This is a genomic window from Roseicella sp. DB1501 (assembly GCF_013112485.1).
GTDB lineage: Bacteria > Pseudomonadota > Alphaproteobacteria > Acetobacterales > Acetobacteraceae > Paracraurococcus.
In genome coordinates, this window is sequence record NZ_JABFHG010000008.1 from 57025 (window position 1) to 167956 (window position 110932).

The 110932-nt window shown below is 71.3% G+C and carries 102 protein-coding genes (2 of these 102 running past the window's edge); 47 read left to right on the forward strand and 55 right to left on the reverse strand.

Annotated elements, in window-relative coordinates; translation table 11 throughout:
• The 3 genes from HJG45_RS16680 to glgX form a co-directional block, all read right to left on the reverse strand.
• Positions 1-643: the start of an SLC13 family permease gene (locus HJG45_RS16680; RefSeq protein WP_171613239.1), read on the reverse strand. The gene continues 1139 nt to the left of window position 1, outside the view; the window shows 643 of its 1782 coding nt (coding positions 1-643); the start codon lies at positions 641-643; its stop codon lies beyond the left edge, outside the window.
• A gap of 80 nt (positions 644-723) precedes the next feature.
• On the reverse strand, positions 724-1620 hold the full coding sequence (locus HJG45_RS16685; RefSeq protein ID WP_171613240.1) for an alpha/beta fold hydrolase: 897 nt from the start codon (positions 1618-1620) through the stop codon (positions 724-726).
• A gap of 22 nt (positions 1621-1642) precedes the next feature.
• Positions 1643-3883, reverse strand: a complete 2241-nt coding sequence (gene glgX, locus HJG45_RS16690) for a glycogen debranching protein GlgX (protein WP_171613241.1) — start codon at positions 3881-3883, stop codon at positions 1643-1645.
• Between the two features lie 161 nt (positions 3884-4044).
• Between glgX and HJG45_RS16695 the strand changes: the two genes are divergently transcribed.
• Positions 4045-4260 (forward strand): dodecin, encoded by a 216-nt coding sequence (locus tag HJG45_RS16695; protein WP_171613242.1) that lies wholly within the window; start codon positions 4045-4047, stop codon positions 4258-4260.
• Between the two features lie 5 nt (positions 4261-4265).
• Positions 4266-4589, forward strand: a complete 324-nt coding sequence (locus HJG45_RS16700; protein WP_171613243.1) for a hypothetical protein — start codon at positions 4266-4268, stop codon at positions 4587-4589.
• A gap of 289 nt (positions 4590-4878) precedes the next feature.
• On the opposite strand, the gene HJG45_RS16705 is transcribed toward HJG45_RS16700, so the two are convergent.
• The 3 genes from HJG45_RS16705 to HJG45_RS16715 all read right to left on the reverse strand — a co-directional run bounded on the left by HJG45_RS16705 (position 4879) and on the right by HJG45_RS16715 (position 6994).
• Positions 4879-5469, reverse strand: a complete 591-nt coding sequence (locus HJG45_RS16705; RefSeq protein ID WP_171613244.1) for a calcium-binding protein — start codon at positions 5467-5469, stop codon at positions 4879-4881.
• A gap of 170 nt (positions 5470-5639) precedes the next feature.
• Complete coding sequence (gene pcaG / locus HJG45_RS16710) at positions 5640-6236, reverse strand: protocatechuate 3,4-dioxygenase subunit alpha (protein WP_171613245.1); 597 nt, start codon at positions 6234-6236, stop codon at positions 5640-5642.
• Between the two features lie 17 nt (positions 6237-6253).
• Complete coding sequence (locus HJG45_RS16715) at positions 6254-6994, reverse strand: protocatechuate 3,4-dioxygenase subunit beta (protein WP_254452582.1); 741 nt, start codon at positions 6992-6994, stop codon at positions 6254-6256.
• Between the two features lie 72 nt (positions 6995-7066).
• On the opposite strand from HJG45_RS16715, the gene HJG45_RS16720 reads away from it, so the two are divergent.
• Positions 7067-7840, forward strand: a complete 774-nt coding sequence (locus HJG45_RS16720; RefSeq protein WP_171613246.1) for an alpha/beta fold hydrolase — start codon at positions 7067-7069, stop codon at positions 7838-7840.
• Positions 7841-7951: 111 nt separating this feature from the next.
• Here the strand turns inward: HJG45_RS16720 and HJG45_RS16725 are convergent, their stop codons facing one another.
• The gene (locus HJG45_RS16725; protein ID WP_171613247.1) at positions 7952-9760 is read right to left on the reverse strand and encodes a DEAD/DEAH box helicase; all 1809 of its coding nucleotides are present in this window, start codon (positions 9758-9760) and stop codon (positions 7952-7954) included.
• A gap of 265 nt (positions 9761-10025) precedes the next feature.
• On the opposite strand from HJG45_RS16725, the gene HJG45_RS16730 reads away from it, so the two are divergent.
• From HJG45_RS16730 to HJG45_RS16780, 11 genes are all read left to right on the forward strand, one after another.
• Complete coding sequence (locus tag HJG45_RS16730) at positions 10026-11078, forward strand: NAD(P)-dependent oxidoreductase (RefSeq protein ID WP_368040619.1); 1053 nt, start codon at positions 10026-10028, stop codon at positions 11076-11078.
• A gap of 94 nt (positions 11079-11172) precedes the next feature.
• Complete coding sequence (locus tag HJG45_RS16735) at positions 11173-12600, forward strand: amidohydrolase family protein (protein WP_171613249.1); 1428 nt, start codon at positions 11173-11175, stop codon at positions 12598-12600.
• Positions 12601-12623: 23 nt separating this feature from the next.
• On the forward strand, positions 12624-12926 hold the full coding sequence (locus HJG45_RS16740) for a hypothetical protein (protein WP_171613250.1): 303 nt from the start codon (positions 12624-12626) through the stop codon (positions 12924-12926).
• A gap of 8 nt (positions 12927-12934) precedes the next feature.
• A complete protein-coding gene (locus HJG45_RS16745) occupies positions 12935-13912 on the forward strand; it encodes a GTP-binding protein (protein WP_171613251.1) in 978 nt (325 codons plus the stop codon).
• A 103-nt stretch (positions 13913-14015) separates the two neighbouring features.
• A complete protein-coding gene (locus HJG45_RS16750) occupies positions 14016-14786 on the forward strand; it encodes an SDR family NAD(P)-dependent oxidoreductase (RefSeq protein ID WP_171613252.1) in 771 nt (256 codons plus the stop codon).
• Positions 14787-14973: 187 nt separating this feature from the next.
• Entirely contained in the window at positions 14974-16179 is a 1206-nt protein-coding gene (locus tag HJG45_RS16755; RefSeq protein WP_171613253.1) for an acyl-CoA dehydrogenase family protein, read from the forward strand.
• On the forward strand, positions 16172-17155 hold the full coding sequence (locus tag HJG45_RS16760) for a phosphotransferase (RefSeq protein WP_171613254.1): 984 nt from the start codon (positions 16172-16174) through the stop codon (positions 17153-17155). The genes HJG45_RS16755 and HJG45_RS16760 overlap by 8 nt, the downstream gene beginning before the upstream one ends.
• Positions 17155-17541, forward strand: coding sequence for a DUF6285 domain-containing protein (locus HJG45_RS16765; RefSeq protein ID WP_171613255.1), 387 nt, complete (start codon positions 17155-17157; stop codon positions 17539-17541). The genes HJG45_RS16760 and HJG45_RS16765 overlap by 1 nt, the downstream gene beginning before the upstream one ends.
• A gap of 35 nt (positions 17542-17576) precedes the next feature.
• Positions 17577-19214 carry an AMP-binding protein gene (locus HJG45_RS16770; protein WP_171613256.1) on the forward strand — a complete coding sequence of 546 codons (1638 nt, stop codon included), beginning with the start codon at positions 17577-17579 and terminating at the stop codon, positions 19212-19214.
• A 30-nt stretch (positions 19215-19244) separates the two neighbouring features.
• Positions 19245-20258 (forward strand): tripartite tricarboxylate transporter substrate binding protein, encoded by a 1014-nt coding sequence (locus HJG45_RS16775; RefSeq protein ID WP_171613257.1) that lies wholly within the window; start codon positions 19245-19247, stop codon positions 20256-20258.
• 35 nt (positions 20259-20293) lie between these two features.
• Positions 20294-21100 (forward strand): DUF169 domain-containing protein, encoded by an 807-nt coding sequence (locus HJG45_RS16780; protein ID WP_171613258.1) that lies wholly within the window; start codon positions 20294-20296, stop codon positions 21098-21100.
• 60 nt (positions 21101-21160) lie between these two features.
• Here the strand turns inward: HJG45_RS16780 and HJG45_RS16785 are convergent, their stop codons facing one another.
• Entirely contained in the window at positions 21161-21322 is a 162-nt protein-coding gene (locus tag HJG45_RS16785) for a hypothetical protein (protein WP_171613259.1), read from the reverse strand.
• Between the two features lie 64 nt (positions 21323-21386).
• Positions 21387-22478, reverse strand: coding sequence for an alpha-hydroxy acid oxidase (locus tag HJG45_RS16790; protein WP_171613260.1), 1092 nt, complete (start codon positions 22476-22478; stop codon positions 21387-21389).
• A 500-nt stretch (positions 22479-22978) separates the two neighbouring features.
• Between HJG45_RS16790 and HJG45_RS16795 the strand changes: the two genes are divergently transcribed.
• The 5 genes from HJG45_RS16795 (at position 22979) to HJG45_RS16815 (ending at position 29577) form a co-directional block, all read left to right on the forward strand.
• Complete coding sequence (locus HJG45_RS16795) at positions 22979-25186, forward strand: TonB-dependent siderophore receptor (RefSeq protein WP_254452583.1); 2208 nt, start codon at positions 22979-22981, stop codon at positions 25184-25186.
• A 48-nt stretch (positions 25187-25234) separates the two neighbouring features.
• Positions 25235-25921, forward strand: coding sequence for a Fe2+-dependent dioxygenase (locus HJG45_RS16800; protein ID WP_171613262.1), 687 nt, complete (start codon positions 25235-25237; stop codon positions 25919-25921).
• A 103-nt stretch (positions 25922-26024) separates the two neighbouring features.
• Positions 26025-27773, forward strand: a complete 1749-nt coding sequence (locus HJG45_RS16805; protein WP_171613263.1) for an acetolactate synthase catalytic subunit — start codon at positions 26025-26027, stop codon at positions 27771-27773.
• The gene (locus tag HJG45_RS16810; RefSeq protein WP_171613264.1) at positions 27773-28804 is read left to right on the forward strand and encodes a zinc-binding dehydrogenase; all 1032 of its coding nucleotides are present in this window, start codon (positions 27773-27775) and stop codon (positions 28802-28804) included. The genes HJG45_RS16805 and HJG45_RS16810 overlap by 1 nt, the downstream gene beginning before the upstream one ends.
• Complete coding sequence (locus HJG45_RS16815) at positions 28801-29577, forward strand: SDR family NAD(P)-dependent oxidoreductase (RefSeq protein ID WP_171613265.1); 777 nt, start codon at positions 28801-28803, stop codon at positions 29575-29577. The genes HJG45_RS16810 and HJG45_RS16815 overlap by 4 nt, the downstream gene beginning before the upstream one ends.
• A gap of 27 nt (positions 29578-29604) precedes the next feature.
• Here the strand turns inward: HJG45_RS16815 and HJG45_RS16820 are convergent, their stop codons facing one another.
• Complete coding sequence (locus HJG45_RS16820; protein WP_171613266.1) at positions 29605-32739, reverse strand: CheR family methyltransferase; 3135 nt, start codon at positions 32737-32739, stop codon at positions 29605-29607.
• 442 nt (positions 32740-33181) lie between these two features.
• Here HJG45_RS16820 and lepB point away from each other — a divergent pair, with 442 nt between their 5' ends.
• The 3 genes from lepB to era are packed head-to-tail and all read left to right on the forward strand — an operon-like array spanning position 33182 to position 35580.
• The gene (lepB, locus tag HJG45_RS16825; protein WP_171613267.1) at positions 33182-33919 is read left to right on the forward strand and encodes a signal peptidase I; all 738 of its coding nucleotides are present in this window, start codon (positions 33182-33184) and stop codon (positions 33917-33919) included.
• A 27-nt stretch (positions 33920-33946) separates the two neighbouring features.
• Positions 33947-34630 (forward strand): ribonuclease III, encoded by a 684-nt coding sequence (gene rnc, locus HJG45_RS16830; RefSeq protein WP_171613268.1) that lies wholly within the window; start codon positions 33947-33949, stop codon positions 34628-34630.
• The gene (gene era / locus HJG45_RS16835) at positions 34627-35580 is read left to right on the forward strand and encodes a GTPase Era (RefSeq protein WP_171613269.1); all 954 of its coding nucleotides are present in this window, start codon (positions 34627-34629) and stop codon (positions 35578-35580) included. The genes rnc and era overlap by 4 nt, the downstream gene beginning before the upstream one ends.
• A 132-nt stretch (positions 35581-35712) precedes the next feature.
• Here the strand turns inward: era and HJG45_RS16840 are convergent, their stop codons facing one another.
• The 4 genes from HJG45_RS16840 to HJG45_RS16855 all read right to left on the reverse strand — a co-directional run bounded on the left by HJG45_RS16840 (position 35713) and on the right by HJG45_RS16855 (position 40163).
• Positions 35713-36669: a TAXI family TRAP transporter solute-binding subunit gene (locus tag HJG45_RS16840; protein WP_254452584.1), complete on the reverse strand. Its 957-nt coding sequence runs from the start codon at positions 36667-36669 to the stop codon at positions 35713-35715.
• On the reverse strand, positions 36666-38162 hold the full coding sequence (locus HJG45_RS16845; protein WP_171613270.1) for a hypothetical protein: 1497 nt from the start codon (positions 38160-38162) through the stop codon (positions 36666-36668). Before HJG45_RS16845 ends, HJG45_RS16840 begins: the two co-directional genes overlap by 4 nt.
• A 134-nt stretch (positions 38163-38296) precedes the next feature.
• The gene (locus HJG45_RS16850) at positions 38297-39130 is read right to left on the reverse strand and encodes a hypothetical protein (protein ID WP_171613271.1); all 834 of its coding nucleotides are present in this window, start codon (positions 39128-39130) and stop codon (positions 38297-38299) included.
• 37 nt (positions 39131-39167) lie between these two features.
• Entirely contained in the window at positions 39168-40163 is a 996-nt protein-coding gene (locus HJG45_RS16855; RefSeq protein WP_171613272.1) for an MBL fold metallo-hydrolase, read from the reverse strand.
• Positions 40164-40312: 149 nt separating this feature from the next.
• On the opposite strand from HJG45_RS16855, the gene HJG45_RS16860 reads away from it, so the two are divergent.
• Positions 40313-41848, forward strand: coding sequence for an AMP-binding protein (locus tag HJG45_RS16860; RefSeq protein ID WP_171613273.1), 1536 nt, complete (start codon positions 40313-40315; stop codon positions 41846-41848).
• A 42-nt stretch (positions 41849-41890) separates the two neighbouring features.
• On the opposite strand, the gene HJG45_RS16865 is transcribed toward HJG45_RS16860, so the two are convergent.
• The 4 genes from HJG45_RS16865 to HJG45_RS16880 form a co-directional block, all read right to left on the reverse strand.
• A complete protein-coding gene (locus tag HJG45_RS16865; protein WP_171613274.1) occupies positions 41891-42865 on the reverse strand; it encodes a tripartite tricarboxylate transporter substrate binding protein in 975 nt (324 codons plus the stop codon).
• Between the two features lie 2 nt (positions 42866-42867).
• Positions 42868-44040: an acyl-CoA dehydrogenase family protein gene (locus tag HJG45_RS16870; RefSeq protein WP_171613275.1), complete on the reverse strand. Its 1173-nt coding sequence runs from the start codon at positions 44038-44040 to the stop codon at positions 42868-42870.
• Between the two features lie 37 nt (positions 44041-44077).
• Positions 44078-45217 (reverse strand): CaiB/BaiF CoA-transferase family protein, encoded by a 1140-nt coding sequence (locus HJG45_RS16875; RefSeq protein ID WP_171613276.1) that lies wholly within the window; start codon positions 45215-45217, stop codon positions 44078-44080.
• A 95-nt stretch (positions 45218-45312) separates the two neighbouring features.
• On the reverse strand, positions 45313-45738 hold the full coding sequence (locus tag HJG45_RS16880) for a general stress protein (RefSeq protein WP_171613277.1): 426 nt from the start codon (positions 45736-45738) through the stop codon (positions 45313-45315).
• A 689-nt stretch (positions 45739-46427) separates the two neighbouring features.
• Here HJG45_RS16880 and HJG45_RS16885 point away from each other — a divergent pair.
• On the forward strand, positions 46428-49703 hold the full coding sequence (locus HJG45_RS16885) for an AAA family ATPase (protein ID WP_171613278.1): 3276 nt from the start codon (positions 46428-46430) through the stop codon (positions 49701-49703).
• Positions 49704-49863: 160 nt separating this feature from the next.
• Here HJG45_RS16885 and HJG45_RS16890 read toward each other — a convergent pair whose 3' ends face one another.
• The 6 genes from HJG45_RS16890 to HJG45_RS16915 all read right to left on the reverse strand — a co-directional run bounded on the left by HJG45_RS16890 (position 49864) and on the right by HJG45_RS16915 (position 54167).
• The gene (locus HJG45_RS16890; RefSeq protein ID WP_171613279.1) at positions 49864-50376 is read right to left on the reverse strand and encodes a hypothetical protein; all 513 of its coding nucleotides are present in this window, start codon (positions 50374-50376) and stop codon (positions 49864-49866) included.
• 69 nt (positions 50377-50445) lie between these two features.
• Entirely contained in the window at positions 50446-51150 is a 705-nt protein-coding gene (locus tag HJG45_RS16895; RefSeq protein WP_171613280.1) for a 2OG-Fe(II) oxygenase, read from the reverse strand.
• Between the two features lie 68 nt (positions 51151-51218).
• Positions 51219-51920 carry an NrsF family protein gene (locus HJG45_RS16900; protein WP_171613281.1) on the reverse strand — a complete coding sequence of 234 codons (702 nt, stop codon included), beginning with the start codon at positions 51918-51920 and terminating at the stop codon, positions 51219-51221.
• Between the two features lie 65 nt (positions 51921-51985).
• The gene (locus tag HJG45_RS16905; RefSeq protein WP_171613282.1) at positions 51986-52543 is read right to left on the reverse strand and encodes a sigma-70 family RNA polymerase sigma factor; all 558 of its coding nucleotides are present in this window, start codon (positions 52541-52543) and stop codon (positions 51986-51988) included.
• Positions 52544-52551: 8 nt separating this feature from the next.
• The gene (locus tag HJG45_RS16910; RefSeq protein ID WP_171613283.1) at positions 52552-53952 is read right to left on the reverse strand and encodes an amidase; all 1401 of its coding nucleotides are present in this window, start codon (positions 53950-53952) and stop codon (positions 52552-52554) included.
• On the reverse strand, positions 53949-54167 hold the full coding sequence (locus HJG45_RS16915; protein ID WP_171613284.1) for a hypothetical protein: 219 nt from the start codon (positions 54165-54167) through the stop codon (positions 53949-53951). Before HJG45_RS16915 ends, HJG45_RS16910 begins: the two co-directional genes overlap by 4 nt.
• Positions 54168-54389: 222 nt before the next feature.
• Here HJG45_RS16915 and HJG45_RS16920 point away from each other — a divergent pair, with 222 nt between their 5' ends.
• The 5 genes from HJG45_RS16920 to HJG45_RS16940 all read left to right on the forward strand — a co-directional run bounded on the left by HJG45_RS16920 (position 54390) and on the right by HJG45_RS16940 (position 60407).
• Positions 54390-56015 carry a thiamine pyrophosphate-requiring protein gene (locus tag HJG45_RS16920; protein WP_171613285.1) on the forward strand — a complete coding sequence of 542 codons (1626 nt, stop codon included), beginning with the start codon at positions 54390-54392 and terminating at the stop codon, positions 56013-56015.
• A 70-nt stretch (positions 56016-56085) separates the two neighbouring features.
• Positions 56086-57135: an ABC transporter ATP-binding protein gene (locus HJG45_RS16925; RefSeq protein ID WP_171613286.1), complete on the forward strand. Its 1050-nt coding sequence runs from the start codon at positions 56086-56088 to the stop codon at positions 57133-57135.
• 34 nt (positions 57136-57169) lie between these two features.
• The gene (locus tag HJG45_RS16930; protein WP_171613287.1) at positions 57170-58492 is read left to right on the forward strand and encodes an ABC transporter substrate-binding protein; all 1323 of its coding nucleotides are present in this window, start codon (positions 57170-57172) and stop codon (positions 58490-58492) included.
• Positions 58493-58549: 57 nt separating this feature from the next.
• Entirely contained in the window at positions 58550-59506 is a 957-nt protein-coding gene (locus tag HJG45_RS16935) for a carbohydrate ABC transporter permease (protein ID WP_171613288.1), read from the forward strand.
• The gene (locus tag HJG45_RS16940; RefSeq protein WP_171613289.1) at positions 59499-60407 is read left to right on the forward strand and encodes a carbohydrate ABC transporter permease; all 909 of its coding nucleotides are present in this window, start codon (positions 59499-59501) and stop codon (positions 60405-60407) included. The genes HJG45_RS16935 and HJG45_RS16940 overlap by 8 nt, the downstream gene beginning before the upstream one ends.
• A gap of 30 nt (positions 60408-60437) precedes the next feature.
• Here the strand turns inward: HJG45_RS16940 and HJG45_RS16945 are convergent, their stop codons facing one another.
• Positions 60438-61199: an SDR family oxidoreductase gene (locus HJG45_RS16945; RefSeq protein ID WP_171613290.1), complete on the reverse strand. Its 762-nt coding sequence runs from the start codon at positions 61197-61199 to the stop codon at positions 60438-60440.
• Positions 61200-61329: 130 nt separating this feature from the next.
• Here HJG45_RS16945 and HJG45_RS16950 point away from each other — a divergent pair, with 130 nt between their 5' ends.
• The 3 genes from HJG45_RS16950 (at position 61330) to HJG45_RS16960 (ending at position 64429) form a co-directional block, all read left to right on the forward strand.
• Entirely contained in the window at positions 61330-62502 is a 1173-nt protein-coding gene (locus tag HJG45_RS16950) for a mandelate racemase/muconate lactonizing enzyme family protein (RefSeq protein WP_171613291.1), read from the forward strand.
• A 31-nt stretch (positions 62503-62533) separates the two neighbouring features.
• Complete coding sequence (locus HJG45_RS16955) at positions 62534-63577, forward strand: C-terminal binding protein (protein WP_171613292.1); 1044 nt, start codon at positions 62534-62536, stop codon at positions 63575-63577.
• 99 nt (positions 63578-63676) lie between these two features.
• Positions 63677-64429, forward strand: a complete 753-nt coding sequence (locus HJG45_RS16960; protein WP_171613293.1) for an SDR family oxidoreductase — start codon at positions 63677-63679, stop codon at positions 64427-64429.
• A 98-nt stretch (positions 64430-64527) separates the two neighbouring features.
• Here the strand turns inward: HJG45_RS16960 and HJG45_RS16965 are convergent, their stop codons facing one another.
• The 5 genes from HJG45_RS16965 to HJG45_RS16985 all read right to left on the reverse strand — a co-directional run bounded on the left by HJG45_RS16965 (position 64528) and on the right by HJG45_RS16985 (position 69191).
• Positions 64528-64932, reverse strand: coding sequence for a four-helix bundle copper-binding protein (locus HJG45_RS16965; protein ID WP_171613294.1), 405 nt, complete (start codon positions 64930-64932; stop codon positions 64528-64530).
• 66 nt (positions 64933-64998) lie between these two features.
• Positions 64999-66165, reverse strand: a complete 1167-nt coding sequence (locus HJG45_RS16970) for a pyridoxal phosphate-dependent aminotransferase (RefSeq protein WP_171613295.1) — start codon at positions 66163-66165, stop codon at positions 64999-65001.
• 58 nt (positions 66166-66223) lie between these two features.
• Entirely contained in the window at positions 66224-67024 is an 801-nt protein-coding gene (locus tag HJG45_RS16975) for a crotonase/enoyl-CoA hydratase family protein (protein WP_171613296.1), read from the reverse strand.
• Between the two features lie 29 nt (positions 67025-67053).
• On the reverse strand, positions 67054-68049 hold the full coding sequence (locus tag HJG45_RS16980; protein WP_171613297.1) for an acyl-CoA dehydrogenase: 996 nt from the start codon (positions 68047-68049) through the stop codon (positions 67054-67056).
• A 2-nt stretch (positions 68050-68051) separates the two neighbouring features.
• A complete protein-coding gene (locus HJG45_RS16985; protein WP_171613298.1) occupies positions 68052-69191 on the reverse strand; it encodes an acyl-CoA dehydrogenase family protein in 1140 nt (379 codons plus the stop codon).
• A 112-nt stretch (positions 69192-69303) separates the two neighbouring features.
• On the opposite strand from HJG45_RS16985, the gene HJG45_RS16990 reads away from it, so the two are divergent.
• Positions 69304-70440 carry a 2-methylaconitate cis-trans isomerase PrpF family protein gene (locus HJG45_RS16990; protein ID WP_171613299.1) on the forward strand — a complete coding sequence of 379 codons (1137 nt, stop codon included), beginning with the start codon at positions 69304-69306 and terminating at the stop codon, positions 70438-70440.
• A 21-nt stretch (positions 70441-70461) separates the two neighbouring features.
• Here the strand turns inward: HJG45_RS16990 and HJG45_RS16995 are convergent, their stop codons facing one another.
• The 5 genes from HJG45_RS16995 to HJG45_RS17015 all read right to left on the reverse strand — a co-directional run bounded on the left by HJG45_RS16995 (position 70462) and on the right by HJG45_RS17015 (position 76110).
• On the reverse strand, positions 70462-70875 hold the full coding sequence (locus HJG45_RS16995; protein ID WP_171613300.1) for a type II toxin-antitoxin system VapC family toxin: 414 nt from the start codon (positions 70873-70875) through the stop codon (positions 70462-70464).
• 8 nt (positions 70876-70883) lie between these two features.
• Entirely contained in the window at positions 70884-71129 is a 246-nt protein-coding gene (locus HJG45_RS17000) for a FitA-like ribbon-helix-helix domain-containing protein (protein ID WP_171613301.1), read from the reverse strand.
• A 94-nt stretch (positions 71130-71223) separates the two neighbouring features.
• On the reverse strand, positions 71224-71484 hold the full coding sequence (locus HJG45_RS17005; protein WP_171613302.1) for a hypothetical protein: 261 nt from the start codon (positions 71482-71484) through the stop codon (positions 71224-71226).
• 135 nt (positions 71485-71619) lie between these two features.
• Positions 71620-75126, reverse strand: coding sequence for a methionine synthase (gene metH, locus HJG45_RS17010; RefSeq protein WP_171613303.1), 3507 nt, complete (start codon positions 75124-75126; stop codon positions 71620-71622).
• 33 nt (positions 75127-75159) lie between these two features.
• Positions 75160-76110: a metalloregulator ArsR/SmtB family transcription factor gene (locus tag HJG45_RS17015; protein WP_171613304.1), complete on the reverse strand. Its 951-nt coding sequence runs from the start codon at positions 76108-76110 to the stop codon at positions 75160-75162.
• A gap of 52 nt (positions 76111-76162) precedes the next feature.
• Here HJG45_RS17015 and HJG45_RS17020 point away from each other — a divergent pair, with 52 nt between their 5' ends.
• Positions 76163-76543: a hypothetical protein gene (locus HJG45_RS17020; RefSeq protein WP_408902023.1), complete on the forward strand. Its 381-nt coding sequence runs from the start codon at positions 76163-76165 to the stop codon at positions 76541-76543.
• Here the strand turns inward: HJG45_RS17020 and fghA are convergent.
• Together fghA and HJG45_RS17030 are read right to left on the reverse strand one after the other, a co-directional pair.
• Positions 76540-77391: an S-formylglutathione hydrolase gene (gene fghA, locus HJG45_RS17025; protein WP_171613305.1), complete on the reverse strand. Its 852-nt coding sequence runs from the start codon at positions 77389-77391 to the stop codon at positions 76540-76542. The two genes, HJG45_RS17020 and fghA, sit on opposite strands and share 4 nt — an antisense overlap.
• Position 77392: 1 nt before the next feature.
• Positions 77393-78529 carry an S-(hydroxymethyl)glutathione dehydrogenase/class III alcohol dehydrogenase gene (locus tag HJG45_RS17030; protein ID WP_171613306.1) on the reverse strand — a complete coding sequence of 379 codons (1137 nt, stop codon included), beginning with the start codon at positions 78527-78529 and terminating at the stop codon, positions 77393-77395.
• Positions 78530-78810: 281 nt separating this feature from the next.
• Here HJG45_RS17030 and HJG45_RS29635 point away from each other — a divergent pair, with 281 nt between their 5' ends.
• A complete protein-coding gene (locus tag HJG45_RS29635) occupies positions 78811-79047 on the forward strand; it encodes a class I SAM-dependent methyltransferase (protein WP_254452586.1) in 237 nt (78 codons plus the stop codon).
• Positions 79048-79246: 199 nt separating this feature from the next.
• Here the strand turns inward: HJG45_RS29635 and HJG45_RS17040 are convergent, their stop codons facing one another.
• From HJG45_RS17040 to HJG45_RS17050, 3 genes are all read right to left on the reverse strand, one after another.
• A complete protein-coding gene (locus HJG45_RS17040; RefSeq protein ID WP_217362953.1) occupies positions 79247-82468 on the reverse strand; it encodes a PAS domain-containing protein in 3222 nt (1073 codons plus the stop codon).
• A 339-nt stretch (positions 82469-82807) separates the two neighbouring features.
• Positions 82808-83611, reverse strand: coding sequence for an SDR family oxidoreductase (locus tag HJG45_RS17045; RefSeq protein WP_171613308.1), 804 nt, complete (start codon positions 83609-83611; stop codon positions 82808-82810).
• Between the two features lie 136 nt (positions 83612-83747).
• Positions 83748-84086: a hypothetical protein gene (locus HJG45_RS17050; RefSeq protein WP_171613309.1), complete on the reverse strand. Its 339-nt coding sequence runs from the start codon at positions 84084-84086 to the stop codon at positions 83748-83750.
• A gap of 92 nt (positions 84087-84178) precedes the next feature.
• Between HJG45_RS17050 and HJG45_RS17055 the strand changes: the two genes are divergently transcribed.
• Both HJG45_RS17055 and HJG45_RS17060 read left to right on the forward strand, forming a co-directional pair.
• Complete coding sequence (locus HJG45_RS17055) at positions 84179-85114, forward strand: LysR family transcriptional regulator (protein WP_171613310.1); 936 nt, start codon at positions 84179-84181, stop codon at positions 85112-85114.
• A 514-nt stretch (positions 85115-85628) separates the two neighbouring features.
• On the forward strand, positions 85629-86630 hold the full coding sequence (locus HJG45_RS17060; protein ID WP_171613311.1) for a serine hydrolase: 1002 nt from the start codon (positions 85629-85631) through the stop codon (positions 86628-86630).
• Positions 86631-86642: 12 nt separating this feature from the next.
• On the opposite strand, the gene HJG45_RS17065 is transcribed toward HJG45_RS17060, so the two are convergent.
• The gene (locus HJG45_RS17065) at positions 86643-87131 is read right to left on the reverse strand and encodes a flavodoxin family protein (protein WP_171613312.1); all 489 of its coding nucleotides are present in this window, start codon (positions 87129-87131) and stop codon (positions 86643-86645) included.
• A 154-nt stretch (positions 87132-87285) separates the two neighbouring features.
• Here HJG45_RS17065 and HJG45_RS17070 point away from each other — a divergent pair, with 154 nt between their 5' ends.
• From HJG45_RS17070 to HJG45_RS17080, 3 genes are read left to right on the forward strand one after another with little or no spacing between them, the layout of a single operon-like run.
• On the forward strand, positions 87286-88533 hold the full coding sequence (locus tag HJG45_RS17070) for an Hsp70 family protein (protein ID WP_171613313.1): 1248 nt from the start codon (positions 87286-87288) through the stop codon (positions 88531-88533).
• Between the two features lie 59 nt (positions 88534-88592).
• Positions 88593-89243 carry an isochorismatase family protein gene (locus HJG45_RS17075; RefSeq protein WP_171613314.1) on the forward strand — a complete coding sequence of 217 codons (651 nt, stop codon included), beginning with the start codon at positions 88593-88595 and terminating at the stop codon, positions 89241-89243.
• Positions 89244-89245: 2 nt separating this feature from the next.
• The gene (locus tag HJG45_RS17080; RefSeq protein ID WP_171613315.1) at positions 89246-90124 is read left to right on the forward strand and encodes a polysaccharide deacetylase; all 879 of its coding nucleotides are present in this window, start codon (positions 89246-89248) and stop codon (positions 90122-90124) included.
• 163 nt (positions 90125-90287) lie between these two features.
• Here the strand turns inward: HJG45_RS17080 and HJG45_RS17085 are convergent, their stop codons facing one another.
• The 3 genes from HJG45_RS17085 to HJG45_RS17095 form a co-directional block, all read right to left on the reverse strand.
• Positions 90288-92597: a molybdopterin guanine dinucleotide-containing S/N-oxide reductase gene (locus HJG45_RS17085; RefSeq protein ID WP_217362954.1), complete on the reverse strand. Its 2310-nt coding sequence runs from the start codon at positions 92595-92597 to the stop codon at positions 90288-90290.
• Between the two features lie 125 nt (positions 92598-92722).
• Positions 92723-93133 (reverse strand): carboxymuconolactone decarboxylase family protein, encoded by a 411-nt coding sequence (locus tag HJG45_RS17090; protein ID WP_171613317.1) that lies wholly within the window; start codon positions 93131-93133, stop codon positions 92723-92725.
• Positions 93134-93144: 11 nt separating this feature from the next.
• Complete coding sequence (locus HJG45_RS17095; RefSeq protein WP_171613318.1) at positions 93145-93909, reverse strand: enoyl-CoA hydratase/isomerase family protein; 765 nt, start codon at positions 93907-93909, stop codon at positions 93145-93147.
• Positions 93910-94281: 372 nt separating this feature from the next.
• On the opposite strand from HJG45_RS17095, the gene HJG45_RS17100 reads away from it, so the two are divergent.
• Positions 94282-95175 carry a TauD/TfdA family dioxygenase gene (locus HJG45_RS17100; RefSeq protein ID WP_217362955.1) on the forward strand — a complete coding sequence of 298 codons (894 nt, stop codon included), beginning with the start codon at positions 94282-94284 and terminating at the stop codon, positions 95173-95175.
• Positions 95176-95341: 166 nt separating this feature from the next.
• Here the strand turns inward: HJG45_RS17100 and HJG45_RS17105 are convergent, their stop codons facing one another.
• The 5 genes from HJG45_RS17105 to HJG45_RS17125 all read right to left on the reverse strand — a co-directional run bounded on the left by HJG45_RS17105 (position 95342) and on the right by HJG45_RS17125 (position 99665).
• On the reverse strand, positions 95342-96229 hold the full coding sequence (locus tag HJG45_RS17105) for a CoA ester lyase (protein WP_171613319.1): 888 nt from the start codon (positions 96227-96229) through the stop codon (positions 95342-95344).
• Positions 96226-96693, reverse strand: a complete 468-nt coding sequence (locus HJG45_RS17110) for a MaoC family dehydratase (protein ID WP_171613320.1) — start codon at positions 96691-96693, stop codon at positions 96226-96228. Before HJG45_RS17110 ends, HJG45_RS17105 begins: the two co-directional genes overlap by 4 nt.
• A 19-nt stretch (positions 96694-96712) precedes the next feature.
• Positions 96713-97162, reverse strand: coding sequence for an OB-fold domain-containing protein (locus tag HJG45_RS17115; RefSeq protein WP_171613321.1), 450 nt, complete (start codon positions 97160-97162; stop codon positions 96713-96715).
• Entirely contained in the window at positions 97159-98349 is a 1191-nt protein-coding gene (locus tag HJG45_RS17120) for a thiolase C-terminal domain-containing protein (RefSeq protein ID WP_171613322.1), read from the reverse strand. Before HJG45_RS17120 ends, HJG45_RS17115 begins: the two co-directional genes overlap by 4 nt.
• Positions 98350-98510: 161 nt before the next feature.
• On the reverse strand, positions 98511-99665 hold the full coding sequence (locus HJG45_RS17125) for an acyl-CoA dehydrogenase family protein (protein WP_171613323.1): 1155 nt from the start codon (positions 99663-99665) through the stop codon (positions 98511-98513).
• Positions 99666-99806: 141 nt separating this feature from the next.
• Between HJG45_RS17125 and HJG45_RS17130 the strand changes: the two genes are divergently transcribed.
• The 3 genes from HJG45_RS17130 to HJG45_RS17140 all read left to right on the forward strand — a co-directional run bounded on the left by HJG45_RS17130 (position 99807) and on the right by HJG45_RS17140 (position 102751).
• Positions 99807-100973 carry an acyl-CoA dehydrogenase family protein gene (locus HJG45_RS17130; protein ID WP_171613324.1) on the forward strand — a complete coding sequence of 389 codons (1167 nt, stop codon included), beginning with the start codon at positions 99807-99809 and terminating at the stop codon, positions 100971-100973.
• Position 100974: 1 nt separating this feature from the next.
• The gene (locus tag HJG45_RS17135; RefSeq protein WP_171613325.1) at positions 100975-102171 is read left to right on the forward strand and encodes a CaiB/BaiF CoA-transferase family protein; all 1197 of its coding nucleotides are present in this window, start codon (positions 100975-100977) and stop codon (positions 102169-102171) included.
• Between the two features lie 121 nt (positions 102172-102292).
• On the forward strand, positions 102293-102751 hold the full coding sequence (locus tag HJG45_RS17140; RefSeq protein WP_171613326.1) for a nitroreductase family deazaflavin-dependent oxidoreductase: 459 nt from the start codon (positions 102293-102295) through the stop codon (positions 102749-102751).
• 15 nt (positions 102752-102766) lie between these two features.
• Here HJG45_RS17140 and HJG45_RS17145 read toward each other — a convergent pair whose 3' ends face one another.
• Positions 102767-103492, reverse strand: a complete 726-nt coding sequence (locus HJG45_RS17145) for a DUF2270 domain-containing protein (protein ID WP_171613327.1) — start codon at positions 103490-103492, stop codon at positions 102767-102769.
• Positions 103493-103691: 199 nt separating this feature from the next.
• On the opposite strand from HJG45_RS17145, the gene HJG45_RS17150 reads away from it, so the two are divergent.
• A complete protein-coding gene (locus HJG45_RS17150) occupies positions 103692-104471 on the forward strand; it encodes a hypothetical protein (RefSeq protein ID WP_171613328.1) in 780 nt (259 codons plus the stop codon).
• A gap of 168 nt (positions 104472-104639) precedes the next feature.
• Here the strand turns inward: HJG45_RS17150 and dnaN are convergent, their stop codons facing one another.
• The 5 genes from dnaN to mutM all read right to left on the reverse strand — a co-directional run bounded on the left by dnaN (position 104640) and on the right by mutM (position 109803).
• Positions 104640-105767 (reverse strand): DNA polymerase III subunit beta, encoded by a 1128-nt coding sequence (dnaN, locus tag HJG45_RS17155; RefSeq protein ID WP_171613329.1) that lies wholly within the window; start codon positions 105765-105767, stop codon positions 104640-104642.
• A gap of 215 nt (positions 105768-105982) precedes the next feature.
• Positions 105983-107377 (reverse strand): chromosomal replication initiator protein DnaA, encoded by a 1395-nt coding sequence (gene dnaA / locus HJG45_RS17160; RefSeq protein WP_171613330.1) that lies wholly within the window; start codon positions 107375-107377, stop codon positions 105983-105985.
• 360 nt (positions 107378-107737) lie between these two features.
• Positions 107738-108016, reverse strand: a complete 279-nt coding sequence (gene rpsT, locus HJG45_RS17165) for a 30S ribosomal protein S20 (protein WP_111470732.1) — start codon at positions 108014-108016, stop codon at positions 107738-107740.
• Between the two features lie 131 nt (positions 108017-108147).
• Positions 108148-108927 carry an enoyl-CoA hydratase gene (locus HJG45_RS17170; protein WP_171613331.1) on the reverse strand — a complete coding sequence of 260 codons (780 nt, stop codon included), beginning with the start codon at positions 108925-108927 and terminating at the stop codon, positions 108148-108150.
• Positions 108928-108957: 30 nt separating this feature from the next.
• Positions 108958-109803, reverse strand: a complete 846-nt coding sequence (mutM, locus tag HJG45_RS17175) for a bifunctional DNA-formamidopyrimidine glycosylase/DNA-(apurinic or apyrimidinic site) lyase (protein WP_171613332.1) — start codon at positions 109801-109803, stop codon at positions 108958-108960.
• A gap of 38 nt (positions 109804-109841) precedes the next feature.
• Here mutM and HJG45_RS17180 point away from each other — a divergent pair, with 38 nt between their 5' ends.
• Both HJG45_RS17180 and HJG45_RS17185 read left to right on the forward strand, forming a co-directional pair.
• Complete coding sequence (locus HJG45_RS17180) at positions 109842-110603, forward strand: class I SAM-dependent methyltransferase (protein ID WP_171613333.1); 762 nt, start codon at positions 109842-109844, stop codon at positions 110601-110603.
• 190 nt (positions 110604-110793) lie between these two features.
• Positions 110794-110932 carry the 5' end (the start) of an SH3 domain-containing protein gene (locus HJG45_RS17185; RefSeq protein ID WP_171613334.1) on the forward strand. It continues 1091 nt past the right edge of the window, so 139 of the gene's 1230 nt are visible here — the first part of the coding sequence; the start codon lies at positions 110794-110796; its stop codon lies beyond the right edge, outside the window.

Consider the following 110932-nt stretch of genomic DNA (forward strand, 5'->3'; position numbering starts at 1 on the left):
GGGCGATCGCCGCCTCCATCGAGGCCTGCGCCCGGCGGCCCTGCGGCAGCAGCCGCCAGCCGAAGGTGAGGAAGACGAGGCCGGCCAGCGCCACGGCGATGCCGACCGGCGCGTAGTCGAACATGCCGAAGGGTGTGCCGAGCAGGTCGGCGCGGACCCGGGCGACGATGATGTTGGGCGAGGTGCCGATGAGCGTGACCAGCCCACCGAGCAGCGAGGCGAAGGCCATCGGCATCAGCAGCGCCGAGGGCGAGGTGCCGCTGCGCCGGGCGAGCTGCAGCGCGACCGGCATGAACAGCGCCAGCGCGCCGATGTTCTTGGTGAAGACCGAGGCCAGCATCACCGCCGCCACCAGCACCGGCACCTGGGTGCGGACCGTGCCGAGATGCGGCAGCAGCGGCCGCATGGCGCTTTCCACCACGCCGGAGCGGGCGACGGCGGCGCTGACCACCAGGGCGCCTGCGACGATGACGACGATGTCGTCGCCGAAGCCGAGGAAGGCCTCCTTGGCCGGGACGATGCCGGTGAGGATGCCGGCCAGCAGCGCCAGCATGGCCACCACGTCATAGGCGATCCGCCCCCAGGCGAAGAGGCCGAGCGCGGCGGCGAGGATGGCGAAGGCGAAGCCCTGGTCGAGGGTCAATTCAGGGCCGCCGGATCATGATGCTGCATGCGGTATCCCGCGCCGGGCCCGATGGCAACGGCGGCCGTGTCGCGCGGTCATCAGGCGGCCGCCCCGAAGAAGCGGGCGAGCGCCGCCGCCGTCTCCGCCGGCTGCTCCTCGGGGAAGAAATGCCCGGCCGCAACGGGGCCGCCCTCCACCTCCCTGGCCCAGCCCCGCCACAGATCGAGCGGGCCGCCCGCAGTCTCGTACCAGGCGCCGAGGGGCCCGGATCCGCTCCAGAGCACGAGCACCGGACAGGCGATGCGGCGCCCCGCCCGGTGGTCCGCCGCATCCTGTTGGCGGTCGAGCGTGGCGGCGGCGCGGTACTCCTCGCAGATCGCGTGCAGATGCGCCGGGTCGCGCAGCGCTTGGGCATAGGCGCGGCGCAGCGCGCCATCGAAGGCGGCGGGCGCGGAGCCCCAACCGTCGAGGGCGACGTCGATCACGGCCTCGGGCGAGGCCCCGATCAGACGCTCGGGCAGCGGCGCCGGCTGGGCCAGCAGCGACCAGAGCCAGTAGCCGAGCGCGAAGCGCGCCTCGGCCCGCGCCCAGGCCTCCTCGGTCGGGATGATGTCGAGCGCGGCGAGGCGCGAGACCCGCGCCGGATGGTCGAGCGCGAGCCGGTAGGCCACCCTGCCACCGCGGTCATGCCCGGCGAGGCCGAAGCACGGGAAGCCGAGCTGCGCCATGGCCGCGACCATGTCCCGCGCCATGGCGTCCTTCGCATAGGGCGCATGGTCGGGTGCCGAAGGCGGGCAGCCGCTCCGGCCATAGCCGCGCAGATCGGCGCAGACCACGGTGAAGCGGCGCGCCAGCAGCGGCGCGACGTCGCGCCACATCAGATGGGTCTCGGGGAAGCCGTGCAGCAGGAGCAGCGGCGGGCCCTCGCCGCCGCGACGCAGGAAGATGGTGGTCTCCCCGGTCGGGACGAGCAGCGGCTCGAAGCCCGCGAACATGCGCCGCCGCCCGGCCCTTGCCTCAGCCCCCCTCCTTCGGCAGCGGCGGCGGCGCGGCGCCGGCGAGCAACGCGAGCCGCGCCGTGGCGAGGATGCCGCCGCCGCCCCGCTCCGGCCGCAGCAGGAAGAGCAGGAAGGAGCGCCCGGTGACCATGTAGGGATGGCCGAATTCGAAGGGCTCCGGCTCCTCCAGCTCGGGGCGGTTGGTGTCGATCAGCAGCTGCCAGCGCTGCCCCTTTGGCGGCTCCGGCAGGGAAAACTCCACCACGTCGTGATGCGCGTTCATCACCAGCAGCAGCGTCGCGTCGCCCGATGGCCGGCGGATGCCGGTGGCCTGGGCGCGGCCGTCGAGCAGCAGGCCGAAGCAGCGGGTGTTGGGATCGTCCCAGTGCTCGGCCTCCATTTCCGTGCCAGCGGGGGTCAGCCAGGTCGCGTCCTTCACCCCGGCCGCCTCGTTCAGCTTGCCGGTGAGGAAGCGGCCGCGGCGCAGCACGGGGAAGTTCTGCCGCAGCGCGATCAGCTTGCGGGCAAAGGCCACGAGGGTTCGTCCGTTTTCGTCGATCGCCTGCCAGTCGACCCAGTTCAGCTCGTTGTCCTGGCAGTAGGTGTTGTTGTTGCCCTTCTGGGTGCGGCCGAACTCGTCGCCCGCCAGGATCATCGGCGTGCCCTGGGAGAGCAGCAGCGTCGCCAGCATGTTGCGCTTCTGCCGCTCGCGCAGCGCGATGATCTCCGGATCGTCGGTCGGCCCCTCGACGCCGTGGTTCCAGGAGAGGTTGTGCGAATGGCCGTCGCGGTTGTCCTCGCCATTCGCCTCGTTGTGCTTGTCGTTGTAGGAGACGAGGTCGTTCAGCGTGAAGCCGTCATGCGCCGCGATGAAGTTCACGCTGGCCCAGGGCTTGCGCCCGCGGCGGTCGAACTTGTCGCCCGAGGCGGTGAGGCGCGCGGCAAGCTCGGCCGCCTGGCCCTCGTCGCCCTTCCAGAAGGCGCGGACGGTGTCGCGGAAGCGGTCGTTCCATTCCGCCCAGCCCGGCGGGAAGCCGCCCACCTGATAGCCGCCGGGACCGCAATCCCACGGCTCGGCGATCAGCTTGACGCGGGAGAGCACCGGGTCCTGCCGGCAGGAATCGAGGAAGCCGCCGCCCTCGTCGAAGCCATAGGGCTCGCGGCCGAGGATGGTGGCGAGGTCGAAGCGAAAGCCGTCCACCCGCATCTCGGTCGCCCAGAAGCGCAGGCTGTCGGTGACCATCTGCAGCACCCGCGGATGCGACAGGTTCACCGTGTTCCCGGTGCCGGTGTCGTTGATATAGTAGCGCTTCTGGTCGGGCAGCAGCCGGTAGTAGCTGGCATTGTCGATGCCCTTGAAGGACAGGGTCGGCCCGCGCTCATTGCCCTCGGCAGTATGGTTGTAGACCACGTCAAGGATGACCTCGAGCCCGGCATCGTGCAGCCGGGCCACCATTTCCTTGAACTCGGCGAAGGCGAAGGGCTGGTTGCGGGCGTAGCGGCGGGCCGGGGCGAAGAAGCTGAGGCTGTTGTAGCCCCAGTAATTCGTCAGCCCCTTGTCGAGCAGCGGTCCGTCATTGACGAAGCTGTGGATGGGCAGCAGCTCGACGGAGGTGACGCCGAGGCCGCGCAGGTAATCCACCACGTCCGGCGAGGCGAGGCCGGCATAGGTGCCGCGGATCTCCTCCGGCAGGTCGGTGCGGAGCTTGGTGAAGCCCTTCACATGGGTCTCGTAGAAGATGGTGCGGTCCCAGGGCACGGCCGGGCTGCGCTCGCGCCCCCAGGTGAAGGCCGGATCGATGACGCGGCATTTCGGCATCATCGGCGCGCTGTCGCGCTCGTCGAAGGTGGTGTCGTCCTCGCTCTCGAGCACGTAGCCGAAGATCTCCGGCCCCCATTTCAGCTCGCCGATGATGGCGCGGGCATAGGGGTCGAGCAGCAGCTTGTTCGGGTTGAAGCGGTGCCCTGCCTCCGGCTCATAGGGGCCGTGTACGCGATAGGCGTAGATGGTGCCGGGACGCGCCTCGGGCAGGTAGCCGTGCCAGACCTCGTCCGTATATTCGGGTAGTTCCAGCCGCTCGAGCTCCGTCTCCCCCGCATCGTCGAACAGGCACAGCTCCACCTTCGTCGCATGGGCGGAGAACAGGGCGAAATTGACCCCGAGACCATCCCAAGTCGCCCCCAGCGGGAAGGGCGAGCCTTCCCTGATCCGCATCCGATGGACCGGCCGCGCCGCGCCAGCATCCGTCTTCCCAGCCATGAAAAGGGGCCCCTCGATCTCCGGTGGGTCACAACAGCGGATCGGGCTTTTCGTTTCCGCGTTGCAGCAGCGACTCGGCGGGAAACCGATGCGCATGGACGGCGCTTCATGGGCACTGCGGAACGGCAGCGCATGCTGCGGCGCAGCGGAGGGAACCGCCCATGACGGAGCATGTCTACAAGGTGGTCGAGCTGGTGGGCTCCTCGAAGGAAGGAGTCGACGGCGCCATCCGCACCGCCATCGGCCGCGCCGGCGAAACGGTTCGCCATCTGCGCTGGTTCGAGGTGACGCAGATCCGCGGCGTGGTCGGCGATGCCGGCAAGATCGAGTACACCCAGGTCTCGCTGAAGGCTGGCTTCACCCTCGAGGGAGACTAGCGCGCATGTATCTCGCCCGCTTCTCCTACGACGTGCTGCCCGTGCACCGGCAGCGCGCTATGGACTTCATCCGGCGGGAGGTCGCGGCCGCCGGCAAGGCCGGGCTGCAGGCGCGGCTGCTGGTGCCGCTCACCCGCGGCCAGGGCGATCCCGCGCTGCAATTCGAGGTGGCGCTGACCAGCCTCGACCAGTTGGAAGGGTTGCGGCAGCGCGGCGGCGAGACGGCGCCGCAGGACTGGATGCACGCCTTCAGCGAGATCCTGACCGCGCCGCCGCAGGTCGAGATCCTGCGGGTCGATGGGGTGCAGGCCGGCGGCACGCCGATTTAGAGCGTGATCGCTTGAGGTGGACTCGCCGGAAAGCTGAATCACGCGATCGAACAACGGCCTGGACCATGGTCCGCGACGCCGGGTGAGCGGATCATGGTCCAGCAGCTTGCCGCAACTTGCGCGGTGCGATTGGGAACGGCGGACCGGCTCCATCCTGGGGCCGGTCCGCCGTGACAGGCCTCCGGACGGGGATCACGTCCGCCGGGCGCGGTGGCCAGGCGCCTCCGCGCCGGCGACACCCGAGGGCTGAACGCGGGCGCCGCCGCCTATCCTTGCTTCCCCTGCCGTCTCAGGAATGGAAGACGTAGTCGCCCTCGGCGAGGGTTCTGCCGGCGGCTGCGGTGGCGGCATCGAGCTTGATGGCGATGACGTCGACGCGGTTGACCTCCTCGGTGCCCGGCGTGGCGTAGACGGCGTAGTATTGCAGGCCGACGACCTTGGCGGAGCTGCCGACGTATTCGAGATGGGCGTCGGGGCCGTAGTTGAGGAACTCGATGATGTCGCCCTGGCCGCCGGAGCCGAGGCCCTTGAAGCCGATGATGGTGTCGCTGCCCTTGTCGGCGGTCCAGGTCGTGTCGTTGGGGGCGAAGCGGAAGACGTCGTGGCCGGTGCCGGCATAGAGCATGTCGTTGCCGCCGCCGCCGACGATGATGTCGCTGCCGGTGCCGCCGACGATGGTGTCGCTGCCGAGGCCGCCTTCCATGTAGTTGTCGCCGATGCCGCCGTAGAGCTTGTCGTTGCCAGTGGCGCCGTAGAGGGTGTCGTTGCCGAGGCCGCCATGGACGGTGTCGTTGCCGCCGAGACCGTTGATCTTCAGGTTCTCGCGGCTGGTGCTGTAGTTGAGCGTGTCGTTGCTGCTGGTGCCGAGGATGGTGGGCATCTGAAAGCGTCCTGCTCACTTTTTAGTGTAGTGGCGTATCAATGTTTTTCAACCGGTGCGCAAGTGTCAAAAAGTGAGACTTGTGGGATTTTCGAATGGCTGCCCGCTTCTGCCGCGACGGAGCGCGATCCGGGCCGTCTCGCCGAGTGAGACGGCCCGGATCCTTTCCGCTATTCGACGAAGAAGGGCGTTTCCTCCTCGGCGCTCCCGCGCAGACGGAGGTCGAGCTGGAAGATGCGCCGCCCCTCCGCCTCGCCGGTCGCGGCCGCGACCAGCCGCGCCCGCCTCGCCGGCGGCACCAGCGCCAGCACCGGGTCCGCGGCGTTCGCCGCGGTGAAATCCGGGAAGAACAGCGTCGTGGCCAGGGGGCGCATCAGGCCGGAGGCCATGATCAGCAGGTTGATATGCGGCGCCCGCGGCCCCGCCGGTTCCTCGAAGCCGCCGGGCAGGATGGTGCGGAATTCGTAGCGCCCCTCGGCATCGGTCCAGGCGCGCCCCCAGCCGCAGAAATCCGGATCGGCCCGCCTTGCCTCGGGATCGGCCGGATGGCGGAAGCGGCCGCCGGCATCCGCCTGCCAGGCCTCCAGGATGGCGTTGACGCAGGGCACGCCGCCCTCGCGCAGCACCCGGCCGCGCAGCAGGATGGGCTCGCCGCGCCGCGTCGGCGGCGCCTCCGCCGTCAGCCGCGTCAGGTCGTTGTCGCCCTTCCGGAAGAAGGTCTGCGGGAAGAAGGGGCCGATGGTGTGCTGCGAGATCGGGATCGCCACGGCGCCGCCTCCCCCCGTCACGGCTGCACCGGCGTCGCGGCGCGGCCGCGCAGCACGATGTCGTGGCGGTAGCCGAGCCAGCCGAGGCCGACCTCCTCCGGCGGGATCGGCCGCGCCACCAGCCGCTCCCGCGCCGCCGCATCGGGCACCGACATGAAGATGCGGTCGAGCGGGTTCAGCGGGTCGCCGGGGAAGTACATCTGCGTCACCAGCCGCGACAGCGTCGCCGGGCCAAGCACCGAGAAATGCACATGCGGCGGCCGCCACCAGGCGCCCGGCGCCGGCACCGGATAGGCGCCCGGCCGGATGGTGTGGAAGCCGTAGCGCCCCTCCGCATCGGTGCGGATGCGGCCATTGCCGATGAAGTCCGGGTCGAGCGGCGCGTCGCGCTGGTCGTTCGGGTGGAAGTAGCGGCCGGCGGCGTTGGCCTGCCAGAGCTCGACCACCGCGCCCGGCACCGGCCGGCCATCCTCGTCGAGCACCCGCCCGCCGATATGGATGAGCTGTCCCTGCGCCATGCGGCCGGGCGCGAGGACGGCGAGGTTGTCGTCGCCGCAGGGCAGCTTGCGCCAGAGCTCGAGCGGCCCGGTCACCTCGGTCCGCATCGGCGGGCGGCGGATCGGCGGCTGCGCCGGCGTATGGGTGAAGGTGTTGCCATAGCCCGGGATCGGCACCGCCGGCTCCACCCCCTCCGGCCAGGCGGCGAAACGGCGCGGCGCCTCGGCCACCATCGGGCCGTTCGGTCCAGCATCCTCCATGGCGTCGACCTCCCTTTCCCGCCACCCTATCGCGGATCCGGCGGCGGCACAGCAGCGAGGGAGGGGGACGCCATGGAGGTCCATGCGGTGCAGCACGGGGAGGCCCGCATCGCCTATGCCGCGACGGGCGCCGGCCCGGCGGTGCTGCTCCTCGCCTCCCTCGGCCGCGGCGCCGAGGATTTCGCCGGGGTGGCGCCCCGCATCGCCGCCGCCGGCTTCCGCGTGCTCTGCCCGGAGCCACGCGGCATCGGCGGCTCGGCCGGGCCGATGACCGGGCTGACGCTCTACGACCTCGCCGAGGATGCCGCTGCCGTGCTGGCGGCCGAGACCGCGGCGCCAGCCCTCGTCGCCGGGCATGCCTTCGGCAATTGGGTGGCGCGGGCGCTCTCCGCCCGGCAGCCGGAGCGGGTGCGGGGCGTCGCGCTGCTCGCCGCCTCCATCGCCGCCAATACCGATCCGGCGATCCGCGCCACCATCGATGGCAGCTTCGACCCGGCGCTGAGCGAGGCGGAGCGGCTGGCGCATCTGCAGCGCGGCTATTTCGCGCCCCGCCATGACGCGCGGGTCTGGCTCGCCGGCTGGCATCCGCCGGTCGCCCGCATGCAGCGCGCCGCGACGGCGGCGACGGACGACCGCTGGCGCCGCGTCGCCGAGCGGCACCCGACGCTCTATGTCGCGGCGGCCGAGGATGTCATTGCCCCCGTGCCGACCGAGGCCGAGCTGCGCGCGGCGCTCGGCCCGCGCGTCAGCCTCGCCGTCATCCCCGATTGCGGCCATGCGCTGCTGCCCGAGCAGCCGGCGGCCACCGCCGCGGCGGTGATCGGCTTCGCGCGCGATTTGGGCTAGTGCCAACGGACCGGTCGCCTGCCCGGTCCGAGGCCCCCGAACGGGGCCCGCGACTTATGCCGCGAAGGCCCAGGCAAAGCGGAGGTTTGCGCCCATGGCCTAAGGGCGCGGTCAGCGCCCCGTGTTGAAGTCGAAGCGGCGCTGCCGCACCGTCCAGCCATAGCGCGGATCGCCCGCGAGCAGGTGCAGGTGTTCGCCGATGCGGTTGCGCTCCAGCCAGGCGAGCGTCGCCTCCAGCTCGGCGAGCGACATCTCCGCCCGCCCCTTGCCCATCACCCGCTTCAGCGCCGCCGCATAGGCATGGTGCGCGCCGGCCCGGCGTGGCACCTGCATCGCCCCCTCATCCTCCAGCACCTGCGCCGCCACCGCCTGGCTGATGCGGAAGCGCAGCTCCCGCTCCCGCGCCGAGGGCGGCACCGCCGGCGCCGCGCCCTCCGGATCGGGCCGCGCGGCGGCGAATTCCGGCCCCGGCGCCAGCCGGTGCCAGTGCAGCGCGGTGGCGTTGGAGGCGAGCGGGATGATCGGCGGCTCCTGCGCGAATTCCGGCCCGATCGGCAGCTCCCCCTGCCGCCGCCGCACCTTCTCCCGCGCCAGCGTGCCCTGCTCGCGCTCGATCCGCTCGCGGAAGCGGCGGAACAGCAGGTCGTCCGGATGCAGCACCACGGCGCGCTGGCTCTCATAGGGGCCGGCGGCGAAATCGACCCGCGTCGCGCGGGCGATCATCTGCTCCAGCCAGGCGCGGGAGCGGATATGCGTCAGCGCCGCGCAGACCGCGACGCTCGGCGCATCCAGACCCTCATAGGCCATGGCGACGGTGACCAGCACGGAGGGCTCCGGCCGCAGCCGGAAGGCGGCCAGCACCTCCTGCGCGTCGCGCTCGTCGGAGGTGGCGATGCGCGCCGTGCTCTCCGCCTGGTCGCGCGGCAGCCAGGCGCGCAGCCAATCGAGGTAGCGCCGGGCATTCTCCTGGTCCGGCGCCACCACCAGCAGCTTGCCGAGACCCATCCCCGTCTCGCCGGGCGGCAGGCCGAGCCGGGCGCGCCGCTCCGCCCTGAGGTCGCGCGTCGCGGCGAAGGCGCGGCGCAGCAGGTCGCGCGCGAAGCCGGTCCGCAGCGCGGTGAAGAGGGCGGCGCGGCCGGTCTCGGGCGGACCGGAGACCGGGTGTGGGCCGGTGCGGCGGCGCTCCTCGTCCAGCCATTCCGCCTCGCCGTCGAGCGCCCCGAAATCGACCGGCAGCACCGCCTTCTCGGCCAGGGCCTGGGCGCGGCTGTAGCCGATGACGGCGAAGCCCGGCGCGGCGAGGTCGACCTCGCGCGTCTTCGCCCGCCCGCCTCCCCTGCCCCCTGGCCCCTTGCGATAGGGCAGCCAGAGGATCGGCCGCCCATCCGCGCGCTCCAGCGTGCCGGAGAGCAGCAGCCGCACCGCCGCCGTCTCGAGCAGCGGCAGGATGGCGCGCGACCAGGCGGCCTCCTCCGGCGCGTTGGGGTCGGCCTCGGCCGGCAGGTGGTGCACCTCGTCGACGACGAGCAGCGTGCGATGCCGCCGCATCTCCCCCAGATGCAGCGCCGGCGCCGCCGCGACGCCCTGATAGGTGGTGATCCAGCCCTGCAGCCCGCGGCAGGGATCGGGCGCGTTCTCCGCCGCCCGCACCGAGACGGCATGGCCGAGCGCCGCCTGCCAGGCCGGGTCGGCGAAGGCCTCCTCCGCCTGCAGCCGCAGGCTGTCGCGCGGCACGATCCAGCAGACCCGCTCGACGATCCCGGCCGCCATCAGCCGCGCCGCGGCGATCACCGGCAGCAGGCTCTTGCCGCCGCCCGGCGTCACCGCGGCCAGGATGTCGGCGATGCCGGTCTCGCCGCGCGCGATCGCCTCCACCACGCCGGCGAGGAGCTGCTGGTGGCTGCGGAGGGCGCGCTGCATCACATCAACGGCCCCTCGGACGCCGGGCGCGAATCTCCGGTTCGTCTGGCTTCGCCGCGTCGCGCCTCACGGCGCGACCGGCGGGCCCCGTTCGGAGCCCCGGGCCGGTCATGCGACCGGTCCGCCAGCATCGCCGCGCTCAATCACTGCACTCACCCCTGGGCAACGCGGCAGGAGCGAAACGGATTCCTGGGGCCGGTGCCTTTCCGCCCCCGGAGGCAGGGGATACAAGGGGCCAAACCCGTCCCAGCGAGGAAACCGTCCCGTGCCCGATCCGCGCCGCTTCAGAGTCGGCTACCTGTCGCATGTGCCGCACCCATCCTTCCTTGAGACGGCGGCGCTGCACCCGGAGCTGGAGGTGGTCCGCATCCCGCTCGACCAGCCCGAATCGGCCGTGCTCGACGCGCTTCGGGGGGTGGATGCCTACTACGTCATGGCCTCGCGTGACGAGCTTCCGAAGCCCTTCCATGTCAACGCCGCCCTGCTGCGGCAGCTTCCCGACCTGCTGATGGTGGGCAGCACCGGCGCCGGTTACGACACCGTCGATCCCGGCGCCTGCACCGAGGCCGGCGTGCTGCTGGTGAACCAGGCCGGCGGCAATGCCGAGGGCGTCGCCGAGCATGCCGTCGGCATGATGCTCTCGCTGCTCAAGCGCATGCCCGAGGCCGGGGCGGCGATGCGGGCCGGCCGGGCGCGGGACCGCAGCGCGCTGATGGGGCGCGAGCTGCGCGGCCGCACCGTCGGGCTGGTCGGCATCGGCAATGTCGGCACCCGCGTCGCCGAGATCGTGCGGCTCGGCTTCTCCTGCCCGGTGCTGGCCTGCGACCCCTATCTGGACGATGCGACCATCGCCGCCCGCGGCGCCCGCAAGGTGGAGATGCCGGAGCTGCTGGCCGAGAGCGACGTGGTCAGCCTGCACCTGCCGCTCTCGCCCGAGAGCCGCAACCTGCTGAACGGCGAGAGCTTCGCCCGCATGAAGCCGGGCGCGATCTTCGTCACCACCGCCCGCGGCAACATCCATGACGAGCCGGCGCTGCACGCGGCGCTGCGCAGCGGCCACCTGGCCGGCGCCGGCCTCGATGTCTGGGAGCAGGAGCCGCCGCCGCCCGAGCATCCGCTGCTGCACATGGCGAATGTCATCGTCACCCAGCACACGGCGGGCGTGACGCATGAGAGCCGGGCCAACATCACCCGCATCGCGGCGCTGGCCTTCGCCGATGCGGCGAAGGGGCTGATGCCGCCGCGCATCATCAACCCCGCCGTCGCGCCGCGCTTCGCCGAGCGCTATGCGGCGAAGCTCGGGCGACGCATCGCGTAGGCTTCCCCACGGCGTCGCTGCGCGGGGCGGGCGCCGCGTCTTGCACCGCCCCGCCCGCCGGCGCAGCATCGCCACGCAGCCGGGGGACGGGGCGATGGTGGATCTGGTCGTCAGCGGGGATTGCGTGGTCACGCCGCATGCGGTGGGGCCGGCCGATGTGGCGATCGCCGGCGGCAAGGTGGTGGCCGTCGCGGCGCGCGGCGCCTTCCCGCTCGCCGCCGGCACGCGGCGGGTGGACGCCGCCGGCAAGATCGTCATGCCCGGCGGCATTGACCCGCACACCCATTGCCTCTGGCCGATGCCGGTGCCGGACGGCCCGACCCTTTTCACCCAAGGCCCCTCCGTCGTCGGCAAGGCGGCGCTGTTCGGCGGCACCACCACGCTGATCGACTTCACCCGCTGGACGCATGGCGAGACGGTGCAATCCGCCATCGAGGCGCGCATGGCCGCCTGGCGCGGGGATGGCTGCCCCTGCGACTGGGCGCTGCACACCATGGTGGAGGGCGACCTGCCGCCCGAGCTGCCGGCGCAGCTCGGCGAGGCGATCGAGGCCGGGCACGCCACGGTCAAGATCTTCACCACCGACATCACCCCGAGCCGCAAGGGCCGGATGGTGGATTTCGGCGATATCTGGGAAGTCTTCCAGGTGCTGTCCCGCAAGGGCGGCCTCGGCGTCATCCATGCCGAGGACAACGACATCGTCATGCACATGTATGCCAGGCTGTTCCGCGAGAACCGCGCCAGCTTCGAGAACATGGCGGAGGTACACAACACCCTCTCGGAGGACCTCTCCTTCCGCCGCGTCATCCGCCTCGCCGAGCATGTCCCCGGCACGGCGCTCTACATGATGCATGTCTCGGCCGGGAACGGCGTGCGGGCGATCCGCGAGGCGCGCTCCCGCGGCCTGCCCATCTATGGCGAGAGCCTGCACCAGTACATGCTCTACACGCAGGAGGACTACAAGCGTCCCAACGGGCAGGTCTACCACACTTATCCGTCGCTGAAGTCGCAGGCGGACCAGGACGAGCTCTGGCGCGGCGCGCTCGACGGCACCATCGGCTGCGTCGCGACCGACGAGCTTTGCTGCTCCCTCTCGGTGAAGACCCAGGGCAAGCGCATCGACGACACCACCGGCGGCAATTCCGGCGTCGAGCCGCGCGTCGCGCTGATGTATTCCGAGATGATGAAGCGCGGCTTCACGCTCCGGCAGTTCGTCGACCGCGTCTCGACCAATGCCGCGCGCATCATGGGCCTCTATCCGCGCAAGGGCGCCATCGCGCCGGGCTCGGATGCCGATCTCTGCATCCTCGATCCGGCGCTGCGCCGCACCGTGCGGGCCGAGGCGATGCATGAGAGCGACTACTCGCCCTGGGAGGGGCGCGAGGTCGCCGCCTGGCCGGCCATGACCATCCTGCGCGGCAAGGTGGTGGTCGAGGGCGATCGCTGGTGCGGCGAGGATCGCGGCGGCGAATGGCTGCCGCGGAAGGTGCCGGAGGAGATCCGCCGCGCCCCAGCCTTGTGACGCGACCTGCCGACCCTGGCGCCGTGGCCGCGCCCTCCCCGCCCGAGCTGCGCGACCTCCTCGCCGATGCGCTGGCGCTCTGGGAGGTCGAGGGGCGGGTGCGGATCGAGGCGGACGGCCTCCGCCTCGGCCCGGCGCTGCGCGTGACGCCGGCGCTCCCCGCCGAGCATCCGGTGCGCTGGTGGGTGGAGCGCCCCGGGATGCAGGGGAAGGGCCAACGGCGCCCCTGCACCTCCGTCCTCGGCCTGCTGCGGACGCTGCGCAACGCCCTCGGCGCCGAGACCGGCGAGGCGCGCCGCCTGCGCGTGGCGCGGCCCGAGGGGTGAGGACCGGCATGATCCCCGTCACCGTCGTCACCGGCTTCCTCGGCGCCGGCAAGTCGACGCTGCTGCGCCGCGTGCTGCGCGACCCCGTTTGGGCCGACAGCGCCGTCATCGTCAACGAATTCGGCGAGGTGCCGCTCGACCACGACCTCATCGCGGTGAGCGAGGAGCGCTTCGTCAGCGCCTCGACCGGCTGCCTCTGCTGCCTGGCGCGGGACGACCTCGCCCGCACCCTGCTCGACCTGGCGCGGCAGCGCGCCAGCGGCGAGGTGCCGGCCTATGCGCGGGTGCTGGTCGAGACCTCGGGCCTCGCCGACCCGGCGCCGATCCTGCACGCGCTGATGCAGGATGCGGCGCTCGGCGCGACGCATGCGCTGGCCGGCGTCGTCACCCTGGTCGATGCCGCGCAGGGCGAGGCGGCCCTCGCCCGCCACCCGGAGGCGCGGCGGCAGGTGATGCTCGCTGACCGCATCCTGGTGACCAAGCCCGACCTCGCCGCGCCGCCCGAGGCGGCGATCCGGGCGCTCAACCCCACCGCGCCGCTACGCGCGGCGGTGCAGGGCGCGGCGGAGCCCGGTTGGCTGCTGGCGCCCGCCCCGCCGCCCGGGCAGCTGCCCGATCTGCTCGCCGCGCTGCAAGCGGATGCGGTCGCACGCCACACGCCGGGGCTGGGCGCCATCGCCATCGAGCGCGAGGCGCCGCTGCCGGCGTTGGCGCTGACGCTCTGGCTGCAGGGCCTCGCCGAGCATGCCGGACCGCGCCTGCTGCGGCTGAAAGGGCTGGTGGCGCTGGCCGAATGCCCGGAGCGGCCGGCGGTGCTGCACGCCATCCAGCACCTGGTGCATCCGCTGGACTGGCTGGAGGCCTGGCCAGGCGGCGAGCGCCGCAGCCGCATCGTGCTCATCGGCGAGCGCATCCCGCGGCATTTCCCGGCCCGGCTGCTGGCGGCGGTGGAGGCCGAGGTCGCGGGCGAGGCGGCGCGGCGCTGATCTCCGGTACCGCTTGCCGCCCCCGCCCGGGGATGGTGAATTGCCGGCGACAGCATCCCTGGGAGGAACAGGGGCCCGGCCATCGCCGAAGGCCCCGAGGCACATGACCGATCCGGCACAGATCTTCTCGCTCGCGGGCAGCACCGCGCTCGTCACCGGCGCGTCCGGCGCGCTCGGCGTGCATTTCGCCCGCGTGCTGCACGCCGCCGGCGCGAACCTTGTCCTCGCCGCCCGCCGCGTGGAGGCGCTCGAAGCCCTGGCGGCCGAGCTGGGCCCGCGCGCGAGGCCGGTGCCGCTCGACGTCACCGATGCCGCCGCGGTGGGCCGCGCCTTCGACGCCGCCGAGGCAGCCTTCGGCGCCCCTTGCGACGTCATCGTCAACAATGCCGGCATCGCCGTCACCCGGCCGGTGCTGCAGCAGACCGAGGCGGACTGGGACAGCGTGCTCGACGTCAACCTGCGCGGCTGCTTCCTGGTGGCGACGGAGGGGGCGCGGCGGCTGGTGGCGGCGCGGCGCGGCGGGGCCATCGTCAACATCGCCTCCATCGGCGGGCTGCGCATCCTGCAGGGAGTCGCGGGCTACACCGCCTCCAAGGCCGGGCTGGTGCAGCTGACGAAGCAGATGGCGGTCGAGCTGGCGCGCCACGACATCCGGGTGAACGCGCTCTGTCCCGGCTATGTCGAGACGCCGATCAACCGCGACTTCTTCGCCTCCGAGGCCGGGCAGGCGGTGGTCAGGCGTGTGCCGCAGCGCCGGCTCGGCCAGCCGGCCGATCTCTCGGGCGCGCTGCTGCTGCTCGCCTCGCCTGCCGGCGCGCATATGACGGGCGCGGCGCTGGTGGTGGATGGCGGGCACTCGGTGAATCCACTCTGATAGTCTCCGCGATTCCCCTCAGGGCATAAGCACGTCACAGCCTGCCGCGGCGGAGCCGCGGCAGGGCAACGGGAGGCGACAGGTGGCGTCGGCAACAGGATGCCCGGCACCTGCGCTGCCCATCCGGCCTTCCCCGCCTGCGGCGCGCGGCCGCGGCGGGCCAACGCAGAGAGTCAGGACGCCGCCCATGGACTTCGCCCTCCCGCCCGAGATCGACGAGATCCGCCAGCGCATCCGCGCCTTCGTCGAGGAGCGCATCATTCCGCTCGAAGCCGATCCCGCGAGCTATGACGAGCACGAGAACATCGCCAGGCCCCTGCTGGAGCGGCTGCGGGCGGAGGCGAAGCGGCAGGGCCTCTGGGCGCTCGGCATGCCGCAGGAGCGCGGCGGCGGCGGGTTGTCCATGGTCGGCCTCGCCGCCTGCTATGAGGAGATGAACCGCTCCATCTTCGGCCCCGTCGTCTTCCACGGCGCGGCGCCGGACGACGGCAACATGCGCCTGCTGAACATGGTCGGCACCGAGGCGCAGAAGGAGCGCTGGCTGCAGCCGATCATCGACGGCGCGGTGCAGTCGAGCTTCGTCATGACCGAGCCCGACGGCTGCGGCAGCGATCCCTCCATGACCTATACGCGGGCCGAGCGGCAAGGCGACCGCTGGGTGATCCGCGGCCGCAAGCACTACATCACCGGCGCGGCCGAGGCGAAGCACTTCATCCTCATCGCCCGCACCGGCGAGGACGACCGCAACGGGCTGACCGCCTTCCTCTACCATGCCGACCAGCCGGGCTGGCGCATCATTCGCCGCATCCCGATCATGGGGCCGGAGGAGCATGGCGGGCATTGCGAGATCGAGTATGACGGGCTCGAGATCACGGACGAGAACGTGCTGATGAAGCTCGGCGACGGGCTGCGCGCCACCCAGATCCGCCTCGGCCCGGCGCGCCTCACCCATTGCATGCGCTGGACCGGCATGGGCCGTCGCGCGCTCGAGATCGCCATGGCGCGGGTCGAGGTGCGCAAGGCCTTCGGCTCCACGCTCATCGAGAAGGAGAGCGTGCAGCAGATGATCGGCCAGGCGGCGATGGAGCTCGATATCGGCCGGCTGCTGACCATGCGCGCCGCCTGGCTGCTCGACAATGGCAGCCTGGCGCGCAAGGAGGTCTCCATGGCCAAGGTCGTGGTCGCCGATGCGCTGCACCGCGCCGTCGACACCTCGCTGCAGCTCCTCGGCGCCCGCGGCTATTCCAAGGACACGGTGGTGGAGTGGATGTACCGCTATGCCCGGCAGGCGCGGCTGGTCGACGGCGCCTCCGAGGTCCACCGCATGGTGCTGACCAACTTCCTCCGCCGCCAGGGCAAGGACTTCTTCGCCTGGGGCGCCGGCCGTGGATGAGCCGGCCCGCAGCCGCCTCGCCGCCTGGCTGAGCGAGGCGGCGGGCGCGCCGGTCGCGATCACCGAGATGGCGCTGCTCTCGGGCGGCGCGGTGCAGCAGAACTGGGCGCTCGACGTCACGCGCGCCGGCGGGCCCGAGCGCTGGGTGCTGCGCACCGACAACGCCGCGGTGCTCGCCGTCTCCCTGCCCCGCACCGCCGAATTCGCCCTGTTGCAGGCGGCGCATGCCGCCGGCGTCGCGGTGCCGGAGCCGCTCTTCTGCTGCCCCGAGCGCGAGGTGACCGGCGCGCCCTTCTTCGTCATGCGCCGCGTCGGCGGCATCGCCGCCGGCCACCGTCTGGTGCGCCTGGCCGAGGACGACGCGCTGGCCGAGGCGCTGGGGCGGGAGCTGGCGCATATCCACCGCATCCGCCCGCCGCGGCCGGACCTGCCCTTCCTCGGCGACCCGCCCGAGGATGCGCACCGCGCCTTTATCGCCGCGCAGCGCGCCACGCTGGATGCCGCCGGCACGCCGCGGCCGGTGCTGGAATGGGGGCTGCGGCATCTCGAGCGCAGCGCCCCGCCGCCGGGCGAGATCGTGCTGAACCACAACGACTTCCGCACCGGCAATTACATGGCCGAGGGCGACCGGGTCGCGGCGGTGCTCGACTGGGAATTCGCCGCCTGGGGCGACCGCCATGCCGATCTCGGCTGGTTCTGCGCCCCCTGCTGGCGCTTCGGCGCCCTGGCGCGCGAGGCCGGCGGCGTCGGCCGGCGCGAGGCCTTCTACGCCGCCTATGCCGCCGAGAGCGGGGTCGCGGTGCAGCATGAGCGGGTGCTGTGGTGGGAGCTGGCGGCGACGATCCGCTGGGCGGTGGTCGCTGCCGACCAGGGCGGCCGGCACCTCAAGGGCGACACCAGCCTGGAGCTGGCGCTGACCAGCCATATCGTGCCGGAGCTGGAGATGGACGTGCTGCGCATGACGGGGATCGCCTGATGCCGGAGCATCCCGAGGCCGCGGCGGCCATGCTGGAACGCCCGGACGCCGCCAACCTGCTGGAGACGGCGCGCGAGGTGCTGCTGCGCGAGCTGCTGCCGGCGCTGCCGGAGGCGCTGCGCTTCCAGGCCCGCATGGCGGCCAATGCCATGGCGATCGCCCGGCGCGAGGGCGAGGTGGATCCGGCGCCGGCGCTCGCCGCGCTGCGCGCCGCCATGGGGGCACCGGAAGGCGCGGCCGAGGACCTGCTGATGCGCCTCGCCCGCGACATCCGTGCCGGCGCGCATGACCCCGGCACGCCGGGCCATGCGGCGACCGCCGCGGCGCTGCTGGCGCTGACCCGGCTGCGCTGCGGCGTCAGCGCCCCGAAGGCGCTCGGCCGCTGACGGCGAGGAACGGTACGGGAGGGAGAGGGACGAGGATGGACGAGGGTCCGAACGCGCTGCCGCAATTGCCGGCCAACCATGTGCCGCTCTCGCCGATCTCCTTCCTGCAGCGGGCGGCGCGCATCTATCCGCAGCGCGTCGCGGTCATCCATGGGCGCCGGCGCCTGACCTATGCGGCGCTGGCCGAGCGCAGCCGCCGCCTCGCCGCGGCGCTGCGCGGCGCCGGCATCGCCCCGGGCGAGGTGGTGGCGGTGCTGGCGCCCAACATCCCGGAGATGCTGGAGGCGCATTACGGCGTGCCGATGGCCGGCGCCGTCCTGCTCACCATCAACATCCGGCTCGATGCCGCCTCCATCGGCTTCATCCTGCGCCATAGCAAGGCGAAGCTGCTGCTGGTGGACAGCGAGTTCGCCGGCGTGGCGCGCGTCGCCCTGGCGGGAATGGCGGCGCCGCCGCCCGCCATCGACATCCGCGATCCCGAAGGACCGGGTGGCGAGGACCCGGATGGAAAGGGGCTGGGCGGCACGGCCTATGAGGATTTCCTCGCCGGCGGCGACCCGGCGGCGCCGGCCCGCATGCCCGAGGACGAGTGGGAGGCGATCGCTCTCTCCTACACCTCCGGCACCACGGGCGACCCGAAGGGCGTCGTCACGCATCACCGCGGCGCCTATCTGAACGCCTGCGGCAATGCGCTGGCCTTCGGCCTCTCGCCGCGGAGCGTCTATCTCTGGACGCTGCCGATGTTCCACTGCAACGGCTGGACCTATACCTGGGCCGTCACCTTGCAGGGCGGCACGCATGTCTGCCTGCGGCGGGTGGAGCCGGCGGCGATCTTCGCCGCCATCGCCGAGCATGGCGTGACCCATATGTGCGCCGCGCCGGTGGTGCTGACGATGCTCATCCATGCGCCTGAGGCAGTGAAGCGCCGCCCGGCGCAGCCGGTCGCGATCGCCACCGGCGGCGCCGCGCCGCCCTCCCCCGTCATCGCCCGGATGGAGGAGATGGGCTTCGCGGTGACGCACCTCTACGGCCTGACGGAATGCTACGGCCCGGCCACCATCTGCCTCTGGCAGCCGGGGCTGGACGAGATGCCGCTGCCGCAGAAGGCCGCCTTCATGGCGCGCCAGGGCGTGAACCACCCGATGCTGGAGGAGGCTACCGTCCTCGACCCGGAGAGCATGGCGCCGGTACCGCGCGACGGCGCGACGCTGGGCGAGATCATGCTGCGCGGCAACACGGTGATGAAGGGCTACCTGAACAATCCCTCCGCCAATGCCGCCGCCTTGGCCGGCGGCTGGTTCCATACCGGCGATCTCGGCGTGCTGCACCCGGATGGCTATATCGAGGTGAAGGACCGCGCCAAGGACATCGTCATCTCCGGCGGCGAGAACATCTCGACCCTCGAGGTGGAGGAGGTGCTCTACGCGCATCCCGCCATCATGGAGGCGGCGGTGGTCGCGGCGCCGGACGAGAAATGGGGCGAGGTGCCGCATGCCTTCGTCACCCCCGCCCCCGACCGGCCGCCGCCGACCGAGGCGGAGGTGATCGCCTGGTGCCGCGCGCGGCTGGCGCATTTCAAGGCGCCGAAGCGCGTCAGCTTCGGCCCGCTGCCCAAGACCAGCACCGGCAAGATCCAGAAATTCGAGCTGCGGCAACGCCTGCGCCAGGGCTGAGCGCCCGCGGCCGGCACGGGAGGACACCACATGAGCATCGCCCGCCGTCTTCTGCTCGCCGGACCGGCGTTGCTCGCCGCGCCTGCCCTCATCACACCCGGCCTCATCACACCCGCCCTCATCACACCCGCTCGGGCGGCGTCCTGGTCGCCGGAGCGGCCGGTGCGCATCCTCATCCCCTATACGCCGGGCGCCATCAACGACGCGCTCGGCCGGCTGATCGGCGAGAGGTTCCAGGAGGTGCTCGGCCAGCCCGGGGTGGTGGAGAACCGGCCGGGCGCCAGCGGCTCGCTCGCCATCGCGGCGACGGCGCAGGCGGCGCCGGACGGGCTGACCATCGTGGTCGCCAACACCGCCAATCTCTGCATGAACCCCTTCCTCTTCGCCAATACCGGCTATGACACGCGCCGCGACCTCACCCCGATCGCCGCGGTGGCGCGGGTGATGAACGTGCTCGTCGTGCGCGCCGACAGCCCCTACCGCACGCTGGCCGAGCTGGTGGCGGCGGCGAAGGCAAAGCCGGGCGCGCTCAGCTTCGCCAGCTCCGGCGCCGGCAGCAGCCCGCATCTCGCGGCCGAGCTGTTCAAGGCACGCACCGGCATCGAGCTGACGCATGTGCCCTATCGCGGCAGCGCGCCGGGCCTGGCCGACCTGCTCGGCGGCCGCGTCACCATGTCGATCGACAACCTGCCCAACGTGCTGCCGCATGTGCAGGATGGGCGGATGCGCGCCCTCGGCGTCACCGGCGCAGAGCGCGACCCGGCGCTGCCCGACGTGCCGACCTTCCTCGAGGCGGGGTTCCGCGGCGTCGAAGTCTATGTCTGGTTTGGTTTCGTCGGCCCGGCGGCGCTGCCGACCGCGATCCGCGACCGGCTCGCCGCCGCCATCATCGGCATCGCCAACACGCCGGAGACGGCCGAGCGCATCCATCGCGCCGGCGCGACGGTCTGGACCCGCGACCCGGCGCAGATGGCGGCGCTGATCGAGGCCGGGCTGCAGACCTGGGGCAGCGTCATCCGCGCCGCCAACCTGCGCATCGAGTAGCGCCCCCATGCAAGGCGCCTGACAGGAGGACCCCCATGTCGGCCACGGCACCGAACGACACCCAGCGCCTGCTCGCCGATCTCAACGCGCTGCTGCGGCTGAAGACCACGGTCATCGGCATGAAGCTGTTCGCCACGGTCGAGGAGATGCAGGCCATCCCGCGCATCCGGCGGCCGAAATCGGTGCATACCACGGACCAGATCGTCTCCATGGCCTCGCGCCTCGGCTGGACGGTCGGCATCACCGCCGAGGACCTGGTCGGCAACCAGTGCCGCGCCGTGATCGGCCTCGCGCCGCGCGACGAGACCGGGGAGCGCTATGTCGGCGTCTGGCACGGCGATGCCGAGAGCGCGGCGGCGCGGCAGCAGGCGCTCGATTGCGTGCCCTTCGGCCGCTACCAGGCGCTGGTGGTGAGCCCGCTGGAGAGCGGGCGGCTGGACCCGCCGGACATCGTGCTGGTCTATGCGACGCCGGGGCAGATGATCATCCTCATCAACGGGCTACAGTATCGGAACTACCGCAAATTCGCCTGGTCGGTCGTGGGCGAGACCGCCTGCGCCGACAGTTGGGGCCGGGCGCTGGCGACCGGCGAGCCGAGCCTCTCCTTGCCCTGCTTCGCCGAGCGCCGCTATGGCGGCGTGCCGGACGAGGAGATGCTGATGGCGCTGAAGGTCGAGGACCTGCAGCGCGCGGTGGAGGGCATGAAGGCCCTGGCGAAGAACGGCATCCGCTACCCGATCCCCTCCTACGGCATCCAGGCCGATCCCTCGGCGGGGATGGGGATCAGCTATGGCGCCAGAGGGGAGGCGAAAGGGGAGGCGAAGGCGACGCCGGCGCGGTAGCGGAGCGGCGATGCCGTCGCGCTCGCTCCTCCGCGACGGCGGCGGGCGCATCGCGCCCCGTCAGCAGCCGGTGATCCGCCCCGAGGCGATGCAGTCCTGGTAGCTGATCGTCCGCTGCACCCAGGGGAACAGCAGATAGGCGCCGCCCAGCACCGCCAGGATCACGGCGAGTCCGATCAGGCCGATGAGGTCGGGACGGCGGCGGGGCTCGTTCTCGGGCAAGCGGGTCTCCGGCAAGGGCGGGTCGGTCGGTGGCAAGGGCGCGGGGCGCGTGATCCGTCGCCCCTCACCCCTCCCACAGCACCGATCGGTCGATGCTGTCCAGATCGGGTCGCCCGGTCAGCGCCATGGCGATCTCCAGCTCGGTGCGCAGGATCTTCAGCGCGTGGATCACGCCGACCGGCCCGCCCACCGCCAGGGCGTGGATATAAGGCCGGCCGATGAGCACCGCCCGCGCGCCGAGGGCCAGCGCCTTCAGCACGTCGGTGCCGCGCCGGATGCCGCCATCGAGCAGCAGGGGCACCCGGCCGGCGACGGTCTCGGCGATCCGCGGCAGCGCCTCGATGCTGGCCGGCAGCGTGTCCAGGCTGCGTCCGCCATGGTTGGAGACGATGAGGCCGTCCACCCCGAGCTCCACCGCCCGCGCCGCATCCGCCGGCGCCATGATGCCCTTGAGGAGCAGCGGCAGCCTGGTGGCGGCGCGCAGCCAGGCGATGTCCTGCCAGGTAGGGGCGCCATCCAGCAGGCCGCGGAAGACCTCGCTCTCCGCCGGGCTGGCGCGGTTCGGCGGCATTGGCGGCAGGCCGCGGAGATTCACCGCCTCGACGCCCGGCGGCAGGCGGAAGCCGGCGCGCTGCTCGCGGTTGCGGAGGCTGACCGGCGCATCCACCGTCACGACGATCGCCCGGTAGCCCGCCGCCTCGGCGCGCCGGAGCAGCGCCTCGGTGAAGCCGCGGTCGTGCTGCACGTAGAGCTGGAACCAGAGCGGCGCCCTGGCCACGCCGGCGATCTGCTCGAGGCCGTGGCTCGCCTGGGTGCTGACGACCATGGGCGCGCCGATCGCCGCGGCGCCGAAGGCCGTGGCCAGCTCTCCCTCGGGATGCACCAGCCGCTGGAAGGCGACCGGCGCCAGCAGGATCGGGAAGTCCAGCGCCTGGCCGAACAGGGTGAGGCGGGTCTGCGGCTCGGGCATCGCGGCCAGGACGCGGCTCTGCAGGCGCAGCCGGTCGAAGGCGTCGCGATTGGCGCGCAGGGTCAGCTCGTCGGCGGCGCCGCCGTTGACATAGGCGGCGGCCTGGGCACTGATCCGCTGCCGCGCCGCGGGCTCGTAGTCGGCGAGGGAGACGACGTCGCTCGGGATGGGCGGGGCCTGGTACATCGGGGGGCGACTCTGGTGTCCTGCCCCTGACGTTGGTGGGCTTTGCCCACGGACGAAAGGGACAAGCAGGCCACTGGATACAAAGGCTGGTGGCCTGAGAGTGACGTCCGAAGGACGTCTCGATCAGGACACTAGAACAGATCCCAATCAGGTGGAACCACCTGATCGGGTGAAGATGCTGCGGAAACAACAGGCTAGGGCATTTGCCGCGAACGCGGACGAGCGAAGAACGCCCTGGCGGATCGGCACGCCACTGGAACCAAGGTCGTCGCCCCGGGGCCGCGGGTCAGTGGCAGGGCTGCGCGTGCCGGCCGGGGCGCCATGGCGCTCAATCGTCACAGGGGTTACAAAAAGACGCATTCTGGCGCCGGGCCGTATTGCCGACATTTCGCACTGCAACTAATAGTCACTCGCATCAAGCGCATTGCGAGGACGGAATGTCGAGACGGACGCTGCTGCTGTGCGGAGCTTCGCCGAGTGCCCTCGGCATGGGGCTGGCCATGGCGATCTCCGACGTGGCGACGGCACAGGTGGCACCCCAGGCCCAGGCTCAAACCCAGGCCCAAACCCAGGCCGGGACGGCAGCGCCGTTCCCCTCTCCCACCATCGCCTTGCCGACCCTCGACGTCCAGGCGCAGGAGCCGGCGAACACCCTGCAGCGCGGCACCGGCGTGAGCCGCCTGCCGGGCACGGTGCAGGAGACGCCGCAGACCATCAACGTGATCCCGCGCGAGATCCTCGAGCAGCAGAACGTCACGACGCTCGACCAGGCGCTGCGCAACGTCCCCGGCATCACCTCCTCGATCGGCGAGGGCAATGGCGGTGTCAACGGCGATCAGTTCCGCATCCGCGGCTTCAACGCGCAGAACGACGTCTATGTGGACGGGCTGAAGGATTTCGGCTCCTACACGCGCGACGCCTTTAATTTCGACAGCATCGCGGTGCTGAAGGGGCCCTCGGCCACGACCTTCGGCCAGAACAATGTCGGCGGCGCGATCAACATCAACACCAAGACGCCCTTCCTCGGCAACAGCTACGGCGGCAGCCTCACCGGCGGCATGGGGCCGCTCTACCGCGGCACCATCGACGTCAACCGGCAGATCGACAGCACCACCGCCGTCCGCCTGAACCTGATGGGCAATTACAACGGGGTGGTGGACCGCGATAAGGTCGATTCCGGCCGCTTCGGCATCGCGCCCTCGATCGCCTTCGGGCTCGGCACCAACACCACCCTGACCGTCGATTACCTTCATCTGGAGGACCGACGCACTCCCGACTACGGCGTGCCCATCGTGACCGCACCGGGCCAGACGGTCAGCCGGCCGGCCACGGAATACGGGCTCAGCCGGAAGAACTGGTACGGCATCGACCTCGACCGCGACGACGTCACGGCGGACCGCGTCACCGCCCGGCTGCGCTACGTGCCGAATGACTGGCTGACCGTGACCAACGACACGCGCTTCGGCTATGTGACGCGCGATTTCGCCACCTCGCCCCCGACCTGCGACGCCACCTGCAACGCCCTGTTCTTCTCGCCCAGATCGGCCTTGGCGCGCGTGGCCTACAGCGGCGGCATCTCGCCCTATCACCAGGAAACCTGGGGCGTGCAGAATGTCACCACCGCCGTGGCGCGCTTCACCACCGGGCCCTTCCGGCACGAGACCACCTTCGGGCTCGATGGCTGGCTGCAGCATGACGAGCGCACCGGCTATGCCTACAACGCGACCCGTACCAACACCCTGGTGAATCCAAGCCACGCCAACGGCATCTACCGGATCGTGGCGGCAACCGGCGCCAATATGCGCGAGACGGACCAGCGCTACATCGGGGGCTTCCTGATCGAGCGGATGTGGCTGACGCCGCAGCTCTCGGTCATTGGCGGCGTGCGGGTCAGCAATTACGACATCGACTACAAGACCTACGGCAACGGCGCGGCCACGACCCTCATCTCCTCGAACGACACCTTCGCCGATCCGCGCGCCAGCCTGGTCTACGAGCCGACGAGCAGCCAGACCTACTACTTCTCCTACGCCACCTCCCACAGCCCGCCCGGTTCCTACATCACCACCTTGCCGGCGACCTTCACGGCCGGCAACAGCGGCCTCTCGCCCGAGACCAACACCATCTACGAGCTCGGCGCCAAGATCAGCCTGATCGAGAACCGCCTCGGCCTCTACGGCGCGCTCTACCGCATCGAGAAGGGCAATGCCTTCGTGGCGGACCCCATCTCCGGCACGATCACCCAGTCGGGCGACGAGCAGCGCAACCAGGGCATCGAGATCGGCGTGACCGGCCTCATCACCCGCGATTGGGCGATCACCGCCAACTACACGCACATGGACAGCGAAACGACGAAGTCGAGCACCGCGGCCAATGTCGGCAAGCGCGTTCAGTATGTTCCGGAGCATGCGGCCGCGGTCTGGACGACCTACGAGGCGCTGCGCGACACGCCCTATCAGTTCACGCTGGGCGGCGGCATCACCTACCGCGGCCAGGTCTATCTGAATGCGGCCAATACCGCCGAAGTGCCGGCGAATTTCAGCCTGGATGCGTTGATCTCGCATAATTTCGGCGAGCGGCGGCAGTGGCGCGTGGCCGTCAACGGCTACAACCTGACGAACGAGCTGAACTACGACTCGCTCTTCGGCAATCGCGCCATTCCTTCGGCTGGACGCACGGTGCTCGTCAGCCTCTCCGCCGTGTATTAAGGGCGGGACAGCCCGCCGGATGGCCGGCGGGCATACGGAGGTGATGGGATGCTGATCCGGATCCCGCAGGTGCTCTCCCCCGAGGAGGTGGCGCAGTGCCGCCGCGTCCTCGAGGCCGCCGCCTGGGCGGATGGGCGGCAGACCGCCGGCGAGCAGTCGGCCAAGGCGAAGTTCAACCTTCAGGTGCCGGAGGACAGCCGCGCCGCCCGCGAGCTCGGCGACATCATCCTGCGGGCGCTGGGCCGGGCGCCGCTCTTCACCTCGGCGGCCCTGCCGCTCCGCGTCTATCCGCCGATGTTCAACCGCTACGACGAGGGCATGAAATTCGATGCCCATGTCGACAACGCCATCCGCTACGTGCCGGGGACGAACGGCTTCCGCATCCGCGCCGATGTCTCCTCCACCCTCTTCCTCACCGATCCGGCGGCCTATGAGGGCGGCGAGCTGGTGATCGAGGACACCTACGGCTCGCATGCGGTGAAGCTGCCGGCCGGCGACCTCGTGGTCTATCCCGCCACCAGCCTGCACCGGGTGAACCCGATCACCCGCGGCAGCCGCTGGTCCTCCTTCTTCTGGACCCAGTCCCTGGTGAAGGACGACGGCAAGCGCGCCTTCCTCTACGACATGGACATGGCCATCATCGGCCTGCGGCAGGCCCTGCCGGACGACCATCCGAGCGTGCTGTCCCTCACCGCCAGCTACCACAACCTGCTGCGCCGCTGGTCGGAGATGTAGCCCCCCTTCCCCACCCCCCGCTCCCATACCCCCGTTCCCATAACCCCCGTTCCCCCTGGGGCTGCCGGTGCTAGGCTGGCGCCAAACGCTTCAGGGGAACGCCATGCCGGACCATGCCGGGCACAGCAGCAACGCCACCGTCGCCTTCCGCCTCGCCGAGGCCTTCCGCCGCCACGGCGTGACGCTCACCTTCGGCCAGAGCCTGCCGAGCGCCTTCCACCTGGCCAGCCCGCATCTCGGCATCGACCAGAAGGTCTACCGGCAGGAGAATGCCGGCGGCACCATGGCCGATGGCTATGCCCGCATCTCGCGCAAGGTCGGCGTCGTCACCGCCCAGAACGGCCCGGCCGCGACGCTGCTGGTGGCGCCGCTGGCCGAGGCGCTGAAGGCCAGCATCCCGATCCTCGCCCTGGTGCAGGAGGTGACGCGCGACGCGACCGACCGCAACGCCTTCCAGGAGCTCGACCATCTCGGCATGTTCGCCCCGGTCGCCAAATGGGTGCGGCGGATCGACCGCGCCGACCGGCTGGACGACTATGTGGACATGGCCTTCACCGCCGCCGCCTCCGGCCGCCCCGGCCCGGCGGTGCTGCTGGTGCCGGCCGACCTGCTGACCGAGGGGGCGGCACCCCTCTCCTCCCTGCTCCGCCCGCGCGCCCTCTCGCTCGGCCGGGTGCCGCTGGATCGGGTGCTGGCCGATCCGGCCGCCATCGCCGCCGCCGCCGATGCGCTGGCCGCGGCCAAGCATCCGCTGGTCGTCGCCGGCGGCGGCGTGCATCTCTCGGATGCCGCGGGCGAGCTGGCGGCGCTGCAGGAGCGGGCGCATCTGCCGCTCGCCACCACCGTCATGGGCAAGGGCGCGGCGGACGAGACGCATCCGCTCACCCTCGGCGTCATCGGCTATGTCATGGGCCAGGGCAGCCGCACCCAGGCGCTGCGGCCGATGGTGGACCGCGCCGACCTGGTGCTGCTGGTCGGCAACCGCACCAACCAGAACGGCACCGATAGCTGGAAGCTGTTCGGGCCGGAGACGCGCTTCATCCATCTCGACCTGGACCCGATGGAGGTCGGCCGGAATTACGAGGCGATGCGGCTGGTGGGCGACGCCAAGCTCACCCTCGCCGCGCTGACCGAGGCGCTGGCGGCGCGCGACCTCGCCGCCCGCAAGGCGGCCCGGCCGGGGCTGGAGGCGGAGATCGCCGCCGGCCTCGCCGCCTGGCGGAAGACCATCGCCGGCGTCACCACCCGCGACGCCCCCCTCCCCCGGCCGGAGCGGCTGATGGCGGAGCTGGATGCGCTGCTGGCGCCGGAGGATATCGTCGTCGCCGACGCCTCCTATTCCTCGATCTGGATCGCCAACTACCTCACCGCCCGGCGGCCCGGGCAGCGCTTCCTGACGCCACGCGGCATCGCCGGCCTCGGCTGGGGCCTGCCCATGGCGATCGGCGCCCGCATCGCCGCCGAGGAGGCGGGCTCCAAGGCGCGCGTCGTCTGCCTCTGCGGCGATGGCGGCTTCGGCCATAGCTGGGCCGAGCTGGAGACGCTGCGGCGGCTCGACCTGCCGGTGGTCACGCTGGTGCTGAACAACGGCATTCTCGGCTACCAGAAGCATGCCGAGGAGGTGAAATTCGGCGAGCACACCAAGGCGGTGAACTTCACCGCCGTGGACCACGCCGCCATCGCCCGCGCCTGCGGCGTCGAGGGGGTGCGGGTGGAGCGCAGCGCCGACATCCCCGGCGCCCTCAAGACGGCGCTGGCGGCGCGGCATCCGGTGCTGATCGACATGCTGACCGATCCGGACGCCAAGCCGCCCATCTCCTTCTATGCCGGCCACTATCCGGAGCCCTTCTGATGCTGGCCCTGCGCAAGACCGCCGCCGCCTTCGGCCTGGAATTCCAGGAGATCCCCGAGCCGCCGCCGCCCGGGCCGGGCGAGGTGGTGGTCCGGGTCGATGCCGTCGGCATCTGCGGCTCGGACGTGCATGCCTATGAGTGGACCGAGGGCTACGGCTTCATGGTGCCGCACCTGCCGCTCAGCATGGGGCACGAGTTCTGCGGCACCATCACCCGCAACGGCACCGGCTCGGGCTTCGCCGAGGGCGACCGGGTCGCCGTCATCCCCTTCGTCTTCTGCGGCCATTGCGCCCGCTGCCGCGCCGGCGACACGCGCAATTGCCTGCAGCGCCAGGGGATCGGCCTGACCCGCGACGGCGGCTTCCAGCGCGAGGTTCGCATCCCCGCGCGCTGCTGCGTCGCCCTGCCGGCCGGGCTCGAGCCCGAGCTGGCGGCGCTCGCCGAGCCGCTCGGCGTCGGCGCCGAGGCGGTGCTGACCGGCGAGGTCGGCCTCGGCGACACGGTGCTGGTGCTGGGGCCGGGAACGATCGGCCAGGCCATCGCCCTCTTCGCCCGGCTCGCCGGCGCCGCCCGGGTGATCGTCGCCGGCCGCGCCGATGCGCCGCGCTTCGAGGTGCTGCGGGCGCTCGGCTTCGCCGATCTGGTCGATGTCGCCGAGGGCCCGCTGCAGGAGCAGGTGCTGGCGCTCACCGGCGGCCGCGCCGTCGATGTGGTGCTGGAGGCGACCGGCGTGCCGCAGAGCCTGAACGAGGGGCTCGGCGTGTTGAAGAAGGGCGGCGTCATCGTCGCCGCCGGCATCCATGCCGCGCCGCTCACCCTGGCGCTGACCGATTTCGTCCGCATGCGCCACCAGCTCCGCGCCAGCCACGGCGCCGAGCGCCGCACCTGGGACCGGGTGCTGGCGCATCTCGGCCGCGACCCGGAGGGATTCCGGCCGATGATCACCCACCGGATGCCGCTCGAGCGCGGGCTCGAAGGCTTCGAGCTCGCCCGGCAACGGGCCGCCAGCAAGGTGATCCTGACCCCATGAGCGCCCCTGAGACCCCGGTGCAGGATCGCCTCGCCCTCGTCACCGGCGCGGCGCGCGGCATCGGCGCCGGCATCGCCGCGAAGCTCGCCGCGCTCGGCCATCCCGTGGTGCTCGCCGATGTCATCCCGGAGGTGGAGGCGACCGCCGCCGGGCTGCGCGAGCGGGGGCACCGGGCCCGCGCCATCCGGCTCGACGTGGCGGATGAGGCGGCGGTCGCCGCCCTGCCCATCGCCCTTGGCGAGGACTGGCAGCGGCTCGGCATCGTCGTGAACAATGCCGGCATCTCCCCCAAGGGGCCGGATGGGCGGGCGCGCAAGATCCGCGACATGCCGGCCGAGGAATGGCGGCGGGTGCTGGCGGTGAACCTCACCGGCGCCTTTCTCGTCTCCCAGGCTTGCCTGCCGCCGCTGCGTGCCCGGCGCTGGGGGCGGATCATCATGATCACCAGCCAGGCGGCGCGGGCGAAGAGCCAGATCGCCGGGGCGCATTACGCCGCGGCCAAGACCGGGCTGATGGGCTTCGCCCGCAGCCTCGCCGTGGAATGCGGCCCGGACGGCATCACGGTGAACAGCATCGCCCCCGGCCGGATCGACACGCCGATGGCGCGTGGCACCACCGATGCGGCCAATGCCGCCTTCCTCACCCAGATCCCGGCCGGCCGGCTCGGCACGCCGGAGGATGTGGCGGAGGTCGCGGCCTTCCTCGCCTCGGAGGCCGCCGGCTACCTCAGCGGCGCCACGATCGATGTCGGCGGCGGCAGCTTCATGCCCTGATCGGGACCGGATCGGCGGCTGTCCGCATCAATCGCCGGGCGGCGCCTGCATGCCCAGCGGCATCTGGATCCGGCAGACCACGCCATCCTGGCCGCAGTCGAACCAGGTCTCCGCCTGCGTGGTATAGCGCAGCGCCCGCTCGATCAGCTCCCGCCCATAGCCGCGGCGGGAGATGTTGGGCGGCATGACGACGCCGCTCTCCCGCCAGTCGAGCACCAGCAGTGGCTCGCCATCCGCCTGCTGCTCGATCTGCCAGGCGATCCGCAGCCGCCCCGCCTCGCCCTTCAGGGCGCCGTACTTCACCGCATTGGTGGTCAGCTCGTGCAGGGCGAGGGCCAGGATCTGAACCCGGTCATAGCTGAGCGCGACCGGCGGGCCGGTGACCTTGACACGGCCATCCTCGCCCGCGGCATAGGCCCGCAGCTCGAGGCGAACGATCTCGGCGAGATCGACATCCCTGCCCTTCGATTGGCCGACCAGGCTCTGCACGCGCCCGAGGGCGCCGAGCCGGTCGGTCAGCGTCTTCGGCGTGCCCGACTTGCCGAGCGTCTGCATGACGATGGCCTGCACGACGTTCAGCAGGTTGCGGGTGCGGTGCTGCAGCTCGGCGATCAGCACCCGCTGCTGCGCCTCGGCCTGGGTCAGGCCGGCGACGTCCACGAAGGTCAGCACCACGCCGCACACCCGCCGATCGCCGTTCCGGTAGGGCGCCAGCCGCACGAGGTAATGCGCCCGCGCCTCCTCATGGTCGAGGCGTCGCTCGAAGGGCTCGCCGCTGTCGAACACCGCGGCGATGTCGCTGCCGAGATCGGGCAGGGCGAAGCGGCTCGAAAGGTCGGTGATCGGGCGGCCGCGATCGGTCGGCAGCAGGTTGAAGATCCGCGTCGCCGCCGGGGTGAAGCTGCGGATCTGCAGGCGCCGGTCGAGGAAGATGGTGGCGACATCCGTGCTCTCGAACAGGTTCTGCAGGTCGTCATTGGCGCGGTCGAGCGCCTCGACCTTGGTGTTCAGCTCGAGATTGACGGTCTGCAACTCCTCGTTGACCGATTGCAGCTCCTCCTTCGAGGCTTCCAGCTCCTCGTTGGTGGATTGCAGCTCCTCGTTCAGCGAGACCAGCTCCTCGTTCGAGGCCTTCACCTCCTCGAGCGCCGTCTCGTATTCCTCGATCAGCGATTGCAGCCGCTCGCGCGTCTCGCGCAGCTCGGCCTCCAGCCGCAGCGCCGCGCCGTCCTGCGCCGCCTGGCTGCGGGCGAGCGCCTCCTCGCGGCCGAGGCTCGGGCCGTCATCGGCGAAGAGGACGAGAAACAGCGGCTCGCCGCGGTCGCGGTCCTGCAGCGGCTCCACGGTGAGGGTGAGCATCTGGATCCGCCCATCCTCCTCCTCCACCGCGACGCCGGCGCGGGTGGCGGTGCGGCCGGTCTCGACCGCCTCGCGCAACGTGGTCCGCAGGTCGAGGCGAAGGCCCTTGCGGGCCATGGTGAGGACCTGGCGCGTCGGCACGCCGGGCGCCGCCTCCAGGTACTTCCCGGTCCGGGCCGAGTAGTAGGCGATGTCGCCATCTCGGTTCACCACCACGAAGGGCGGCGCGAACCGCTCCAGCACCTGGGTCTCCACGGTCTGGCGCAGGGCGATGCCATTGCCCACGGTCCGGCGCATCGCCGTCTCCCCCACATGCCCCGGCCGCAGCGCGGCGAGCGCCATCGGCAGGCGGACCGCCTGCGTCGCATCGCCCCGGCGGCGGAAGATGCGGTGCTTCTTTTCCAGTGGTGCGAAGAGGTCACCGAAGCCGCTGATGTTCTCCGAGGTGCCGAGGAACAGGTAGCCCTTCGGCCGCAGCGCGTAGTGGAAGATCGGGATGACCTGGTTCTGCGCCTCGGAGCCAAAATAGATCAGCAGGTTGCGGCAGGAGACCAGGTCGATGCGGGAGAAGGGCGGGGCCCTCAGCACGCTGTGCGGCGAGAAGACGCAGAGGTCGCGCACCTCCTTGGCCACCACGTAGCTGGTGCCATCCGGGATGAAGAACCGCTCGCGCCGCTGCGGCGAGACGCTGTCCAGCAGCGTCGCCGGATAACGCGCCATCCGGGCGATGCCGAGCGCCCGCTCATCGATGTCGGTGGCGAAGATCTGCACCCGCGGCACCGTGCTGAGCCCGTCCATCTGCTCGCGCAGCAGCATGCCGAGCGAGAAGACTTCCTCGCCGGTGGCGCAGCCCGGCACCCAGACGCGCACCACCTCGTCCGCGCCGCGCCCGTCGAACAGTCGCGGCAGCACCATCGTGGCCAGGGCCTCGAAGGCCTCGGCATCGCGGAAGAAATTGGTAACGCTGATCAGCAGGTCGCGGAACAGGGCGTTCACCTCCTGCGGCTCCTGCCGCAACATCTCGATATAGCCCTGCACCGTATCGACTTGCGCGACCTGCATGCGCCGCTGCACCCGGCGCAGGAAAGTCCGTGGCTTGTAGCCGGAGAAGTCGTGGCCGACCTGGCTGCGCAGGATGGCGTAGATTTCCGGCCGAGCCTCGTCCAGGTCCTGTGCCTCCTCGGAGCGGCCCGTGGCCGCGGCGACGCCGTCGAGCAGGGGCAGGCCGCGGGCGAATTCGACAAGGCGGGCCCCCATCTGCTCCACCGGCAGGGCGAGGTCGATCAGGCCGGAGGCGATGGCGCTGTCCGGCATGTCCGGATAGGCCGGGCCATGGCCATCGGCCACCTGCGCCATGGTGAGCCCGCCGCGCTCCTTGATCGCCTTGACGCCGAGCGTGCCGTCGCCGTCGCCGCCCGAGAGCACCACCCCGGCGGCATGCTCGCCCTGGTCGACGGCGAGGGCGCCGAAGAAGATGTCGATCGGCTTGCGCTCGCGCCGGCCGGCCATCAGCCGGGTGATCTGCAGCCGTCCCTGCTCGATGCCGAGGAGGGCGGCGGCGGGCAGGACATAGACCTGATTCGGCTCCACAGGCTGATCGTCGGTGACGATCTGGACCTGCAGGCTGGTATAGCGCGCCAGAACCTCGTGCAGCCGGCTCTCGCGCTCGGGACTGAGATGCGTGACCACGACGATGGCGAAGCCGGGCCGGTCCGGGAGGCCGCGGAAGAAGCCCTCGAGCGCTTCGATCCCGCCCGCGGAGGCGCCGATCCCGACGATCGGAAACGCGTGCGACCCGCTCATGCGCGCGGCCGGAGGGAGCGGCGCGCTGCGAGCCCCCGTCCCGGCGGGTCACGCGGGATCCGGAGGTCGCGTTGTGGGCCGGTGCCGGGGGCAGCGGCGGGCGGCTCTCCATCCGGCCAGGGACCGGGATTGAACTTGTTTGGCATGCGTCTCGCTCAGCGGGACAAACCGTTCAGGAGCGCCCCGGTTCGACAATAGGATGCGCTGCACTCGTGTCATCGTGACCGCTGCATGGCGCGGCTCGACGCCGCGGCGAGATTGGGCTACCCGGCGCGGCCGTGCAACTGCGACGACCCGAACGGCCGCCGCCCGGGCGCCGCCGCAGCCCGTTCCTTGACACCCCACCCCCCGGCAGGCTTCATCCGGGCGCCTGTCGCCGCGACCCTGCCCTGGGACCGATCCGCGGGCACTCAACCCTGCGGTGGTTTTCTTGAGTACATCCATGGCGAAGAAGAAATCCGGCGGCTGGCTGGAAAGCGTCAAGACGATCCTCTATGCCGGCCTGATCGCCATCGGCATCCGAACCGTTGCCTTCGAGCCCTTCAATATCCCATCCGGCTCGATGATCCCGACTCTTCTGGTCGGCGATTATCTCTTCGTCTCGAAATATTCGTATGGCTACTCCCGCTATTCAATGCCCTTCGGGCCGAACCTCTTTTCTGGCCGCATCTTCGGGCGGTTGCCGCATCGCGGCGATGTCGCGGTCTTCAAGCTGCCGCGCGACCCGAGCCAGGACTACATCAAGCGCATCGTCGGCCTGCCCGGCGACCGCATCCAGGTCAAGGGCGGCATCCTGCAGATCAACGGCGTGCCGGTGAAGCGCGAGCTGGTCGGCGAGAGCGACCTCGACCGCTGCTACCGCGAGCCGCCGCGCTACTACCGCGAGACCCTGCCTGACGGCGTGACCCACGGCATCCTGGAATGCTCCGACCAGGGCAGCGCCGACAACACCCAGGAATACCGGGTGCCGCCGGGCCATGTCTTCGGCATGGGCGACAACCGCGACAACAGCCAGGACAGCCGCTTCCTCGACGCGGTCGGCTTCATCCCGGTGGAGAACCTGGTCGGCCGGGCGGAGTTCATCTTCTTCTCCTTCGACGGCAACCAGGCGAGCCTGTGGAAACCCTGGACATGGCCGATGGCGATCCGCTGGGGCCGGATCTTCTCCGGCGTCCGATGAGCCGGTTCCCGTGACGCCGGCCCGCCCATGAACGAGGAGGCGGCCCTCGCTGCCTTCGCGGCCCGGCTCGGCCACGATTTCGCGCGCCCCGAGCTGCTGCGCCAGGCGCTGACCCATTCCTCGGCGACCCAGGGCAGCCGCCTCAGCTCGAACGAGCGGCTGGAGTTCATCGGCGACCGGGTGCTCGGCCTGCTCGTCGCCGAATGGTTGATCGAGCGCTTCCCGACCGAGCGCGAGGGCGATATCGGCAAGCGCCATTCGGCGCTGATCTCGGCCGAGGCGCTGGCCGGCATCGCCGAGCGACTGCAACTCGCCCCGGCGCTGCGCATGCCGGGCAGCTATCGGCAACAGGGCTTCCGCACCTGGGTGAACATCCTCTCCGACGCGCTGGAGGCGGTGCTGGGGGCGATCTATCTCGATGCCGGGCTGGATGCGGCGCGGGTGGTGGTGCGGCGGGAATGGGCCAGCCTGCTCGAGGGCCACCACAAGCCGCCGCTGCCCGCCAAGAGCCGGTTGCAGGAATGGACCCTCGGGCGCGGCCTCGGCCTGCCCGCCTATCGCCTGACCTCGGCCGAGGGGCCGGCGCACAACCCGGTCTTCAAGGTGGTGGTCGCCGCCGCGGGGCGGGAGGCGGAGGGGACGGGAGCGACCAAGCGCGCCGCCGAGCAGGCGGCGGCGGAGGCCTGGCTGGCGGGGTTGCAGGACGAATGAGCGACGAGAGTGATCGACCCGCCGCGAGCCGGGTTGGCGTGGCGGCTGCGAGCGGCGGGGAAACCCGCTGCGGCCTGGTCGCGGTGGTCGGCGCGCCGAATGCCGGCAAGTCGACCCTGGTGAACGCGCTCGCCGGCGCCAAGGTGACGATCGTCTCGCCCAAGCCGCAGACCACCCGCTTCCGCATCCGCGCCGTGGTCATGCAGGGCCGGGCGCAGATCATCCTGGTGGACACGCCCGGCATCTTCGCCCCCCGCCGCCGGCTCGACCGCGCCATGGTCGCCGCCGCCTGGGGCGGGGCGCAGGATGCCGACCGCACCCTGCTCATCGTCGATGCCCGGGCCGGGCTGACGGATGCGGTGCGGGCCATCGTCGGGCGGCTGGCGCAGTCGCCGAAGCCCGTCTTCCTCGCCCTCAACAAGGTCGACCTGATCGACCCGCCGCGGCTGCTGCCGCTGGCGGCCGAGCTGAACGCGCTGCTGCCGGTCGCCGAAACCTTCATGATCTCGGCCGAGAAGGGCCGCGGCCTCGACCGGCTGCTGGAACGCCTCGCCGACGACATGCCGCCCGGTCCCTACCTTTTCCCGGAGGACGAGCTCTCCGACCTGCCGAACCGCATGCTGGTCGCCGAGATCGTGCGCGAGCAGATCCTGCGCCAGACGCATGAGGAGGTGCCGCACCACGCGACCGTCGAGACCGAGAACTGGCAGGAGCGCAAGGACGGCAGCGTGCGGGTGGACTGCACCATCTATGTCGCGCGGCCGACCCAGAAGGCGATCCTGATCGGCGATGGCGGCGCCCGCATCAAGGCGATCGGCCAGAGCGCCCGGCGCGAGCTGGAGGCGCTGCTGGAGCGCCGCGTCCATCTCTTCCTCAACGTCAAGGACCGGCCGGGCTGGGACGAGGAGCGCGGCCGGCTGCGGGCGCTCGGCCTCGAGGAGCTGGAGTGACGTTTCCCCACGAAGCCGCCGCGCGGCTCCGCGGGCCCCCCCTGATTCGCCACCAGGCCCAAGATCCGTCAGGGCCCGCCGCGGCGGGGCAACGGGTGGCGCCGGGTTGCGATGGGCGTTCCGGCGCCCGCCTCAGCGCCCGGAGGGGGTGAAGCGCACCCAGCCCGGCACCTGCGCAGCGAGGTTCACCTCGCGCCATTTCGGATGCCGGGGCGGCTGCAGGAAGGCGGGGAATTTGCCGGTGAAAGCCTCGACGAAGCGCGCCACCTTACGGTGCCGCTCATGCCCGGCCGGCCAGGCATAAACCGCCATCACCGCCCCGACCGCGATGGTCTCGACCGTCGCGCCTTCCGGCACCAGCGCCGGATAGTCGGTATGGCGGAATTCCGCCGGCAGATAGGTCTCGAGCAGCGCCGGCGAGGCCGGCAGCGGCAGCAGCTTCAGCCCGGCATCGCCGGGGATGCCGTTGAACAGCCGCGCCGGCTTACCGGCGACATAGACCAGCGCCGCGATGTCGCCCCGGCGCAGCTTCTCGAGCGCGGTGTCCTGCGGGTCGTTGCGCGCCTCGACCGGCACGCCGAGCGCGCTGAAGAGCAGCGAGGCGGTCATCGCCGTGCCGCTGCCGCGGACATCGACATTGACCGGCTTGCCAGCGAGCTCCTCCACCTTGCCGATCTCCGGCCGCGCCAGGACATGCACCTCCTCGTCATAGAGCTTGGCGATGTACTGGATCAGGCTGTCGACGCCCGGCAGCAGCCGCTCGCGCCGCGCATAGGCGAGGACGTCGGACTGGACGATGCCGATATCGACGCCGCGCAGCACCAGGATGTCGGCGATGTTCTGCAGCGAGCCCTTGCCGAGGATCGGCAGCACCCGCAGCGTCTCGCCATCGTCCAGCACCGCGGCGAGGTCGGCGGCGATGCGGATGTAGGTGCCGTCCGGCCCGCCGGAGATGATGCCGACCGTGCCGGCATTGGCCCGCGCGGCGAGGGCGGTCAGCGAGGCGGCGGCCCCCTGCGCCGCGGCCGCCCCGGGGAGCAGGCCCGCGAGGGCGCTGCCGAGCAGCAGGCCGCGACGCGGCAGGCTCATCGCCGCGCCTCCGCCGCCAGCGCATCGGCGCGCCGGTACCAGGCGGCCGCGGCGGTCGGATCGGGCCGAATGCCGCGCGCGCCGAGGCCGGCGAGCACCACCGGGTCATGCGTGCGCCCGGCGGCGCGGGCGCCCTCGGCGCTGCCCTCCTCCGCGGCGCGCTCGTAGAAGCGGCGGGCGCCCGAGACGTCGCCGAGGGCGAGCAGCGCATCGCCGCGGCGAAGCAGCGCGCCCAGCCGCGCCTGATCGACGGCGGTCCGCGCCGCCGGCAGACTGGCCGCCACCGGAGCCGCGACGACGGCAACCACCGGGGCCACCGTTGGGGCCGCCACGGGAACCGCCGTCGGGGCGACGACGGGCTGAATCGCCGCGGCCGGCGACCCGCCCGCCGCCATGGCCGGCGCCGCATCCGCCCCGGCTTCGAAGCTCGCATCACCGCCCGGCGCCTCGGCCTGCGCGTCGTGCGGCAGGACGGCCGGCGCCACGGCATCGGAGGCGGCGGGCGCCGCCTCGTCACCGGCCAGCATGGGCGGGGCGGCCTCCCCCGTCGCTACCGCGGCGAGGCGCTGCGGCTCGACCGGCGCCGCCGGCAGCAGGGGCGGCGTCAGGGCGACGAATTCCTGCAGCGCCGCGGGCGGCGCGCCGATCACCGCCACCAGCCCCGGCAGGGCGGCGTCCGGCGCCAGGGCGAGCGCCGGCAGATCGCGCAGCACCACCGGGGCCGCGGGTGCCCCGGGGGCGCCGGGGAGTGCGGGCGGCGCCGAGGCGAGCACCGGCGGCCCGGGCGGCGGCAGCGGCGAGGCGTCCACCGCCTCGGCCTCCTCCGGCGCGGCCGCCTCCTCGGTTGCGGCGGCGGCCGGATCCGGGGTGGTGCGCTGCAGGGCAGCCGGCCGCAGCATGGCCTGCGCCGAGGGCGAGACCATGCCGGCGAGGCGGAGGGTGGCCGGCCCCGCGCCGAGCGGGCGGTCGAGCGCCGCTTCCGGAACCGCCTCGGCGGCGGGTTCCGCGACATCCGGCGCCGCCAGCTGATGCACCAGCAGGGCGCCGATCAGGCTGCTCGCCAGGGCCAGGCCGCCGAAGCGGAGCAGCGTGGAGCGGGCCCGACCGGGCGGCGGCGGCGCCGCGTCCTCGCCGGGCGTGGCCTGCAACGCGCTCTGCGCCGCCTCCAGCCACTCGCCGTGGCCCGGCAGGTCGAGCGGCGGCTGCGCCTCGAAGCCGCTGGCGAGCAGCATCGGCAGGCTCAGCATGGCGCCGCGCGGCAGGCTCGCATGCACCACCGGCAGATGGCCGGGAAAGTCGGCGCGGAACCGCGACTGGGCCAGGCAGCGCTCGAGCCGCGCCGGCGCGTCCGGGGTCCAGCGGGGTGGCGCTTCCAGCAGGACGACGCCGCGCGCCGGGTGCAGCAGCACGGCATCGATGGTCACGGGCTGCACGCCGTCGTTGAGTAGTGCTTCAGGAAGAACCACCCATTCGGGGTCAAGGCTGAAAGACAAGGGTACCGGATCCGGCACGGTGACAATATTGGCAAGCGGGGGGGCAATGTTCGGCACGGCGGCGGCCTCTCGAACCGTCGGGGCCGTCAGTATAAATGCTGCGGCTGGGACACTGTTCCGGTCACTTTTCAACCCTAAGCGAGCAGCCGCCGCAAGGACAGTCCGACGGGAACCATCGCGGGGATAAGCGAGCCGGTGAAGGTGCGGAGCGCGTGCAGCACCGCCTCGCGCTGCCCGCCCGGCACCTCCCCGGCGATGGCGAGCGATGGCCGCAGCGCATCGGCCTCCCCCGCCGCCAGATCCAGCGCCGCCTCCTGCCCGGCGGCGATCGCGGCCGGATCGAGCGCGGGGCCGAGCCAGCCCGGCAAGGCGGGCGGGATGCCCGGCCAGTGCGCCAGATGCAAATAGAGGCTCGGCACCACGCCGCTGCCCCCATGCCGCGCCGCGAGCCCCCGCACCGCCGCGGCGAGCGCGGGCGGCAGGGTCTCCAGCCGCGGCAGGAGCGGCGGCGCCGGCAGCATGGCCGGCGCGGCGAGGACCGGCGGCGGCGGCGCCGGCCTGGCGGGCGCGCCCTCCAGCGCCCGGCGCAGTGCCGTCAGCAGGATCAGGTTGGTGAGGTTGCCTCGGTTGTAGGTCTCGACCAGCGCGATCAGGGCCGCGCGGCCGGCGGCGTCGATCCCCGCCGCCGCCAGCGCGCCGGGCGGCAGCGGCGCGATGGCGGGCAGCGGCAGGGAGGCGGCCAGCCGCTCCCGTGCCCCGGCGAGCCGCCCGTCCTCGAGCGGCGGCCGGATCGCCGCCCAGACCCAGGGCAGCACCTCCGGCATGGTGGCGAGGTGGCGGTGGATCAGGTTGACCAGCGGCACCCCGCTCGCCCGCCGCAGCGCCGCGTAGAGGGCGGCGATCTCCGGTGGCGCCTCGCCCTCGCGCAGCTCCGCCAGGGCCGGGCCGGCCGTCGCGTCGCCGCTCATGCCCTGGCGGCCCGCGCCGCGCCGGCCCGGACGCGGCTCACAGCGTGGTCACGTTGGGAGCGGCGGGATACCAGCCATAGCCCTCGCCCTCGCGCTTCACATGGCCGAGGCCCGGCCAGGGGAAATGGTAGGAGAGGACCAGAGTCTCGTCCTTCGCCAGCCGGTCGAGCATGCGCGCGCGCGACTGCGCCGAGAGCTTCGGGTCGGAATCGAAGGAGAACTCCCAGAGCGGCTTGCGCAGCAGCAGGATCTGGTGATGCGCGAGGTCGCCGGTGTTCATCACCGTCGTGTTGCCCGAGGTGATGGCGTAGCACATATGGCCGAAGGTATGGCCCGGCGTGGCGATGCCCACCACGCCCGGCACCACCGGTTGCCCGTCCTTCACCATGATCATGCGGTCACGGTAGGCGCCGAGATTCTTGGTGGCGCCGTCGATGAAGGGCCCCATGAAGTCCGGCCCCTTCTTGTTGCCGGGATCGGTCCAGAATTTCAGGTCGGTCTCGCTGACCGCCACCTGGGCGTTGGGGAAATTCCGCTTCCCATCGGCATCGACCAGCGCCCAGCAATGGTCGCAATGCGCATGCGTCAGGATGACGAGGTCGATCTGCTCCGGCTCGATGCCGGCGGCGCGCATGTTGGCCAGCAGCCGCCCGGTGGTCGGGCCGAACATCTTGCTCGCCGCGCCCATGCTCTCGCCCATGCCGGTGTCGAACAGGATGAGCTGCTTGCCGGTGTTCAGGATCAGCGCGTTCTGCTCCAGCGTCGCCGAGCCGGGATCGAGGAAGTTGCCGGTCAGGAGGGCGCGGATCTCCTCCGGCGGCGAGGCCGGGAAGGCCGGCTCCGGCTTGCCGAGCGGCAGGGTGCCGTCGGAGACGATCGTCGCTTCGAACTCGCCGATGCGGAAGCGGTGCCAGGCCGGCGGCAGCGTGTTGCGGAAGGGCGCGGCGGCGCGCGCCGGCAGGCCGGGCAGCAGGGATGCGCCGATGCCGGCCGAGGCCGCGCCGAGCAGGGCGCGGCGGCTGAATGCGGACATGGTGTTCTTCCTCCCCTCGGGTCCCGCCTGGTGGGACCGGGTGCAAGCATGCCACAGCGCCAGCGCCTGTCTGCCTGAAAACGCATCCATGGTCCTGCATTGACGCCTGACGGCCCCGGACGCCACCTTGCGGCAGGAGGAGGAAACGGATGCCGCAGCTTGCCACCTGGGTGGAACGCCAGCCGCAGAAGATCGCCGTGCATTTCCCCGACAGCGGCGACAGCCTGACCTATGCCGCACTCGAGACGCGGGCCCGGCGCGCGGCGCACTGGCTGATCCGGCAGGGACTCGCGGCCGGCGACGGGATCGCGGTGCTGCTCGACAACCGGCCGGAATTCCTCGAGCTCGCCGAGGCGGCGCGGCTGGCCGGGCTGTATTTCACGCCGCTCTCCATCCATCTGCGGCCGCATGAGGTCGCCTATGTGCTGAACGACAGCGGCGCGAAGCTGGTCGTCGCCAGCCCGGAGCTGGCCGGGCTCGCCGCCGCGCTGCTCGCCGAAGGGGCGCTCGGCGACCGGCCGCGCTACGCGGTCGGCGCGGGCATTCCCGGCTACGAGGATTATGAGGCGGCATTGGCGGCGGAGGACCCGCAAGCACCGCTGCCCGAGCGGCCGCTCGGGCGGGAATTCCTCTATTCCTCGGGAACGACGGGCCTGCCCAAGGGCATCCGGCGGCCGATGCTGCCGCATGCCGAGCGCGACGCGCCGATGTGGGACATGACCTGGAAGTCGCTCTACGGATTCGACGAGAGCGTGGTCTATCTCTCGCCGGCGCCGCTCTATCACGCGGCGCCCTTCGGCTATGTCAGCCGGACGCTGCAGGAGGGCGGCACCGCCGTCATCCTGCGCAAGTTCGATCCGGCGCAATGCCTCGCCACGATCGAGAGCCACCGCATCACCCACAGCCAATGGGTGCCGACGATGTTCGTGCGGCTGCTCGCCCTGCCGGAGGAGATCCGACGGCAGCACGACCTCTCCTCGCACCGCGTCGCCATCCATGCCGCGGCGCCCTGCCCGGTGCCGGTGAAGCGGGCGATGATCGAATGGTGGGGACCGATCCTCTACGAATACTATGCCGGCTCCGAGGGCATCGGCACGACGGTGATCGACAGCGAGACCTGGCTGCGCAAGCCGCGCTCCGTCGGCCGGCCGGTGAACGGCGTCAGGGTGCACATCACCGGCGAGGACGGGCAGGAGCTGCCGCCGGGCGAGACCGGGACGATCCGCTTCGAGGGCGGGCCGCGTTTCGCCTACCACAACGCGCCGGACAAGACCGCCGCCTGCTACGACGCGCGCGGCTGGGCGACGCTCGGCGATCTCGGCTGGCTGGACGAGGAGGGATATCTCTTCCTCTCCGACCGGCGGGCGGACCTCATCCTCTCCGGCGGCGTCAACCTCTACCCCGCCGAGATCGAGGCGGTGCTGGCGCAGCATCCGGATGTCGCCGAGGTGGCGGTGGTCGGCATCCCGCATCCGGAGATGGGGGAGCAGGTGCACGCCGTGGTGGTGCCGCGTGAGGGCGTCGCGGAGGATGCCGCCTTCCAGGCCGGGCTGGAGGCCTGGTGCCGCGAGCGGCTGGCGGGGCCGAAGCGGCCGCGGAGCTGGGAGGTGGCGGAGGAACTGCCGCGCAGCGAGGCCGGCAAGCTGCTGCGCCGGCTGCTGAAGGAGCGCTATCTGCCGGGTTGAGAACGCCCCATGACGGCGCGCGGCGACGTCATGGGGACCTCGTCAGCCGGTCTTCAGGCCGAGCCGCTTCACCATCGCCTCCTCGGCATCGATCGTCTCGGCCATGATGCGCGCGTAATCGGTGCTGTTGAGATACTCGACCGGCTGGTCGAGCCGCGCCAGCACCGCCAGATGCGACGGGTCGAACAGCGCCTTGCGGAAACCCTCGTGCAGCACGCCGAGGATGCCGGGATCGAGCCCGGCCGGCGCCACCAGCCCATAGGGCGAGGTGATGACCATGCCCTGATAGCCGAGCTCGAGCAGCGTCGGCACCTCGGGGAAGCGCGGCACCCGTTCGCGGGTCCAGAAATTCAGGAAGCGGAGCTGGCCGTCCACTACCATCTGGGCGCCGCCGGTGCCGGCCGCCTGCGCCTCGATATGGCCGCCGAGCAGCGCCGGATAAGCATCGGATTCGCCGCGGAAGGGGATGTGCTCGACCTCGAGCTTCTCGCGCCCGGCCAGTTCCATCATCGCCAGATGCGGCGTGCCATTGGCGCCGGTATTGCCCCAGCGATGCGTCCCCGGCCGCGTCCTGGCATCGGCGACGAGCTCCTGCCAGGTCTTCCAGGGCGAATCGGCGCGCACCAGCACGCCGAAGGTGTAGCCGGTGAGATGCAGGATCGGCGTGAAGTCGCGCCGCGGGTCGTAGGGCATGCGCTGCATGAAGGGCAGGCGCAGCGCCGGCATCGTCATCTGCGCGACGAGATAGCCATCCGGCTTGGCGCGGGCGACGGCAGCAGCGCCCAGGGTGCTGCCGGCGCCCGGCCGGTTCTCCGTCACCACCGTCTGGCCGAAGGCGCGCGAGGCCGCCTCGGCCAGGGCGCGCATCTGCACATCCGTCGCACCGCCCGGGGTGAAGGGGACGAGCAGCGTGATCGGCCGGTCGGGGAACTGGGTCTGGGCGCGGGCCAGCGCCGGCAGGGCAAGGGCGGACGCCGCGCCGAGTAGCGCGCGGCGGGATGGACCGTGGCGACGCATCCTCACAGCGTGCGCCCGATGATCTCGCGCATGATCTCGCTGCTGCCGCCATAGATGCGACCGACGCGGGCATCGGCCCAGGCGCGGCCGATCTCGTATTCCGCCATGTAGCCGTAGCCGCCATGGATCTGCAGGAAATCGTCGAAGAGCCGGTTCTGCATCTCGGCGCCCATCAGCTTGGCGGTCGCCGCCAGTTCCACCGTCAGCTCGCCGCGCAGGTGCAGCGCCAGGCAGTGATCGGCGAAGACGCGGTACATCGCCGCCTGTGCCTTGGCATCGGCCAGCTTGAAGCGGTTGTGCTGGAAGTCGATGACCGGCTGGCCGAAGGCCTGGCGCTCCTTGGCGTATTGCACCGTCTTCTCGAGCATCACCTCCATCCCCATGGCGGCGCGCACGGCGATCACCAGGCGCTCCTGCGGCAGGTTGCGGATGAGATAGGAGAAGCCCTTGTTCTCCTCGCCGAGCAGGTTCTCGACCGGCACCCGCACATCCTCGAAGAACAGCTCCGAGGTGTCCTGGGCGTGCAGGCCGATCTTTTCCAGGTTGCGGCCCTTGGTGAAGCCGGGCGTGCCGGCGGGCACGCAGATCAGGCTGATGCCCTTGCGGCCCGCCGTCGGGTCGGTCTTGGCGCAGACGATGACGAGATCGGCGAGCTGGCCGTTGCTGATGAAGGTCTTGGAGCCGTTGATGACGTAGTGGTCGCCCTCGCGCTTCGCCGTGGTGCGCATCGCCTTGAGGTCGCTGCCCATGCCCGGCTCGGTCATGGCGATGGCGCCGATGATCTCGCCGCGCGCCATCCCGGGCAGCCATTCGCGCTTCCTCTCGGGCCGCGCCAGGTCCTCGATATAGGGGACGACAATGTCCGAGTGCAGCGGGAAGCCCGGCCCGGTGCAGTTGGTGCGGGCGATCTCCTCGATCACGATGGCGCTGTAGCCGAAATCGGCGCCGGCGCCGCCATGCTCCTCGGCGAGCATCGGGCAGAGGATGCCCGCCTCCCCGGCTTGCCGCCAGAGCTCGCGCGGGACGATGCCGTCGCGCTCCCATTGCCGGTGATGCGGCACGACATGCTTGTCGTAGAAGCGGCGCACCGTATCGCGGAAGGCCTCGTGCTCGGCGGTGAAGACGCTGCGCGGCCCGGTCAGGCGGGCGCCGCCGGCAGCAAGGTTGGTGTCCATCACGTTTCTCCCAGCAGGCAGCCCAACGGGCCTTCGATCAATCGATGGCGCCGGCGGCGCGCAGCGCCGCGATGTCCCCGGCGCCGAGGCCGGCCTCGCGCAGCACCGCCTCGGTATGCGCGCCGCGCAGCGGCGGCGGGCCGGCGATCTCGCCCGGGGTGCGGCTGAAGCGCGGCGCCGGCGAGGGCTGCACGACGCCGTCGCGCAGCGTGAAGGTGCCGCGCGCCACGTTGTGCGGATGCGCCGGCGCCTCCTCCATGTCGAGGATCGGGGCGACGCAGGCATCGGTGCCCGCAAAGAGCCCAGCCCAGTCGTCGCGGGTACGGCTGCGGAAGATGCCGGCCAGCCGCTCCTTCAGCGCCGGCCAGGCGGCGGGCTCCATGCGATCGGGGAAGTCGCGCGCGTCGAGGCCGAGCTTCTCGCAGAGCAGGGCGAAGAATTGCGGCTCGATCGGCCCGACCGAGAGCCAGCGGCCATCGGCGCATTCATAGGTGTCGTACCAGGGCGCCGCGCCGTCGAGCATGTTGGTGCCGCGCTCGTTCCGCCAGCGCCCGCGCGCCTTCATGGCGTAGATCGGCGCCATCAGCAGCGAGGCGCCGTCCACCATGGCGGCGTCCACCACCTGACCCTCGCCGCTGGCCTTGGCGTGCAGCAGCGCCGCGACCACGCCGAGGGCGAGCAGCATGCCGCCGCCGCCGAAATCGCCGACGAGGTTGAGCGGCGGCACCGGCCGTTCGCCCGGCCGGCCGATCGACCAGAGTGCGCCGGTCAGCGCGATGTAGTTCATGTCATGGCCGGCGGACTGCGCCAGCGGCCCCTCCTGCCCCCAGCCGGTCATGCGGCCGAAGACGAGGCGCGGGTTGCGCGCGAGGCAGGGCTCGGGGCCGAGGCCGAGGCGCTCCATCACGCCGGGGCGGAACCCCTCGATCAGCGCATCCGCTCCCTCGATGAGCCGCAGCACCGCGGCGATCGCCTCCGGCGATTTGAGGTCGAGCGCGATGGAGCGGCGGCCGCGATTGACGAAATCCGCCTGCGCGGATGCCGCGCTCTCCTTCGGGCCGCCCCGGCGCTCGATGCGCAGGACCTCGGCGCCGAGATCGGCGAGCACCATGCCGCAGAACGGGCCCGGCCCTATTCCGGCGAATTCCAGGATGCGCAGGCCCTTGAGCGGTCCCATCCGTTCCCTCCGTGTCGGGAGGGAGACTAGATCAGCTTGCCGCCGGGCGGAAATGCCCGCTCCTCTCTATCCGCCCTGGCAACGGCCAGACGGCGTCAGGCCTCTCCGGCCCCTTCCGGCTCGGCCGGTGCCTCGGGCGTCTCGGCGGCCCGCCGGGCACCGCGATGCTGGCCGCCCAACCGCCCCGCCTCACTCGCCTTGGAGCGGTCATTGGCGAAATTCGCCGGGTTGTTCTGGCGTCCCTGATGCATGCCGCCGATATGGCCGGCCTCGCGCGCCTTCGCCGGATCATTGGCGAAATTGGCCGGATTGTTCCGCTTTCCCTGGTGCACGCCACCGAGATGCCCGGCCTCGCGGGCCCGATCGCGGTTGTTGGCGAAATTGCCGGGATTGTTGGCTGCCCCCTGGCGCGAGCCGCCAAGCTGGCCGGCCCGCGACGCCTTCTCGCGGTTGTTGGCAAAGTTACCCGGATTGCTGTTCCGGCTGCCGCCATGCGGCATCTCGCCGCTGGAACCCGCCATGAAGCTGTCCTTCCTGCTGCTCGCTGTCATGCCGGCCGCCGGTGGCGGTCGGCATGGATGCAACGCGTCGGGTGAGGATGGGATGCCTCGGCGCGGCCCGGAACGGCCGAAGATGCGCCGCCGGACCGGTCGCCCGGGCTAAGTTCAGGCCTGCGGCGGCGGCATTTCCCGTGGTCCCGGCGGGTTCTGCGGCGGCAGTTCCGGGCCGGGGGTAGGCGCGGGCGGCAGCGGGCTCGGCCCGGGCGCCGGCGAGGGCGGGCCGGGCGGCATGGGCGGGATTTCGGGTCCCGGGAAGCCAGGTGGCGGCGTCGGATCGGATGGCATGGCGTCGTCCTCTCTCGGGTTGGGCTTCGACAACGCCAGGAGGGTGGCGCCGTTGCCCCTGCCCCCGCCCCTGCCCCCCGCTCCTGTCCTGGGCGCGGGCGGGAGCCCGCGCGAGGGGGCGGCATTCCGCTCGCGGCGCCGCTGTGTGATACTGCGTGACACTGAAACCCGGCGTCATGCGATGCGCCCCCGACCGCGGTTGGCGCAGCGGCCCTCCTTTCAAGGCAGGTGCGGCGATCGCATGTCGGCCCGCGCGGCGGGCCCGCGCAACGGAGGGAAGGCACCGTCGCGTGGCCCCGATGGCGGATTCCAGCGCAGGACCGGGAGCAGGCGGCCCGCATATCGTCTGCGCCGGCTGCGGCGCCGTGCTGCCCGCGACCGCCCGCTTCTGCAGCGAATGCGGGCTGCGGCAGGCCCCCGGCCGGGCGCCGCTCCGCCCCGGCCCGCCCCGCTCGCGCGAGCTGCGGCCGATGACCGTGCTGTTCTGTGACGTGGTCGGCTCGACCAGCCTCGCGGCGAATGCCGATCCCGAGGAATTCACCGAGGCCATCACCCGCTTCTACCGCGCCACCACTCAGGCCGTCGCGGCGCATGGCGGGCATCTCGGCCGCCTCGTCGGCGACGGGGTGCTGGTCTATTTCGGCTATCCGGCGGCGCAGGAGGACGATCCGGAGCGGGCGGTGCGCGCCGCCCTCGACATCCTCGAGGCGGTGGCGGCCCTGCCGGCGCGGGCCGGCCGGCCGCTCGCGGTGCGCATCGGCATCTCGACCGGCCTCGTCGTCGTCGCCGACCTCGCCGATACTGGCGATCCGCGGCATCTCGACGTCTTCGGCGAGACCCCGAACCTGGCGGCGCGGCTGCAGGCGCTGGCGGAGCCGGGCACGGTGCTGGTCTCGGACAGCGTCCGCCGCCTCGTCGGCGCGCTGTTCGAGTTCCGCGATCTCGGCCGGCATCCGATGAAGGGCTGGCCGGAGCCGGTGCAGGCCTGGCAGGCGCTCGGCGTCTCGCGCAGCCCGGACCGCTTCGCCGCCCGCGCCGGCGGGGCGAGCCTGCCGCTGCTCGGCCGCGAGGCGGCGCTGGAGCGGATGCAGACGCTCTGGCGCGAGGCCTGCCGCGGCAGCGGCCGGGTGGTGCTGGTCTCCGGCGAGGCGGGCATCGGCAAGTCGCGGCTGGTGGCGCAGCTGCTGCGGCAGACCGAGAGCCGTATCATCATCCGCTACTTCGCGGCGCCGCACCAGCAGGGCATGCCGCTGCAGCCGGTGCTGCAGCAGCTCGAGCGCGACAGCCGGATCCTCCCCGCCGACCCGCCGGCGACGCGGCTCGACAAGCTGCGCGGCATCCTCTCCGGCCTGCCGCCGGCGGATTTCGCCCTGATCGCCGAGCAGCTCGCCCTCGCTGCGCCGGAGCTCGCCGAGCTGCCGCCGATGCCGCCGCAGCGCCGGCGCGAGCGGCTGCTGCTGGCCCTGGCCGACGGCCTCGCCGCGACCACGCGGTTGCGGCCGGTGCTGATGGTGCTGGAGGACGCGCACTGGACCGACCCGACGACCCGCGAGCTGCTCGCGCTCTGGGTGGAGCGGGTGGCGCATCTGCCCGTGCTCTCGGTGGTCACGGCGCGGCCGGAATTCGCCCCGCCCTGGCTCGCCGCGCCGGGGGTGGAGCGGCTGGCCCTGACGCCGCTGGCCGAGCCCGAGGCGGCCGAGCTGGTGCGCTACGTGGCCCGCGACGTGCCGCTGCCGGCCTCGATCACCCGCGACATCCTGCGCCGGGCCGACGGCGTGCCGCTGTTTCTCGAGGAGCTCACGCGCGCCGTCGTCGAGCAGATCGCCCAGGCAGGAGGAAGTGCGGCAGGAGGAAGTGCGGCGGGGGGTGGGGCGGCCGGCGGCGAGCCGGGCAATGCCCCTGGCCTGGCGCCGCGGCGCGAGAGCGAGCGGGCCAGCGTGCCGGTCTCGCTGCACGCCTCGCTGCTGGCGCGGCTCGACCGGCTGGGCGAGGCGCGGCAGGTCGCCGAGGTCGCCTCCGTCATCGGCCGCGAATTCGACGCGGCGCTGCTCGCCGCCCTGCTCGACCGGCCGGCCGAGGCGCTGGCGCCGATGCTCGCCCGCCTCGTCGAATCGCGGGTGCTGCAGCGGCATCCGGGCGGGCTGCGCTACCGCTTCCGCCACGCGCTGATCCAGGACGCCGCGCTCGGCATGCTGCCGCGTGAGCGCTACCGGTCGCTGCATGCCCGGGTGGCCGACATCATCGAGCGCGACTTCCCGGCCAGCGCGGCGGCGCAGCCGCAGGTCATCGCGCATCACCGGACGGAGGCGACGCAATCCGCGCTCGCCGTCGGCTGGTGGCTGCGCGGCGCGCAGCAGGCTCTGCAGCGCGCCGCCATGGAGGAAGCGCTGGTGCAGCTCCGCCGCGGCATCGCCCTGCTGCGGACATTGCCGGAGGCGGAGGCGCATGACCGGGCGGAGCTTGAGATGCAGCTCCTCGCCGGCAATGCCCTGCTCAGCCTGCGCGGCCACAGCGCGCTGGAGACCGGCGAGGCCTATGACCGCGCCCGGCAGCTCGCCGAGCGGCTGCCCGGCCAGCCGCAGCTGCGCAACGCCATGCACGGCCAGTGGAGCCATTCCTGGATGCGCGGCCGCATGGACCAGGCGGCCGAGCGGGCCGAGGCGCTGCTGGCGCAGGCCGCGGTGCGCGGCTCGGGCGCGGCGCTGGCCACCGCCCACAGCGCCATGGGCCATACCCATTTCCTGCGCGGACGGTTCGCCACCGCCATCGCCAGTCTCGACGAGGCGCTGGCGCAGGATGCGCGGACGGCCGGGGAGCGCAGCGCCGGCCTCGCGGCCCAGGCAACGGTGATCAGCACGCGCTGCTACGCGGCCTGGGCGCGTGCCATCACCGGGCGGCTGCCGGAGGTGCGGCGCGACCTCGCCGCCACGCTGGCCGCGGCCGAGGCCTCCGGCTTCCCCTTCGCCATCGCCTACGGGCACTACGCCATCGGCCGCTTCGACTACGACCGCGGCGACGAGGAGGCCTGCATCACCCGCCTGCGCGGCGCGATCGCGCTCTGCGAGGAGCATGAGGTGCGCTATCTCGACATGGCCGCCAAGGCCATCGTCGGCCTGCTGCTCGGCCGGCGCGGCGAGGTCGAGGAGGGGCTCGCCCTGGTCCGCGAATGCATCGCCTGGAACCGCAGCATGCAGGCGATGACCTTCGTGCCGAGCTTCCTCGGCATGGAGGCGGAGCTGATGTCGATCACCGGCGATACCGGCGGCGCGCTGGCCCGGATGGAGACCGGCTTCGGCCTGCTGGCCGAGAGCGGCGCGGTCTGGGAGGAGGCGGTGCTGCTGCGCCAGCGTGGCGAGATCCGCCGCATGGCGGGGCAGCCGGCCGAGGCCGAGGCGGATCTGCGCGCCGCGCTGCGCGTCGCGGCGGCGCAGGGGGCGCGGCTCTTCGGCCTGCATGCGGCGCAGCCCCTGGCCGAGCTGCTGGCCGCGACGGGCCGGGCGGCGGAGGCCCGCAGCATCCTGCTCGAGGCCCTCGCCCCCTTCGCCGGCGAGACGGAGCCGGTGGTGCGGCGGGCGCGCACCCTGCTCGCCCGCATTCCCGCCCTTGGGCCGCGCGACCCGGCAGGGCCGGGCCTGGGCTGACGCAGCCTGCCGAGCATCGTCGCCCGGTCAGGGGAGTCCGACTGATCGGGACCTGCTCTAGACCACGATCCGCTCACACAGGGTCGCGGATCACGGCCTGGGCCGTTGTTTGATCGCGTGAGTCACGCTTTCCGGTGAGTCCACCTCAAGCGATCACGCTCTAGCCCCGCGCGTCGTGCATCGCCTGCGCCGTCTTGCCCTGCTGCGAGACGCTGCCGATGCGCGCGCCATGGATGGTCGGGCGGACCTTGCGGTTCGGCCGGCTGGACATGCCCGCATCGGCGCTCGCGCCGCTGCCGGGATGGTGCCGCGGCCGCGCCTGGTTTCGCTCGAGCGCCTTGCGCAGCCGCGCGGCGTTGCGGGCGATGCGCACCTCGTTCACCAGCAGGTCGAGACGCGCATTCACCCGCGCCAGGGCCCGGGCATAGACCTGCTTCTTCGCCGCCAGGCGGCGCTCGCTGTTCGCGCCGCCGCCGCCGCCCTTGCCGCGGCGGGCGCGCCGGCGGTCGCGGATCATGTCGCGCGCCCGGTTGCGGCGCTCGCGCAGCCAGCGTGCCAGCGCCTGGACCTCGTCCCGTCCCAGCTCGCCGAGGCGCGGATAGTGGCTGCGCTCGATCGGCTCACGCTCATCCTCCGCCAGTATCCCGTGCTCATGCACGAAGGCGATGCCCATCGGTCCGCTCCCTCCCGTCGTGACCGCTGCCCAGAACAGCGCGGCGGCGCCCGGCGTTCCCCGCGGCGCTCAGCGAGCATCGTGGAAGATGATGCCGAGGGTGAAGCGCTCGCCGCCATGGACCCGGCTGACGCCGTGCCGGAGCATGACCCGGTAGGGGCCGCGGCTGCCCTGCACCGGCCGGTGATGCACGGCGAAGGCGACCCCCTCCCCCTGCCGCAGCCCCACCACCTCGGCGCGGGACTGCATGCGCGGGCGCTGCTCGGTCAGCACGAACTCCCCGCCCGTGAAGTCGCGCCCCGGCTCGCTCAGCAGGATCGCCACCTGCAGCGGGAAGGCGAGCGCGCCGTAGAGGTCCTGGTGCAGGCAATTGTAGTCGCCCGGCCCGTAGCGCAGCAGCAGGGGCGTCGGCTGGCGCTGGCCCGCGGCATGGCATTCGGCGGTGAAGCCGGCGAGGTCCGGCGGGAAGCGCTGCTCCAGGCCGAGCCTCGCCTGCCAGGCATTGGCCAGCGGCACCAGCCGGGCATAGAGCGCCCGGCGCAGCGCCGCGACCGGTGGCGGCAAGGTGGCGAAGTACTTGTACTCGCCGCGGCCGAAGCCGTGCCGGGCCATGACGACGCGGCTGCGGAACCCGGCCTCCTCGCCATACAGCGCGGCGAGGCCGGCGCATTCCGCCGGCGTCAGCAGCGGCCCGGTCGGAGCGGCGCCATGCGCGTCGAGCGCCTCGTGGATGCGCGGCCAGTCGAGGCCGGCGATGCGGGAATCGATGCCCATGCCTTCGCTATGCCGCATGGCGCGGCCCGGCGCCTACCGCCCATTGCGCCGGCTTGCGGCCGGGCGCCTCAGCCGGCCCGGTGGCCCGGCTGTTCCAGGGGCGGCGCCAGCAGCGGCCGGCCGAGCGCCCAGCCCAGCCCCATCAGCGCCAGGACCGCCGCGCCGTGCCAGACCAGCACCATGAGCATGGCATCGAGATGGTGCACCAGCGACAGCCCGGCCGAGCAGAGCGCCGCCGCCGCGAGCCCGCCCAGCAGCAGCACCGGCTGCGGCCGCACCGGGCCGGCATGGCGCAGCAGCAGCAGCATCGCCGCGGTGAGCGGCGTGCCGAGGACCAGGATGAATTTCAGGCAGCCCCAGCTCGGCCCCAACGCCCAGGCGGCGGGGCCGAGGCGCGCGACATCGGCCAGGCAGCCCCAGCCGAGGCTGGCCAGCCAGAGGGCGAGCGGCGGCAAGGGCAGCAGCGCCCAGCGGCCGGACCGCTCTGGCCGCGCCAGCATCGCCGCCGCCAGCGCCGCGGCGATGCCCGTCGCCACCGAGGCGAGGAACTGCGCCCGCTCGCCCGGCTCGGCCATGGCATGGCCGAGATCGTGCCGCACCCCGAAACCGGCGACCGCCAGCGCGATCACCAGCCCCGCCAGCAGCAGCCAGAGCAGCGCCAGCAGAACCGGCGAGGGCAGGCGCCGGACCGGCCGCAGCCCGGCCGCCAGCTCCGCGATGAGGCGCTCGCTCGACCCCGGCGGCCCGCCGCCGGCCTGCGGTACCCCCATCCGCGGCACCCCCAGGGGACGGCGCCGGGACGGGCCCTGTCCCCCCGGCGCCCCCGTCTTCGCCGTCATTCCCGCTCCCCCGAACCCAGGCGTCGGCGCAGCGCCCGGACGGCGCGATGCGTCGCCACCTTCAGCGCCCCGACGCTCATGCCCGACCGGGCGCTGGCCTCGGCGAGCGGCAGATCCTCGAGCTTGGCCAGGCCGAGCGCGGTGCGCTGGGCCGGCGGCAGCTCGGCGACCGCGGCCCGCAACTCGGCCGAGGCGACCCGTGCCTCCCCCTGATTCGCCAGAGGCGCGGCCAAGGTTTCGCCGCCCGCCTCGATCGGCACCTCCCGCCCCTGCCGCCGGCCGCTCCGCCGCAGGCGGTCGATCGCCCGCCGCTCGCAGATCGCCACCAGCCAGGGGCGGATTGGCCGGGTCGGATCATAGGCGTGGCGGAGCTGGTGGATCGTCAGCAGCGCGTCCTGCACCGCATCCTCCGCCTCGGCCGGATCGCGGATGCGGCGGCGGGCGGTGTTGCGGAGCAGCGGCAGCGCGGCGCGAAGGAGGGTGTCGTAGGCCCGCGCGTCGCCGGCCTGCGCCGCCGCCATCCAGGCCTCCCATTCCCCTTCCGTCGCCGCCATGCCCGCCGCTAGCCGAGCAAGGCGGGCCGCCGCGCCCGCCAGCCATGCGCCGTCTCATAGGCATGGCCGGCGCGCAGCAGCATGGGCTCGGCGAAGGGCTTGCCGACCAGTTGCAGGGCCAGCGGCAGGCCGCCCGCGCCGAAGCCGGCGCAGACCGAGAGCGCCGGCCAGCCGGTGACGTTGAAGGGCGTGGTGAAATTGGGCTTGTCGAGGAAAGCCCAGGGCGACACGGCGTCGATCCGCGCCGCCTCGCCCGGCTGCGCGGCGGTGAGCAGCAGGTCGACCTCCGCCGTCGCCGCCTCGGTCGCCGCGATCAGCGCCCGCCGCGTCTTCTGCGCCGCCAGATAATCGGCCGCTGTCAGCAGGCCGCCGAGCGCCAGCCGATCGCGCAGGATCGCGCCGAACTGGTCCGGCTCACGGCGCATCACCGCCTCATGGATGGAGAAGGCCTCGGCGAGCATGATGACCCAGGCGCAGGCATTGAACGCGTCGAGTCCCGGCAGCGTCACCTCCCGCACCTCCGCGCCCTCCCGACGGAAGAAGTCGGCGGCGCCCTCGATGCCTACAAGAGTCGCGGCGTCCACGGGATGGTCGCGCTCGTGGAAGTGACGCACCAGCCCGATGCGCAGCCCGCGCACGCCCTGGCCGAGCCCGGCGCGGAAATCCGGCACCGGCCGGTCGGCGCTCGCCGGATCGACCGGGTCGTATCCCGCCATGGCCTGCAGCAGGATGGCGCAGTCCTCGACCGTCCAGGCCATCGGCCCGGTATGGTCGAGGGATTGCGACAGCGGCAGCACCCCGGCGCGGGAGCAGCGCCCATAGGTCGGCTTGATGCCGGCGATGCCGCAGAGCGAGGCCGGCAGGCGGATCGAGCCGGCGGTGTCCGAGCCGGTGCCGCCGAGCACCAGGCCGGCGGCGACGGCCGCGCCGGTGCCGGAGGAGGAGCCGCCGGTGAAATGCTCCGGGTTCCAGGGATTGCGCGCCGGCGGCCAGGGCAGGTCGAAGCTCGGGCCGCCAAGGGCGAATTCATGCGTCGCCAGCTTGCCGAGCATGACGATGCCGGCCTCGGCCAGATTGCGCACCGTGGTCGCGTCCTCGCGCGGCACGGAGCCCTGGAGGACGCGCGAATGCCCGGTCGTCGGCAGGCCGGCGGTGCCGTAGATGTCCTTGTGCGCGAAGGGGATGCCGTCGAGCGGGCCGCGCGGCCCGTCCCGCGCGATGCGCGTCTCGGCCGCCCGCGCCGCGGCGCGGGCGCCCTCCGCATCGAGATGGATGAAGGCGTGCAGCGTGCCGTCGAGCCGCTCGACGCGCCCAAGGCAGGCCTCGGTCAGCTCGACCGGCGAGAGGCGCCGGGCCGCGATCGCCGCGGCGGCCTCGGCGATGGTCGGGATCGGCGTGGCGGCGCTCACCGGCCCTCCTCCGCCGCGAAGGTGGTGGCCGGTTCGGCCAGCATGCCTTCCAATGTCGCCTCCATCGTCGCGGGCGCCGCGCCGCGAATCTGGCGCAGCATCTCGGCGAAGCGCGGCCAGACGTCCTGCAGCGCGGCGCATTGCGCCGGCGTCAGCGGCATGCCGGCGCGCGCGACCAGCGCCGCGAAGGCCTCCTCGGATATGGTCTGCGACATCGATCCCCCTCCATCCGGCATTGATGCAGCGCAGTATGGGCCGATCCTGTCCGGCGGGAAGGCGACAAGCGGGGCGTTCCAGGGGGGCCGGTTGCGCGGTTCGCGCCGGCAAGGCTAGGCTTGCGGCGGAAACGGAAGCGGACCGGAATGCCGGCCGCAGGCGTCGGGCATGCGTGCCGCGGGCGTCGGGCCGGAATGGCCCGGAGCGGGAGGACGAGAGCCATGAAGCTGGGCGAAGCGATCGCCGAGATCATGAAGCGCGAGGGCGTCGAGATCCTCTGCGGCTATCCGGTGAACCACCTGATCGAATTCGCCGCCGCGCGCGACATCCGGCCGGTCATGGTCCGGCAGGAGCGCATCGGCCTGCACATGGCGGACGCGATCAGCCGCGTCACCTCGGGCCGCAAGATCGGCGCCTTCTGCATGCAGCATGGGCCGGGCAGCGAGAACGCCTATGGCGGCGTCGCCCAGGCCTATGGCGAGAGCGTGCCGGTGCTGGTGGTGCCGCAGGGCTATCCGCGGCGCATCGCGCATATCGACCCGAACTACAACTCGTCGGAGGCGATGCGCCATGTGGTGAAATCGGCCGAGCCGGTGGTGCTGGCGGCCGAGATCTCCAACATCATGCGCCGCGCCTTCACCCGGCTGCGCAACGGCCGCGGCGGGCCGGTGCTGGTGGAGGTGCCGACCGATCTCTGGAACGAGGAGGTCGGGGAGATCGACTACGCGCCCGTGATGGCGACGCGCTACGGCCCCGAGGCCGCGGAGGTGAAGCGGGCGGCGAAGATGCTGGCCGAGGCGAAGCGGCCGGTGATCTATGCCGGCACCGGCGTCCACTGGGCGCAGGCCTGGGGACAGCTGGCGAAGCTTTCCGAGCTGCTGGCCGCGCCGGTCTGCACCAGCCTCGGCGGCAAGTCGGCCTTCAACGAGGAGCATCCGCTCTCCCTCGGCGCCGCCGGCGTCGCCATGGGCAAGCACATGCGGGTCTTCCTCGACAAGGCGGACCTCATCATCGGCATCGGCTGCTCCTTTACCGAGACCAATTTCGGCCCGAAGATGCCGAAGGGGCCGAAATTCATCCAGGCCACGCTCGACCCGATGCACCTGAACAAGGACGTCAAGGTCGATCTCGGCCTCATCGGCGACGCGGCGCTGACCATGGATGCGCTGCTTTCCGAGCTCGCCAGCCTGGTCAAATCGCCGCGCGACCCGGCGCCGGTCGCGGCCGAGATCCAGTCGATCAAGGAGCCCTGGCTCGCCGAGTGGATGCCGAAGCTCACCTGCAAGGACGCGCCGCTCAACCCCTATCGCGTGCTCTGGGACCTGCAGCACACGGTGGACAAGGACAACGTCATCATCACCCATGATGCCGGCAGCCCGCGCGACCAGATCTCGCCCTTCTGGCAGTCGACCACCCCCCTCTCCTATCTCGGCTGGGGCAAGACGACGCAGCTCGGCTACGGGCTCGGCCTCGCCATGGGGGCGAAGCTGGCAGCGCCGGAGAAGCTCTGCATCAATGTCTGGGGCGATGCCGCGATCGGCTTCACGGGCATGGATTTCGAGACGGCGGTGCGCGAGCGCATCCCGATCATGTCCGTGCTGCTGAACAACTTCTCCATGGCGATCGAGCTGAAGGTCATGCCGGTCAGCACCGAGAAGTACCGCAGCACCGACATCTCCGGCGACTATGCCGCGATGGCGCGGGCCTTCGGCGGGCATGGCGAGCGGGTGACCGATCCGTCCGAGATCGTGCCCGCGATCCGGCGCGGGATCGAGAAGACGCAGCAGGGCATCCCGGTGCTGCTCGAGTTCATCACCTCGAAGGAGACCGCCGTCTCCCGCCTCTGATCCAGGGCGGGACGGCGCAAGAACGGGACAAGCGGGCGGCCGGTGAGCACGCCCGCGGACGGGAGGCAGCATGGCGTCGGTTGCGATCAGGAATGTCCGCAAGGCCTTCGGGCCGGTCGAGGTGCTGCACGGCGTCAGCGTCGATATCGCCGATGGCGAGTTCGTCGTCCTCGTCGGCCCCTCGGGCTGCGGCAAGTCGACGCTGCTGCGCATGCTGGCCGGGCTCGAGAATATCACCTCGGGCGAGATCGCCATCGGCGGCCGCGTCGTGAACAACGTGCCGCCGAAGGACCGGGACATCGCCATGGTGTTCCAGAACTACGCGCTCTACCCGCATATGACGGTACGGCAGAACATGGCCTTCTCGATGAAGCTGGCCAAGGCGCCGAAGGAGGCGATGGAGGCGGAGGTGCGGCGCGCCGCCGGCATCCTCGGCCTCGAGCCCTTCCTCGACCGCTTCCCGCGCCAGCTCTCGGGCGGCCAGCGCCAGCGCGTGGCCATGGGCCGCGCCATCGTGCGACATCCGCAGGTCTTCCTGTTCGACGAGCCGCTGTCGAACCTCGACGCCAAGCTCCGGGTGCAGATGCGCGCCGAGATCAAGGAGCTGCACCAGCGCCTGAAGGTGACGACCGTCTACGTCACCCACGACCAGATCGAGGCCATGACCATGGCCGACAAGATCGTCGTCATGCATGGCGGGCATGTTGAGCAGGTCGGCCCGCCGCTCGAGCTCTACGACCGGCCGGCCAATCTCTTCGTCGCCGGCTTCATCGGCAGCCCGGCGATGAACCTGGTGAAGGGGCGCCCCGGCAGCGGCGGCTTCGAGGCGGAGGGCGGCGGCGTGCTGCCGCTGCCGGCGGGAGCCGACGGCAAGGCCAGCGTCTACGGCATCCGCCCGGAGCATCTCCGGCTCGACCCCAAGGGGCTGCAGGCCAAGGTGCAGCTCGTCGAACCGACGGGCTCCGAGACCCAGGTGCTGCTGCGGCTCGGCGACACGCCGCTGACCGGCGCCTTCCGCGAGCGGATCACGGCCAGTCCCGGCGACACCATCGGCATCGCGCCGGAGATGGGGCTGGTGCATCTCTTCGAGAGCGATACGGGACGGCGCCTCAGCGCCTGAGACACGAACCACAAGAACGGGAGAACGGGACGGGATGCACATCATCAGGCGGCGCACCGCCCTCGGGCTCGGCGCCGGCGCGCTGGCCGCGGCGATGGCACGCGAATCGGCAGCGCAGATTCCAGTGGCCGACGCCACGCTGAAGCTGCCGATCGAAAGCGGCGCCTCGCTGCGCATCCTGCGGCCGGCCCGCTTCGTCGAGCCCGACGAGGTGCTGTTCCGCGAGAACACCCAGAAATTCCAGCAGCAGACCGGCGTGCAGGTGCGCGTCGACTTCGTCGGCTGGGAGGATATCCGCGCCCAGACCGCGGTCACGGCCAATACCGGCAGCGGGCCCGATGTGGTGCTCGGCTGGGCCGAGGATCCGCATATCTTCGTCGACAAGCTGGTCGAACTCTCGGATGTCGCCGAGTATCTCGGCAAGCGCTATGGCGGCTGGAAGTTCCTCGGCGAGAAATTCGGCAAGAAGAACGGCGCCAACGACTGGATCGGCATTCCCTTCGGCGGCACCGCCGGCCCGATCGTCTACCGCGAGAGCGCGGTGAGGGAGGCCGGCTACGACACGATCCCGAACGAGCATGACAAGTACCTCGACCTCTGCCGCAAGCTGAAGGCGGCAAACAAGCCGGCCGGCTTCACCCTGGGCAATGCGGTCGGCGACGGCAACGGCTATGCCAACTGGCTGGTCTGGTCGCATGGCGGCTACCTGGTGGACGAGCAGGGCAAGGTCGCGATCAACAGCAAGCAAACCATCGAGGCGCTGAAATACGCGGCCGAGCTGCAGAAGACCTTCCCGCCCGGCACGCTCTCCTGGAGCGACGTCTCGAACAACCGCGCCTATTCGGCGCAGGAATGCTTCCTGACGGCGAATGGCGTCTCGCTTTACTTCTCGCTGAAGAACGACCCGGCGACGGCGGCGATCGCGGCGGACACCAATCACGCGCCGCTGCCCGCCGGCCTGGTCGGCTCCGCCCCGCAATCGGCGCTGACCATCAACGCGATGCTGTTCAAGCACAGCCGTTACCCGAACGCCGCCAAATCCTACCTCGCCTTCATGATGGAGCGCGAGCAGTACGATCCCTGGCTGCAGAAATGCCTCGGCTACTGGGCGCATCCGCTGAATGCCTATGACAAGAGCCCGGTCTGGGATTCCGATCCGAAGCTGGCGATCTTCCGCAACAGCATGAACAACCGCTTCTGGAATGGCTGGAAGGGGCCGATCAACCAGGCCGCGGCCTCGGCCACGGCGGAATACGTGATGGTGCAGATGTGCGCCGCCGTCGCCTCCGGCCAGTCGACGCCCGAGGCGGCGGCGCGCGAGGCCGAGCGCCGGGCAAGGCGCTACTACCGCAGCTGAAGCGAGGCAGCGCCGCCGGGTCTGCCGGCGGCGCGGGATGCAGGGAGGAGAGCGCCCATGTCCGTGACGGCGAGCGCGGCCTGGAAGAATGTGCGGCAGGAACCGGGCTGGCTGACCCGGTTCTTCGACTGGAAGCCCTTCCTGGTCTTCATCTGCATGCTGCCCGCGGTGGGGCTGCTGCTGGTCTTCCTCACCTATCCGCTCGGGCTCGGCATCTGGCTGGCCTTCACCGACACCATGATCGGCCGCGGCGGCGAATGGGTGGGGCTCGAGAACTTCCTGTATCTGTGGGAGGATCCGGTCTTCTGGACCGCGGTCTTCTACAGCGTCTTCTACACGGCGGTGGCGACGGTCGGGAAATTCGCCCTCGGCCTCTGGCTCGCCCTGCTGCTGAACGAGCACCTGCCCTTCAAGAGCCTGCTGCGCGCGATCGTGCTGCTGCCCTGGATCACGCCCACGGTGCTCTCGGCCATCGCCTTCTGGTGGATCTACGATCCGCAGTTCAGCATCGTCTCCTATATCCTCGTCGATGTGCTGCACCTGCGGGATACGTATATCGACTTCCTCGGCTCCACCTGGCCGGCCCGCTGGTCATTGATCGCGGCCAATGTCTGGCGCGGCATCCCCTTCGTCGCGATCTGCCTGCTCGCCGGGCTGCAGACCATCTCGCCGAGCCTCTACGAGGCGGCGCTGCTCGACGGCGCCACGCCCTGGCAGCGCTTCACCCAGATCACGGTGCCGCTGCTCATGCCGATCCTGGCAATCGTCATGACCTTCTCGATCATCTTCACCTTCACCGACTTCCAGCTCGTCTACGCGATCACCCGCGGCGGGCCGGTGAACTCGACGCATCTGATGGCGACGCTCGCCTTCCAGCGCGGCATCCCGGGCGGGCAGCTGGCGGAGGGCGCGGCGATCGCGGTCTCGATGATCCCGTTCCTGATCTTCGCCACGCTCTTCACCTATTTCGGCATGGCGCGGCGCAAGTGGCAGCAGGGGGAAGGCAATGACTGAGGCCAGCACCGCAACCGCGGACGGGCCGGAGGCCCGCGCCGCCCTCGCCCCGGAAGTGATGACCTGGGACAGCCGGGCGCGCCGCGTGGTGACGCTCTATGTCCCGCTCGCCTGCTTCGTCCTCATCCTGCTGTTCCCCTTCTATTGGATGGCGGTGACGGCCTTCAAGCCGAATGCCGAGCTCTACGACTACAAGACCTACAACCCGTTCTGGATCGCCAGCCCGACCCTCGATCACATCCGCCACCTGCTCTTCAACACGAGCTATCCGCGCTGGCTCTGGACGACGATGCTGGTGGCGATCGCCTCCACGGCGCTCTCGCTGTTTGCCAGCGTGCTCGCCGCCTATGCCATCCAGCGTCTGCGCTTCCGCGGCAGCCAGTATGTCGGCCTGGCCATCTACCTGGCCTATCTCGTGCCGCCCTCCATCCTCTTCATCCCGCTGGCGACGATGGTCTTCCGCCTGGGCCTGTTCGACACGCCCTTCGCGCTGATCCTCACCTATCCGACCTTCCTGGTGCCCTTCTGCACCTGGCTGCTGATCGGCTACTTCAAGTCGATCCCCTACGAGCTCGAGGAATGCGCGCTGATCGACGGCGCGACGCGGCTGCAGATCCTGCGGCAGATCACCCTGCCTCTCGCCGTGCCGGGGCTGATCTCGGCCGGCATTTTCAGCTTCACCCTGTCCTGGAACGAGTTCATCTACGCCCTCGCCTTCATCCAGAGCAGCGAGAGCAAGACGGTCCCCGTCGCCATCCTGACCGAACTGGTCTCGGGCGATGTCTACCAGTGGGGCGCGCTGATGGCCGGCAGCCTGCTCGGCTCGCTGCCGGTCGCGATCTTCTATTCCTTCTTCGTCGACTACTACGTCTCCTCCCTCACCGGCGCGGTGAAGGAATAGCGGGGGCCGCGGCCCTCGCCTTCCCGCCCGTCACAGCTTGCGCTGGAGCCCGGAGACGTAGCCGCGGTTCCAGGTGGGCGTCAGCCAGACCTCGTTCATCGTCACGCCCTCCGGCAGGGTGGCGACGTAGAGGATGAGGTCGGCGCATTGCTCCGGCTGCAGCATCCGGTCGAGCTCCTCCTGGCTCAGCGGGTTCGGCCGCTTCTTCAGGATCTCGGTATTCACCTCGCCTGGGCAGAAGGCGGTGCTGCGGATGTTGTTGACGCATTCCTCCATGTTGAGGCTGTGGCTCATCGCCACCACGCCGTGCTTGGCGGCGTTGTAGCCGGAGCCGCTCATCACCCCGACATTGCGCCCGGCCATGCTGGCGGTGTGGATCATCACCCCGCCCCCCTGCTCGCGCATGATCGGCAGCACCGCCCGCGCCACGTAGAAGGCCGAGCTGAGGTTGCCCTGGATGAGCTGGTCGATCCCCTCGGGGCTCAGCCGCTTCCAGTCCCGCTCCACCACGTTCAGCCCGGCATTGCTCACCAGCACGTCGAGCCGCTTGAGCGTCGCGCCGATCCAGTCCGCGACGCGCTGCACCTCGGCCGCGCGCATCAGGTCGGCCGGCTGCACATGCGCCGTGCCGCCCTGGCCGCGGATGCGCTCCGCCACCGCCTCCAGCCGGTCCTGCCGGCGCCCGGTGAGCACCACCACCGCGCCCTCGGCGCCGAAGCGCTCGGCCACCGCCTCGCCGATGCCGCTCCCCGCGCCCGTCACCCAGGCGATCTTGCCATCCAGCTTGCCCATCGCATCCTCCTCCACGATGCCGCGACGCTACCCCGCCGGAGCGGCTTGTGGATAGGCGGCCGGCATGGTTCGATCCGGCACGGCGCGGCACCGCGCCGCAAGGATGTTCGGGAGAGGAACGGAGACCGCGATGAAGATCGCCCGGCTGGAGACCCTGCGCGCCGATGCCGGCTGGCGGATCTTCTCCTTCCTCAAGGTCACGACCGATGACGGGCTCATCGGCTGGTCGGAATACAGCGAGAGCTTCGGCTCCGCCGGCCTCTCCTCCGTCATCGAGAGTCTGGCGCCGCTGGTCATCGGCCGCGATCCCACCCGGTGGGAGGAGGTCACGGCCTGGCTGCAGGTGATGACGCGGCAATCCCGCGGCGGGCTGAACCAGCAGGCGATCGCCGCCATCGAGAACGCGCTACTCGACATCGCGGCGCGGGCGCGCGGCATCTCCGTCGCCGCCCTTTTCGGCGGGCCAATCCGCACGCAAATCCCGGTCTACTGGTCGCATTTCGCCAGCTACCGGGTACGAAACGCGGCCCATATGGGCGTTCCCGTCATCCGCAGCCGCGCCGATGTCGCCCGCCACGCGGCCGAGGTGAAGGATCGCGGCTTCCGCGCGCTGAAGACCAACATCCTGGTCCCCGGGCCGGATGGCGCGCTGTTCCAATATTCCCCGGGCTTCGGCCGGCATGCCGGTTGGCCGGAGCTGAACTGGGACAACCGGCTGCTGGCCGAGCTAAAGGCGCATCTGCGCAGCATCCGGGACGCGGTGGGGCCGGAGATGGGCATCCATCTCGACACCAATTTCCATTTCCGCACCGAGGGCTTCCAGCGCGTCGCCGAGGCTGTGGCGCCCTATGACCTCACCTGGCTCGAGATCGACAGCCACGACCCGGCGGCGCTCGCCACGATCAAGCGCATGGCGCCCTGCCCCGTCGCCTCCTGCGAGACGCTGCATGGCCGGCGGGAATTCCGCCCCTTCCTCGAACAGTACGCGATGGATGTCGGCATCGTCGACGTCATCTGGAACGGGCTTGGCGAGAGCATGAAGATCGCCTCCTTCTGCGACGTCTACGAGGTCAACTGCGCGCCGCATAATTTCTACGGCAATCTCTGCACCGCCATCAGCGCCACCTTCTCCGCCTGCATCCCGAATTTCCGGGTTATGGAGATCGATATCGACAGCGTCGCCTGGCGCGACGAGTTCACCTCCGCGCCGCGGATCGAGGATGGCGCGCTGGTCCTGTCGGAAGGGCCGGGCTGGGGCGTCGAGGTCAACGAGGCCGCGATCCGGGCGCGGCCCGTGACATAGCACCCGGGAGAGAGAGGGAGAGAGGAGCCGCATGGCCAGGTTCAGGATCGTCACCCCCGCCGGGGCCAGCTTCACCGTCGCCGGCGGCGGCTACGCGCTGGAGAGCGAGGCGCTGGCGGAGATCGATGCCGAGATCGTCGAGGCGCCCACTGACACCGCCGGCTTCATCGCCGTGGCGAAGGAGGCGGATGCGATCTATGCCAAGGGCATCCCGATCACCAAGGAGATCATCGACAGCCTGACGAAGTGCCGCATCATCGCCCTTGGCTCCGTCGGCGTCGACAGCGTCGATGTGAAAGCGGCGACCGCACGCGGCATCCCCGTCACCAACGTGCCCGACACCTTCATCGAGGAGGTGGCGGACCATGCCATGACCCTGCTGCTCGCCGGCTTCCGCCGGCTGATCGAGCAGGACCGCATGGTGCGCGAAGGCCGCTGGAAGGAAGGCCGCCCGGCACTGCTGAAGATCCCGCGCCTGATGGGCCAGACGCTCGGCTTCATCTCCTTCGGCCGCGTCGCCCGCGCCGTCGCCCGCCGCGCCGCGCCCTTCGGCCTGCGCATGATGGCCTATGACCCCTTCGTCGAGGAGCTGCAGATCGCGGAATACGGGGTCCAGCCGGCGACGCTCTCCGAGGTGCTGTCGCAATCCGACTTCGTCAGCATGCACGCCCCAGCGCGGCCGGAGGTGCATCACATGCTGAAGGAGCAGCATTTCCGCGAGATGAAGCCCTCGGCCATCTTCGTCAACACCGGCCGCGGCCCGACGGTCGATGAGAGCGCGCTGATCAAGGCGCTGCAGGAGGGCTGGATCGCGCATGCCGCGCTCGACGTGCTCGAGACCGAGCCGCCGAGCCACAATAATCCCCTGCTGCGCATGGAGAACGTCACCCTCACCGCGCATGTCGCCAGCGCCTCGGCGCGCTTCGACGAGGCGCGCAAGCGCCGCGTCGGACATGAGCTCGCCCTCGTGCTCCAGGACAAGTGGCCGATGAGCTGCGTCAACCCCGCGGTGCTGCAGACCACCAAGCTGCGCCGCTGGCAGCCGATCGGCATGGGGCGCGGGCCGAACAGCTAGCCAACCCAGCGCCGCATCCCGGCCCCGGCCCTGGCGGCGGGCCGGGCCACGCCCTTATTCTCGCCGTGCCTTGCCTTCCCCGGTCCAGGAGAGACCCCGATGTCCACGAAACATGCCGTCGTCACCGGCGCCGGGTCCGGCGTCGGCCGCGCCGCCGCCCTTGCTTTGCTCGGGGGCGGCTGGTCGGTCGCCCTGGCCGGCCGCCGCAAGGATGCGCTGGAGGAGACCATCGGCCTTGCCGGCGAGGCGAAGTCGCGCGCCCTCGCCATCCCCACCGATGTCGGCGACCCGAAGGCGGTGAACGCCCTCTTCGATCGCATCAAGTCGGAATGGAACCGGCTCGACTTCCTGTTCAACAATGCCGGCGGCAACGTCCCGGCCGGGCCGATCGAGGATCTGGCCTATGAGGACTGGGCGCGGGTGGTGCAGGTCAACCTCACCGGCTCCTTCCTCTGCGCCCAGGCCGCCTTCCGCCTGATGAAGCACCAGACGCCGCAGGGAGGCCGCATCGTCAACAACGGCTCGATCTCGGCGCATGTGCCGCGGCCGGACAGCGTCGCCTACACCTCCACCAAGCATGCCATCACCGGTCTGACCAAGACGCTGGCGCTGGATGGCCGGCCCTTCGACATCGTCTCCGGCCAGATCGACATCGGCAATGCGGCGACGCCAATGACCGCCCGGATGCAGAAGGGCGTCAAGCAGGCCAATGGCGAGATGAAGGTGGAGCCGGTCTTCGACGTGGCGCATGTCGGCAGCACCATTCTGATGATGGCGAACCTGCCGCTGGATGCGAACATCCAGTTCGTCACCATCACCGCGTCCAAGATGCCCTGGATCGCCCGCGGCTGACCTACCCTCCCCGTGGCGCGTGGCGCCACGGGGGTTGCATCACGGCCGCCGCAGCGCCTGCGCCAGCCGTCCTCTCCTCGCCGCCGCTTGCCGTCCTGTCACGGCATCACGTCGAGCAATTCCTGGCAGGCCACCGCGCAGGCGCGGCAGGATTCGGCGCAGATCCGGCAATGCGCATGCATGTCGGCATGCTTGCCGCATTCGGCGGCGCAAGCCTCGCAGGCGGCGATGCAGGCCTGCAAGGTCGCCGCCATGCTGGCCTTGTTCGGCTTCGTCAGCCGGCCGACCATCCGGGCCGTGGCGCCGCAGAGATCGGCGCAGTCCAAATCGAGCCGGATGCAGGTGACCATCTCGGCGACATTGGACTCGGACAGGCAGGCATCGGCGCAGCTGGTGCAGACCGCGCCGCAATCGAGACAACTCGCGATGCAGCGCTCGATCACCGGCTGCGCGGACGGGTGGTGCGGCTGGCTTTGCAGCATCGCCTGCAGATGTTGGGTCATCGACACTCTCCGGGACTGCCCCTGTCAACGCGGCCGGGCGCAGCGGGCTCCGTGGCAGCCGCCTCCTCAGCGCCGGCGGAACCAGTCGGTCACGCGCTCCAGCGCCCGCGCCAGCGTCGCTTCCTGCTGCGCGAAGCAGAGGCGGAAATGCCCCTCCCCGCCCGGCCCGAAGGCCGAGCCGGGGGCGAGGCCGACCCGCGCGCCGCGGCTCATCCGCTTCGCCTCGGCGAGGCTATCGGTCAGCCCCTCGACGCGGAAGAAGCTGTACATGCCGCCCGAGGCGACCGGCGCGGCGATCCCCGGCACCGTCGCCAGCGCCGCCGCCGTGCGGTCCCGCAGCCGGCGGAACAACGCCGCATTCTCGGCGATGAAGCCGTCGCCGCCATCGAGCGCGGCGATGCCGGCGCGCTGGACGAAGACCGGGGCGCAGGAGGTGTTGTACTCGACGATCTTCGCCAGCCCCTGCATCAGCGCCGGCGGCGCCACCAGCCAGCCCAGCCGCCAGCCGGTCATGGCCCAGGATTTCGAGAAGCTGTTGACGCCGATGACGCGATCCTCGGGCGTGGCGATCTCGAGGAAGGAGGGCGCCGCCGGGCCGTCGTAATAGAGCCGCTCATAGACCTCGTCGGCGAGGATCCAGGTGCCGGTGCGGCGGCAGTGATCGAGCACCGCCCGCTGCTCCTCGGCGGTGAAGGCGAAGCCGGTCGGGTTGCCCGGCGAGTTCAGCAGGGCGAGCCGCGTCTCCGGCGTGATGGCGGCGAGCAGCCGGTCGAGATCGACCCGCCACAGCCCCTGCGAGAGCTCGAGCGGCACCGTCTCCACCGGCGCCGAGAGGATCAGCGGGATGGCGCCGATATTCGGCCAGTGCGGCGCCAGCGTCACCACCCGGTCGCCCGGGTCGAGCACCGACTGGCAGGCGAGCATGATGGCGTTGACGCCGGCGCTGGTGGCGGCGATGCGGTCCGCCGTCACCGGCCTGCCGTTGCGCTGCAAGTAGCGGGCGATGGCCTCGCGCAGCGGCTCGATGCCGAGGTTGTGGGAGTAGAAGGTCTCCCCGGCGGCGAGGGAGTCCGCCGCGGCGCGCCTGATGAAGTCTGGCGTCGGGATGTCCGGCTCCCCGACCCAGAGCGGGATCAGGTCGGGGATGCCGGCGCCGTCATTGTAGACCTCGCGGATCCTGGAGCTTTCGAGCGCGGCGACGGCGCCGCGCGCCTCGGTCGGGGCATGCATCATCCGGGGGCTATCGCATCGGGAGCGGCCGCCCCGCAAGCGGCCGCCGCCTGCCTCCCCCTCAGCGCCCGGTGAAGCGCGGCTCCCGCTTCTCCAGCATGGCCGAGACCGCCTCCTTGTGGTCCTCGGTGCTGTGCGCCAGGGCCTGGTAGGCGGCCGAGATCTCCAGCAGGCTGGACAGCCGCATATGCTGGCCCTCGCGCAGCAGCCGCTTGGTCATCCGCACCATCTCCGGCGGGTTGGCCGCGATGCGCGCGGCCAGCGCGCGGGCCGCCGGCATCAGCTCCTCCGGCGGCACGACGCGCGAGACGAGGCGGATCTCCTTCGCCGTCGCGGCGTCGATCTGGTCGCCGGTGAAGCTCAGCTCACAGGCCATGGACATGCCGACCACCCGCGGCAGCAGCCAGGCGCCGCCATCGCCGGGGACGATGCCGACCTTGATGAAGCTCTCGGCGAAGCGCGCCTTCTCGGAGGCGATGCGGATGTCGCACATGCAGGCGACGTCGAGGCCGAGGCCGATGGCTGGGCCGTTCACCGCGGCGATGGTCGGCGCGTCGCACTCGTAGAGGGCATTCGCCATGGCCTGCACGCCGCGGCGGTAATTCTCCCGCAGATCGGCATGGCTGCCCTCGATGATGCCCTTGCGGTCGCGCATCGCCTTCAGGTCGCCGCCGGCGCAGAAGGCGGTGCCGGCGCCGGTGAGGATGACGGCGCGCACGCTGCGGTCGCGGTTCACCCGCCGCACAGCCTCCACCACCGCGTCGCAATCCGCGAAGGTGGAGATGGCGTTGCGCTTCTCGGGCGCGTTCAGCGTCAGGGTGACGACGTGGTCGCTCTCTTCGTAGGTGACGTAGTCGGACATGCCTGGTCGTTCCGTCTGTGGGATCGGGGTCAGCGCGCGGTGAGGTCGGGCCAGAGCGCCGCGCCGCCGCGCTCGAGCGCCGCCTGGCCGAGCCGCCGGGCCCAGACCCGCTCCGCGCCGCAGCCGTCGCGCCATTCCCAGAGGCGGCGGGTGAAGAGGTGCAGCGCGTGCTCATCGGTGAAGCCGATGGCGGCATGCACCTGATGCGCGATGGCCGCGACCGTGCCGGCCGCCTCGCCCGCCACCACCTTGGCCGAGGCGATCTCGAAGGCCGCGCCGGCGAGGCCGTACCGGTCCGCGGCGCGGCCGGCATGGGAGGCGGCGACGGCAACCGCCGCCACCTCGCCGGCGGCACGCGCCAGGAGTTGCTGCACCGCCTGGAAGCCGCCGATCGGCCGGCCGAATTGCTTGCGGGTGTTGGCGTAGTCGACCGTCATGTCGAGCACCGCCTCCAGCGCCCCGGCGATCCGCGCCGCGTTCAGCAGCGCCCCGGCGAGCAGGTCCGCCTCCGGGCCGAAGCGCTCCGGCAGCCGCCCCTCATCGGCCGGCACGCCGGGCGCGACGCGGTCGGCCGGCTCGCGGCTGGTCGGCGCCAGGCCCTGGCGCGTCGCCGGTCCCGGCTGCAGCAGCACCGCGCCGCCCGAGACCATCACCACCGCCGCCGCCCGGCGACCCCAAGGCACCGGCGCGCCGGCGACCGCAAGGCCAAGCGGCCCCGGGCGCGGCGCGATGCCGCCGGCCGCCAGCAGCGCCGCGGCGACCATGCTCTCACCGAGCGGGATCGGCGCGCCATGCCGCCCCAGCACGTGCCAGATCGCCACCACATCGCCCCAGCCGAGACCAGCGCCGCCCTTCTCCTCGGGCGCCAGCGCGGTCGGCAGGCCGAGCGCCTCGGCCTCGGCCCAGAGCGCCTCGGGCCACACCCCGCGCTCGTTCGCGCGCAGCGTGTCGGGGCCGGCGCGGTCGGTCAGCAGGCGCTCCACCTGGTCGAGCAGGATGGCGCGGAGATCGTCGGTTTCGCTCATGGTCAGCGCAGCCCCAGCTGGCGGGCGATGATGCCGCGCAGGATCTCGCGGGTGCCGCCGCGGAGCGAGTAGCTGCGGGCGACCATGGTCATGAGGCGCTGCATCTCCAGCACCTCCTCCGGCGTGCGGCCGGGCTGCATGAGCTCGCGCAGCGTCTCCGGCAGCACCTGCTCGTAGTCGTTGCCGGCATCCTTCACCAGCGCCGCCTCGCGCGCCGGCGTCTTGCCGTCCTGCAACATGCCGGCCACGGCGAGCGACATCTGCCGCAGCGTCCCGGCCCGCGCCAGCAGCCGCCCCACCGTCTCGGGCGCCGCCGGCTCGGCGCGCAGGTCATCCAGCGCCGCCGTCAGCAGCGGCAGCGAGGAGAGGTAGCGCTCCGGCCCGGCGCGCTCGAAGGCGAGCTCGGCCGTCGCCTGCTCCCAGCCATTGCCCTCCTTGCCGACCAGCAGGCTGTCGGGGACGAAGACGTCGTCGAAGGTGATCTCATTGAACCCCTCCTCGCCCAGCAGGTCGAGGATCGGCCGGATGGTGATGCCGGAGCTGCGGCAATCGACCAGGAACTGGCTCAGCCCCTGATGCTTCTGCTTCGGGTCCGGCGCCGGCGCGGTGCGCAGCAGGGCGATCATGAAGTCGCATTTGTGCGCGTTGGTGGTCCAGACCTTGCGGCCGTTGATCTTCCAGCCACCCGGCACCTTCTCGGCCCGCGTGCGCAGGCTGGCGAGGTCGGAGCCGCTGTCGGGCTCGGACAGGCCGATGGCGAAGGCCAGCTCGCCGGAGACGATGCGCGGCAGGAATTCCCGCCGCTGCTCCTCGGTGCCGAGGCGAAGGATGAGCGGGCCGGATTGCCGGTCGCCGATCCAGTGGGCGCCGACCGGGGCGCCGACGGCCAGCATCTCCTCCAGCACCACGTAGCGCTCGAGCGCCGTGCGCTCGCCGCCGCCATAGGCCTTCGGCCAGGTCATGCCGATCCAGCCGCGCTTGCCCACCTCGCGCGAGAAATCGCGGTCGAAGCCCATCCAGGAATAGGCGCGCACCCGCGGCGACCAGGCGCGCCCGGCCTCGGCGAGAAAGCCGCGCAGCTCGGCGCGCAACGCCTCCGCCTCCGGCGGGATGTCCCGCAACTCGAAGCGCAAGCCCGCCATATGCGTCCCCTCCGGCTTATCGGCCCCCTTCCTCGCCCATTCCGCCCCGCCGCGCCACCCCCCCTCTCGACAGGCCGGCCGGCCAGGGCTTTCCTCGCCCCGGAGACCCAGAATGACCCAGCGCTTCCTCCCCGCCGTCTTCATGCGCGGGGGCTCCTCCAAGGGCGTCTTCTTCCTGGCCCGCGACCTGCCCGCCGACCGCGCGGCGATCGACCCGATCCTGCTCGGCGTGCTCGGCAGCCCCGACCCCTATGGCCGGCAGCTCGACGGCATGGGCGGCGGCATCTCCTCCCTCTCCAAGGCCGTCATCATCGGCCCGCCGAGCCATCCGGAGGCGGATATCGACTACACCTTCGCCCAGGTCGCGGTGGACCGGCCGGCGGTGGACTGGAAGGGCAATTGCGGCAACCTCTCCGCCGCCGTCGGCCCCTTCGCGGTGGATGCGGGGCTGGTGCGGGCCGCGGAGGGCGAGACGCTGGTCCGCATCCACCAGGTGAACACGCGGAAGCTCATCCATGCCCGCTTCCCGGTGCGGGAGGGCCGCGCCGAGACGCGCGGCGATTTCGCCATCGCCGGCGTCGCCGGGACCGGCGCGCGCATCCGCCTCGACTTCCTCTCGCCCGGCGGCTCGCAATGCGCCGGGCTGCTGCCGACCGGCCGCGCGGTGGACGTGCTGGATGTCCCGGGCCTCGGGCCGCTCCGCGCCAGCCTGGTCGATGCCGCCAATCCGGCGGTCTTCGTCGATGCCCGCGACCTCGGCCTCATCGGCGCGGAATCCCCCGATGCCATCGAGGCGGATGCGGCGCTGATGGCGCGGCTCGACCGCATCCGCCGCATCGCCGGCGTCGCCATGGGCCTCGCCGCGACGGAGGCGGAGGTCAGCCTCGCCAATCCGCGCGTCGCGCTCGTCGCCGGGCCGCTGGCGGCGCGCGCGCTGGACGGCGCGGTGCTCGACCCCGCGGCGCATGACGTGACCATCCGCATGCTGTCGATGGAGCGGCCGCACCGCGCGGTGCCGATGACCGGCGCCATGGGCCTCGCCGTCGCCTGCCGCATCGAGGGCAGCATCCCGCATGCGCTGGCGCGCCGCGGCGCGCGGCCAGAGGAGATCCGCGTCGCGCATCCCTCCGGCATGCTGACGGTCGGCGCCGAGGTGCGGCAGGCCGCCGAGGGCTGGGTGGCCGACAGCGCGGTGGTGTTCCGCACCGCGCGGCGGCTGATGCAGGGCGAGGTGGCGGTGCCGGGATAGGAAAGGCGCCGGGGCGGGCCCTCACCCCGCCTCCGGCATATCCCCGATCCAGCGCAGCAGCGGCCGCAGCGCCGCATCGGTAACCTTTCGCAGCAGCCGGGCATCGGCCGTCACGAAGGGAATGTCGAGATCACGGGCCAGGGCGAGGTAGAGGGCGTCATAGACCGTGACGCCGTTCCCGACCGCGATCGCGAAGGCGCTCGGCATGAGGGAGGCGATCGGCACGGCCTGGATCGGCGCGCGCAGCAGGAGGTCCAGCCGCGCCTCGGCCTCCGCCACCGTCAGGTCGCCGAATTGCTGCTTCGACCACAGGACATTGACCGCCTCGGCCTGCCAGTGATCAGGGGCGTAGAGCGCCTCAAGGTCCAGCAGGGCCGCCGCCGCCTCGGAATGCGCTTCCGCCACCACCCATTTGGCGGCGACGGAGGCATCCACGACAACCCTCAAGGCGCCGAGCCGCGGTTCCGGTCACGATCCGCCCGCAGCAGATCGGCGCTGTCGGTGCGCTGCTGGGGCGATTGGGCGCGCAGCCGCGCCGCGACATCGGCGAAGCTCTCCATCTCCGGGCCGAGCACTTGCTCCAGGATCGCCCGGTGCTCCGCCTCCACCGAGCGGCCTGCCCGGGCCGCGCGTTGCCGCAGCGTCCGGATGATCCGCTCGTCCAGGCCCCGGACCAGAAGCTGTCCCATCGCCCGCCTCCTGATATCAGATGATGATATCAGTGGGCGGGCAGTAGCGGCAAGCGCCGATGGTGGCGGCCGTGCTCTCGGTACGGCCGTCCCATCACCGCCAGTGCCCCGGTACCCAATAGCCGTAGCGGTCGAGATGCGGCGGCACCCAGACGGGGCGCCAGACGGGGGGGTGGACCGGCGCCGGCACCACCAACAGGGGCGGCGGCAACCGCACCGGCCGCGGCACCACCCGGGCCGGGCCGGGATGCCAGCCGCCCCGGCCCCACCACGCCCGGGCCGGGCTGGGCGCGAGCAGCGGCAGGACGAGCAGCGTGGTGGCCAGCAGGGCGGATCGCAGGGTGAAGCGGGTCATGACAGCCTTCTTCAGCTATCCCCCGCTTCCTGCACGCGCCGGCCTTGCCCCATCCTGGCCAGCTCATGAAAGCCGGGCCCTGCCGCAGTCACGCGGTGACACAGGCTGCGTCATGCGCCGCGGCCGCCGGCCCCATCACACGGAAAAATACTTCGCCCGCGGATGATGCAGCACGATGGCGCTGGTGCTCTGCTCCGGGTGGAGCTGCCATTCGTCGCTGATCGAGACGCCGATCCGCTCCGCCCCCAGCAGCCGCAGCAGCGGCACCTGGTCCTCCAGCCGCGGGCAGGCCGGATAGCCGAAGGAGTACCGGCCGCCGCGATAACCCTGCTGCAGCATCTTCTCCATGTCGCGGTCGTCGGAATCGGAGAAGCCCCATTCGGCGCGGATGCGCTTGTGGGTGTATTCCGCCATCGCCTCCGCCATCTCGACCGAGAGGCCGTGCAGGTAGAGATAGTCCTGGTAGCGGTTGTCCTCGAACCACTCCCGCGCCATGTCGCTGGCCTTCTGGCCGACGGTGACCACCTGCAGGCCGATGACGTCGCGCGCCAGCGGCCCGTCCTCGATGTCGCGGACGAAATCGGCGATGCACTCGCCATCCTGCTTCGGCTGGCGCGGCAGGGTGAAGCGGCAGGCCTCGGTCGTGCCATCCGGCTCGAACAGCACCAGGTCGTTGCCCTGGCCGGCGCATTTCCAATAGCCGTAGATCGCCTGCGGGCGGAGGATCCGCTGCTCCTCGGTCAGCGCCAGCATGCGGCGCAGCACCGGCCGCAGCTCCTGCTTCGCCCAGCCGAGGAAATCCTCGAGGCTGCGACCCTGCTTCCGGAAGCCCCACTGGAATTGGTAGAGGCTGCGCTCGTTGATGAAGGGGACGATGGCCTTCGGCGCCGCCTCGATCACCCGCGCGCCCCAGAAGGGCGGGTCCGGCACCGGCTCGCCGGCGACGACCCGGCGGCGCCGCTCCTGCGCGTAGTTGACATCGACCGGCGCGAAGCCGCGCGGATCCGCCTGGCCGAGGGTGCGGCTCTCGTTGCGCGCCTTGCCCTTGCGCTTCTGCTGGATGGCGGCGAGGTAGTCGTCGAAGCCGTTGCCCGTCACCTTGTCCATCAGGTGCAGCCCGTCGAAGGCGTCGCGGGCATAGGCGACGCGCCCAGTCGTCTCGCCGCCGGCATAGGCGCGGACGCAATCCTCCTCGACGTAATTGCGGGTCAGCGCGGCGCCGCCCAGCAGCACCGGCACGTCGAGGCCGATGCGGCTCATCTCCTCGAGATTCTCGCGCATCACCACGGTCGACTTCACCAGCAGCCCGGACATGCCGATGGCATGCGCCCGATGCTCCTTCACCGCCGCCACCATGTCGGCGAGCGGCACCTTGATGCCGAGATTGATGACTCGGTAGCCGTTGTTGGTGAGGATGATGTCGACCAGGTTCTTGCCGATGTCGTGCACGTCGCCCTTCACCGTGGCGAGGACGATGGTGCCCTTCTCCTGTCCCTCCGCCTTCTCCATGAAGGGCTCGAGATAGGCGACGGCAGCCTTCATCGTCTCGGCGCTCTGCAGCACGAAGGGAAGCTGCATCTTGCCCGCGCCGAACAGCTCGCCCACCACCTTCATGCCGTCGAGCAGGATGGTGTTGATGATGTCGAGCGGCGCGATGCCCTTGTCGAGCGCGTCCTGCAGCTCCTCGTTCAGCCCCTTGCGGTCGCCATCGACGATGCGGTCCTTGAGGCGGCCCTCCACCGTCTCGGCCTTCACCTTCTTGGCGGCATCCGCCGCCTTGCGGCCGGCGAACATCTCCAGCAGCCTCTGCAGCGGGTCGTAGCCCTCGGCGCGGCGGTCGAAGATCAGGTCCTCGGCGACCTTCACCTCCTCCGGCGGGATGGCGTGCAGCGGCTTGATCTTGGAGACGTGCACGATGGCGCCCGTCATGCCCGCCTTCACGGCATGGTCGAGGAAGACGCTGTTCAGCACGTGCCGCGCCGCCGGGTTCAGGCCGAAGCTGATATTGGACAGGCCGAGGATGATCTGGATGTCCGGGAATTCCTCCCGGATCATGCGGATGCCCTCGAGCGTCCAGAGGCCGAGCTTGCGGTCGTCCTCGTTGCCGGTCGCGATGGTGAAGGTCAACGGGTCGATCAGCAGGTCGCTCTGCGGCAGGCCGTGCCGGGTGCAGGCGAAGTCGACCAGGCGGCGCGCGATGCGCAGCTTGTCCTCGGCGGTCTTCGCCATGCCCACCTCGTCGATGGTGAGCGCGATGACCGCGGCGCCGAACTTCTTCGCCAGCCGCATGCGGTCGGTGGCATGGCCCTCGCCGTCCTCGAAATTGATCGAGTTGATGATCGGCTTGCCGCCATGCAGCTTCAGCGCCGCCTCGATCACCGGCGTCTCGGTGGAGTCGATCACCAGCGGCGCGTTGACGCTGCCGGTGAAGCGGCGGACCACCTCGTTCATCTCGACCATCTCGTCGCGGCCGACGAAGGCGGTGCAGATATCGAGGGAATTGGACCCCTCGCCCACCTGCTCGCGGCCCATGGCGACGCAGCCATCCCAGTCATGCGCCGCCTGCCGCTCGCGCCAGGCCTTGGAGCCGTTGGCGTTGCAGCGCTCGCCGATGGAGAAATAGGCATTCTCCTGCCGCAGCGCGGTCGCGCCGTAGAGCGAGGCGACGGAGGGCACCCAGTGATGCGTACGGGCGGCCGGGGCCGGGCGCCAGGGGGCATGCTTCCGCAGCATGGCGTCGAGCGCGGCGATATGCGGGGTCGAGGTGCCGCAGCAGCCGCCGATCAGGTTCACCCCGTCCTCGCGGACGAAGCGCTCCATCCAGCTCGCCATCTCCTCGGCGCCGAGGGGATAGTGGGTCTTGCCGTCGACCAGCTCGGGCAGGCCGGCATTGGGCTGCACGCTGATCAGGCCCGGCCAGTTCTGGCTGAGCCAACGCACATGCTCAGCCATCTCCTGCGGCCCGGTCGCGCAATTGAGGCCGATCAGCGGCACGTCGAGGGCATGCACCACCGTCGAGGCCGCGGCGATGTCGGGGCCGACCAGCAGCGTGCCGGTGGTCTCGACCGTGACCTGGACGAAGATCGGGATGTCGGCGCCGCTCGCCAGGATCGCCGCCTTGGCGGCGTTGACGGCCGCCTTGATGTAGAGCGTGTCCTGGTTGGTCTCGGTCAGCAGCGCATCGACGCCGCCGGCGATCAGGCCGCGGCACTGCTCCTCCAGCGCCGCCTGCAGCCGGTCGTATTCGATATGGCCGAGCGAGGGCAGCTTGGTGCCGGGGCCGATATCGCCGATCACCCAGCGGTCGCGGCCATCGGCAAAGCTCTCCGCCGCCTCGCGCGCCAGCTCGCCGGCGATGCGGTTGATGGCGAAGGCCTCGCCCTCCAGATCGAACTCGCCGAGCGTGACCGGGCTGCCGCCGAAGCTGTTGGTCAGCACCATGTCGGCACCGGCCGCGTAATAGCCGCGATGGATCTCCCGTACCAGATCGGGGCGGGAGAGGTTCAGCACCTCGGTGCAGTTCTCCTTGCCGCGATAGTCCCGGTCGATATCGAGGGTGAGCGCCTGCACGCGGCTGCCCATGCCGCCGTCGCAGAGCAGCACGCGGTCGCGGAGGGCATCGAGCAGATGGGGACGGGCCATGAGGGGGCGTTCCGCGAGATCAGAAGGTCGAGATCAGAAGGTCAGGGCAGGCTGGGCGGGCACGGCGCCGGCGACGCGGCGGGCGGACCAGAGGCGGACGGCGATCGGGCCCGAAATCTCGGTCGAGGCCGGGGCGACGCAGCCGGCGCCGCCGAGCCATTGCGCCATCTCGTCATCGTCGAAGCCGAGCCAGCGATGCGCGTGGTCGGTGGCGAGCTCCACCTTGCCATGCGGGCCGAGATCGAGGACGAGCATCAGCCCGTCCGGCCGCAGCACCCGCGCCGCCTCGGCCAGCGCCGCCCCGGGATCCTCGGCATAGTGCAGGACCATCTGCAGGGTGACGAGGTCGAAGCAGGCATCCGGCAGGGGCAGGCGGTACATGTCGGCCTGGCGCACCGCGCAATGCGGGCCGAGGCCGCGCTCGGTCAGCCGCGCCCGGGCCAGGGCCAGCATGTCGCGGCTGGCATCGACGCCGAGGGCGCTGTCGGCGCGGCCGGCGAGCAGTTCCAGCAGCCGGCCGGTGCCGGTGCCGATATCGAGCACCCGGCCAGGCCGGTCCGGCAGGGCGGCGAGCAGTGCCGCCTCGATCGCCTCGGCGGGCAGGCCGAGGGCGCGCACCTCATCCCAGTCGGCGCCGTGGCGGCGGAAGCTGTCGGAGGCGGCGCGGGCGCGCTCGGCGGCCAGCCGCGCCGCCTGCCGCCGGTCGGCGGCGAGCTGCGGATCCTCCTCCGGCAGCCGCGCGAGGAGCTGGTGCACGAGATTGGCGCCGGGCGGCACCTGGAAATAGGCGTTGGCGCCCTCCGGGATGCGCTCCAGCAGCCCGGCCTCGACCAGCAGCCGGAGATGCCGCGACAGCCGCGGCTGCGATTGGCCGAGCACCTCGCACAGATCGGTCACGCAAAAAGCCCCGCGCGCGCAGAGCGCCAGCAACCGGAGCCGCGTCGGCTCCGCAGCGGCGCGCAGCTGGGCCAGAAATTTTTCCATGGTCTGACATATGGCATAAAGATATCCTTATGTCCAGCCAAGGACCCGATATGTGACGATGACGTGGCACCTCGATGCGCGGATACCCCTGCTGGTGACCGGCGATGCGGCGGCGCTGGAACGGGCGCTGGCCACAAGGCCGGGCGCCGCGGTGCTGGCCGAAGCACCGCCGCCGCCCCTGCCGGCCGGCGCGGTGGCGCTGGCGAGCTTCGATCCGGCCATGCCGCATGCTGCGGCCTGCGCCTGCTGCGGCGGCCGCCTGCCCGCCGCAGCAGCACTGGACCGGCTGTTCCAGGCGCGGGTGCGCAATCAGTGCCCGTGGTTCGAGCGGGTGGTGGCGCTGGCCGAGACGGCGGCGGCGCGGGACGCCATCGCCGCCGCGCTCGCCGGGGATGCGGTGACCGCCGCCCGCTTCCGGGCGGTGGAGAGCTAGGCCCGGGCCAGCCGCGCCGCATGCCAGCGGAGATGGTCCTCCACGAAGCTGGCGATGAAGAAGTAGGAGTGGTCGTATCCTTCCTGCCGGCGCAGGGTCAGCGGGATGCCGGCCTTGCGGCAGGCCTCCTGCAGCAGCTCGGGCTTGAGCTGCGCCGCAAGGAAGCTGTCCGCCGTCCCCTGGTCCACCAGGATGTCCGGCACCCGCGCCCCGTCCTCGATCAGCGCCGTCGCGTCATAGGCCCGCCAGGCGGCACGATCCGGGCCGAGATAGCCGGACAGCGCCTTCTCGCCCCAGGGGCAGCGCAGCGGCGAGCAGATCGGCGCGAAGGCCGAGACCGATGCGTAGCGGCCCGGATTGCGCAGCGCGATGGTCAGCGCGCCGTGGCCGCCCATGGAATGCCCCATGATGCCCTGCTGCTCGAGATCGGCCGGCAGCTCGGTGCCGATCAGCGCCGGCAGCTCCCGCTCGATGTAGCTCCGCATGCGGTAATGCGTCGCCCAGGGCTGCTGCGTGGCATCGACGTAGAAGCCGGCGCCCAGCCCGAAGTCGTAGGCCTTCTCGGGGTCGTCCGGCACGTCCTCGCCGCGCGGCGAGGTGTCGGGCGCGACCAGCAGCAGGCCGAGCTCGGCCGCGACGCGCTGCGCCCCAGCCTTCACCGTGAAATTCTCCTCCGTGCAGGTGAGGCCGGCGAGGAACCACACCACCGGCACCTTCGCCCCGTCCAGCGCCTGGGGCGGCAGATAGGCGGCGAAGCGCATCTCCGTCCCCGTCTCGGCGGAGCGGTGGCGGAGCACGCGCTGCTCGCCGCCGAAGCAGCGGGCGCGCGAGACGATCTCCGCCGCCATGCTAGAAGATCACCACCGAGCGGATCGACTTGCCCTCGTGCATCAGGTCGAAGGCCTCGTTGATCCGGTCGAGCGGCATGGTGTGGGTGATCAGGTCGTCGATGTTGATCTTCCCCTCCATGTACCAGTCGACGATCTTCGGCACGTCGGTGCGGCCGCGCGCCCCGCCGAAGGCGGTGCCCTTCCAGACCCGGCCGGTGACGAGCTGGAAGGGCCGCGTGGCGATCTCCTTCCCTGCCTCGGCGACGCCGATGATGATGCTCTGGCCCCAGCCGCGATGGCAGCATTCCAGCGCCTGGCGCATGACGTTGACGTTGCCCGTCGCGTCGAAGGAGAAGTCGGCGCCGCCATCCGTCAGGTCGGCGATGGCCTGCACCACCTTGTCGTTGCCGACCTCCTTCGGGTTGACGAAGTGGGTCATGCCGAACTTCCTCGCCATCTCCTGCTTCGCCGGGTTGATGTCGACGCCGATGATCTTGTCCGCGCCCACCATGCGGGCGCCCTGGATCACGTTCAGCCCGATGCCGCCGAGGCCGAAGACCACCACATTGGCGCCCGGCCAGACCTTCGCGGTGTAGATCACCGCGCCGATGCCCGTCGTCACGCCGCAGCCGATGTAGCAGATCTTGTCGAAGGGGGCGTCCTCGCGCACCTTGGCGACCGCGATCTCCGGCAGCACGGTGAAGTTCGAGAAGGTGCTGCAGCCCATGTAGTGGTAGACGGTGTTGCCCGAGGGCGCACTGCGCCCCGCCGGCTCGCAATGGAAGCGGCTGGTGCCGTCCGGCATCACGCCCTTGCCCTGGGTCGCGCGGATCGCGGTGCAGAGGTTGCTGCGCTGGCTGAGGCAGGTTTTGCACTGCCGGCATTCCGGCGTGTAGAGCGGGATCACGTGGTCGCCCGGCTTCACGCTGGTGACGCCGGCGCCGACCTCGCGCACGATGCCGGCGCCCTCATGGCCGAGGATGGCAGGAAACAGCCCCTCCGAATCCAGCCCGTCCAGCGTGTAGGCGTCGGTATGGCAGACGCCGGTCGCCATCACCTCGACCAGCACCTCGCCGGCCTTCGGCCCCTCCAGATCGACGGTGTCGATGGTGAGCGGCTTCTTGGCCTCCCAGGCGACGGCGGCGCGCGTCTTCATCCGGCTCCCTCCCTTGCGACATGCATGGCCCGACAGGATGCCTGTCGGATGTGTGGGCCGATCCTGCCCTCACAAGAGGTTATCGGGAAACCCTGACTAAGGTAGCGGGACGTTCTCTTCCCCGGCGTGGGAGAGGCGAAAGCCGAAGCCTCACGGCAAGAGAATCATGGCTGGCACATCTTAACGATATATCTGAATATATTCAGATACGCTCTTTTTGCCTGTGCCGCTCCCCTAGCCAGGATCCCCCGCTCGGACAAGACCATCACCCGTCGCGTGAGATGGCGGAGAAGGCCGGACTCGCGGCGCATGTCGACGTCCTCGTCGGCGACACGGTGGCGATGATCCGGGCCCTGCCGGGCAAGATCGACGTCGTGCTGATCGATCTATGGAAGGATCTCGACCTCCCCTGCCTCGATGCCTTCTACCCGCGCCTCAATCGCGGCGCGATCATCGTCGCCGACAACATGATCCACCCCGGCAATGCCGATGTGCGGCACTCAAGCGTGATCGCTTGAGGCGGACTCACCGGAAAGCGTGACTCACGCGATCAAACAACCGCCTGGACCATGATCCGCGACCCTGTGTGAGCGGATCATGGTCCATGGCGAGGCAGTGCGCGCCAGGCCCGGCATAGGCAGCGTGCTGCTGCCGGTCGGCAGGGGCATCGAGGTGAGCCGCTTCCTGCCGGATGAGGGCCGCCTCAGGTGCCGGGCGTCAGCCGGCGAGCACCTCCCGGATGCGGCTCGCCAGCGCCTCGGTGGTGAAGGGCTTGGTCATGACATGCATGCCGGGGTCGAGATGGCCGTTGCCAATGACCGCGTGCTCGGCATAGCCGGTGATGAACAGCACCTTCAGCCCCGGCCGGCGCTGCCGCGCCGCATCCGCCATCTGCCGACCGTTCATGCCGCCGGGCAAGCCGACATCCGTCACCAGCAGGTCAATCCGCGCCGGGGATTGCAGCAGCGCCAGGCCGCTGGCGGCATCGACCGCCTCCAGCACCGCATAGCCGAGATCGCCGAGCACCTCCGAGGCGAAGGTCCGGATCGTCGGCTCGTCATCGACGACGAGCACCGTCTCGCCCGGGCTGGCCTGCGGCGCCGGCGAGCCGGGCAGCGCCTCGCCCACCTCGGCATCGCCGCGATGGCGCGGCAGGTAGAGCCGCATCGTCGTGCCCTGGCCGGGCTCGGAATAGATGCGCGCCTGGCCGCCGGATTGCCGGGCGAAGCCGTAGATCATGGAGAGGCCGAGCCCGGTGCCCTGGCCGAAGGGCTTGGTGGTGAAGAAGGGATCGAAGGCCCGCGCCGCCACCTCCGGCGTCATGCCGACGCCGGTATCGGTGACGGCGATCGCCACATACTGCCCGGGCGGCAGGTCGCGCTCGCGCGCGGCTCGCGCGTCCAGCCGGGTGTTCGTCGTCTCGATGGTCAGCCGGCCGCCATCGGGCATGGCGTCGCGGGCATTGATGCAGAGGTTGAGCAGCGCGTTCTCGAGCTGGTTCGGATCGACCAGGGTCGGCCAGAGCCGCGGCGCGCCCACCACCTCGAGCGCGATGGCCGGGCCGATCGAACGCCGGATCAACTCTTCCATGCCGGCGATCAGCCGGTTCACCTCGGTCGGGCGCGGATCCAGCGTCTGCCGGCGGGAGAAGGCGAGCAGGCGGTGGGTCAGCGCCGCGGCGCGCTTCGCCGCGCCCTGGGCGGTGGTGATGTAGCGCCCGGTCTCGGCGAGGCGGCCCTCCTGCAGGCGGCGGTTCAGCAGCTCCAGCGCGCCGATGATGCCGGTGAGCAGGTTGTTGAAATCATGCGCGATGCCGCCGGTGAGCTGGCCGACCGCCTCCATCTTCTGGCTCTGCCGCAGCTGCGCCTCCAGCGCCCGCTGCTCGGTGACGTTGTGGCCGGTGGCGTAGATCTCCTCGCCTTCCGGGATGCAGGTCAGGCTATGGCTGCGATAGCTGCCGTCGCGGTGGCGCAGCCGGATGTCGAGGCCGCGGACCGGCTCGCCGGCGAGCAGGCGCTGCCAGGCCGCCTGCAGCTCCGGCATGTCCTCCGGATGCGCCAGATCGGTGTAGAGCATGTCGTGCAGCACCTCCGCCGGATGGCCGAGATCCGTGGTCCAGGCGGGGTTGACCGCCTTGGCGCGCCCGTCGCGCCCCCAGATGGACAGCAGGTCGGTGCTGACGGTCCAGATGCGGTCGCGCTCGCGCGTGCGGTTCTGGACCAGCTGCTCGAGGCCGGTATTCATGGCCTGCAGCGCCGACTCGGCGCGCTTGCGGTCGGTGATGTCGAGCACGGTGCCGATCAGCCGCACCGGCGCACCCTGCTCGAAATGCGTCTCGCCATTGGCGGAGACCCAGCGCTCGATCCCGTCCTCGATGCCGATGGTGCGGTATTCGCAGCGGAACTGGCCGGTGCCCGCCGGGTCGAGCGCGCCGCGGACCGCCGCATCCGCCCGCGCGCGGTCCTCGGGATGCAGGCCGGCGAGGAAGGTGCCGGCATAGGTGACCGGGGCGTCCGGCGAGAGGCCGAAGAGCGCGCGGCAGCGATTGTCCCAGATGAGCGAGTCGCTGCGCACGCGGTAGTCGAAGGTGCCGATCCCGGCGGCGGCGGTGGCGAGGCGCAGCCGGTCGTCGCGGTCGCGCAGGGCGGCATCGGCGCGCTCCAGCTCGCTGCGGTCGAGCATGGCACCGATCATGCGGATGGCGCGGCCATCCTGGTCGCGGATGACATAGCCGCGGTCGCGTACCTGGGCGTAGCTGCCATCGGCGCGGCCGAAGCGGTACTCGCCGGACCAGCTCGTGCCGGTGCCCTCGATCACCGCGTGGATGTCGCGGTCCACGCGCTCGCGGTCCTTGGGATGGATGGTGGCGAGCCACCAGGCGCCGGTCGGCTCCACCGCCTCCGGGGTCCAGCCATAGGCCGATTCCAGCGCCTCGTTCCAATGCACGGCGTTGGTCGTCAGGTCCCAGTCCCAGATCGCGTCGCGCGCCGCCCGCTGCGCCAGGCGGTAGCGCTCGTTGATCGCCTCGGCCCCCTCGCCGGTGCTGCGTTGCTGCGTGCGGTCGCGCAACACCTTGAGGAAGCCGACCTGCTCGCCGGTCTCGTCGCGCAGCGGCAGCATCTCGGCGGCGGCCCAGATGCGGCTGCCATCCTTGCGCTGGTGCCAGCGTGTCTCGCCGGTCCGGCCATGCTGCCGGCTCGCCCGCATCTCCGCCGCCGGGAGCTGCGCCGCACGATCCTCCGGCGTGAAGATCAGCGCCAACGGCTGCCCGAGCGCCTCCGCGGCGCTCCAGCCGAACAGGGTCTCGGCGCCGGTGTTCCAGCCGGTGATGCGGCCCTCGAGGTCGGTCGCCAGGATGGCGATGTCGACCGCGCTGTCGAGCGTGCGGCGGCGCAGCGCATCGGCGCGGTCGCGCCGGGCGAGCTGCGCCTCGCGCTGCGCCAGCGCCCGGCGCAGCGCGATCTGGGTGCTGGCCTGGCGGGCAAGCGCCTGGAGCAGCCCGCGCTCCCGCGCATCGAGCCCGGCCGGGCGCGGCTGGGTATCGAGGACGCAGAGCACGCCGACCGGCAGTCCCTCGGCACGGACCGGCATGCCGGCATAGAAGCGCAGGCCGGGGCTGCCGGTGACGAGCGGGTTGCCGGCGAAGCGCGGATCCTGCGTGGCGTCGGGGATGACCAGACCGTCCGGCTCGTGCAGCGTGACCGGGCAGAAGGCGAGGGCCCGGGGCAGGCTGCCGCGGGCGAAGCCGAACGTCGCCTTGCTCCACTGCCGGATCTCGGCGACGAGTTGCAGCGCCCCCATCGGGGCCCCGAGCAGTTCGGCCGCCAGCCGGGCGAGGTCGTCGAAGCTGTCCTCGGACGGCGTATCGAGGAGGCCGGTCCGGTGCAGGGCCTCGAGGCGCTCGGCTTCGGTCCAGCCGGGCGGTTGCGGGTCGCTCATGCCGGATGGCTCATGCCGGGCGGACGGCCCGCGGCCGCGCAGCCATCGGTCCGGTGGGCATGAGACGCAGGTTGTAGGCGGCCGATGGCATTCGCAGCCTCTAACAGGCGTGCTTGGCCCACGAAATGCCCATCCTCGTCATTGCGCCGGGCCCGACGGGGCGTCACGCAGGTGTGTGGCGGCACTCCTTCGCCGTTCGGCTTTGCGGTCCGCCCAACCCGTCCTTGGGAGCTGGCCCTACAGCGGATTGCGTTCAAGATCGAACGCCACTCCGCTGCAGCCTGTTGTTTTCAATGCAAATTCAAGCGTCCGGTCGGTCTCGTCCTTCCGCGATCCGCTCTAGTCCGGCGCCTCCCCGGCCGCGCCATAGGCCATCCAGCCGCCATCGACCGGCAGGGTGATGCCGGTGACGTAGCTCGCCGCCGGCGAGGCGAGGAACCAGGCAGCCTCGGCGATCTCCTCCGGCCGCGCCAGGCGCCCGAGCGGGGCGCGGCGGGCGATGGCACCGGTATCGATCTTGCCGTCGCGCTCCAGCGCCTCGACCAGTGGCGTGCGCACATAGCCAGGGGCAATGGCGTTCACCCGGATGCCGTGCCGGCCCCATTCGGCGGCGAGGCTGCGGGTGAGGGCGATGATGCCCGCCTTGGCGGCACCGTAGCCGTTCCGCCGCGGCAGGCCGGTGAGCCCGGCGATGGAGGCGAGGCCGATGATCGCGCCGCGCCCCTCCTCCCCTCCCCCGCCTGGCGCCGCCGCGCGGGCCAGCATCGCCTTCGCTGCCTCGCGGGCGCAGAGGAAGCTGCCCTTCAGGTGGATGTCGAGCTGGCGGGCGAAATGCGCGCCGCTCTGCTCCAGCGTCGGCTGGATGCTGTCGGCGATGCCGGCATTGTTCACCAGCACGTCGAGCCGGCCGAGGCGCTGCGCGACCTCGACCACCATGGCGACGACCTGCGCCTCCTCGGCGACGTCGCAGGCCAGGCCGAGATGCCCCTCGCCGAGCTCGCGGGCGCGGGCCTCGGCCGCCGCCTGCCGCAGATCGGCGATGACGATGCGGTGCCCGCCCGCCGCGAAGCGCCGGGCGATGGCCCAGCCGATGCCGTCCGCCCCGCCGGTCACCAGCGTGACCGGGCTGCCCTGTTGCGCCATCTGTCTCCTCCCGGGCCTTCTCCGGCGCAGCATCCCCCGGAAGCGCCGCCCGGGACAGCCCCGGCCCGCGTCGCTGCGGTCCGTTGTTTCCAGAGCAGAGTCACGCCTTCCCGCGATCTGCTCTGGGGTGCCGGGGTCAGTTGATGGCGACTGGGGTCGGGTGGCGGACCAGGACGGTATCATCGCGGCGGCTGATCTCGATCTGCTCGGGCGCCGCATCCGCGGCCCGCGGCGCCGAGAGCAGCACGCTCTGGCCGGGGACGAGCCGGGTCTCGAGGCGGAGCGGGGTCGCATCCGGGCTTGCCAGGGTGACGACCAGGCGGTAGCCCTCCGGCTCGACCGTGTAGTAGGCGATGCCGGCGGCCTCGCCCAGCGCGATGCTGCGGGCCTCGACCGGCCGCAGCTCCTGGGCCGGCGCGGGGGCGGTGGCGGCGAGCGCGAGCCCGGCCGCCAGGAGAGTGGAACGAAGGATCATTGCGTATCGACCTCTGTCGGGCCCCGGTGATGCGGGGCGTTGCGAGTGAGATGGTCGAGGCGGGATGATTGGTCCAACCGATTGGATCGATCATGGCTATCGACCACGCTCATCTCGCCCGGCTCGATTTGAACCTGCTGGTCGCCCTTGATGCCCTGCTCACCGAATGCAGCGTGACGCGGGCGGCGGCGCGGGTGGGCCTCGGCCAGTCGGCGATGAGCCACAACCTCGCGCGGCTGCGCCGGCTCTTCGGCGACGAGCTGCTCACCCGCGCGCCGGAAGGGATGCGGCCAACGCCGCGCGCGATGGCGCTGGCCGAGCCGGTGCGCGCGACGCTGGTGCGGATCCAGGCGCTGATGTCGCGCGAGGACCGCTTCGACCCGCGCACCGCCGAGCGGACCTTCCGCATCGGCCTGCCCGACAGCGCCGAGGTGCTGCTCGCCTCCGCCCTGCTCGCGCATCTGACGGCGACGGCGCCGGGGATCCATCTGCGGCTGCACAACATCGATTCGACCCGGTTGCTTGACGACCTCGATGCCGACCGGCTCGACCTTGCCATCGGCCTCGGCGAGTTCGCGGCCGGCCAGGCGCACCACAAGCGGCGGCGACTGATGACCGAGCCCCATCTCTGCATGTTCGATGCGGCGCGCACCGGTGTCACGCCGCCGATCTCGCTCGAGGACTATGTCCGGCTGCCGCATGTGCTGACCAGCCTGCGCGAGGGCGAGCGCGGCGTGGTGGATGATGCGCTCGCCGGGCTCGGGCTGCGGCGGACCGTGGTGCTGACGACGCCGCGCTTCCTCGCCGTTCCCTATCTCGTCGCCCGCGCGCCGGTCGTCGTCACCATGCTGGGGCGGCTCGCGCGCTTCTTCGCCGCCGAGCTCGGGCTGAGCCTCAGCCCGCCGCCGGTCGCGCTGCAGGATGTCGCCGTCTCGCTGCTCTGGCATGCCTCCTACGACCAGGATCCGGCGCATGCCTGGCTGCGGCAGGAGATCCTGCGGATCGCCCAGGAGGTCGCGGCGGGCTGACGGCGTGCCAGCACCCGCCCGGGTTGGCCAAGCCCCGGCATCGCCGCCACGCAATTCCCGCTGATCACGGCATAGTACATTCGCATGAACCGGTCGCAGTCCCCGAGGAACGCGAAAAATATTATTCATTGAAGATCGACAGGAATATTAATGGAATTCCTTGACGCCAGCCATCATTTCCAAATCACGGGAGGGGAGGAATGTCAGTATTCAGGGCACCACCTGGACTGCGCATGTCCCGCGCTTCGCTCTCGCCGCCTTGCTCTGCCTGGGCCTTGCCGCTGTTCCTTCCGCAGCACAGCAGAATGCGCCTGCGGCGCGGCCGGACGATGCCCGCCTGCGGAACGTAGCGAGCGGCCGTGCGGCATGACCGGGCGGATGACCGAGGCGGGCCGGAGGGACCTCCGGCCCGCCATCCTCCTCCGGCAGGAATTCCAGGAACTTCGAAAACCCGTCCCTGCCGATGCCGGCGGCGTCTGCAATGATCGGCGCGTCGGCATGGAGGCACGACGACATGGGCATTGCAGGCAGGCGGATGCTGATGGGCGGCGCAGCGGCCTGCGGCCTGGCGCCGCCGCTGGCCCGGGCCACCGAGACGACGGCGCGGCAAGGCGGGCTGCAGGCGCGCATCCGGGCGCATTTCAGGGGCATGCCTGGGACGCGCGCCATGAAGATCTGGGCGCCGGCAACCGCCTCGGGGCCGGAGTTGCTCATCGCCGAGAATGCCGGTGAGCAACTCTTCATCGGCAGTGCCATCAAGGCCTTCGTGCTCTGCGAGCGGTTGCGCCAGCTCGATTCCGAGGATGTGGCGAGCCGGATCGTCGCCAACCAGCTTGCCCTCGACGAATCCGTCTGGTCGGCGGACAGCGCGAGCTTCAACCCGCCCAATCTCACCGGCAAGGTCTCCGAGCGCACCGCGATGGAGGCGATGATCCTCCACAGCGACAACACGGCGACCGACATGGTGCTGAAGGCGACCGGGCCGGACCGGGTGCGCGCCTTCCTCGCCGAGGCAGGCCTGCGGAACAGCCTGATCCCGGACAGCACGCGCAGCTTCTTCGCCTACCTCCTCGGCGCGCCCGATTACCGGAGCTTCACCTGGGCCGAACTGCTCGCCGCCGACGACAAGCCGATCGTGAACTCGCCGCTCAATCCGGAGCAGAGCTTGGCCTCCTCGGCCGAGGATCTCGTCGCCTTCTACGCAGACTCGGTGCAGGGCAGGTTCTTCCACCATGCGGCAAGCTTGCAGGAATACCGCAACGTGCTGTCGCTCGGCGACGTCATCCATCGCGTCCTGCCGCTGGGCGGCAGCGCCTTCGCCAAGGGAGGCAGCATCGATGTCCGCGGCTACCATGCGCTCTGCGCTCCCGGCGCAGTGTTCCTCGCTGGCCGCTGGCTGTACTTCGCCTTCATCCTGAACTGGTACAGCGCGGCGGAGACCGATCCGACGACGGTGGCGCGCTACCTCGCCGCGGTGCAGGCCGCGATGGTCGATCTCTACGCGGCCCTCGGCTGACCGGCGACAACATCAGAAAATGCCCATCGCCAGCCCGGCCGCGAGCGCCGCGCCCAGCTCCTCGCAGCGCCGCAGCTCATCGGCGGGCAGGCGCTTCTCCGCCAGGATCGCCTCCGGCGTCTGCGCCGCGGTGCAGACCAGCACCGGCGCCGCCACCTCGCGCAGGCGCCAGCCGGTGGCGATGCGCGCCATCTGCCGCAGCGCGCCCTGCCCGTCGCTGCCGGCGCAGACCATCCGCGCATAGGGCCGGCCGTTCAACCGGTCGAGCACCGGATAGTAGCACCGGTCGAAGAACTCCTTCATCGCCCCCGAGAGCGCCGCCAGGTTCTCCGGCGCGGCGAAGAGATAGCCGCCGGCGGCGAGCAGCTCCTCCGGCCCCGCCGCCTCGGCCGGCAGCAGCCGCGCCGGCGCCGCCTCCGCCTCCGCGCCGCGCGCCGCCGCCTCGGCCATCTGCCGTGCGCCGCCGGTGCGGGAATGGTAGACGATCAGCAGCCCCGCCATGCGCGCCCTTCCCTGCCCTGTCCGCGCCGAAAATGGGGCGGCGCAGCGGGCCCGGCATCCCCCGGGCCGGCCTTTGCGGGCCCCTGCCTCGCCGGACTTGCCAGATGGCGCCGCGGCTGCTCCAAAGCGCCCCCTTCCCAATCCGCGGACCGGCATGCGCCCCGTCATCGGCATCGATTTCGGCACCACCAACAGCGTCGTCGCCGCCCTGCGCCCGGATGGCGGCGTGGCCACGCTCGACCACGCGGCCGGCGCCGTCTTCCGCTCCGTGCTCTGCCTTTGGCAGGCGGCGCAGGGCGGCACGGCACTGGCGGCGGGCCCGGCGGCGATCGAGGCCTATCTCGACGATCCGCTGGCCAGCCGGCTCATCATGTCGATGAAGAGCTACCTGGCGCAGCGCAGCTTCCGCGAGACCCGCATCCATGGCCGCGGCTGGACGCTGGAGGCGCTGGTGGCCGCCTTCCTGCGGGCGCTGCTCGCGCCCTTCGCGGCCGAGCTTGCCGGGGCCCGCATCGTGGTCGGCCGGCCGGTGCAGTTCGCCGGCGAGACGGCGGATGACGGCTTCGGCGAGGCGCGGCTGCGCGCCGCCTTCGCCGCCGCCGGCCTGCCGGAGGTGATGGTGGCGCTGGAGCCGGCGGCGGCCGGGCACCGCTTCGCCGCCGGGCTGGGCCAGGCGGCCACCGTGCTGGTCGGCGATTTCGGCGGCGGCACCAGCGACATCTCCATCCTCCGCTTCGAGCCGGGGCCGCCGCGGCGGGTGACGCCGCTCGGCCATGCCGGCCTCGGCCTCGCCGGCGACGCGCTCGACTACCGCATCATCGACCATGCCGTCTCGCCCCTGCTCGGCAAGGGCGGCAGCTACACGGTGATGGGCAAGCCGATGCCGATCCCGGTCGGCTGGTACCTGAATTTCGCGCAGTGGCATCGCCTCTCGCTGATGCGGGCCCCGCGGGTGCTGGCGGATATCCGCGAGGTGGCCCGCACCGCCGAGGCGCCGGAGCGGCTGCACCACCTCCTGCAGCTGGTCGAGGAGGAGGCAGGCTATGCGCTCTACCGTGCCGTCTCCGGGGTGAAGGCGGCGCTCTCGGGCACCGAGAGCGCGGTGCTCGACTTCCGGCATGAGGGCTTCGCGGTGCGGCGGGAGATCGCGCGGACCGAGTTCGAGAGCTGGATCGCCCCCGAACTGGCCCGCATGGATGCCGCGGTGACGGCGGCGCTGGCCTATGCCGGCCTGCCCGCCGCGGCGGTGGACCGCGTCTTCCTCACCGGCGGCACGGCACTGGTGCCGGCGGTACGGCGGCTCTTCGAGGCGCGCTTCGGCGCCGAGCGCATCGCCGGCGGCGGCGAGTTCGTCTCGGTGGCGGAGGGGCTGGCGCTGATCGGGGCCGAGGCGGCGGACTGATCCGAACCGGGCATGGCGCTTGCTATCATCCTGGGCGAACCCCAGCGGAGGACTGCCCCATGTCGAACCCCGATGCCGATATCTATGCCGCGCGCGGCTATGGCAGCCGTCCCCTGGGCTTCGGCGCCAAGCCCGGCCTGGTCGTGGTCGATTTCCAGCGCGGCTTCACCGAGGCGGGCTTCCCGATGGGCGGCGCGCCGATGGTCGATGCCGCGGTGCGCAACACGGTGCCGCTGATCGCCGCGGCGAAGCGGGCCGGGCTGCCGGTGATCGCCTGCGTCAACGGCTATGACAGCCCGCGCGCGGCGCCGCATTGGAAGGCGGCGCCGGTCTTCGACCTGCTACAGGGCACGCCGGCGGTGGAGCTTGATCCACGCATCGCCGCCGCCGGGCCGGATGTGGTGCTGATGAAGACCGCGCCCTCGATCTTCTTCGCCAGCCCGGCCGCCGCCATCCTGACGAAGGAGCGGGTGGATACGGTGATCGTCGCCGGCTGCATCACCTCGGGCTGCGTCCGGGCGAGCGTGATCGACGCCTTCTCGCTTGGCTTCCGGGTGATGGTGCCGGAGGATTGCGTCGGCGACCACGACCCCGTCGCGCATGCGCAGAACCTGAAGGATGTGGAGCGGCGTTATGCCGACGTGATCGACGGCGCCGCCTGCCTCGACGCCATCGAGCGCTGGCGGGCAGCGAACGACCGGGAGGGATGACGATGCCAAAGGAGATCCTCTGCGCCTTCAGCATCCATTGCGACGCCGTGGCCGGCTGGCTCGGCAGCTATATGGGCGAGGACAGCCCGGGCGACATCAGCCGCGGCGTCTTCGCCGCCGAGGTCGGCATGCCGCGCATCCTGCGGCTCTTCGAGCGCTTCGGGCTGAAGCAATCCTGGTTCATTCCCGGCCATACCATCGAATCCTTCCCGAAGGAGACCGAGATGGTGGCCAAGGCCGGGCATGAGATCGGGCTGCACGGCTACAGCCACGAGAACCCGCTCGCCCTCTCCCGCGCGCAGGAGGAGGCGATCTTCGACAAGTGCATCGAACTGATCGAGCGGCATTGGGGCCGCAAACCGGTCGGCTATGTGGCGCCCTGGTGGGAGGTGAGCGCGACCTCGATCGAGATCCTGGTCGAGCGCGGCATCGCCTATGACCACAGCCTGATGCACCACGACTGCGAACCCTATTACGTCCGCACCGGCGATGCCTGGGTGCCGATCGACTATGCGCAGCCGGCCGAGCGCTGGATGAAGCCCTTCACCAAGGGCCGGCCCACCGGCCTCGTCGAGATCCCGGCCTCCTGGTATCTCGACGACCTGCCGCCGATGATGTTCATCAAAAAATTCCCGAACAGCCACGGCTATGTCTCGCCGCATCAGCTCGAGCAGATCTGGCGCGACCATTTCGACTTTATCTACCGTGAATACGACTATGCCGTGGTGCCGATGACCATCCACCCGGACGTCTCGGGCCGGCCGCAGGTGCAGCTGATGCTCGAGCGGCTGATCGCGCACATGCTGAGGCATCCCGGCGTGCGCTTCGTCACGCTCGAGGAGATGGCGGCGGATTTCCGCCGCCGCAGCCCCGCCCCCTGATCGGCGCGCGGGGCAAGAGCGCGGTCAAAGGCTGAAGACGTCTGTCGGAACCGTCGCTGCCCGTTGCCCTGCCGCGGCTTCGCCGTGGCAGGCTGTGACGGATCTTGGGCGCGACGGACCTTATGGGCCCCCCGCAAAGCCGCAAAGCGGTTCTGTGGGGAGATTACTCCGCCGCGACCGGCAGCGCCTCCGGCGGCGCATAGGCGCGGATCGGCGGCAGGTTGCCGGTGAAGCGCTCCACCTCCACGGCGGTGAGCTGGCCGGTGCAGCCCTGGGCGAGGCGCGAGGTGCCGACATCGCGCGTCAGCACGTTCGGGTTGCCATGGACGCAGAGAGGCCGGTCCTCCGCCGGGTCTTCCGGGTCGTACCAGGCGCCGGTCGGCAGGTTGACGACGCCCGGCATCACCGCCTCGCTCAGCTCCGCCGCGGCGAGGCAGGCGCCGCGGGCATTGAACAGCCGCACGATGTCGTCCTGGCGGATGCCGCGCGCCGCGGCGTCCGTCGGGTGGATGCGCATCACCTCCCGCCCGCGATGCTTGCGCTCCTGGCTGTGGCCGCCGAAATCGAGCTGGCTGTGCAGCCGCGTCGCCGGCTGGTTGGCGACGAGGCGGAGCGTTGCCTCGGGGCCCGGCACGTCCTGCGGCGGCAGCCAGGCGGGATGGCCCGGGCAATCGGCATAGCCGAAGCCGGCGATGGTGCTGGAGTGCAGCTCGATCCGCCCGCTCGGCGTCGGCAGGGGCGCGCCCTCCGGATCCTCGTGGAAGGCGCGCAGCATGCCGCCGGTATCCGGACCCTCCGGCAGGGGCAGCGAGCCCTGCCGCCAGAATTCCTCGAAGTCCGGCGCCGGGAAGCCCTTGTCGCGCAGATCCTGCGCGGTGCGGTCATAGAGATGGCGCAGCCAGTCGCGGGCGCTGCGGCCCTCGGTGAAAGCCTCCTCGCGGCCGAGCCGGCGGGCAAGCTCGGTGAAGATGGCGTAGTCGTCGCGCGCCTCGGCGAAGGGCTCGGCGAGCTGCTTCATGGCGACCATCAGCGGGTCGGTCTGGCTGCTGCCGATATCCTCGCGCTCCAGCGTCATCGTCGCCGGCAAGACGATATCCGCATGCCGCGCCGTCGCGGTCCAGGCGAGCTCATGCACCACCAGCGTCTCGACGCGCCGGAAGGCCTCGCGCAGCCGGTTGAGATCCTGGTGGTGGTGGAAGGGATTGCCGCCGGCCCAGTAGACCAGGCCGATATCGGGATAGGTCAGGCGCTGGCCGTTATAGTTGTAGCTCTCGCCCGGATGCAGCAGCATGTCGGCGATGCGGGCAACCGGGATGAAGGCGCCGACCCGGTTGCGCCCCTGCGGCAGCGCCGCGGTCGAGACCAGGTTGGTGCGGCGCCCGGTATGGCCGAGGGCGCCGAGCGCATAGGTGTAGCCGCCGCCGGGCAGGCCGGTCTGCCCCAGCATCGCCGCGAGCGCGACGCCGGCCCAGACCGGCTGCTCGCCATGCTCGGCGCGCTGCAGCGAATGCGCGACGGTGACCAGCACCCGCTTGCCCGCGAGGCGATGCGCCAGCGCCGTGATCCGCTCGGCCGGGATGCCGGTGATCGGCGCCGCCCAGGCGGCATCCTTCGGCTGGTCGTCCCCGCGGCCGAACAGGTAATCCTCCAGCACCGGCCAGCCGGTGGTGTAGCGGTCGAGGAAGGCGCGGTCGTGCAGCCCGGCGCTCGCCAGGCCGTGCATCAGCGCCAGCATCAGCGCCGTATCGGTGTTCGGCACCAGCGGCAGCCATTCCGCCTTCGCCTCCTCGGGCATGTCGTCGCGCAGCGGCCCGATCAGGACGAACTCGCAGCCGCGCGCCGCGGCCGCCGCCATGGAGCCGCGCTCGATATGGCGGCTGATGCCCCCGCCCGCGACCATGCTGTTCTTCAGCGCCATGCCGCCGAAGGCCAGCACCAGCTCGGAATGCTCCGCCACCTGCTCCCAGGAGACGTTGCGCCGGCTGATCTCCTCCATCGGGCCGAGCACATGCGGCAGGATGACGTTGGAGGCGCCGGCCGAGTAGCTGTTGACGCTGCGGACATAGCCGCCGACCGCCGTGTTCAGGAAGCGGTGCACCTGGCTCTGCGCATGGTGGAAGCGGCCGGCCGAGGACCAGCCATAGGAGCCGCCGAAGATGCGCTCCATCGGCACCCGCCGCAGCTCCGCCGTCACCAGGTCGAGGGCGCGGTCCCAGGAGACGGGCACGTACTCGTCCCGGCCACGCCGCGGATCGGCGCCCGGGCCGCGCTCCAGCCAGCCGCGACGCACCATGGGCCGGGCGATGCGCGCCTCGTGCCGCAGGGCCTCGGGAAAGTTCTGCAGGATCCGGTTCGGGTCGGGATCATCCGGATGCGGCCGGACCACCAGCGCGCCCTGCTTCCAGGCGGCGGAGAAGACGCCCCAGTGCGCGCTGTGCGGGCGGAATTCCGTGTCGCCCTCGGCTCCCGTCATGCGTTCCAATTCCCTTCCCGTCATGGCCTGCCGGTCCCAGGCCGATGCCCCATGCTACGGGTGATCGGCCCAGGCTGGAATACCCGAGTGCCGGGATCGGACGGAGGCGCCGCCCGCGCCGGGGTTCAGCCCTTCGGCTTATCGAGCTCGGCAAAGACCTCCATCGCCGCCCGCACCGCCGCGACCGCGGTCGGCACGCCGGCATAGACGCCGACATGCAGGAAGATCTCCTTCAGCTCCTCCCGCGTCAGGCCATTGTTCAGCCCCATGCGGATATGCGACTTCAGCTCCTCGGTCCGGCCGAGCGCCGTCAGGACCGAGATGGTGATGGTGCTGCGCGTCACCCGCTCCAGCCCCGGCCGGTTCCACACCGCGCCGAAGCAGTGCTCGAAGAGGAATTGCCGCAGGTCGCGCGTCATCTCGTGCTGGGCGGCCTCGTCCATCGCCTTCTGCGCGACCGCGGGGCCGCGCATCTCGAACCAAACCTCCTTGCCGGCCTGGAAGAAGGCGTTCTCGTCGAAATCGAGCTTGCTCATGGCTGTCTCCCTCAGCGGCCCTGGAAGTCCGGCAGGCGACGTTCCGCCGTGGCGCGGATGCCCTCCTGGAAATCCGCCGTCTTGCGCAGCCAGTCCTGCTCGACCAGCTCACGCTCCGTCGCCTGCTCGACCGCATCGGCGAAGCCGCGGCGCAGCGTCTCGCGCGTCGCCAGCACGCCGAGCGGCGAGGATTGCGCGATCTCGGTGGCCAGCGCCGCCGCTGCCTGCCGCAGCTCGGCCTGAGGCACGAGCTGGTCGGCGAGGCCGAGGCGCACCGCCTCCTCGCCGTTGATCCGCCGCCCCGTATAGAAGAGCAGCGCCGCCTGCTGCTGCCCGACCAGCCGCGGCAGCGTCGCCGTCAGGCCGAAGCCGGGATGGAAGCCGAGGCGGGTGAAATTGGCGCTGAACCGCCCCTCGGGGCAGGTGATGCGGAAATCCGCCATGCAGGCGAGGCCGAGCCCGCCGCCGATCGCCGGCCCCTGCACCGCGGCGATGATCGGCTTGCGGGTGCGGAACAGGCGCAGCGCCTCCTTGTAGAGATGCCGCCCCGGCCGCTGGTCGCCGACATCGCGGCGGGAGAAGTCGGCGCCGGCGCAGAAGGCCTTGCCCTGGGCCACCAGCAGCAGGGCGCGCACGCCGGGATCGGCATCCGCCGCCTCGAAGGCGGTGGCGATCTCCTCGATCAGCGTGATGTCGAAGAAATTATTCGGCGGGCGCTGGATCTCGACCGTGGTGACGGCGCCGTTGCTGAAGACGCCGATGCTGGTGAAGGCCATGGAACCTCGCTCTGGGGTTGGCGTGCGGGTCATCGCGGAGGGATCGGGGCGCCCGCGCCGTGGCGCGGCCGTCGCCGGCGATCCGGCCCTGGCCCTTTCGGCCCGTCCCCTCCCGAAGGCCGCGCCGCACCGCAGGGCGGCCGGGCGACGCGGTGAGGCTAGAGCAGATCCCGATCAGGTAGAACCACCCGATCGGGCGAAGATCCTCCGAAAACAAAAGGCTAGAGCATTTGCCGCGAACGCAGGTGAGCGGCAAGTGCTCTGGAGCGCGATGGCCCCAGGGGAAAGAAGGCCGGGGAGCGCCGGCGCCATTGCATGCGGCTGCGGAGGGGCGCAGGAATCGGGAAACAGGCCGGGACAGGATCACGGCCGATGCAGCGGGAAGGAACGACCATGGACGGGCTGAGCAACAGCGAATACCGCCATATCGAGGTCAGCCCGATCGCCGGCGCCCTCGGCGCCGAGGTCTCGGGCGTCGATCTGGCCGGCGACATCCCGGCCGAGGTGCAGGCCGAGCTGCGCCGGGCCCTGCTCGACAACCTGGTGATCTTCTTCCGCGACCAGCGCCTGACGCCGGAGACGCAGCTCGCCTTCGCCCACCGCTGGGGCGAGATCCACCTGCACCCCTACATGGCCGGGATGGACGACTACCCCGAGGTGCTGGAGATCGTGAAGACGCCGGCGGACAAGAAGAATTTCGGCGGCTCATGGCATTCCGACCAGGCCTTCACCGCGAAGCCGGCCATGGGCACCATCCTCTATGGGGTCGAGATCCCCTCGGCCGGCGGCGACACGCTCTGGACCAACCAGTACCTCGCCTATGAGGCGCTCTCGCCCGGCATGCGGCAGATGCTGGACAGGCTGAAGGGCGTCTACCGCGGCGACAATTTCGGCAGCCATGACGGCAAGACGCGGCGCGAATACTATGCCGACAAGCTGTCGATGAAGGTGATCGACCCGGGCAACACCCAGACCGTCTCCACCCATCCGCTGATCCGCACGCATCCCGAGACCGGCCGGCGCGTGCTTTATGTCGGCGGCCATCTGCACCGCTTCGAGGACATGACCGAGGCGGAAAGCAAGCCGCTGATCGATTTCCTGATGCAGCATTCGACGCGGCCGGAATTCACCTGCCGCTTCCGCTGGCGCAGCGGTTCCCTCGCCTTCTGGGACAATCGCTGCACCATGCATTTCGCGATCAACGACTATCCGGCCGAGACGCGCATCATGCATCGCGTCACCATCTGCGGCGACGCGCCCGTCTGAAATCCCTGCGAAGCCGCTGCGCGTCTTCGCGGGGCCCCGTGAATCCCTCATGGCCGGAGAGGCGTCACAGCCTGCCGCGGCAAAGCCACGGCGGGGCAACGGGAGGCGACAGGCGAGGCAGGCATCTTGAGCCCGGCGGGATGTGGCGGCGTGCGGGAAGCGGCTCCTAACGGTCCAATCCCGCCGCGGCGAGCACCCGCTCGGCCTGGCGCAGATGCGGCCGGTCCAGCATCTTGCCATCCATTCCCACTGTGCCGATGCCTGGGCTGGCAGCGAAGGCGGCGACGACGCGGCGGGCGAAGGCGACCTCCGCCTCCGTCGGCCGGAAGCCCTCGTTGATCGGCCCGACCTGCGCCGGATGGATGGCGATCTTGCCGGTGAAGCCCTCCCGCCGCGCCGCGGCGCAGGCAGCGCGCAGCCCGGACTCGTCGCGGAAATCCGGCTCCAGAGAATCGATCGGCTGCGCCTCGGCGGCGACCGCGGCGAGCAGGCAGGCCGAGCGCGCCATGCGGTAGGTGAGCGAGAGCGGCCCCTCGGCATCGCGGTTGCTGCTGGCGCCGAGCGCCGCCGAGAGATCCTCGGCGCCCCAGGTCAGCCCATGCAGCCGCGGCACGGTTTCGCGCGCATAGTCGCCGAGGCCGAGCACCGCGGCCGCCGTCTCCGTGGCGACGGCGAGCAGGCGGATGCCGCCCGGCGGCAGCCCGTCCCGCGCCTCCAGCGCGTCGAGCCAGTGGGAGAGGCGCAGCAGCTCGGCCGGCCCGGCCACCTTCGGCACCACCAGCCCGTCCGGCGCGGCGCGCACCACCGCCGCGGCATCGGCGAGCCCCTCGCCATCGAGCGGGTTGATGCGCACCCAGAGGCGCGGCCGCCGCGCCGCGCCAACATGCGCGGCGAGGTAGTCGGCGATCATGCCGCGCGCGACGGGGCGGCGGTCGGCGGCGACGGCGTCCTCGAGATCGAGGATCAGCGCATCAGCGCCGCTCTCGCCCCCTTTGGCCAGCTTGCGCTCGCTGTCGCCGGGGACGAAGAGCCAGGAGCGCGGCGGCGCGCTCATGCCGCGTCGCCCGCCGGCCGGCCCTTCATCAGGGCGGAGCGGCGGCAATGCGCCACCAGCTCGCCCTTCTGGTTGAAGGCACGATGGATGAACTCCACGATGCCCTGGCCGGGCCGCGACTTGCTCGGGCGCTTGGCGATGACCTCGGATTCGACGCGCAGCGTGTCGCCATGGAAGAGCGGCTTCGGGAAGCGCACCTCGTCCCAGCCGAGATTGGCGACGGTGGTGCCGAGCGTGGTGTCGCCCACCGAGATGCCGACCATCAGCCCGAGGGTGAAGGCGCTGTTGACGATGCGGGTGCCGAACTCGGTCTCGGTCCGGCAATATTCCTCATCGAGATGCAGCGCCGCCGGATTGTGCGTCAGCGCGGAGAACCAGACATTGTCGGCCTCGGTGATCGTCCGCCGGATGCCGTGGCGGAAGATCTGGCCGATCTCGAATTCCTCGAACCACAAGCCGGCCATGCGGCCCTCCCGTTCTGCGTCAGACCTTGAGGCGCCACTGCACCAGCGTGTAGGGCGGATCGGCCTGGTCATGCGGCTCGAACACCGCCTCCACCGCGGCGCCGATCTCCACCTTGGCATCGGGCGGGCAGAGCAGGTTGCCGACCATGCGCACGCCATCCGCCTCCGGCAGCTCGACCAGCACGATGGTGTAGGGGCCGAAGCCGTTCAACGCCGGATGGACCGGATGGTGCGGCCGCTGCCAGGACCAGATGCGGCCGCGCGGCGCCACCTCCTCCCAGGCAAGGTCGAAGGAATGGCAGCGATGGCAGACCCATTCCGGCCCCCATTGGTGCTTGCCGCAGCCCTGGCATTTCTGGATCACCAGCTTGCCGGCGCGCGTGCCCTCCCAATAGGGCTTGGCGATCGGCTCCTGCGCCGGCGCCGGCAGCCCATCCGGCAGGGCGCGCGTCTTGGTCGTGCTGCTCACAGGCTGGCCTCCGTCCCGACCACCAGGCTGCTGACCGGCGTGACCATCGGCCCGCCGAGCACGGCAACCACGTTGCTGTCCGGCACCTGGTTGATCGCGGTGCCGCGGAGCTGCCGCACCGCCTCGTTCACCATCTCGAGCCCGTGCATGTAGCATTCGGCGAGGTTGCCGCCCGAGGTGTTCATCGGCATCTTCCCCTTGCCACCCGGCGCCAGCAGGCGGTCCAGCACCAGCTCCTCATTCGCCGTCCGCGGATCGACGAAGCCGTGCTCCACCAGGCTCAGCAGCACGCCGCCGGTGAAGTTCTCATAGGCCTGCACCACGTCGCAGTCCTTCGGGCCGAGCTTCGCCATCTCCCACATGTTGCGCGCCACGGTCTTGAAATGCGCCGAGGCGTAGTCGGGCGCGTTGTGCACCGGCGCGGCGCTGCGGTGATGCCCGCCCTGGGCGGCGCCGAGCAGATAGACCGGCTTCTGCGGCAGGTCCTTCGCGCGCTCCGCCGGCACCACCAGCACCGCCGCCGCGCCGTCATTCTCCTGGCAGCAGTCGAAGAGCCGGTGGAAGGGCTCGATGATCCAGCGCGAGGCGTCGTATTTCTCTTCCGAGAGCGGCCGACCGCGCATCACCGCATTCGGGTTGCTCTGCGCATGGTGGTAGGAGGCCATGGCGATAGCCCGCAGCGCCTCGTGCCGGATGCCGTTCTCTGTCATGAAGCGGGTGATCTTCATGGCGAAGCGCTGCGCCGGCGACATCAGCCCATAAGGGGCGAGGAAGGCATCGTCGCCCGCCGCCGCCGCCGCCTGGGCGCCACGGCCGTAGCGGGCGAACTGCCCCTGGGCGAGGGAGCGGAAGGCGATGACGCAATTCGCCATGCCCGACTGCACCGCCGCCCCGGCATTGGCGATGGCCGCCGCCACGCCGCCGCCACCGCCGCCCCAATGCATGTTGGAGAAGCGCAGCTCATCCACCCCGAGCGCCGCCGCCAGCCGCGGCCCGTCCGAGCGGTCATTGCCGTAGGAGGCAAAGCCGTCCACCTCGCGCGGATGGATGCCGGCATCCTTGCAGGCGGCGAGGATCGCCTGCAGCGCCAACTTGAACTCGGCATCCGGCGACTGGCCGTGCTTGTAGTAGATGGTCTCGCCGATCCCGGCGATCGCCACCTTGCCGCGCAGCGTGCGCTCGCTCATGCGCCCTGCCTCCTCCCCTTCCCTTCCAACGGACCGGTCCTCGGACCGGTCCGAGGCCCGCCGCTCATGCGGCGAAGCCAAGCAAACCGGAGATTCGCGCCCGGCGCCAAAGGGACGCCGAATGGAGGCCGTTGACGAGTCACCCTCAACGGCCGTTGGAATCAAGCCGTGGCGAAGAGCCGCCGGCCGATGATCTCCTTCATCACCTCGGCTGCACCGCCGGCGATGCGGCTGACGCGGGCATCCGCCCAGGCGCGGCCGATCGGGCTCTCCGCCATGTAGCCGGCGCCGCCGAAGAGCTGCAGGCAGCGGTCGATCACCTCGCATTGCAGGTCGGTGCAGAACAGCTTGGCCATGCCCGCCTCGACCGGGTCGAGGCTGCCCTCGAGCTGCCGGGCGATCAAGCCATCGGTCAACGCCCGCGCCGCGGCGGTCTTGGCGGCGAGCTCGGCGAGGACGAAGCGGGTGTTCTGGAAGTCGGCGATGGTGCGGCCGAAGGCCTTCCGCTCCCGCGTATGGGCAACGGTCCAGCCGATCGCCGCCTCCGCCACCGCGGTGCCGCGCACCGCCTGCACCAGGCGCTCGCGCGCCAGGTTGGTCATCAGCATGGGGAAGCCCTGCCCCTCCTCGCCGAGGCGGTTGCCGACCGGCACCCGCACCTCGTCGAAGAACAGCTCGGAGGTATCCGCCGCATGCATGCCGATCTTGGCGAGGTTGCGGCCGCGGCGGAAGCCGGGCATGCCGGCCTCGACCACGATCAGGCTCATGCCATGCGCGCCCGCCGTCGGGTCGGTCTTGGTCGCGGTGATGACGAGATCGGCGTTCTGGCCGTTCGAGATGTAGGTCTTCTGGCCGCGGATGACGTAGTGATCGCCGTCGCGCTCGGCGCGGGTGCGGATCGCCTTCACGTCGCTGCCGGCATCGGGCTCGGTCATGGCGATGGCGCCGATCAGGCTGCCGTCGCACATGCCGGGCAGCCAGCGGCGCTTCTGCGCCTCGGTGCCGAAGCGGGCGATGTAGGTCGCCACCATGTCGGAATGCACGATGAAGCCGGGGCCGGAGAGGTTGGCGCGCGCCAGCTCCTCGGTCACCACGGCGCAATGGCCGAAATCGCCGCCCGGCCCGCCCCAGTCGGCGGGCACGTCGCAGCAGAGCAGCCCGGCCTCGCCAGCCTTCCGCCAGGCCTCGCGCGGGACGATGCCGGCTGCCTCCCAGGCGTCGTTCTGCGGCACCAGCTCCGCCTCGACGAAGCGGCGCACCGCGTCACGGAAGATCGCGTGCTCCTCGCCGAGGACCGTGCGCGGCCGGTCGAGCATCGACCTCTCTCCCCAAGCTTATTATAAGCATGCGCATCGTAAGCATGCGCAATAGTTCGGCGCAAGCCTCGGGCCCGCCATGCCCTTCCCTCAGAGTGCGGGGAGGACGACAGTCGGGGCAAGGACGGAGGAAGGGTTAGCATGGATTTCGGTCTCTCCCCCGAGCAGGAGGCGATCCGCGAGGGCGTCGCCGCCGTCTGCCGCCGCTTCGGCGACGATTACTGGCGGGATTGCGAGGCCGAGGCGCGCTTCCCGCGCGAATTCCACAAGGCCATGGCCGAGGGTGGTTGGCTCGGCATCACCATGCCGGCCGCGCAGGGCGGCGCCGGCCTCGGCGTGACCGAGGCGGCGATCATGATGCACACCGTCGCCCGCAGCGGCGGCGGCATGGCGGCCGCCTCCTCGCTGCACATCAACATGTTCGGCCCGCACCCCATCGTCGTGCATGGCACGCCGGAGCAGCAGGCGCGCTGGATCCCGCGCCTCGTCGCCGGCGAGGACCAGGCCTGCTTCGGCGTGACCGAGCCGAATGCCGGGCTCGACACGACGAGCATCAGCACCTACGCGCAGCGGGTGCCGGGCGGCTACCGGGTGAACGGGCGCAAGATCTGGACCTCCACCGGGCAGGTGGCGAACAAGATCATGCTGCTGACGCGCACCGTGCGGAAGGAGGAGGCGCGCCGCCCGACCGAGGGCATCACGCTCTTCTACACCGATCTCGACCGCAGCAAGATCGAGGTGCAGCGCATCCCGAAGATGGGCCGCGCCGCCGTCGATTCGAACATGGTCTTCATCGACGACCTCTTCATCCCCGAGGTGGACCGGATCGGCGAGGAAGGGCGCGGCTTCTCCTACCTGCTCGACAGCCTGAACCCGGAGCGCGTGCTGGTCGGGGTGGAGGGCATCGGCATCGGCGAGGACGCGCTGGACCGCGCCGCCCGCTACGCGCGGGAGCGCAGCGTCTTCGGCCGGCTGATCGGGCAGAACCAGTCGATCCAGCACCCGCTTGCGGAATGCTGGACGGCGCTGGAATCCGCCAAGCTGATGGCGATGAAGGCGGCCTGGCTCTACGACAACGGCCGGCCCTGCGGCGCGGAGGCGAATGCGGCCAAGCTGCTCGGCGGCCGTGCCGGCTACAATGCCTGCCTGCAGGCGGTGATGACGCATGGCGGCATGGGCTACGCCAAGGAATACGTGGTCGAGCGGCTGCTGCGCGAGGTGATGATCACCCGCATCGCCCCGGTCTCGGAGCAGCTCGTCCTCTCCTTCATCGCCGAGCGCGTGCTCGGTCAGCCGAAATCCTACTGAGATGACGCCGCTCGCCGGGCTGAAGGTGCTCGACTTCTCCAAGGTGCTGGCCGGCCCGCTCTGCGGCCAGTGGCTTGGCGATCTCGGCGCCGATGTGGTCAAGGTGGAGCCGCCCGGCACGGGCGACGACACGCGCGGCTGGCCGCCCTTCCGCGAGGGCCCGGGCGGCCGCGCCGGCGCCGTCTTCCTCGCCGCCAACCGCAACAAGCGCAGCCTGGCGCTCGACCTGAAGACGCCGGAGGGCCAGGCGGCGGCGCGCCGCATGGCGGCCGAGGCCGATGTGGTGATCGAGAGCTACGCGACCGGGGTCGCCGAGCGGCTCGGCATCGGCGCCGAGGCGTTGCGCGCCGCCAATCCGCGGCTGATCCATTGCAGCATCTCCGGCTTCGGCCGCAGCGGGCCGTTGGCGCAAGGGCTCGGCTACGACGTCATCCTGCAGGCCTTCTCCGGCATCATGGCGATGACCGGCGAGCGCGAGGGCGGGCCGATCCGCAGCCCCTTCTCGCCGATCGACCAGGCGACGGGGATGCAGGCCTTTTCCGGCATCCTCGCCGCGCTGCTCGAGCGGGGTCGCACCGGCCAGGGCTGCCGGCTGGAGGTCTCGCTGCTCGAGACGGCGACGGCGCTGCTCGGCTACTCGCTGCAAATCTTCTGGGAGAAGGGCGCGCTGCCGGAGAAGAGCGGCTCCGGCCATGAATCCCTTTGCCCTTACCAAGCCTTCGAGGCGAGCGACCGGCCGGTGCTGATCGGCATCGCCAGCGACAATCTCTGGCGCCGCTTCGCCGCCGGCATCGGCCGGCCGGAACTCGCCGAGGATCCGCGCTTCCGCACCAATGCCGACCGGGTGGCGCATTTCGCCGAGACGGTCGCGCTGGTGCAGGACATCGTCCGTGCCGAGAGTGCCGATCACTGGGTGGCCTTCTGCGGCCGCATCGGCATCCCCTGCGCCGCCATCAACACGCTGGCCGAACTGGCCGCGCATCCGCAGATCGCGGCGCGTGGCATGGTGATGCAGTACGAGCACCCGGCGCTCGGGCCGCTGAAGACGGTCGCCCAGCCCATCCAATTCGACGGCAAGCCGCGCCAGGTCCGGTCCCCGCCGCCGCTGCTCGGGGCACATGGCGCCGAGGTGCTGCAGGGCTATGGCTTCAGCACGGCGGAGATCGCGGCGCTGCGGGAGGCCGGAGCGCTGGGCTGAGCGCCCCCGGACTGAGACCCTTGGGCTGCCGCCGGTGCCGGTTGCGCGATCCGGGCGCTTCGGCCTTCGGGATGGCGGGCGGGCTGCGATAGGCTCGTGCCGCCGCGAGGGAGACACCAGGATGACCGAAGCGAAGCTCGCCCCCAACCTGCCGCAATGGATGCAGGAGCATGCCGAACGCTATCTGTCGAGCGGCGGCAGGGAAGGGCATATCTACACCGTCTCGCCGCCCGGCTATGGCGAGTTGAAGGTACCGTCGCTGCTGCTGACGACGACCGGCCGCAAGTCCGGCGAGAAGTACATCTTCCCGCTCTTCTACGGCACCGCCGGCAAGGGCTGGTTCGTCGTCGCCTCGAAGGGCGGCGCGCCGGAGCATCCCGGCTGGTACCGCAACCTGCTGGCCGATCCGATGGCGGAGGTGATGGTCGGCACGGAGAAGGCGCAGGTCCGCGCCCGCACCGCGACCGGGGCGGAGCGCGAGGCGCTCTGGCAGCAGGCGCTGGGCTTCTGGCCGCCCTATGCCGACTACCAGAAGAAGACGACGCGCGAGATCCCGGTGGTGGTGCTCGACCGGGCCTGAGCCCGGTCGCCATCATCAGACATGGACGTTGCCATGGGCGAGTTCCCCCGATTTCTGTCGCTTCCTGAAGGTCAGGTAGGTCAGGGAGAGATAGAAGACGGCGACGCAGACCAGCACCAGCCAGCCGGGCACCGGCCCGAAGGCCAGGTTCTGCACGGCGCCGGGCACCGGCTTCGAGGGATCCACCTCGACCTCGTCCATCAGGAGCCGGGCCGAGGAGATCTTCAGCACCCAGGCCGCCAGGAGCACCAGGAACATCCAGAAGTAGTTCCGCCTGAGCCGGCGGGACATGGCGGCGGACAGCGAGATCCGGAAGCATGGCGCGCGCAGGTCCTGCCCGAGGCTGCGCACCCAGTCGGTGTCCTGGGCCGGGTTCGGCGCGAAGATTTGCGCGAAATAGCCGCGCTCGAGCTGCCGCACCCGGGTCCGGTACACGTCGAAGAAGCGGTAGCGCCGCGCCTCGATGACCAGCAGCAGGAAGACCAGGATCATGGCGAAGATCAGCACGCCATGATGCGCCGCGGGCGTCGAGAGCGACAGCGAGAGCATGCCCGCCACCACCGTGATCGCCCAGTTCGTCGTCCGGTCGATGCGGTCTCGCCAGCCTGTCATGCGGCCCATCTCGGCGCGGTGGAAATGCGCCAGCGCGTTGATGGCCTCGGTGGAGGTCGAGGGCAATGGCAGTTGCATCGGGCGTCCGACCCCGGCGGGATGGCCCGCCTCGCCGTGCCGAATGTCCATGGCCGTTCTCCTCGCTGCGTCAGACGGAGAACGGAACGTCCTCCACGGCCCGAAGTCGCTGCGGCATCGGATGGCCGGCCCCTCCTGCCGGCGCCGTGGTCGACCGACCTAGCGGCCATTTCCCTCCGGCGCGGACCGCGCCAAGATGGTCCGGTCGAGGGCAATGAACCGGCATGGCCATGCCGATGGAGGAACGGAGATGGCGATCCTGGCATCGGGCGATGTCGCGCGCGGCAGCCGCCGCGCCATCGTCTCCAACGGCGTCTCGGCCTTCCTCACCACCTATATCGGCAGCAACCGCTACAACGCCGCGCCGGCCGCGCCGGAGCCGCCGGGCGCCGAGACGGTCTATCCGATGGCCTTCCTGGTGGAGCAGCCCGCCGGCTCGGTGGTGCAGGCGCATTTCCACGAGGCCAACCAGTTCCAGATCGTGGTGGCCGGCAGCGGCAGCCTCGGCAAGCATGCCCTGCAACCCATCGCCGTGCATTACAGCAACGCCTACAGCGCCTATGGGCCGATCACCGCGGGACCCGACGGGCTGCACTACCTGACGCTGCGCAACGGCTATGACCGCGGCGCCCGCTACCTGCCCGCCGCGCGCGGCGAGCTGCGCGGCATCCGGCGGCGCTTCCGGGAGGCGGTCGGCGAGCCGGCCCCCGCCGCCGCTGCCGCCCCGGCCGCCCTCGCCGTCGAGCCCCTGCTGCCCGCGGCGGCCGATGGCATGGCGGCCTGGCGCTATCGCCTTCCCGCCGGCGCGACGGTCATGGGGCCCGACCCGGCCTCGGGCGACGGACAATTCTGGGTGGTGGCGCGCGGCGCGATGGCAAGCCCCGACGGCACCCTGCTGCCGCTCTCCTGCGCCTTCATCGGGCCCGACGAGCCCGCCTTCGCCGCGAGCGCGGGGGAGGACGGGCTCGACCTGGTGGTGGTGCAGTTCCCGCGCGGCCGCGACCACCTGCCGGAGGCCGACATCGGCTGACGACGCGCGCGGCAGGCCCGGCCGCGGCGGCCGGCCTACAGCGGAGCAACGTTCACCACTGGACGCTGCTCCGCTGCCGTTCAGCGGATTCATGCGTCCGGGCGTTCACGCCCTCCCACGAATCGCGTGCTTCACGCCTTCGGTGATTCCACCTCAGGCGATCACGCTCTAGACCCGCATCGGCATCAGCACGTAGAGCGCCTCTGGCTTCGAGGCGTCGGTCACCACGGTCGGCGCGCTGCCATCGGCGAAGCGGAACTCCACCTGATCGCTGATCTGGTCGGTGATGTCGTTGAGGTAGCGCGCCTGGAAGCCGATCTCGAGCGGCGTGTGCTCGTACTTCACCACCTCGGCGTCCAGCTCCTCCTGCGCCTGGCCCTGCTCGGCGGAGGAGGCGGAGAGCAGCAGATGGTTGCGGTCGAGCGAGAGCTTCACCGGCCGCGAGCGCTCGGAGCTGATGGCGGCGACGCGCCCGACCGCCTCGGCGAACTCCTTCTTCGAGACGGTCAGCACCTTGTCGTTGCCGCGCGGGATGACGCGGTCGTATTCCGGGAAGGTGCCGTCGATCAGCTTGCTGGTGAGCTGCACCGGGCCGATGTCGAAGCGGATCTTGGTGTCGGAGAGGCGGATGGCGATCTCGTCCTGCACCTCCTCGGCCAGCTTGCGCAACTCGTTCACCGTCTTGCGCGGGATGATGACGCCCGGCATGCCCTCCGCGCCCTTGGGCAGCGGCTCCTCGACCCGGGCGAGACGGTGGCCATCCGTCGCCACGGCGCGCAGCACCTTGCCGCCCTCACCTTCCGCGGCGTGCAGGTAGATGCCGTTCAGGTAGTAGCGGGTCTCCTCGGTGGAGATGGCGAAGCGCGTGCGGTCCACCAGCTCGCGGAGCTGGCCCGCCGGCAGCGCGAAGCCATGCGGCAGCTTCCCCTCGGTCATGGAGGGGAAGTCCTCGACCGGCAGCACGGCGAGATCGGTGTTGAAGCGGCCGGCGCGCAGCTTCAGCGCCGCATCACCGCCGGCATGGTCGAGTTCGACCTTGGCGCCATCCGGGAGCTTGCGGACGATCTCATAGAGCGTCGCCGCCGGGGCCGTGGTGCGGCCCGGCCGGGCGACCTGGACGCCGGCCACCTCCTCCACGACCGCGATCTCCATATCGGTCGCGGTCAACCGCAGCGTGCCGTCCTGCACGGCGATGAGGACATTGGCCAGGATCGGGATGGTGTTGCGACGCTCGACCACGCTCTGCACATGCGCGAGGGCCTTGAGCAGGATCGCCCGTTCCACCGTGAACTTCATGCCACCCAGGCTCCCCCGACGGTCCGTTCAGTCGCACATGCATCCTGGCCCGCCTCCCCGGACGGGCCGCTGGGCCGCGGAGAATACCAACTCCCGGTCGCGGCGATAAGCTGTCGCAGCACACGAGTCTATAGTCCCCGCAGGGGCCGCGGCACAGGGAACGTTCTTCCATCGTATGGATATGGGGCTGGCGAGCCGATGCAAACCCTTCGGCCTCAGGTCTCCAGCATCTTCCGCAGCAGCGCCACATCCTCGGCGAAGCCGGCATCCTGGGCGATCAGCTCGGAGACGCGGGAGACGGCATGCATCACCGTCGTATGGTCGCGGTTGCCGAAGCGGCGGCCGATCTCGGGCAGGCTCCGCTGCGTCAGGTGCTTGGCGAGGTACATCGCCACCTGGCGCGGCCGCGCGACGTTGCGGGCGCGGCGGGCGGAGACCATGTCGGTCAGCCGCAGGTTGTAGTGCTCGGCGACCTTGCGCTGGATCTCCTCGATCGAGACGCGCTTCTCATGCGCGCGCAGCACGTCGTGCAGCACCTCATGCGCGCTGTCGATGGTGATCGGTCGGCCGAACAGGTTGGCATGCGCCACCAGCCGGTTCAGAGCGCCCTCGAGCTCGCGGACATTGGTGGTGATCTTGGTTGCCAGCAGCTCCATCACCTTCGCCGGCACCAGCACCTGTGCCGCCGCGGCCTTGGCCTGCAGGATCGAGAGGCGCAGCTCGTAGGTCGTCGCGTGCAGGTCGGCGACCATGCCGCAGCCGAGCCGGGTGCGCAGCCTGTCCTCGATGCCGGCGAGGTCGGAGGGCGGCTTGTCCGAGGAGACGACGATCTGCTTGCCCTGGTCGACCAGCGCGTTGAAGGTGTGGAAGAACTCCTCCTGCGTGTTGTCCTTGCCGATCAGGAATTGCAGGTCGTCGATCATCAGCACGTCGACAGCGCGCAGCGTCTCCTTGAACTCCATCGTGCTCTGGCTGCGCAGCGCCGCGATGAAGCGGTACATGAACTTCTCGGCGCTCATATAGGCGACGGTGCGCGCCGCCTCGCCCTCGCGGATCGACCAGGCGATGGCGTGCATCAGATGCGTCTTGCCAAGCCCGACGCCGCCATAGAGGAAGAGCGGGTTGAAGCCCGGGCTCGCCGGCCGCTCCGCCACGCGCCTGGCGCAGGCATGGGCGAACTCGTTCGGCTTGCCGACGACGAAGGTGTCGAAGGTGAAGCGCGCCTCGAGCGGCACCACCCAGTCCGAGCGCGGCTCCGGCGCGCGGATCTCGGCCGGGCGCGAGGGCGGCGAAAGGCTCTCGGCGAGACCGGCCGGCTCGGCGCGGGCGACCACCGCCTCGCCATCGGCGAGGACCGGCTCGGCGCTGGCGACCTGGGCAACGCGAATCTCGACGCGGCGGATCGCCGCATCCTCGGCCTGCCAGAGCGCGCGCAGGCGATCGCCGTAATGACTGTTTACCCAGTCCCGCAGGAAGCGCGTCGGCAGCAGGATGACCGCTTCCTCGCCGTCGATCCCCTCAAGAGTCATCTGCCGCAGCCAGGTGCGGTACTCGACCTCGCCCACCTCATCCCGCAGGCGTCCGCGGATGCGGGCCCAACACGCGACCATGTGTCCGGACGTTTCGGGCGGCAACCAGCGGCCTCCTTCTTATCCCAGATGCCCCTCGGCCCAGGGACGATGCCCGGCCCGCCTGCCCGCGGAGCGGAGCAGCGGCCGGGACGTCCGGCGTGGGGCGCAGGGTCAGGGCCCCTCCGCCCTGGCGGAAGCGATGTTACCTCGGACCCCAACTGGGCGCCAATAGTAACTTAGCGAAATCGAATGCCGATTAATGTATTTACGATAACCATCACGCTGGCGCAGACTACCATGCTTGAGCATAAGAACTCAAAAAGAGAACGCGCAAGAACAGGTTATTTCCCGTTCTTGCGCGTTTCTTTTCAGGCTCTGGATATGCCAGGCGCGACCAGCTCAGGCCTGGGCAGCAGCGCCCAGCGACTTGATGCGGGCCGAGAGGCGCGACAACTTGCGGGCGACGGTGTTCGGGTGGAACACCCCCTTGGTCGCGGCGCGATGCAGCTCGGGCTGCGCCGCCTGCAGCGCGTCCCGCGCCTGCGCCTGGTCGCCGCCGGCGATCGCCTGCTCAACCTTGCGGAGGAAACCCCGCACGCGGGAGCGGCGCGCACGATTGCGGATGGTGCGCTTCTCGGTCTGGCGGATGCGCTTGCGGGCAGAGGCCGTGTTCGCCATGGGCTGTGGTTTCGACTCAATACGAAGTGATGGGAGGGCGTACCGGCGGGCACGCAGGAAGGGGGCTTCTACAGGCGGCGGCGGCGCGGCGTCAAGCGAAGGGGGCGAGAGGCTGCCGCTCGCCCGCGCGCTTAGCGGTTCTGGAAGTTCGCCTTCCGCTTCTCGGCGAAGGCCGCCATGCCCTCCTTCTGGTCGGCCGTGGCGAAGAGCGCCTGGAAGACGCGCCGCTCGAACTTCACGCCTTCGGCCAGGGTGGTCTCGTAGGCGCGGTTGACCGCCTCCTTCGCCACCGCGACCGCCGGCGCCGACAGCCCGCCGATCCGCTCGCCGATCTTCACCGCCTCGGCCAGCAGCTCGGCCGCCGGCACCACGCGGCTGACCAGGCTCGCCCGCTCAGCCTCCGCCGCATCCATCATGCGGCCGGTGAGGATCATCTCCATCGCCTTGGCTTTGCCGACCGCCCGCGTCAGGCGCTGCGTGCCGCCGGCGCCGGGGATGACGCCGAGGTTGATTTCCGGCTGGCCGAACTTCGCGGTATCCGCCGCGAGAATGATGTCGCACATCATCGCCAGCTCGCAGCCGCCGCCCAGCGCATAGCCCGCGACCGCCGCGATCACCGGCTTCTGCACGAAGGTCACCGCCTCCCAGCGCTTGCCGATGAAGTCGTCGAGATAGACGGCCGGATAGCTGCGCGCCTGCATCTCCTTGATGTCGGCGCCGGCGGCGAAGGCCTTCTCGCTGCCGGTGAGGACGATGGCGGCGATCGCCGGATCGGCATCGTAGCCGCGCAGCGCCTGGCCGAGCTCGTCCATCAACTGGTCGCAGAGCGCGTTCAGCGCCTTCGGGCGGTTGAGGCGGATGACGGCGACGCGCCCCTGCACCTCGGTCAGGATCATCTCGTAGCCGGCCATGCGCGTCTCCCCTGCCCTGCCGTCACTCTATCAGCGCTGCGTCCGCGGGCAATGGAAGCTGGCACGGCCCGCCTGCACGATGCGCTGGATCCCCGGGCAGGGCGGCACGCCGGGGCAATGCTCGCAAGGCAGGCCGGCGCGGTCATAGACCTTGAAGCGCTCCTGGAAGAAGCCGATGCCGCCATCCGCCTGCACATAGTCGCGCAGGGAGGAGCCGCCGGCGGCGATGCTCTCCTCCAGCACCGCCCGGATCGCCGGCACCAGCCGCTGCAGTCGCGCCCCGGTGACGCTCGCGGCCAGCCGGCGCGGCGAGATGCCGGCGCGGAACAGCGCCTCCGAGACGTAGATGTTGCCCAGCCCGGCGATGATCCGCTGGTCCAGCAGCGCCGCCTTGATCGGCGTCCGCTTGCCGGCCAGGGCGGCGCCGAGCACCGCCGGCGTGAAGCCGGGCTCGAGCGGCTCCGGGCCGAGCCCGGCGAGCAGCCGGTGCCCCTCCTCCGCCGCCGTCGGCACCAGGTCGACGCAGCCGAAGCGGCGCGGATCGACGAAGCCGACGCGCACGCCCTCCTCCGTCTCCAACGCCAGATGCTCGTGCGCGACCGGGGCGTTCGGACGGTCCATGGCGTCGCGCGCCACCATCCGGCCTGACATGCCGAGATGGATCAGCACGCTGTCGCCGCCCGAGAGGCGCATCAGCATGTATTTCCCGCGCCGGCGGAAGCCCTCCACGCGTGCCCCGGTCAGGCGCAGCGCCAGCCCCTCGGGGAAGGGCCAACGCAGGTCCGGCCGCGCCACGCTGGCGGCGCGGATCAGCCGACCCTCCAGCACCCGGCGCAGCCCGCGCATCACCGTCTCGACTTCCGGCAGTTCCGGCATATGTCCCTGCCCTCCCGCCGGGGCTATGCTGGCCGGGCATGAGCGAACGCAAGAGCCATTCGGCGGATGAGACGATCGACTTCGGCTACCGCGCGGTGCCGAAGACGGCGAAGGCCGGCCTGGTCCGCCAGGTCTTCGACAGCGTGGCGCCCCGCTACGACCTGATGAACGACCTGATGTCGCTCGGCCTGCACCGCGCCTGGAAGCAGGCCTTCGTCGCGGCGATCGCCGCCTCGCCGCGCGAGACGCTGCTCGATCTCGCGGGCGGCACCGGCGACATCGCCTTCCGCGCGCTGGAGCGCGGCGCCGGGCGCGTCATTCTCTCCGACATCAACCCGTCCATGCTGCAGGTGGCGCAGGGCCGCGCGCTGGAACGCGGCCTCGCGGCCGGGCTCGGCTTCCTCTGCGCCGATGCCGAGCGCCTGCCGCTGCCCGACCGCAGCCTCGAGAAGATCTCCATGGCCTTCGGCCTGCGCAACTGCACCGACAAGCCCGCGGTGCTGCGCGAGGCGCGGCGCGTGCTGCGTCCCGGCGGCCGCTTCCACTGCCTGGAGTTCAGCCGCGTCGAGGTCGCCGCGCTGGCGCCGCTCTACGATGCCTGGTCCTTTCGCGTGCTGCCCGAGCTCGGCCGGCGCGTCGCGGGCGATGCCGAGAGCTACCAGTACCTCGCCGAGAGCATCCGCATGTTCCCGGACCAGGAGAGCCTGGCGGCGATGATGCGCGAGGCCGGGATGGAGCGCGTGCGCCACCAGAGCCTCTCCGGCGGCATCGTCGCCATCCATACCGGCTGGCGCTTCTAGAGCGTGGACACCGCGGCCGGAACAGCCGGCCCGCAAGCCGGTTGCATGCCGTCGCCGGGGTAACGACGGACGGTTTCCGCGGCGCAAACGGTGGTATGTCCGGGCGTTAAGAAGGTATACGATCCGCCCTGGGGGGCTTCGGCACGCGGGGGCGCGCCGAAGACATGCGTGCAGGGGGACATCGCAAACCATGGTGCAGCAGCACGACAGTCTTTACGATCTCGACAAGCCCGGCCCTGACGGCGCGACGCCGCCACCGTCACCGCCGCGGCCGCCGGCGCTTGTCCTGCCGCCCGGCTGGGTTGGACTCGAGCGCTGCAACCTCAGCC

Bases quoted from the DNA above. Each gene is read 5' to 3' on its own strand.
- HJG45_RS16685 (WP_171613240.1), bottom strand. From the start codon at position 1,620: ATGTTCGCGGGCTTCGAGCCGCTGCTCGTCCCGACCGGGGAGACCACC.
- glgX (WP_171613241.1), bottom strand. From the start codon at position 3,883: ATGGCTGGGAAGACGGATGCTGGCGCGGCGCGGCCGGTCCATCGGATG.
- HJG45_RS16695 (WP_171613242.1), top strand. From the start codon at position 4,045: ATGACGGAGCATGTCTACAAGGTGGTCGAGCTGGTGGGCTCCTCGAAG.
- HJG45_RS16700 (WP_171613243.1), top strand. From the start codon at position 4,266: ATGTATCTCGCCCGCTTCTCCTACGACGTGCTGCCCGTGCACCGGCAG.
- HJG45_RS16705 (WP_171613244.1), bottom strand. From the start codon at position 5,469: ATGCCCACCATCCTCGGCACCAGCAGCAACGACACGCTCAACTACAGC.
- HJG45_RS16715 (WP_254452582.1), bottom strand. From the start codon at position 6,994: ATGGAGGATGCTGGACCGAACGGCCCGATGGTGGCCGAGGCGCCGCGC.
- HJG45_RS16720 (WP_171613246.1), top strand. From the start codon at position 7,067: ATGGAGGTCCATGCGGTGCAGCACGGGGAGGCCCGCATCGCCTATGCC.
- HJG45_RS16725 (WP_171613247.1), bottom strand. From the start codon at position 9,760: ATGCAGCGCGCCCTCCGCAGCCACCAGCAGCTCCTCGCCGGCGTGGTG.
- HJG45_RS16735 (WP_171613249.1), top strand. From the start codon at position 11,173: ATGGTGGATCTGGTCGTCAGCGGGGATTGCGTGGTCACGCCGCATGCG.
- HJG45_RS16745 (WP_171613251.1), top strand. From the start codon at position 12,935: ATGATCCCCGTCACCGTCGTCACCGGCTTCCTCGGCGCCGGCAAGTCG.
- HJG45_RS16750 (WP_171613252.1), top strand. From the start codon at position 14,016: ATGACCGATCCGGCACAGATCTTCTCGCTCGCGGGCAGCACCGCGCTC.
- HJG45_RS16755 (WP_171613253.1), top strand. From the start codon at position 14,974: ATGGACTTCGCCCTCCCGCCCGAGATCGACGAGATCCGCCAGCGCATC.
- HJG45_RS16765 (WP_171613255.1), top strand. From the start codon at position 17,155: ATGCCGGAGCATCCCGAGGCCGCGGCGGCCATGCTGGAACGCCCGGAC.
- HJG45_RS16770 (WP_171613256.1), top strand. From the start codon at position 17,577: ATGGACGAGGGTCCGAACGCGCTGCCGCAATTGCCGGCCAACCATGTG.
- HJG45_RS16775 (WP_171613257.1), top strand. From the start codon at position 19,245: ATGAGCATCGCCCGCCGTCTTCTGCTCGCCGGACCGGCGTTGCTCGCC.
- HJG45_RS16780 (WP_171613258.1), top strand. From the start codon at position 20,294: ATGTCGGCCACGGCACCGAACGACACCCAGCGCCTGCTCGCCGATCTC.
- HJG45_RS16790 (WP_171613260.1), bottom strand. From the start codon at position 22,478: ATGTACCAGGCCCCGCCCATCCCGAGCGACGTCGTCTCCCTCGCCGAC.
- HJG45_RS16795 (WP_254452583.1), top strand. From the start codon at position 22,979: ATGGCGATCTCCGACGTGGCGACGGCACAGGTGGCACCCCAGGCCCAG.
- HJG45_RS16800 (WP_171613262.1), top strand. From the start codon at position 25,235: ATGCTGATCCGGATCCCGCAGGTGCTCTCCCCCGAGGAGGTGGCGCAG.
- HJG45_RS16805 (WP_171613263.1), top strand. From the start codon at position 26,025: ATGCCGGACCATGCCGGGCACAGCAGCAACGCCACCGTCGCCTTCCGC.
- HJG45_RS16810 (WP_171613264.1), top strand. From the start codon at position 27,773: ATGCTGGCCCTGCGCAAGACCGCCGCCGCCTTCGGCCTGGAATTCCAG.
- HJG45_RS16815 (WP_171613265.1), top strand. From the start codon at position 28,801: ATGAGCGCCCCTGAGACCCCGGTGCAGGATCGCCTCGCCCTCGTCACC.
- HJG45_RS16820 (WP_171613266.1), bottom strand. From the start codon at position 32,739: ATGAGCGGGTCGCACGCGTTTCCGATCGTCGGGATCGGCGCCTCCGCG.
- lepB (WP_171613267.1), top strand. From the start codon at position 33,182: ATGGCGAAGAAGAAATCCGGCGGCTGGCTGGAAAGCGTCAAGACGATC.
- rnc (WP_171613268.1), top strand. From the start codon at position 33,947: ATGAACGAGGAGGCGGCCCTCGCTGCCTTCGCGGCCCGGCTCGGCCAC.
- era (WP_171613269.1), top strand. From the start codon at position 34,627: ATGAGCGACGAGAGTGATCGACCCGCCGCGAGCCGGGTTGGCGTGGCG.
- HJG45_RS16840 (WP_254452584.1), bottom strand. From the start codon at position 36,669: ATGAGCCTGCCGCGTCGCGGCCTGCTGCTCGGCAGCGCCCTCGCGGGC.
- HJG45_RS16850 (WP_171613271.1), bottom strand. From the start codon at position 39,130: ATGAGCGGCGACGCGACGGCCGGCCCGGCCCTGGCGGAGCTGCGCGAG.
- HJG45_RS16855 (WP_171613272.1), bottom strand. From the start codon at position 40,163: ATGTCCGCATTCAGCCGCCGCGCCCTGCTCGGCGCGGCCTCGGCCGGC.
- HJG45_RS16860 (WP_171613273.1), top strand. From the start codon at position 40,313: ATGCCGCAGCTTGCCACCTGGGTGGAACGCCAGCCGCAGAAGATCGCC.
- HJG45_RS16865 (WP_171613274.1), bottom strand. From the start codon at position 42,865: ATGCGTCGCCACGGTCCATCCCGCCGCGCGCTACTCGGCGCGGCGTCC.
- HJG45_RS16870 (WP_171613275.1), bottom strand. From the start codon at position 44,040: ATGGACACCAACCTTGCTGCCGGCGGCGCCCGCCTGACCGGGCCGCGC.
- HJG45_RS16875 (WP_171613276.1), bottom strand. From the start codon at position 45,217: ATGGGACCGCTCAAGGGCCTGCGCATCCTGGAATTCGCCGGAATAGGG.
- HJG45_RS16880 (WP_171613277.1), bottom strand. From the start codon at position 45,738: ATGGCGGGTTCCAGCGGCGAGATGCCGCATGGCGGCAGCCGGAACAGC.
- HJG45_RS16890 (WP_171613279.1), bottom strand. From the start codon at position 50,376: ATGGGCATCGCCTTCGTGCATGAGCACGGGATACTGGCGGAGGATGAG.
- HJG45_RS16895 (WP_171613280.1), bottom strand. From the start codon at position 51,150: ATGGGCATCGATTCCCGCATCGCCGGCCTCGACTGGCCGCGCATCCAC.
- HJG45_RS16900 (WP_171613281.1), bottom strand. From the start codon at position 51,920: ATGGGGGTACCGCAGGCCGGCGGCGGGCCGCCGGGGTCGAGCGAGCGC.
- HJG45_RS16905 (WP_171613282.1), bottom strand. From the start codon at position 52,543: ATGGCGGCGACGGAAGGGGAATGGGAGGCCTGGATGGCGGCGGCGCAG.
- HJG45_RS16915 (WP_171613284.1), bottom strand. From the start codon at position 54,167: ATGTCGCAGACCATATCCGAGGAGGCCTTCGCGGCGCTGGTCGCGCGC.
- HJG45_RS16920 (WP_171613285.1), top strand. From the start codon at position 54,390: ATGAAGCTGGGCGAAGCGATCGCCGAGATCATGAAGCGCGAGGGCGTC.
- HJG45_RS16925 (WP_171613286.1), top strand. From the start codon at position 56,086: ATGGCGTCGGTTGCGATCAGGAATGTCCGCAAGGCCTTCGGGCCGGTC.
- HJG45_RS16930 (WP_171613287.1), top strand. From the start codon at position 57,170: ATGCACATCATCAGGCGGCGCACCGCCCTCGGGCTCGGCGCCGGCGCG.
- HJG45_RS16935 (WP_171613288.1), top strand. From the start codon at position 58,550: ATGTCCGTGACGGCGAGCGCGGCCTGGAAGAATGTGCGGCAGGAACCG.
- HJG45_RS16940 (WP_171613289.1), top strand. From the start codon at position 59,499: ATGACTGAGGCCAGCACCGCAACCGCGGACGGGCCGGAGGCCCGCGCC.
- HJG45_RS16945 (WP_171613290.1), bottom strand. From the start codon at position 61,199: ATGGGCAAGCTGGATGGCAAGATCGCCTGGGTGACGGGCGCGGGGAGC.
- HJG45_RS16950 (WP_171613291.1), top strand. From the start codon at position 61,330: ATGAAGATCGCCCGGCTGGAGACCCTGCGCGCCGATGCCGGCTGGCGG.
- HJG45_RS16955 (WP_171613292.1), top strand. From the start codon at position 62,534: ATGGCCAGGTTCAGGATCGTCACCCCCGCCGGGGCCAGCTTCACCGTC.
- HJG45_RS16960 (WP_171613293.1), top strand. From the start codon at position 63,677: ATGTCCACGAAACATGCCGTCGTCACCGGCGCCGGGTCCGGCGTCGGC.
- HJG45_RS16965 (WP_171613294.1), bottom strand. From the start codon at position 64,932: ATGACCCAACATCTGCAGGCGATGCTGCAAAGCCAGCCGCACCACCCG.
- HJG45_RS16970 (WP_171613295.1), bottom strand. From the start codon at position 66,165: ATGATGCATGCCCCGACCGAGGCGCGCGGCGCCGTCGCCGCGCTCGAA.
- HJG45_RS16975 (WP_171613296.1), bottom strand. From the start codon at position 67,024: ATGTCCGACTACGTCACCTACGAAGAGAGCGACCACGTCGTCACCCTG.
- HJG45_RS16980 (WP_171613297.1), bottom strand. From the start codon at position 68,049: ATGAGCGAAACCGACGATCTCCGCGCCATCCTGCTCGACCAGGTGGAG.
- HJG45_RS16985 (WP_171613298.1), bottom strand. From the start codon at position 69,191: ATGGCGGGCTTGCGCTTCGAGTTGCGGGACATCCCGCCGGAGGCGGAG.
- HJG45_RS16990 (WP_171613299.1), top strand. From the start codon at position 69,304: ATGACCCAGCGCTTCCTCCCCGCCGTCTTCATGCGCGGGGGCTCCTCC.
- HJG45_RS17000 (WP_171613301.1), bottom strand. From the start codon at position 71,129: ATGGGACAGCTTCTGGTCCGGGGCCTGGACGAGCGGATCATCCGGACG.
- HJG45_RS17005 (WP_171613302.1), bottom strand. From the start codon at position 71,484: ATGACCCGCTTCACCCTGCGATCCGCCCTGCTGGCCACCACGCTGCTC.
- metH (WP_171613303.1), bottom strand. From the start codon at position 75,126: ATGGCCCGTCCCCATCTGCTCGATGCCCTCCGCGACCGCGTGCTGCTC.
- HJG45_RS17015 (WP_171613304.1), bottom strand. From the start codon at position 76,110: ATGGAAAAATTTCTGGCCCAGCTGCGCGCCGCTGCGGAGCCGACGCGG.
- fghA (WP_171613305.1), bottom strand. From the start codon at position 77,391: ATGGCGGCGGAGATCGTCTCGCGCGCCCGCTGCTTCGGCGGCGAGCAG.
- HJG45_RS17030 (WP_171613306.1), bottom strand. From the start codon at position 78,529: ATGAAGACGCGCGCCGCCGTCGCCTGGGAGGCCAAGAAGCCGCTCACC.
- HJG45_RS29635 (WP_254452586.1), top strand. From the start codon at position 78,811: ATGGCGGAGAAGGCCGGACTCGCGGCGCATGTCGACGTCCTCGTCGGC.
- HJG45_RS17040 (WP_217362953.1), bottom strand. From the start codon at position 82,468: ATGAGCGACCCGCAACCGCCCGGCTGGACCGAAGCCGAGCGCCTCGAG.
- HJG45_RS17045 (WP_171613308.1), bottom strand. From the start codon at position 83,611: ATGGCGCAACAGGGCAGCCCGGTCACGCTGGTGACCGGCGGGGCGGAC.
- HJG45_RS17050 (WP_171613309.1), bottom strand. From the start codon at position 84,086: ATGATCCTTCGTTCCACTCTCCTGGCGGCCGGGCTCGCGCTCGCCGCC.
- HJG45_RS17055 (WP_171613310.1), top strand. From the start codon at position 84,179: ATGGCTATCGACCACGCTCATCTCGCCCGGCTCGATTTGAACCTGCTG.
- HJG45_RS17060 (WP_171613311.1), top strand. From the start codon at position 85,629: ATGGGCATTGCAGGCAGGCGGATGCTGATGGGCGGCGCAGCGGCCTGC.
- HJG45_RS17065 (WP_171613312.1), bottom strand. From the start codon at position 87,131: ATGGCGGGGCTGCTGATCGTCTACCATTCCCGCACCGGCGGCGCACGG.
- HJG45_RS17070 (WP_171613313.1), top strand. From the start codon at position 87,286: ATGCGCCCCGTCATCGGCATCGATTTCGGCACCACCAACAGCGTCGTC.
- HJG45_RS17075 (WP_171613314.1), top strand. From the start codon at position 88,593: ATGTCGAACCCCGATGCCGATATCTATGCCGCGCGCGGCTATGGCAGC.
- HJG45_RS17080 (WP_171613315.1), top strand. From the start codon at position 89,246: ATGCCAAAGGAGATCCTCTGCGCCTTCAGCATCCATTGCGACGCCGTG.
- HJG45_RS17085 (WP_217362954.1), bottom strand. From the start codon at position 92,597: ATGACGGGAGCCGAGGGCGACACGGAATTCCGCCCGCACAGCGCGCAC.
- HJG45_RS17090 (WP_171613317.1), bottom strand. From the start codon at position 93,133: ATGAGCAAGCTCGATTTCGACGAGAACGCCTTCTTCCAGGCCGGCAAG.
- HJG45_RS17095 (WP_171613318.1), bottom strand. From the start codon at position 93,909: ATGGCCTTCACCAGCATCGGCGTCTTCAGCAACGGCGCCGTCACCACG.
- HJG45_RS17100 (WP_217362955.1), top strand. From the start codon at position 94,282: ATGCAGCGGGAAGGAACGACCATGGACGGGCTGAGCAACAGCGAATAC.
- HJG45_RS17105 (WP_171613319.1), bottom strand. From the start codon at position 96,229: ATGAGCGCGCCGCCGCGCTCCTGGCTCTTCGTCCCCGGCGACAGCGAG.
- HJG45_RS17110 (WP_171613320.1), bottom strand. From the start codon at position 96,693: ATGGCCGGCTTGTGGTTCGAGGAATTCGAGATCGGCCAGATCTTCCGC.
- HJG45_RS17120 (WP_171613322.1), bottom strand. From the start codon at position 98,349: ATGAGCGAGCGCACGCTGCGCGGCAAGGTGGCGATCGCCGGGATCGGC.
- HJG45_RS17125 (WP_171613323.1), bottom strand. From the start codon at position 99,665: ATGCTCGACCGGCCGCGCACGGTCCTCGGCGAGGAGCACGCGATCTTC.
- HJG45_RS17130 (WP_171613324.1), top strand. From the start codon at position 99,807: ATGGATTTCGGTCTCTCCCCCGAGCAGGAGGCGATCCGCGAGGGCGTC.
- HJG45_RS17135 (WP_171613325.1), top strand. From the start codon at position 100,975: ATGACGCCGCTCGCCGGGCTGAAGGTGCTCGACTTCTCCAAGGTGCTG.
- HJG45_RS17140 (WP_171613326.1), top strand. From the start codon at position 102,293: ATGACCGAAGCGAAGCTCGCCCCCAACCTGCCGCAATGGATGCAGGAG.
- HJG45_RS17145 (WP_171613327.1), bottom strand. From the start codon at position 103,492: ATGGACATTCGGCACGGCGAGGCGGGCCATCCCGCCGGGGTCGGACGC.
- HJG45_RS17150 (WP_171613328.1), top strand. From the start codon at position 103,692: ATGGCGATCCTGGCATCGGGCGATGTCGCGCGCGGCAGCCGCCGCGCC.
- dnaN (WP_171613329.1), bottom strand. From the start codon at position 105,767: ATGAAGTTCACGGTGGAACGGGCGATCCTGCTCAAGGCCCTCGCGCAT.
- dnaA (WP_171613330.1), bottom strand. From the start codon at position 107,377: ATGGTCGCGTGTTGGGCCCGCATCCGCGGACGCCTGCGGGATGAGGTG.
- rpsT (WP_111470732.1), bottom strand. From the start codon at position 108,016: ATGGCGAACACGGCCTCTGCCCGCAAGCGCATCCGCCAGACCGAGAAG.
- HJG45_RS17170 (WP_171613331.1), bottom strand. From the start codon at position 108,927: ATGGCCGGCTACGAGATGATCCTGACCGAGGTGCAGGGGCGCGTCGCC.
- mutM (WP_171613332.1), bottom strand. From the start codon at position 109,803: ATGCCGGAACTGCCGGAAGTCGAGACGGTGATGCGCGGGCTGCGCCGG.
- HJG45_RS17180 (WP_171613333.1), top strand. From the start codon at position 109,842: ATGAGCGAACGCAAGAGCCATTCGGCGGATGAGACGATCGACTTCGGC.